This window comes from Citrobacter sp. CK181 (assembly GCF_030333595.1).
Taxonomy (GTDB): domain Bacteria; phylum Pseudomonadota; class Gammaproteobacteria; order Enterobacterales; family Enterobacteriaceae; genus Citrobacter_B; species Citrobacter_B koseri.
The window spans coordinates 266,633-381,975 of the sequence record NZ_JAOWFN010000015.1; the positions used below are offsets into that span (position 1 = coordinate 266,633).

General features: G+C 52.9%; 106 protein-coding genes, 2 tRNA genes, 1 other RNA gene and 1 pseudogene (1 of these 110 cut by a window edge). 43 read left to right on the forward strand and 67 right to left on the reverse strand.

All coding sequences use genetic code 11. The annotated features are described in order from the left end of the window. Positions 1 to 406, forward strand: the 3' portion of a protein-coding gene (locus OGW17_RS18525; RefSeq protein ID WP_071257886.1) for a LutC/YkgG family protein. It extends 290 nt beyond the left edge of the window; 406 of the gene's 696 nt are visible here — the last part of the coding sequence; its start codon lies beyond the left edge, outside the window; the stop codon is at positions 404 to 406. A 175-nt stretch (positions 407 to 581) separates the two neighbouring features. On the opposite strand, the gene OGW17_RS18530 is transcribed toward OGW17_RS18525, so the two are convergent. From OGW17_RS18530 to OGW17_RS18550, 5 genes and pseudogenes are all read right to left on the reverse strand, one after another. Continuing rightward, complete coding sequence (locus OGW17_RS18530) at positions 582 to 1,067, reverse strand: Hcp family type VI secretion system effector (RefSeq protein ID WP_071257885.1); 486 nt, start codon at positions 1,065 to 1,067, stop codon at positions 582 to 584. Position 1,068: 1 nt separating this feature from the next. Next, entirely contained in the window at positions 1,069 to 1,587 is a 519-nt protein-coding gene (locus OGW17_RS18535; protein ID WP_071257884.1) for a hypothetical protein, read from the reverse strand. Continuing rightward, positions 1,568 to 2,082 (reverse strand): annotated as a pseudogene (locus OGW17_RS18540) (DUF2778 domain-containing protein). Before OGW17_RS18540 ends, OGW17_RS18535 begins: the two are co-directional and overlap by 20 nt. Before the next feature lie 901 nt (positions 2,083 to 2,983). Continuing rightward, on the reverse strand, positions 2,984 to 3,970 hold the full coding sequence (locus OGW17_RS18545; RefSeq protein WP_071257883.1) for a hypothetical protein: 987 nt from the start codon (positions 3,968 to 3,970) through the stop codon (positions 2,984 to 2,986). 64 nt (positions 3,971 to 4,034) lie between these two features. Continuing rightward, complete coding sequence (locus OGW17_RS18550) at positions 4,035 to 4,526, reverse strand: hypothetical protein (RefSeq protein WP_071257882.1); 492 nt, start codon at positions 4,524 to 4,526, stop codon at positions 4,035 to 4,037. 221 nt (positions 4,527 to 4,747) lie between these two features. On the opposite strand from OGW17_RS18550, the gene OGW17_RS18555 reads away from it, so the two are divergent. Next, on the forward strand, positions 4,748 to 5,056 hold the full coding sequence (locus tag OGW17_RS18555) for a hypothetical protein (RefSeq protein WP_001542332.1): 309 nt from the start codon (positions 4,748 to 4,750) through the stop codon (positions 5,054 to 5,056). Here the strand turns inward: OGW17_RS18555 and OGW17_RS18560 are convergent. The 6 genes from OGW17_RS18560 to actS all read right to left on the reverse strand — a co-directional run bounded on the left by OGW17_RS18560 (position 5,037) and on the right by actS (position 9,747). Continuing rightward, positions 5,037 to 5,228 carry a hypothetical protein gene (locus OGW17_RS18560; protein WP_074393295.1) on the reverse strand — a complete coding sequence of 64 codons (192 nt, stop codon included), beginning with the start codon at positions 5,226 to 5,228 and terminating at the stop codon, positions 5,037 to 5,039. The genes OGW17_RS18555 and OGW17_RS18560 overlap by 20 nt on opposite strands. Positions 5,229 to 5,230: 2 nt before the next feature. After that, entirely contained in the window at positions 5,231 to 5,716 is a 486-nt protein-coding gene (locus tag OGW17_RS18565) for a hypothetical protein (RefSeq protein WP_071257881.1), read from the reverse strand. A 731-nt stretch (positions 5,717 to 6,447) separates the two neighbouring features. Further along, positions 6,448 to 7,113, reverse strand: coding sequence for a DUF4145 domain-containing protein (locus tag OGW17_RS18570; RefSeq protein WP_063428509.1), 666 nt, complete (start codon positions 7,111 to 7,113; stop codon positions 6,448 to 6,450). Continuing rightward, a complete protein-coding gene (locus OGW17_RS18575) occupies positions 7,106 to 8,713 on the reverse strand; it encodes a site-specific integrase (RefSeq protein ID WP_071257879.1) in 1,608 nt (535 codons plus the stop codon). Before OGW17_RS18575 ends, OGW17_RS18570 begins: the two co-directional genes overlap by 8 nt. Before the next feature lie 134 nt (positions 8,714 to 8,847). After that, positions 8,848 to 8,921: transfer RNA gene (locus OGW17_RS18580), tRNA-Gly, on the reverse strand. Positions 8,922 to 9,000: 79 nt separating this feature from the next. Then, on the reverse strand, positions 9,001 to 9,747 hold the full coding sequence (gene actS / locus OGW17_RS18585) for an amidase activator ActS (RefSeq protein WP_058668057.1): 747 nt from the start codon (positions 9,745 to 9,747) through the stop codon (positions 9,001 to 9,003). Between the two features lie 200 nt (positions 9,748 to 9,947). Here actS and idi point away from each other — a divergent pair, with 200 nt between their 5' ends. Further along, positions 9,948 to 10,493 (forward strand): isopentenyl-diphosphate Delta-isomerase, encoded by a 546-nt coding sequence (idi, locus tag OGW17_RS18590; RefSeq protein WP_071257878.1) that lies wholly within the window; start codon positions 9,948 to 9,950, stop codon positions 10,491 to 10,493. Between the two features lie 99 nt (positions 10,494 to 10,592). Here the strand turns inward: idi and lysS are convergent, their stop codons facing one another. The 5 genes from lysS to xerD form a co-directional block, all read right to left on the reverse strand. Continuing rightward, complete coding sequence (gene lysS / locus OGW17_RS18595) at positions 10,593 to 12,110, reverse strand: lysine--tRNA ligase (RefSeq protein ID WP_012134993.1); 1,518 nt, start codon at positions 12,108 to 12,110, stop codon at positions 10,593 to 10,595. Between the two features lie 9 nt (positions 12,111 to 12,119). Continuing rightward, positions 12,120 to 13,218 (reverse strand): peptide chain release factor 2 gene (prfB, locus tag OGW17_RS18600; protein WP_114647219.1). Its coding sequence is split into 2 segments (ribosomal slippage): positions 12,120 to 13,142 and positions 13,144 to 13,218, totalling 1,098 coding nucleotides; the frame shifts between segments, so codons are not numbered across the junction. Positions 13,219 to 13,311: 93 nt separating this feature from the next. Then, a complete protein-coding gene (gene recJ / locus OGW17_RS18605) occupies positions 13,312 to 15,045 on the reverse strand; it encodes a single-stranded-DNA-specific exonuclease RecJ (RefSeq protein ID WP_071257877.1) in 1,734 nt (577 codons plus the stop codon). Positions 15,046 to 15,050: 5 nt separating this feature from the next. Next, positions 15,051 to 15,761, reverse strand: a complete 711-nt coding sequence (gene dsbC / locus OGW17_RS18610; RefSeq protein ID WP_047461435.1) for a bifunctional protein-disulfide isomerase/oxidoreductase DsbC — start codon at positions 15,759 to 15,761, stop codon at positions 15,051 to 15,053. A 23-nt stretch (positions 15,762 to 15,784) separates the two neighbouring features. Then, positions 15,785 to 16,681, reverse strand: coding sequence for a site-specific tyrosine recombinase XerD (gene xerD / locus OGW17_RS18615; RefSeq protein WP_012134998.1), 897 nt, complete (start codon positions 16,679 to 16,681; stop codon positions 15,785 to 15,787). 103 nt (positions 16,682 to 16,784) lie between these two features. On the opposite strand from xerD, the gene fldB reads away from it, so the two are divergent. Next, positions 16,785 to 17,309: a flavodoxin FldB gene (fldB, locus tag OGW17_RS18620; protein WP_012134999.1), complete on the forward strand. Its 525-nt coding sequence runs from the start codon at positions 16,785 to 16,787 to the stop codon at positions 17,307 to 17,309. A gap of 97 nt (positions 17,310 to 17,406) precedes the next feature. On the opposite strand, the gene OGW17_RS18625 is transcribed toward fldB, so the two are convergent. Together OGW17_RS18625 and sdhE are read right to left on the reverse strand one after the other, a co-directional pair. Beyond that, complete coding sequence (locus OGW17_RS18625; RefSeq protein WP_024130921.1) at positions 17,407 to 17,814, reverse strand: protein YgfX; 408 nt, start codon at positions 17,812 to 17,814, stop codon at positions 17,407 to 17,409. After that, positions 17,795 to 18,061 carry an FAD assembly factor SdhE gene (gene sdhE, locus OGW17_RS18630; protein WP_024130922.1) on the reverse strand — a complete coding sequence of 89 codons (267 nt, stop codon included), beginning with the start codon at positions 18,059 to 18,061 and terminating at the stop codon, positions 17,795 to 17,797. The genes OGW17_RS18625 and sdhE overlap by 20 nt, the downstream gene beginning before the upstream one ends. Positions 18,062 to 18,317: 256 nt before the next feature. On the opposite strand from sdhE, the gene ygfZ reads away from it, so the two are divergent. Continuing rightward, positions 18,318 to 19,298: a tRNA-modifying protein YgfZ gene (gene ygfZ / locus OGW17_RS18635; protein ID WP_049008970.1), complete on the forward strand. Its 981-nt coding sequence runs from the start codon at positions 18,318 to 18,320 to the stop codon at positions 19,296 to 19,298. Positions 19,299 to 19,394: 96 nt separating this feature from the next. Here ygfZ and trhA read toward each other — a convergent pair whose 3' ends face one another. Further along, complete coding sequence (trhA, locus tag OGW17_RS18640) at positions 19,395 to 20,054, reverse strand: PAQR family membrane homeostasis protein TrhA (RefSeq protein WP_012135004.1); 660 nt, start codon at positions 20,052 to 20,054, stop codon at positions 19,395 to 19,397. A 161-nt stretch (positions 20,055 to 20,215) separates the two neighbouring features. Further along, positions 20,216 to 20,527, reverse strand: coding sequence for a N(4)-acetylcytidine aminohydrolase (gene yqfB, locus OGW17_RS18645; protein WP_047461422.1), 312 nt, complete (start codon positions 20,525 to 20,527; stop codon positions 20,216 to 20,218). A gap of 52 nt (positions 20,528 to 20,579) precedes the next feature. On the opposite strand from yqfB, the gene OGW17_RS18650 reads away from it, so the two are divergent. Together OGW17_RS18650 and bglA are read left to right on the forward strand one after the other, a co-directional pair. Beyond that, entirely contained in the window at positions 20,580 to 21,308 is a 729-nt protein-coding gene (locus tag OGW17_RS18650) for a MurR/RpiR family transcriptional regulator (RefSeq protein ID WP_012135006.1), read from the forward strand. 120 nt (positions 21,309 to 21,428) lie between these two features. Further along, positions 21,429 to 22,862 (forward strand): 6-phospho-beta-glucosidase BglA, encoded by a 1,434-nt coding sequence (gene bglA, locus OGW17_RS18655; RefSeq protein ID WP_071257876.1) that lies wholly within the window; start codon positions 21,429 to 21,431, stop codon positions 22,860 to 22,862. 109 nt (positions 22,863 to 22,971) lie between these two features. On the opposite strand, the gene gcvP is transcribed toward bglA, so the two are convergent. The 7 genes from gcvP to ygfB all read right to left on the reverse strand — a co-directional run bounded on the left by gcvP (position 22,972) and on the right by ygfB (position 32,477). Next, positions 22,972 to 25,845, reverse strand: coding sequence for an aminomethyl-transferring glycine dehydrogenase (gcvP, locus tag OGW17_RS18660; RefSeq protein WP_071257875.1), 2,874 nt, complete (start codon positions 25,843 to 25,845; stop codon positions 22,972 to 22,974). A gap of 221 nt (positions 25,846 to 26,066) precedes the next feature. Further along, positions 26,067 to 26,456, reverse strand: a complete 390-nt coding sequence (gene gcvH, locus OGW17_RS18665; RefSeq protein ID WP_012135010.1) for a glycine cleavage system protein GcvH — start codon at positions 26,454 to 26,456, stop codon at positions 26,067 to 26,069. Between the two features lie 25 nt (positions 26,457 to 26,481). Then, positions 26,482 to 27,576, reverse strand: a complete 1,095-nt coding sequence (gcvT, locus tag OGW17_RS18670) for a glycine cleavage system aminomethyltransferase GcvT (protein WP_071257874.1) — start codon at positions 27,574 to 27,576, stop codon at positions 26,482 to 26,484. A gap of 451 nt (positions 27,577 to 28,027) precedes the next feature. Next, a complete protein-coding gene (ubiI, locus tag OGW17_RS18675) occupies positions 28,028 to 29,230 on the reverse strand; it encodes an FAD-dependent 2-octaprenylphenol hydroxylase (protein ID WP_071257873.1) in 1,203 nt (400 codons plus the stop codon). A gap of 142 nt (positions 29,231 to 29,372) precedes the next feature. Next, positions 29,373 to 30,551 (reverse strand): 2-octaprenyl-6-methoxyphenyl hydroxylase, encoded by a 1,179-nt coding sequence (gene ubiH / locus OGW17_RS18680; RefSeq protein ID WP_012135014.1) that lies wholly within the window; start codon positions 30,549 to 30,551, stop codon positions 29,373 to 29,375. Continuing rightward, complete coding sequence (gene pepP / locus OGW17_RS18685; protein ID WP_049008277.1) at positions 30,548 to 31,873, reverse strand: Xaa-Pro aminopeptidase; 1,326 nt, start codon at positions 31,871 to 31,873, stop codon at positions 30,548 to 30,550. The genes ubiH and pepP overlap by 4 nt, the downstream gene beginning before the upstream one ends. Positions 31,874 to 31,898: 25 nt before the next feature. Further along, positions 31,899 to 32,477, reverse strand: a complete 579-nt coding sequence (gene ygfB / locus OGW17_RS18690; RefSeq protein WP_123907426.1) for a UPF0149 family protein YgfB — start codon at positions 32,475 to 32,477, stop codon at positions 31,899 to 31,901. Positions 32,478 to 32,643: 166 nt separating this feature from the next. Between ygfB and zapA the strand changes: the two genes are divergently transcribed. From zapA to OGW17_RS18705, 3 genes are all read left to right on the forward strand, one after another. Further along, positions 32,644 to 32,973, forward strand: a complete 330-nt coding sequence (gene zapA / locus OGW17_RS18695; protein WP_006686880.1) for a cell division protein ZapA — start codon at positions 32,644 to 32,646, stop codon at positions 32,971 to 32,973. Positions 32,974 to 33,014: 41 nt separating this feature from the next. Next, positions 33,015 to 33,198, forward strand: a non-coding RNA gene (gene ssrS / locus OGW17_RS18700) — 6S RNA. 20 nt (positions 33,199 to 33,218) lie between these two features. Continuing rightward, positions 33,219 to 33,821: a 5-formyltetrahydrofolate cyclo-ligase gene (locus OGW17_RS18705; RefSeq protein ID WP_047461402.1), complete on the forward strand. Its 603-nt coding sequence runs from the start codon at positions 33,219 to 33,221 to the stop codon at positions 33,819 to 33,821. Positions 33,822 to 33,909: 88 nt separating this feature from the next. Here OGW17_RS18705 and serA read toward each other — a convergent pair whose 3' ends face one another. Beyond that, positions 33,910 to 35,142, reverse strand: coding sequence for a phosphoglycerate dehydrogenase (gene serA / locus OGW17_RS18710; RefSeq protein ID WP_047461397.1), 1,233 nt, complete (start codon positions 35,140 to 35,142; stop codon positions 33,910 to 33,912). Positions 35,143 to 35,410: 268 nt separating this feature from the next. After that, positions 35,411 to 36,070 (reverse strand): ribose-5-phosphate isomerase RpiA, encoded by a 660-nt coding sequence (rpiA, locus tag OGW17_RS18715; RefSeq protein ID WP_024130929.1) that lies wholly within the window; start codon positions 36,068 to 36,070, stop codon positions 35,411 to 35,413. A 158-nt stretch (positions 36,071 to 36,228) separates the two neighbouring features. Here rpiA and argP point away from each other — a divergent pair, with 158 nt between their 5' ends. Continuing rightward, a complete protein-coding gene (gene argP, locus OGW17_RS18720) occupies positions 36,229 to 37,122 on the forward strand; it encodes a DNA-binding transcriptional regulator ArgP (protein WP_012135021.1) in 894 nt (297 codons plus the stop codon). 154 nt (positions 37,123 to 37,276) lie between these two features. Here argP and OGW17_RS18725 read toward each other — a convergent pair whose 3' ends face one another. From OGW17_RS18725 to OGW17_RS18760, 8 genes are all read right to left on the reverse strand, one after another. After that, positions 37,277 to 38,005: an oxidative stress defense protein gene (locus OGW17_RS18725; protein ID WP_012135022.1), complete on the reverse strand. Its 729-nt coding sequence runs from the start codon at positions 38,003 to 38,005 to the stop codon at positions 37,277 to 37,279. A gap of 93 nt (positions 38,006 to 38,098) precedes the next feature. After that, positions 38,099 to 38,734 carry an arginine exporter ArgO gene (gene argO, locus OGW17_RS18730; RefSeq protein ID WP_071257872.1) on the reverse strand — a complete coding sequence of 212 codons (636 nt, stop codon included), beginning with the start codon at positions 38,732 to 38,734 and terminating at the stop codon, positions 38,099 to 38,101. 196 nt (positions 38,735 to 38,930) lie between these two features. Next, positions 38,931 to 39,788: a small-conductance mechanosensitive channel MscS gene (locus OGW17_RS18735; RefSeq protein ID WP_012135025.1), complete on the reverse strand. Its 858-nt coding sequence runs from the start codon at positions 39,786 to 39,788 to the stop codon at positions 38,931 to 38,933. Between the two features lie 129 nt (positions 39,789 to 39,917). Beyond that, the gene (allS, locus tag OGW17_RS18740; protein ID WP_047461391.1) at positions 39,918 to 40,850 is read right to left on the reverse strand and encodes an HTH-type transcriptional activator AllS; all 933 of its coding nucleotides are present in this window, start codon (positions 40,848 to 40,850) and stop codon (positions 39,918 to 39,920) included. Then, positions 40,768 to 41,640 (reverse strand): oxamate carbamoyltransferase subunit AllH family protein, encoded by an 873-nt coding sequence (locus tag OGW17_RS18745; protein WP_071257871.1) that lies wholly within the window; start codon positions 41,638 to 41,640, stop codon positions 40,768 to 40,770. The genes allS and OGW17_RS18745 overlap by 83 nt, the downstream gene beginning before the upstream one ends. A 94-nt stretch (positions 41,641 to 41,734) precedes the next feature. Continuing rightward, positions 41,735 to 42,997, reverse strand: a complete 1,263-nt coding sequence (locus tag OGW17_RS18750) for a YlbE family protein (RefSeq protein ID WP_071257870.1) — start codon at positions 42,995 to 42,997, stop codon at positions 41,735 to 41,737. A gap of 16 nt (positions 42,998 to 43,013) precedes the next feature. Continuing rightward, complete coding sequence (locus OGW17_RS18755) at positions 43,014 to 44,675, reverse strand: acyl-CoA synthetase FdrA (RefSeq protein WP_071257869.1); 1,662 nt, start codon at positions 44,673 to 44,675, stop codon at positions 43,014 to 43,016. Positions 44,676 to 44,688: 13 nt separating this feature from the next. Next, entirely contained in the window at positions 44,689 to 45,912 is a 1,224-nt protein-coding gene (locus tag OGW17_RS18760) for an MFS transporter (protein ID WP_012135031.1), read from the reverse strand. Between the two features lie 337 nt (positions 45,913 to 46,249). On the opposite strand from OGW17_RS18760, the gene OGW17_RS18765 reads away from it, so the two are divergent. Next, positions 46,250 to 47,155: a carbamate kinase gene (locus OGW17_RS18765; RefSeq protein WP_049008832.1), complete on the forward strand. Its 906-nt coding sequence runs from the start codon at positions 46,250 to 46,252 to the stop codon at positions 47,153 to 47,155. Between the two features lie 133 nt (positions 47,156 to 47,288). On the opposite strand, the gene fbaA is transcribed toward OGW17_RS18765, so the two are convergent. The 10 genes from fbaA to tkt form a co-directional block, all read right to left on the reverse strand. Next, on the reverse strand, positions 47,289 to 48,368 hold the full coding sequence (fbaA, locus tag OGW17_RS18770; RefSeq protein WP_012135034.1) for a class II fructose-bisphosphate aldolase: 1,080 nt from the start codon (positions 48,366 to 48,368) through the stop codon (positions 47,289 to 47,291). 100 nt (positions 48,369 to 48,468) lie between these two features. Further along, entirely contained in the window at positions 48,469 to 49,632 is a 1,164-nt protein-coding gene (gene pgk / locus OGW17_RS18775; protein ID WP_024130932.1) for a phosphoglycerate kinase, read from the reverse strand. 81 nt (positions 49,633 to 49,713) lie between these two features. Beyond that, positions 49,714 to 50,733: an erythrose-4-phosphate dehydrogenase gene (epd, locus tag OGW17_RS18780; RefSeq protein ID WP_012135037.1), complete on the reverse strand. Its 1,020-nt coding sequence runs from the start codon at positions 50,731 to 50,733 to the stop codon at positions 49,714 to 49,716. Between the two features lie 331 nt (positions 50,734 to 51,064). Then, on the reverse strand, positions 51,065 to 51,775 hold the full coding sequence (locus OGW17_RS18785) for a nucleoside/nucleotide kinase family protein (protein ID WP_071257868.1): 711 nt from the start codon (positions 51,773 to 51,775) through the stop codon (positions 51,065 to 51,067). Next, on the reverse strand, positions 51,772 to 52,281 hold the full coding sequence (locus OGW17_RS18790; protein WP_047461374.1) for an MltR family transcriptional regulator: 510 nt from the start codon (positions 52,279 to 52,281) through the stop codon (positions 51,772 to 51,774). Before OGW17_RS18790 ends, OGW17_RS18785 begins: the two co-directional genes overlap by 4 nt. Positions 52,282 to 52,296: 15 nt before the next feature. After that, positions 52,297 to 53,268 (reverse strand): class II fructose-bisphosphatase, encoded by a 972-nt coding sequence (gene glpX, locus OGW17_RS18795; protein WP_012135045.1) that lies wholly within the window; start codon positions 53,266 to 53,268, stop codon positions 52,297 to 52,299. After that, positions 53,265 to 54,542 carry a zinc-binding dehydrogenase gene (locus OGW17_RS18800; protein ID WP_286452257.1) on the reverse strand — a complete coding sequence of 426 codons (1,278 nt, stop codon included), beginning with the start codon at positions 54,540 to 54,542 and terminating at the stop codon, positions 53,265 to 53,267. Before OGW17_RS18800 ends, glpX begins: the two co-directional genes overlap by 4 nt. A gap of 24 nt (positions 54,543 to 54,566) precedes the next feature. Then, the gene (locus OGW17_RS18805; RefSeq protein WP_012135047.1) at positions 54,567 to 55,949 is read right to left on the reverse strand and encodes a PTS mannitol transporter subunit IIBC; all 1,383 of its coding nucleotides are present in this window, start codon (positions 55,947 to 55,949) and stop codon (positions 54,567 to 54,569) included. 27 nt (positions 55,950 to 55,976) lie between these two features. Next, positions 55,977 to 56,417, reverse strand: coding sequence for a PTS mannitol transporter subunit IIA (gene cmtB, locus OGW17_RS18810; RefSeq protein WP_071257867.1), 441 nt, complete (start codon positions 56,415 to 56,417; stop codon positions 55,977 to 55,979). A 313-nt stretch (positions 56,418 to 56,730) separates the two neighbouring features. Then, positions 56,731 to 58,722: a transketolase gene (gene tkt, locus OGW17_RS18815; protein ID WP_049010273.1), complete on the reverse strand. Its 1,992-nt coding sequence runs from the start codon at positions 58,720 to 58,722 to the stop codon at positions 56,731 to 56,733. Between the two features lie 277 nt (positions 58,723 to 58,999). Between tkt and loiP the strand changes: the two genes are divergently transcribed. Both loiP and OGW17_RS18825 read left to right on the forward strand, forming a co-directional pair. Next, entirely contained in the window at positions 59,000 to 59,758 is a 759-nt protein-coding gene (gene loiP / locus OGW17_RS18820) for a metalloprotease LoiP (RefSeq protein ID WP_071257866.1), read from the forward strand. A gap of 991 nt (positions 59,759 to 60,749) precedes the next feature. Next, entirely contained in the window at positions 60,750 to 62,018 is a 1,269-nt protein-coding gene (locus tag OGW17_RS18825; RefSeq protein WP_012135053.1) for an OprD family outer membrane porin, read from the forward strand. Between the two features lie 39 nt (positions 62,019 to 62,057). On the opposite strand, the gene speB is transcribed toward OGW17_RS18825, so the two are convergent. The 4 genes from speB to yqgG form a co-directional block, all read right to left on the reverse strand. Further along, positions 62,058 to 62,978: an agmatinase gene (speB, locus tag OGW17_RS18830; RefSeq protein ID WP_012135054.1), complete on the reverse strand. Its 921-nt coding sequence runs from the start codon at positions 62,976 to 62,978 to the stop codon at positions 62,058 to 62,060. Positions 62,979 to 63,208: 230 nt separating this feature from the next. Beyond that, a complete protein-coding gene (gene speA, locus OGW17_RS18835) occupies positions 63,209 to 65,185 on the reverse strand; it encodes a biosynthetic arginine decarboxylase (RefSeq protein WP_024130934.1) in 1,977 nt (658 codons plus the stop codon). 8 nt (positions 65,186 to 65,193) lie between these two features. Next, the gene (yqgB, locus tag OGW17_RS18840) at positions 65,194 to 65,325 is read right to left on the reverse strand and encodes an acid stress response protein YqgB (RefSeq protein ID WP_047463939.1); all 132 of its coding nucleotides are present in this window, start codon (positions 65,323 to 65,325) and stop codon (positions 65,194 to 65,196) included. 97 nt (positions 65,326 to 65,422) lie between these two features. Then, complete coding sequence (yqgG, locus tag OGW17_RS18845) at positions 65,423 to 65,560, reverse strand: small protein YqgG (protein ID WP_269475138.1); 138 nt, start codon at positions 65,558 to 65,560, stop codon at positions 65,423 to 65,425. A 415-nt stretch (positions 65,561 to 65,975) separates the two neighbouring features. On the opposite strand from yqgG, the gene metK reads away from it, so the two are divergent. The 8 genes from metK (at position 65,976) to ruvX (ending at position 73,324) form a co-directional block, all read left to right on the forward strand. Next, positions 65,976 to 67,130 (forward strand): methionine adenosyltransferase, encoded by a 1,155-nt coding sequence (gene metK / locus OGW17_RS18850; protein WP_012135057.1) that lies wholly within the window; start codon positions 65,976 to 65,978, stop codon positions 67,128 to 67,130. A 416-nt stretch (positions 67,131 to 67,546) separates the two neighbouring features. After that, positions 67,547 to 68,941 carry a galactose/proton symporter gene (galP, locus tag OGW17_RS18855; protein ID WP_060815922.1) on the forward strand — a complete coding sequence of 465 codons (1,395 nt, stop codon included), beginning with the start codon at positions 67,547 to 67,549 and terminating at the stop codon, positions 68,939 to 68,941. Between the two features lie 158 nt (positions 68,942 to 69,099). Then, positions 69,100 to 69,597, forward strand: a complete 498-nt coding sequence (locus OGW17_RS18860; RefSeq protein WP_071257865.1) for a SprT family zinc-dependent metalloprotease — start codon at positions 69,100 to 69,102, stop codon at positions 69,595 to 69,597. Positions 69,598 to 69,691: 94 nt separating this feature from the next. After that, complete coding sequence (endA, locus tag OGW17_RS18865) at positions 69,692 to 70,399, forward strand: deoxyribonuclease I (RefSeq protein ID WP_012135060.1); 708 nt, start codon at positions 69,692 to 69,694, stop codon at positions 70,397 to 70,399. A 77-nt stretch (positions 70,400 to 70,476) separates the two neighbouring features. Beyond that, positions 70,477 to 71,208: a 16S rRNA (uracil(1498)-N(3))-methyltransferase gene (rsmE, locus tag OGW17_RS18870; RefSeq protein ID WP_049010798.1), complete on the forward strand. Its 732-nt coding sequence runs from the start codon at positions 70,477 to 70,479 to the stop codon at positions 71,206 to 71,208. A gap of 12 nt (positions 71,209 to 71,220) precedes the next feature. Then, positions 71,221 to 72,168, forward strand: coding sequence for a glutathione synthase (gene gshB / locus OGW17_RS18875; RefSeq protein ID WP_012135062.1), 948 nt, complete (start codon positions 71,221 to 71,223; stop codon positions 72,166 to 72,168). A gap of 176 nt (positions 72,169 to 72,344) precedes the next feature. After that, positions 72,345 to 72,908, forward strand: a complete 564-nt coding sequence (locus tag OGW17_RS18880; protein ID WP_012135063.1) for a YqgE/AlgH family protein — start codon at positions 72,345 to 72,347, stop codon at positions 72,906 to 72,908. Further along, the gene (ruvX, locus tag OGW17_RS18885; protein ID WP_071257864.1) at positions 72,908 to 73,324 is read left to right on the forward strand and encodes a Holliday junction resolvase RuvX; all 417 of its coding nucleotides are present in this window, start codon (positions 72,908 to 72,910) and stop codon (positions 73,322 to 73,324) included. The genes OGW17_RS18880 and ruvX overlap by 1 nt, the downstream gene beginning before the upstream one ends. A 149-nt stretch (positions 73,325 to 73,473) precedes the next feature. Here ruvX and OGW17_RS18890 read toward each other — a convergent pair whose 3' ends face one another. After that, positions 73,474 to 74,454, reverse strand: coding sequence for a type IV pilus twitching motility protein PilT (locus OGW17_RS18890; protein WP_071257863.1), 981 nt, complete (start codon positions 74,452 to 74,454; stop codon positions 73,474 to 73,476). A 17-nt stretch (positions 74,455 to 74,471) separates the two neighbouring features. Between OGW17_RS18890 and OGW17_RS18895 the strand changes: the two genes are divergently transcribed. Genes OGW17_RS18895 through hemW form a run of 5 tightly spaced genes read left to right on the forward strand, consistent with a single transcriptional unit; the run spans position 74,472 to position 77,778 of the window. After that, on the forward strand, positions 74,472 to 75,176 hold the full coding sequence (locus OGW17_RS18895) for a YggS family pyridoxal phosphate-dependent enzyme (protein ID WP_049010785.1): 705 nt from the start codon (positions 74,472 to 74,474) through the stop codon (positions 75,174 to 75,176). An 18-nt stretch (positions 75,177 to 75,194) separates the two neighbouring features. Beyond that, complete coding sequence (locus tag OGW17_RS18900) at positions 75,195 to 75,761, forward strand: YggT family protein (protein ID WP_012135068.1); 567 nt, start codon at positions 75,195 to 75,197, stop codon at positions 75,759 to 75,761. After that, complete coding sequence (gene yggU / locus OGW17_RS18905) at positions 75,758 to 76,048, forward strand: DUF167 family protein YggU (protein ID WP_012135069.1); 291 nt, start codon at positions 75,758 to 75,760, stop codon at positions 76,046 to 76,048. Before OGW17_RS18900 ends, yggU begins: the two co-directional genes overlap by 4 nt. A 7-nt stretch (positions 76,049 to 76,055) precedes the next feature. Beyond that, on the forward strand, positions 76,056 to 76,649 hold the full coding sequence (locus OGW17_RS18910; RefSeq protein ID WP_012135070.1) for an XTP/dITP diphosphatase: 594 nt from the start codon (positions 76,056 to 76,058) through the stop codon (positions 76,647 to 76,649). Beyond that, the gene (hemW, locus tag OGW17_RS18915) at positions 76,642 to 77,778 is read left to right on the forward strand and encodes a radical SAM family heme chaperone HemW (protein ID WP_071257862.1); all 1,137 of its coding nucleotides are present in this window, start codon (positions 76,642 to 76,644) and stop codon (positions 77,776 to 77,778) included. The genes OGW17_RS18910 and hemW overlap by 8 nt, the downstream gene beginning before the upstream one ends. Positions 77,779 to 77,896: 118 nt before the next feature. Here hemW and ansB read toward each other — a convergent pair whose 3' ends face one another. The 4 genes from ansB to trmB all read right to left on the reverse strand — a co-directional run bounded on the left by ansB (position 77,897) and on the right by trmB (position 80,943). Further along, a complete protein-coding gene (gene ansB / locus OGW17_RS18920; RefSeq protein ID WP_049010789.1) occupies positions 77,897 to 78,943 on the reverse strand; it encodes an L-asparaginase 2 in 1,047 nt (348 codons plus the stop codon). A gap of 182 nt (positions 78,944 to 79,125) precedes the next feature. After that, positions 79,126 to 79,845, reverse strand: coding sequence for a YggN family protein (locus tag OGW17_RS18925; protein WP_012135073.1), 720 nt, complete (start codon positions 79,843 to 79,845; stop codon positions 79,126 to 79,128). Between the two features lie 52 nt (positions 79,846 to 79,897). Continuing rightward, positions 79,898 to 80,224, reverse strand: a complete 327-nt coding sequence (locus OGW17_RS18930; RefSeq protein ID WP_012135074.1) for a YggL family protein — start codon at positions 80,222 to 80,224, stop codon at positions 79,898 to 79,900. Beyond that, positions 80,224 to 80,943 (reverse strand): tRNA (guanosine(46)-N7)-methyltransferase TrmB, encoded by a 720-nt coding sequence (gene trmB / locus OGW17_RS18935; RefSeq protein ID WP_024130937.1) that lies wholly within the window; start codon positions 80,941 to 80,943, stop codon positions 80,224 to 80,226. Before trmB ends, OGW17_RS18930 begins: the two co-directional genes overlap by 1 nt. 161 nt (positions 80,944 to 81,104) lie before the next feature. On the opposite strand from trmB, the gene mutY reads away from it, so the two are divergent. The 4 genes from mutY to OGW17_RS18955 all read left to right on the forward strand — a co-directional run bounded on the left by mutY (position 81,105) and on the right by OGW17_RS18955 (position 85,109). After that, positions 81,105 to 82,157: an A/G-specific adenine glycosylase gene (mutY, locus tag OGW17_RS18940; RefSeq protein ID WP_071257998.1), complete on the forward strand. Its 1,053-nt coding sequence runs from the start codon at positions 81,105 to 81,107 to the stop codon at positions 82,155 to 82,157. A gap of 28 nt (positions 82,158 to 82,185) precedes the next feature. Beyond that, on the forward strand, positions 82,186 to 82,461 hold the full coding sequence (locus tag OGW17_RS18945; protein WP_012135077.1) for an oxidative damage protection protein: 276 nt from the start codon (positions 82,186 to 82,188) through the stop codon (positions 82,459 to 82,461). A gap of 97 nt (positions 82,462 to 82,558) precedes the next feature. Then, complete coding sequence (gene mltC, locus OGW17_RS18950; RefSeq protein ID WP_065422798.1) at positions 82,559 to 83,641, forward strand: membrane-bound lytic murein transglycosylase MltC; 1,083 nt, start codon at positions 82,559 to 82,561, stop codon at positions 83,639 to 83,641. A 211-nt stretch (positions 83,642 to 83,852) separates the two neighbouring features. Next, a complete protein-coding gene (locus tag OGW17_RS18955; RefSeq protein ID WP_049010794.1) occupies positions 83,853 to 85,109 on the forward strand; it encodes a nucleoside permease in 1,257 nt (418 codons plus the stop codon). A 72-nt stretch (positions 85,110 to 85,181) separates the two neighbouring features. Here OGW17_RS18955 and OGW17_RS18960 read toward each other — a convergent pair whose 3' ends face one another. Then, entirely contained in the window at positions 85,182 to 87,317 is a 2,136-nt protein-coding gene (locus tag OGW17_RS18960) for an ornithine decarboxylase (protein WP_071257861.1), read from the reverse strand. Positions 87,318 to 87,744: 427 nt separating this feature from the next. Between OGW17_RS18960 and OGW17_RS18965 the strand changes: the two genes are divergently transcribed. Together OGW17_RS18965 and OGW17_RS18970 are read left to right on the forward strand one after the other, a co-directional pair. Beyond that, a complete protein-coding gene (locus OGW17_RS18965; RefSeq protein ID WP_012135082.1) occupies positions 87,745 to 88,452 on the forward strand; it encodes a DUF554 domain-containing protein in 708 nt (235 codons plus the stop codon). 105 nt (positions 88,453 to 88,557) lie between these two features. Next, positions 88,558 to 88,633 (forward strand) — tRNA-Phe (locus tag OGW17_RS18970). A gap of 135 nt (positions 88,634 to 88,768) precedes the next feature. On the opposite strand, the gene OGW17_RS18975 is transcribed toward OGW17_RS18970, so the two are convergent. From OGW17_RS18975 to OGW17_RS19000, 6 genes are all read right to left on the reverse strand, one after another. Continuing rightward, positions 88,769 to 89,263 carry a helix-turn-helix transcriptional regulator gene (locus tag OGW17_RS18975; protein WP_123907424.1) on the reverse strand — a complete coding sequence of 165 codons (495 nt, stop codon included), beginning with the start codon at positions 89,261 to 89,263 and terminating at the stop codon, positions 88,769 to 88,771. A 62-nt stretch (positions 89,264 to 89,325) separates the two neighbouring features. Continuing rightward, complete coding sequence (locus tag OGW17_RS18980; RefSeq protein WP_114647218.1) at positions 89,326 to 92,022, reverse strand: autotransporter outer membrane beta-barrel domain-containing protein; 2,697 nt, start codon at positions 92,020 to 92,022, stop codon at positions 89,326 to 89,328. Positions 92,023 to 92,443: 421 nt separating this feature from the next. Then, the gene (locus tag OGW17_RS18985) at positions 92,444 to 93,298 is read right to left on the reverse strand and encodes a helix-turn-helix domain-containing protein (protein WP_071257859.1); all 855 of its coding nucleotides are present in this window, start codon (positions 93,296 to 93,298) and stop codon (positions 92,444 to 92,446) included. A gap of 190 nt (positions 93,299 to 93,488) precedes the next feature. Then, on the reverse strand, positions 93,489 to 94,625 hold the full coding sequence (locus OGW17_RS18990) for an HlyD family secretion protein (protein WP_071257858.1): 1,137 nt from the start codon (positions 94,623 to 94,625) through the stop codon (positions 93,489 to 93,491). Positions 94,626 to 94,627: 2 nt separating this feature from the next. Further along, entirely contained in the window at positions 94,628 to 94,984 is a 357-nt protein-coding gene (locus OGW17_RS18995; RefSeq protein ID WP_071257857.1) for a DUF3302 domain-containing protein, read from the reverse strand. A gap of 155 nt (positions 94,985 to 95,139) precedes the next feature. Continuing rightward, positions 95,140 to 95,793, reverse strand: a complete 654-nt coding sequence (locus OGW17_RS19000) for a DUF3313 domain-containing protein (protein WP_081353166.1) — start codon at positions 95,791 to 95,793, stop codon at positions 95,140 to 95,142. Positions 95,794 to 96,359: 566 nt separating this feature from the next. On the opposite strand from OGW17_RS19000, the gene evgA reads away from it, so the two are divergent. The 7 genes from evgA (at position 96,360) to OGW17_RS19035 (ending at position 106,053) form a co-directional block, all read left to right on the forward strand. Further along, on the forward strand, positions 96,360 to 96,983 hold the full coding sequence (gene evgA, locus OGW17_RS19005) for an acid-sensing system DNA-binding response regulator EvgA (protein ID WP_371320451.1): 624 nt from the start codon (positions 96,360 to 96,362) through the stop codon (positions 96,981 to 96,983). Next, positions 96,983 to 100,165, forward strand: a complete 3,183-nt coding sequence (locus OGW17_RS19010) for a response regulator (RefSeq protein WP_114647217.1) — start codon at positions 96,983 to 96,985, stop codon at positions 100,163 to 100,165. Before evgA ends, OGW17_RS19010 begins: the two co-directional genes overlap by 1 nt. A 456-nt stretch (positions 100,166 to 100,621) precedes the next feature. Next, positions 100,622 to 101,194, forward strand: coding sequence for a helix-turn-helix transcriptional regulator (locus OGW17_RS19015; RefSeq protein WP_012135108.1), 573 nt, complete (start codon positions 100,622 to 100,624; stop codon positions 101,192 to 101,194). Between the two features lie 72 nt (positions 101,195 to 101,266). Next, entirely contained in the window at positions 101,267 to 101,785 is a 519-nt protein-coding gene (locus tag OGW17_RS19020) for a fimbrial protein (RefSeq protein WP_012135109.1), read from the forward strand. 46 nt (positions 101,786 to 101,831) lie between these two features. Then, a complete protein-coding gene (locus tag OGW17_RS19025) occupies positions 101,832 to 102,509 on the forward strand; it encodes a fimbrial biogenesis chaperone (RefSeq protein ID WP_071257856.1) in 678 nt (225 codons plus the stop codon). 11 nt (positions 102,510 to 102,520) lie between these two features. Next, positions 102,521 to 105,022, forward strand: a complete 2,502-nt coding sequence (locus tag OGW17_RS19030) for a fimbria/pilus outer membrane usher protein (protein ID WP_071257855.1) — start codon at positions 102,521 to 102,523, stop codon at positions 105,020 to 105,022. Continuing rightward, positions 105,013 to 106,053 carry a fimbrial protein gene (locus OGW17_RS19035; protein WP_225622015.1) on the forward strand — a complete coding sequence of 347 codons (1,041 nt, stop codon included), beginning with the start codon at positions 105,013 to 105,015 and terminating at the stop codon, positions 106,051 to 106,053. The genes OGW17_RS19030 and OGW17_RS19035 overlap by 10 nt, the downstream gene beginning before the upstream one ends. 54 nt (positions 106,054 to 106,107) lie before the next feature. Here the strand turns inward: OGW17_RS19035 and OGW17_RS19040 are convergent, their stop codons facing one another. Further along, positions 106,108 to 106,533 (reverse strand): MerR family transcriptional regulator, encoded by a 426-nt coding sequence (locus tag OGW17_RS19040; protein WP_047461225.1) that lies wholly within the window; start codon positions 106,531 to 106,533, stop codon positions 106,108 to 106,110. A gap of 188 nt (positions 106,534 to 106,721) precedes the next feature. On the opposite strand from OGW17_RS19040, the gene OGW17_RS19045 reads away from it, so the two are divergent. After that, positions 106,722 to 107,552 (forward strand): alpha/beta fold hydrolase, encoded by an 831-nt coding sequence (locus OGW17_RS19045; RefSeq protein ID WP_012135114.1) that lies wholly within the window; start codon positions 106,722 to 106,724, stop codon positions 107,550 to 107,552. A 107-nt stretch (positions 107,553 to 107,659) separates the two neighbouring features. Continuing rightward, a complete protein-coding gene (locus OGW17_RS19050; protein WP_225622014.1) occupies positions 107,660 to 108,637 on the forward strand; it encodes an AraC family transcriptional regulator in 978 nt (325 codons plus the stop codon). 51 nt (positions 108,638 to 108,688) lie between these two features. Here OGW17_RS19050 and OGW17_RS19055 read toward each other — a convergent pair whose 3' ends face one another. The 3 genes from OGW17_RS19055 to OGW17_RS19065 form a co-directional block, all read right to left on the reverse strand. Continuing rightward, positions 108,689 to 109,744 (reverse strand): NAD(P)-dependent alcohol dehydrogenase, encoded by a 1,056-nt coding sequence (locus OGW17_RS19055; protein WP_012135116.1) that lies wholly within the window; start codon positions 109,742 to 109,744, stop codon positions 108,689 to 108,691. A 182-nt stretch (positions 109,745 to 109,926) separates the two neighbouring features. Further along, on the reverse strand, positions 109,927 to 111,789 hold the full coding sequence (gene gss, locus OGW17_RS19060; RefSeq protein ID WP_012135118.1) for a bifunctional glutathionylspermidine amidase/synthase: 1,863 nt from the start codon (positions 111,787 to 111,789) through the stop codon (positions 109,927 to 109,929). 158 nt (positions 111,790 to 111,947) lie between these two features. Next, entirely contained in the window at positions 111,948 to 114,236 is a 2,289-nt protein-coding gene (locus OGW17_RS19065; RefSeq protein WP_071257853.1) for an FdhF/YdeP family oxidoreductase, read from the reverse strand. A gap of 221 nt (positions 114,237 to 114,457) precedes the next feature. On the opposite strand from OGW17_RS19065, the gene yghU reads away from it, so the two are divergent. Next, positions 114,458 to 115,327 (forward strand): glutathione-dependent disulfide-bond oxidoreductase, encoded by an 870-nt coding sequence (gene yghU, locus OGW17_RS19070; protein ID WP_049011849.1) that lies wholly within the window; start codon positions 114,458 to 114,460, stop codon positions 115,325 to 115,327. Positions 115,328 to 115,343: the final 16 nt, after the last annotated feature.

Consider the following 115,343-nt stretch of genomic DNA (forward strand, 5'->3'; position numbering starts at 1 on the left):
GGGCATCACCGAACGCTTGCAACAGGAATGCAACGCCGTGGTCTGGGCCCCGGCCCGGGGAGCAGAAAATGTTACCCAAGCCGAACAAGCGAAAGTCGGCGTAGTGTATGCCGAATATGGCTTAACGGAATCGGGCGGAGTGGTGCTGTTTTCCGCGCCGGAGCGCGGGCGTTCATTAAGCCTGCTGCCGGAGTCCTCGATTTTCGTGCTGCGCAAGAGCACTATCCTGCCACGCGTGGCGCAACTGGCGGAAAAACTGCATCAGAAAGCGCAGGCCGGTGAACGCATGCCATCGTGTATTAACATCATCAGTGGCCCCAGCTCAACGGCGGATATCGAACTGATCAAGGTGGTCGGCGTGCATGGCCCGGTTAAGGCGGTATATCTGATTATTGAAGATTGTTGATACGGCTGTTAATGACCGCACTACTGGCATGGACGCCATAATAGCGGGCAGTTAATCCTGTTGGGAGTTGAATGCGGAGTTCAGGAAACTTGAAGCTGGAGCGGGCGAAGGGAAATCACCCTCGCTCCAAAGTTCTCGTAATCCCATGGATTTATTAGCAAAGACTTGGTGCATGTTACGCTCTTACGTTCCAATCGTCCGTATACTGGACATTACCATCAACATAACGCCAGGTGATTTTGTCATACATCAGGGAAACAGATTCCATGTGGTTGATCTGCGAGTTCCCTGCCATTTTAGCGTTTGGCATCCCTGGATTAATGCCCATCACTTTCACGCCCTCAATGGTCATGACGAAGTAACACTCTTCTTGTCCTGCATGGTTAATTCGATACCAGCGAATCTCCGCACTTTTCAACGTTTGACCAGTGGCAACGGCTTTGTATAGATACGGGCTGGAGCTATCAAACTCCTTTTCAATCATCATCGGAGAATGTGAACGCTTGCCAGTGATCCTACCGTTGGCACTGTCTACTGGAATGTTCAGACCATGACTAAAGCCAACAATTTCTATACTCCCCTCACGATCCTGAACGTCTACAGATCCTTTAATGTCTGCGCCGCCATCGTCTTTAAGCCACATGTAAGCCGGAATAGGCATTTTACAAACGCCTTTTAGTTGTGATTTTCTTCGTGATGAACCAGTAGCAAACAATCGTCAAGAGCAACTGAAAGCCCACAATCGCCGCCATTGTGAAATTTGAATACGTTTGATCTGGGAATAAAGACTGATAAGGCAGCAAGTGAAACAACGCCCAAAACAGGAAGGTAAACCCGAAGATTTTAGCTAACCGCCGCAACGTAGAACTGCCCCACTCTCTGGGGATACCTGCTGGACTAACTTTGTGTGTCACGCCACTGTACGCCGTGATAATGGCGCTCATGACAGGTACGCTGATTAATGTGTTAATTAAGATGCTAAAATAGTCGCCTAATGATTCCCAAACTTCTAAATCAGGTTCACCCAAAATGAAGCGGGTAAACTTGTCGGCACTCTGGAAATCGAAAAGCCCCGTAATAGAATTAACTAATCCCTCATACGGAACCATTTTAGCAACGATCAGCATAACAACAGCGAACAGCACTATCTTGATGAACAAACTAAGGGCATGTTTTGCCATTGGCGATCACCTCAATCGTGCCGTATGCCTGTAGCTTCCTCATGCAAGGAACATCTATTTTTCGGGTTCTCAACAGAGCATTACGCAACATGGCAAAATCAGAATCATGTGGGAGAGTGATACAACCTTCTGATAGTACGCCTGGATGCAAACGGAAATTGCCACGCTTAACGCTCTCAATCCATGTGTAATCGTCGTTCCCCCAATCATCACGCCATAATGCGAACCATTCGGAATGTTTGAATGTTGCGCCACTGGTGAAGTGATTATAAATGTCTCTCACCCCTGCGTTTAGCTGTGACTTGAGTCCACCTTGAGGGCGGTCAACAATCCAGTATTTACCCGCTGGTACTGGCCCTCTTTGGGGATCATTCCACATGCCCCACGGTTACGGTAAGCACCATTACCAGAGAAAGCTAAAAACGTGCCTACACCAGGAAACGATAAAGGGGAGTAGTACGCATCATTAATTACGAACTTTCCATGTAGAGCCACAGATAACCCTTTTATCTATAATGATTTGTTGGCTTATCGTACTCCTAAGCAATTGGACATAGGAAGGTTTTCTTCCGAGAAGCCTCTGATTTTCAGACAATAGCAGCCATAAAGCCCCGTTAGTGATACAGCAGCAAGCGTAGCGACTTCATCAGACTGTCAGAGGGATCACACCTTATCAGAATAACCGTGTACCCTTGCGGGAGCGTGGCTGAAACGCTGATAGAGCCTACATGTCGTTTGTAGGCACGTTACACCATAAACCTGTTTACGTGGCTCATAAGGCCGCACATCGGGCTTGAATGCGTGTGATCAGTCTGGTGTAAGAGACAATGTACCTCTTGTTGGTACTTCGTCGTTCAATGGTAGAACGATCACGACAGCTTATGTTAAGTAAGTTGTTGAAAGAAAAACGAGTTTTATAGAAGTTTTGCCACAAGGGGAGAGATCTGGAGCGGGCGAAGGGAGCCGAGGACAACTAGCTAACTTCTTGTTTCTTAAAGACTGATGAATCCAGTGGTTACAGTGATGGTTACACATGGAGAGGCTGAAGGTCAAGACTTGAAGTACGTAACATTCCCACAAAAGGAATAGAACACAGTCACTGACTACCCGGCCCTTTGGTCTGACTGAGGGTCGGGCTATGGGGTAAATCGTCAGGCTCATTGTATTAGATAGGGTCTCACATTTTTCAGTCAAAACTCATCGTCTAATAGCCATCAGCCAAACAACAAGCGCTAACTTTAGCAGGAAGACCCCGAGATAGACTTTGTGTAGGTCCATTAGGTCCTCCTCTTTCCGTACCCATGAACTAGATTACTAGTACAAAATAAAGGCCAGACATCCAGTTCGGAAGTCTGACCAATAGTCGTTATTGTTAGTTAGCTTGTCGCTAGTAATCCTAGCTGTCTTTAGTGAAACTCAGGCGTTTGACCACAGGCAGGACAGCAGTAGCCGAGCCAGTACCCATCTTGAGGGTCGTAGCAGCCTCAGCGACCACGAATACCTTACCGAGAATCTCAAGGTCATGGGACTGAGAGTCGCCATCACGGGATAAGACCACAGTAATATTCTCACCATCGTGACGGAAGCAACCGAAGCTCAGAGCCGTAAAGCGCTTAGCCATCATGAAGACGCCACGGTCTTCACCGTTGTAATAGGCGATGTCTGTCCCCAGCATATCGACAATAGCGTCTTCACCACCAAAGCCCTGCTTAGCAGCCAGACGAGAGAGAGCCTTGAGGTGTGACTCATGGGCGATGATACCGTAATCAGTAACCTCAGAACCGAAAGAAGACTCAGTGTTCTCATACAACGCGTCCATGATAGTGTCTGCCTTAGCGGTCAGGCTGCCAGTCAGAACCGGAAGCTCTACTGTCTTCAACAGCTTAGAGGACTCCAGAACGTCAACCATCTTAGAGTTAATAGTACGGACCACATTCTCACAAATGTTCAACGCATCTTGCTGGAGCGTCCCCTGAGTGAAACCAGTAGTCGACTTAGCGTCCCACAGTTTAGTCTGCTCAGAGATGAGAATAGCCTGTTCAATCGGTTCGACCACAATCTCCTGACCGGACGGAACGGTAACGACTTCAGGTCGCTTACCACCACGGACAGGAACGACCACAGAGCGGTCAGCCAGAGTGTGAGCAATGATTGGCGTCGGTAAGCTGTTACGGGTCGGCAGGACTTCTACCGGGAACGGGATGTTATCCTGAGCGTCTTTAAGCACAGAATTGAGCATGGTCTTCACCAGCTTAGCTAACTTGAAGGCATAGACCTGAGGGTCTGCGTTAGTTGGCAAACCTTCGTTAATCTGAAGGTTGTCGGTGTCGGTGATACGAACAGGCTCAATGCCGAACTGGAAAGCGTCTTTAGTCATAGTCATGATAATTAATCTCCTTAAGTCAAATACTTGAAGTCCCTAACGGTAAGTCAGGGACCGTGTGTTCTTAGATGGAATCCATCCAGTTAGCGCCACTATCGAGGTCAGCCATAATTGAAGCCTTGGAACGACCAGCAGAATGGGTAGCGCTGCGGAGGTTCTCACCATATGTCCGGCGTTCAGCTTTGACCTGTTCGCGGCGCTGTAGCTCTTTCTGCCACTCTGCATCAGTCATGTTCTCTTCACGCATACGCTCGGCCTGAATGCGCTGCTCTTTAGCGATACGCTCAGCTTCGGCTCGCTTGTTCTGCTGGCGGCGTTGGTAGGCGTTCATCAGGTCATTACTGAAGAAGTTACCGATTGTCACGCCAGCTTCAGCCAGCTTCTCTAACAGTTCCATTGATTCGCGACTGGTGGCTGGCAGGCCGGACAGGTAGCCCGGAATGAGGGTCTTGATCGCGAGCGACAACGGATAGGACTGACCGTCCAGACTCACAGTGTTTTCATAAAGGTTGATGTCGGTGACTGACAGCTTCCAGTTGTTGTTGTTGAACATCATAGGTAATTCTCCTCTTGAGAGTTGAGACTATCGGTCTGCTACAGGCGTGTTTAGTCCTGCGGCGTCTCCCCGCATCGGTCATCTCAAAAGGTTAAATAGGGTTAGGTTTGATCACTCTGAACGATCAATTGAAGACATTATGATTGGAACAAACGATCAATAGGGATATGGCTATTTGCTAAGCTACGCCCATCTTTCACTAAGACACTCAGGAATGATTTATGCCCAAATTAGCTATTAGCTTATTGCTTTACTTGGCCTGCTTTTATGCAGTTGGATACGGCGCTGGATATATAACAGGTGGGATAACTTGGCACACACTGTATATGCTTGAACGTATAATCACCGTAGCCCTACTTGCATTCATTCCAGTGTTTATCTTTGCGGTTTTAATAAAGGCATCCAAAGAACAGAGAATAATAAAATCACTTTCTGTCGCAGCAATTAATATCATCCCTTCGGCTATCGCATTACTTGTGGGATTTACTGACGCAGTGACCAGAGGATTCCTTACTTATTTCCTCGGTTAATTTCCATATCACGGATAACCAATCTTTCTATTAGCTCATTACGAGAATAAAACGGTCGGTTATCCGTGGCGTCTTTATCCAAACCAAGCATCGACAAAAGTAGTGAAGTACGGAGACCACGGTAACGCAGGGTCAAACGGCCTTCGGGAGTGCGTGGGTCAATCATAGCCATTGTTAAAGTCTCCACTCACAGCGACCGACACGTAGCTCCTCAAACTCCTCTTTCGAGACGAGTTGTCCAGCCCTGTAGTGCGATACCGTGTGCTTCTTAATGAATGCCTTAGAGTCCGGCGTGATGTCATCCGAAGATGCTACAGCGGCCTGTACGCTGGCACTGGAGGTCATAGACACAAAGGCATCCGCCACAGCTATTCCGTACTCAAAGTCCAGCCACTCGCCAAACTTCACGGCGGACGTGGGGTCAGCAAGCCATGACGTACCGAGGCGCCCCATATTGACTTTCTTTATGCGGCGGTTTTTCTGCCCCATAAGATAGCGTCCGACTTTGGTCTGAGCAAAACGCTTAACCATTGTCTTCTCAGTGTCTTCTACCTTACCAATCTGGATACCGACCCGGCGAATTTCATCCAGTCGAAACAATCCGTCCTGACTGGTGAGGTCCTGACCGAAGATATGGATGGTGTATTCTTGTTGAAACATATCGTTGTACCCCTTTTATCTGCATCCTGAAGCCGCATCCTGCCGCCTACTCAAAGTCCCCAACGATAGGGAGACGGCAGGCAACAAGACGCAGATAGAATGACTTTGAGATTTGATGATTAGTGTCGGCGGTGACACTTATTTAAAGCGAAAGGACATCAGCATATTTCCGCATGACTTGACGCATCAAGACCAGAGGCAGGAATAAGTATTTTATCTGTGTCGTTCCTATAGTGAGGGTATAAGATTTGCGACCATATTTACTTTGGCTGGCAGGACTCAAAGTTATCTTTATTGGAGTTGTGATAACACAATCCATAACAAGATAAACTCATAGTCTCCTCCAGCCTGCTGGTCAGGACTCAAAGCTCCAACCTCAGACACCACCACTGGTCTAACCCCTTTGAGTTTCCGCCTGTCCACAAATGGATGGCAGACCTCAGCAATGACGTCTTGGTTCTTCACAATCTCGCACACCGATGGTCTCATAGACGGAAGTTCCGCTGAGGTCTGATGTTCTCCGCCTGTCAAAGGAGAGAGATTGCTACGTTAAAGGAGAATGGTCTCAGACCAGGTGATTTAACACTAGGCGTCTGCGGATGGTTTCCAATCGGGTCCGCTGCCGGAAGCCTGAGACTTAATGAATGCGTGTGCGGGTCGTGACTGCTATTAAGATGGGGGACTTAGGTCTCCCCCTATAGTGAGGGTATATTCAATCTGACCGACCAGTCTTACTCGTTAGCGGCCTGCTGCTGTTCCCTCGCCTTCTTATCCTGATTCTCAATACCTTGGCGTGGACCCTCAGGCATACTCTGGAACATAGCCTCAATTTCTTTCGGTCTGGTAATCTGCTCAGTGACAATAATGTTCAGCAGCTTAAAAAGCCCATGTGCCAACTGCGGATCATCATCAAGGCTAATCTCTCCGGGATGGACTGCCTGATTGCCAACGATACGACAGATGTCTGCTGCCTGCTGGATGCGTACAGGTAGTCCTTTCTGGACGAGTGACCGGATGTCAGCATTAATGTTATTCCCCGGTTCGCCCAAGTGGACCATAAGCTTCTGGAGGCAAAGACGGAGGAGTGCGGCAGCGCCTTTAGGGGAAAGATTTATGATGCTTCTTGCTTCCATGTAGTCGGACTTGCAGTCTTCTGGCATGTCAGGATTAGGCATTTCAATATTTGAAGACGCAGGGAGAATCATTTGCTTCGCGAGCCAGTAGCTCATTTCATCACAATGTTCACAAATCGCTATATACATCGGAGTTTCCTCAGTATTAGCGTAACCCTCCATAGGTCTATAAATCAGTTTTTTCCAGTGCTGTTGTGCGTACACCTCACAACTTGGGCAATTGAAACGCTTGCTCCCAAACACCGCCGGATAATACTCAGCCATTTACTCCAGTCTCCTTATAAACACCCGCCATCACATTAACCAATCTATCTACCTCGACCTCTTTCGCGTAACGGTCGTAAGTTATAGACCCAGAGCTATGACCCATAATCGCCTGAGCATACGCTAACTCGACTCCATGTTGTTTTAACTGGGTCGCAACCGTATGTCTAAACGAGTGGAAAGCTAAGCCGCTACGGTCAGCGAGGATTTTAGGTAGCAACGTCCGGTTAAACCATTTGCTAACCTGCTCACCGTAGCCGTTCTTCATCAGCTTGAGGCCATCGAATACCATAGCATTATCACCCTCAGTCTTTCTACGGTCTTCTACGAGTGACATAAAGTCAGCCAATACAAAACCATAAGCGCCATCGACCAGCGGGACACAGCGGTCACTATGGGCGTTCTTGATACTCTTACCCGGCAGGCTGCTGTCGTCTTCGTTAATGTGGATATACACGGTCCCGGCCTCAGTAGCCCTGACGTCTTTGACCTGAAGTTGGGCCACCTCGTTAAGTCTTGCACCTGTAATCGCAGCCAGAGCGGTGACGTAATAATGGTATGGCTTACCTGAGGTCTTCTGAGAGTAAGCTTTAGCGGCTACCAGTAGTTGCCCGACCTGCTCAGGACTGAACGCATCACGAGCGTCGGAGGCTTTACGCTGCGGGACTTTCAGCTCAAGACCTTCTGTCAGGTTCTTAGCTATCAGGTCGTTGCGTACCGCCCACTTAAACACAGCAGCCATCTTGATAAGGTATTTATTGTTGATGGTAACGACATCCAGACAGTCAGTCTTAGACTCCCGGTTCAGCAGGTCAGACAGCGGCATAGCCTTAAAGCGTTGTTTGCGGTTCTTCGGTAACAGTTGGAGGACTTCACGGACCCTAAGCATATCTGCACGGGTCGCCTTGCTGACGTCCTGAATATCCAGATAGTCGAATATCTCGATTAACGTAGAGTGAGACGCTCGGTTCTCGCTTAGGGTCGCTGGCTTCCAGTTCTGGGCGTTCTCCTGCTCGTACTGCTCAATGAGAGACGCGAGGGTCAGAGCTTTAGGCTCAGGGACTTCTGGTTCAGCCAATACAGATAGGGATACGGACGGTCTTAGACTGCTGGTCTCAGGCTCAAGGTAAGACAACAGGCCAGAGCTATCACCCTTGAGTCTATCCTGACAGGCCTTAAGCACACCGATAACGTCATTGATATAGCGATGCTGGTCTACAGTCAGACGCTCAGTCGCTACAGCTTCCCGAAGGTTGGACTTAATGTCATCGTACTGGTCAACGTAAAGCTGGTAGGACTCAGGGTCGTTCAGGTCATCACGGCTGACACTAAGTTCCCACTCAACAATGGTCTTCAGGTGCTCCCGTAGTTCCTCATAGGACGCGCTAGGGTTGTCTGCGTGTATTGCCTTCAGTGCTGACTTGATGTGCCGAGAGTGAGCCATAGCGGTGCGTCTGTCCTTAGTCCGTAGTGATACTGACGCTAGTTTATAACGGTTGTGAGAAGGAAGCGAAGCGGTCAGGCGACCCGTGGTCTTCATCCTAAGACGGATGTAAAAGACACCGTTACGCTGATAAAGGTAGGTTCTTGAATTGAGCATGTACTGAGACCTTAGGTCTGCTCACTACTTCAACAAAGTTAGTCACAGTGTTGGTTACAGTGAGTAAAACTATTGGAAGGCTTTAAGCCGTATCCCTTAGGATTCAGTAAGTTAGTAGACTTTAAGAATGGTCATGGAGCGGGCGAAGGGAATCGAACCCTCGTATAGAGCTTGGGAAGCTCTCGTTCTACCATTGAACTACGCCCGCTTCGAGATGCGTAAGGCATTATAAACCTTACGCTCTTATTGACAAGGTGCTTGCTCACTGACTGGCGATTAATTCACCGTCAGCATTTTGGTTTGCTCCCCTGCGGCGGTAAATAACGCAGCGGATCAATCGCTGTTGCGCGGTAGCGAATCTGGAAGTGCAAGCGAACGGAATCCGCATCAGTGCTCCCCATTGTGGCAATTTTCTGCCCGGCTTTCACGCTCTGCCCGTTGTTAACTAACAGCGTGTCGTTGTGGGCATAAGCGGTGATGTAATCCTCATTATGTTTAATCATGATGAGGTTCCCGTAACCGCGTAACTGGTTGCCGACATAAACCACCTTCCCTGCCCCTGCCGCATAAATCGGCGTGCCGCGCGCGGCGGATATATCAATGCCTTTGTTGCCGCCTTCCGCCGTTGAATAAGGCAAAATGACTTTGCCGCTGGCAGGCCAGCGCCAGCAACGTTGCCCTACCGGAGGCCAGGAAGATTGCGGCACAGAAGAGGACGGTCTGACTGCCGCCGTTTTCGTAGAGGATTTCGCCGTGGTCGCACGCGATGAACCGGAACGCTTTGCCCCTCCGCCCAGTTTCAGTTTTTGCCCTACCTCAATGGTGTAAGGCGGGGAAATACCGTTCAGGCGGGCAAGTTCTTTCACGCTGGTTCCCGTCGTGCGCGAAATGCGGTAGAGCGTATCTCCCCGCTTAACGGTATAGACGGAACCCGAATCAGAAGATTGATTGCTGGAGCAGCCCGCTAAAAGCAAGCCTGCACAAAGCAGCATCACAATACTCAGGCTCTTGTTGTTCAGGCGTCCTGCACTCAAAACTATTCCTCGCAACATTTCAAACGCCTTATCATAGCAGCCAAAAGCCAGATGCCCAATGTATTGCCATCGGTGTCACGATATCTCCTTCTTGCCACCGCTACTTTTGGTAATGCCTTTCCACCCTATATAGACTACGCTAGTTGCCAGAGTATATGGCTTGCAGCAGTATGCGGCTATTTTCATATTCAGGAGTTTTTATGACCGGGGAACATGTCATATTGCTGGATGAGCAGGGTAATCCTGACGGCATACTGGAGAAATATGCGGCTCATACCTCTGATACCCTTTTACATCTCGCCTTCTCATGCTGGTTGTTTAACGCGCAGGGGCAATTGCTGGTCACTCGCCGCTCGCTCAGTAAAAAAGCGTGGCCGGGAGTCTGGACCAACTCAGTATGCGGACACCCACAGCAGGGAGAAAGCACTGAAGCGGCAATTATCCGACGCAGCCGTTATGAGCTTGGCGTCGAAATTACCAACCTGACGCCCGTCTATCCAGATTTTCGCTATCGGGCAACTGACCCGAATGGCATCGTGGAAAATGAGGTCTGTCCGGTATACGCCGCGCAGGTGACCAGCGCGCTACAGGTAAACCCGGATGAAGTGATGGACTACCAGTGGAGCGGCCTGGAAACCGTACTGCAAGCATTGAGCGCGGCGCCGTGGGCGTTCAGTCCGTGGATGGTGTTGCAGGCGTCTGACGACCAAGCGCGTGAGTTGTTGCGGGAGTATAACCAGGGGTAATTTACTGGCTTTGTGCCCGGTGGCGCTACGCTTACCGGGCCTACAGAGGTGCAAAACGTAGGCCGGATAAGGCAAAGCCGCCATCCGGCATCTCACGTCTTATTTTACCGGACGCATCGCCGGGAACAGAATCACGTCGCGGATGGTGTGGCTGTTGGTGAACAGCATTACCATGCGGTCGATACCAATTCCCAGACCCGCTGTCGGCGGCAGGCCGTGCTCCAGAGCGGTAACGTAGTCTTCGTCGTAGAACATCGCTTCGTCGTCACCGGCTTCTTTCGCGTTAACCTGATCCTGGAAACGCTGCGCCTGATCTTCTGCATCGTTCAGCTCGCTAAAGCCGTTACCGATTTCACGGCCGCCGATGAAGAATTCAAAGCGGTCGGTGATTTCCGGGTTCACGTCGTTACGGCGCGCCAGCGGAGAAACCTCTGCCGGATATTCGGTAATGAAGGTCGGCTGAATCAGGTGCGCTTCCGCCACTTCTTCGAAGATCTCAGTTACGATGCGGCCCAGACCCCAGCTTTTCTCAACCTTGATGCCGATAGATTCAGCGATCGCTTTGGCGGAGTCGAAGTTATCCAGATCGGCCATATCCGTTTCAGGACGGTATTTCTTGATAGCCTCGCGCATGGTCAGTTTTTCGAACGGCTTGCCGAAGTCGAACACTTCATCGCCGTAAGGCACTTCAGTTTTGCCCAGAATATCCTGCGCCAGCGTACGGAACAGCGATTCAGTCAGTTCGATCAGGTCTTTATAGTCCGCATACGCCATATAGAGTTCCATCATGGTGAACTCTGGGTTATGACGAACGGAGATCCCTTCGTTACGGAAGTTACGGTTGATTTCGAACACACGCTCGAAGCCACCAACTACCAGACGCTTCAGGTACAGTTCCGGCGCGATACGCAGGTACATGTCCAGATCCAGCGCGTTGTGATGGGTGATAAACGGACGCGCTGCCGCACCGCCAGGAATCACCTGCATCATCGGAGTTTCCACTTCCATAAAGCCGCGGCCCACCATGAACTGACGAATACCCGCCATAATCTGTGAACGGACTTTAAAGGTGTTACGGGATTCATCGTTAGAGATGAGATCCAGGTAACGCTGGCGATAGCGCGCTTCCTGATCCTGCAAGCCGTGGAATTTATCCGGCAGCGGACGAAGCGCTTTGGTCAGCAGCCGCAGTTCGGTGCAGTGGATGGACAGCTCACCGGTTTTGGTCTTGAACAGCTTCCCTTTCGCGCCGAGGATATCGCCCAGATCCCATTTTTTGAACTGCTCGTTGTAAACGCCTTCCGGCAGATCGTCACGGGCAACGTACAGCTGAATACGGCCGCCGACATCCTGCAACGTAACGAAAGACGCTTTACCCATAATACGACGGGTCATCATACGGCCCGCAACGGACACTTCGATGTTCAGCGCTTCCAGTTCTTCGTTCTCTTTCGCGTCGAAGTCAGCGTGCAGTTGGTCTGAGGTGTGATCGCGACGAAAATCATTCGGGAACGGAATACCCTGCTCGCGCAGGCTAGCCAGCTTCTCGCGGCGCGTTTTCAGTTCATTGTTAAGATCGGTTACCGCGTCAGCGCCCTGTGCGTGTTGTTCAGACATGTTGGTTCCTCATAACCCTGCTTTCAAACTTGCTTCGATAAATTGATCCAGGCTGCCATCCAGCACCGCCTGCGTGTTGCGGGTCTCAACCCCGGTACGCAAGTCTTTAATGCGGGAGTCATCAAGGACATAAGAACGAATCTGGCTGCCCCAGCCGATGTCGGATTTGTTATCTTCCATCGCCTGTTTCTCGGCATTTTTCTTCTGCATCTCCAGTTCATAAAGCTTCGCTTTCATCTGCTTCATGGCCTGGTCTTTGTTTTTGTGCTGGGAACGGTCGTTCTGGCACTGCGTCACAATCCCGGTCGGGATGTGCGTAATACGTACCGCAGATTCTGTACGGTTAACGTGCTGACCGCCCGCGCCGGATGCGCGATAAACGTCGATACGCAGGTCTGCCGGGTTGATCTCGATATCAATATCATCGTCAACTTCCGGGTAGACGAACGCGGAGCTGAACGAGGTATGACGACGACCGCCGGAATCGAACGGGCTCTTACGCACCAGGCGATGAACGCCGGTTTCGGTACGCAGCCAGCCATAGGCGTATTCGCCGGAAATCTTGATGGTGACGGATTTGATCCCCGCGACTTCACCTTCAGACTCTTCAATAATTTCAGTTTTAAAGCCGCGCGCTTCTGCCCAGCGCAGATACATACGCTCCAGCATGCTTGCCCAGTCCTGCGCTTCAGTACCGCCGGAACCTGCCTGAATATCGAGGTAGCAATCCGCGCTGTCATACTCACCGGAGAACATACGACGGAATTCCAGCTGCGCCAGCTTTTCTTCCAGCGTATCGAGTTCAGCTACGGCTTCGTTAAAGGTTTCTTCGTCGTCGGCTTCTACAGCCAGCTCCAGCAGCCCGGAAACATCTTCCAGACCCTGAGTCATTTGGTCGAGGGTGTCGACAATCGCTTCAAGGGAGGAACGCTCTTTGCCCAGCGCCTGCGCGCGTTCGGGGTCGTTCCAGACATCCGGCTGTTCCAGCTCGGCGTTTACTTCTTCCAGACGCTCTTTCTTGGCATCGTAGTCAAAGATACCCCCTAAGAACGTCAGAGCGTTCCGTGAGGTCCTGAATGCGGTTATTTACCGGGTTAATTTCAAACATGGTCTGATTTCTTTTATTGGACTAGTCAAAATGCAGTGATAAGAGCGGAATTCTACCGGATTCGCGCTCTCATTAATATACAATATACTGTTGTCAATTTGGCCAGAGGTGATCAATGATCAGCTGTAGGCTACGGTTGCCGCGAAACTCGTTGATATCCAGCTTATAGGCAAGCTGAACTTCGCGTACACCGTTATCCGGCCAGCAGGCGGTATCAACGTTAAACGCAATGCCGTCCAGCAGCGGGCCGCCGCCAACCGGTTCGACCATCACTTTCAGGTGGCGTTCGCCGACCAGCCGCTGCTGCAACAGGCGAAAACGTCCGTCAAACAGCGGTTCCGGGAACATCTGCCCCCACGGCCCTGCGTCACGCAGCAGTTGCGCCACTTCCATCGTCATCTCAGCCACGCTCAGCGGGCCATCAGAAACCACTTCGCCCTGTAGCAGAGATGGGTCGAGCCATTCGGTCACCAGCTCGCCAAAACGCTGCTGGAAATGTTCAAACTGCGCCTCTTCCAGCGACAATCCTGCCGCCATCGCATGGCCGCCGAATTTGAGCATCATCCCCGGATACAGCGTATCCAGACGCTCCAGCGCATCGCGCATATGCAGCCCCTGAATGGAACGACCGGAACCTTTCAGCGTACCGTCACCGGCGGGCGCAAAGGCAATCACCGGGCGATGGAAGCGCTCTTTAATGCGCGAAGCCAGAATGCCGACCACGCCCTGATGCCATTCTGGATGGTACATCGCCAGGCCGCCAGGCAGCGTTTCACGGCTGCGTTCCAGTTTCTCGCACAGGGTCAGCGCTTCCGCCTGCATCCCCTGTTCGATCTCTTTACGCGTCTGGTTCAGCGCATCCAGCTCATTCGCCAGCACCCGCGCTTCGCCGATGTTATCGCACAGCAGCAACGCCACGCCGACGGACATATCATCCAGCCGCCCTGCGGCATTCAGACGCGGCCCCAGCGCAAAGCCTAAATCGCTGGCCGCCAGCTTCTGCGGATCGCGGTTCGACACCTCAAGCAGCGCCTTAATGCCTGGGCGACATTTCCCGGCGCGGATACGGCTCAGCCCCTGCCACGTCAGGATGCGGTTATTGGCGTCCAGCGGCACCACGTCCGCCACCGTGCCTAACGCGACCAGGTCGAGCAGTTCCGCCAGATTCGGCGGCGTAATGCCACGCTCATCAAACCAGCCTTTATCACGCAGGAAAGTGCGCAGCGCCAGCATCAGATAGAACGCCACGCCAACGCCTGCCAGCGACTTCGACGGGAAATCGCAATCTCGCAGATTCGGGTTAATGATGGCTTCTGCGTCAGGTAGCGTATCGCCCGGCAGGTGGTGATCGGTCACCACCACCGGAATCCCCAACGCTCTGGCATGTTCCACACCGGCATGAGAAGAGATACCGTTATCCACCGTCACAATCAGCTGCGCGCCGCGAGCATGCGCCTGCTCGACCACTTCCGGGCTTAATCCGTAGCCGTCTTCAAAACGGTTTGGCACCAGGTAGCTGATATTGTTACAGCCCAGCGAACGCATACCGAGGACGCTAAGCGCCGTACTGGTGGCGCCATCCGCGTCAAAATCGCCCACGACGACGATGCGAGTCCCCTCGCGAAACGCGTTATAGAGGATCTCAACCGCCTTTTCGACGCCGCTAAGCTGCTGCCACGGCAGCATCCCTTTTACGCTACGCTCCAGCTCCTGCGCGCTATGTACACCCCGGCTGGCGTATAAACGGCGCAGCAGCGGCGGCAGGTCGGCTGGCAGCTCAGCTGTCTCGTCGGCCTCACGCCGACGAAGTTGTATCTGTTGTTTCACGCGAATTATTTACCGCTGGTCTGTTTCTGGTGCGCGTCAAGGAACGCCTTCATCTCTTTCGGCCCCTGATAGCCAGGCACCACATAGCCGTTGCTCAGCACAATCGCTGGCGTGCCGCTCACGCCGAACTGCACGCCCAGCGCATAATGATTGGCGATATCGATATCGCAGGTGGCGGCTTTCACGCCTTTGCCCGCCATCGCGTCATCAAAGGCTTTGTTTCGGTCTTTCGCGCACCAGATGGACTTCATATCCTGCTCGGCCTGGCTTTCCAGCCCCTGGCGCGGGAAGGCCAGATAACGCACGGTAATCCCCAGCGCGTTGTAGTCTTTCATCTCTTCATGCAGCTTGTGACAGTAGCCGCAGGTGATGTCGGTAAAGATGGTGATGACGTGTTTTTCCTGCGGCGCTTTGTAAACAATCATCTCTTTTTCCAGCGCATTCAGGTGTTTCATCAGCAACTGATTGGTGACATTTACCGGCGACGCGCCGCTGACGTCATACATCGGCCCCTGAATAATATGCTTACCATCGTCGGTGACGTACAGCACGCCGCTGTTGGTCAGCACGGTTTTCATGCCTGCAACCGGCGCGGGCTGAATTTCCGTGCTCTGCACGCCCAGCTTAGTCAGCGACTGGCGAATGGCTGCATCGTCCGCATGAACCATTCCCGAAAATGCCGCCAGCAGGGTGAACATCATAAAACGTTTTTTCATAACCTATCCTTTCCTGTCAGCACTCACGCTCGCGGGTGATGCTGTTGATGAAGTTGACGCAAGCGCTCCGTTGCGACATGAGTATAAATTTGTGTGGTCGAGAGATCGCTATGCCCAAGCAGCATCTGTACAACGCGTAAGTCAGCGCCATGATTCAGCAAATGGGTGGCGAAAGCGTGACGCAAAACGTGCGGCGACAGCTTTTCGCTGTCGATTCCCGCCAGCACGGCATAGTGTTTAATGCGGTGCCAGAAGGTCTGACGCGTCATTTGTTGCGCCCGCTGGCTGGGAAACAAAACGTCAATCGACACGCCGTTCAACAGCCACGGGCGCCCGTGCTCCAGATACGTCTCCAGCCAGTACACCGCCTCTTCGCCCAACGGCACCAGACGTTCTTTATTGCCTTTACCGATAACCCGCACGACGCCCTGGCGCAGGCTGATATCGCTCATGGTCAGCCCGACCAGCTCAGAAACGCGCAGGCCCGTCGCATACAGCACTTCCAGCATTGCTTTGTCGCGTAATTCCAGCGGTTGGTCAACAACTGGCGACTGTAATAATCTCTCAACTTGTGCTTCGCTGAGATCTTTTGGCAAACGCTGCGGAAGTTTGGGCGACGCGAGCTGCGCGCTCGGATCGTCCTCACGAAATTTTTCACGGTACAGATGCTGAAAGAAGCGCCGCGTGGCGCTCAACAACCGTGCGGAACTGGTGGCTTTATACCCGCCATCCATACGTTCCGCCAGCAGCGTTTGTAAATCATCGCTCTGCACCGTCGCCAGCGTTTTTCCACGATGATGCAACCATTCGACCACCATCGACAAGTCGCGCCGATACGCGCTCAGCGTATTTTCCGCCAGATTACGCTCCAGCCACAGGGCATCGAGAAACTGCTCGATACGCGCCAGATCCTTATCCATCTCGGGCCCCTCTGCGTGTTAAATCAACGCCATTATGCCTGAAGCCGACGCCTTTCTGGTACACTAGCCGCATCGTCATCGCAAGAATCGAGAGCAGTACGTCATGAATATCGGCCTTTTTTATGGTTCCAGCACCTGCTATACCGAAATGGCAGCGGAAAAAATTCGCGACATTATTGGCCCGGAACTGGTCACATTACACAACCTCAAGGATGACTCTCCGACCTTAATGGAGCAGTACGATGTGCTCATTTTAGGCATTCCGACCTGGGATTTTGGTGAAATACAGGAAGACTGGGAAGCCGTCTGGAATCAACTGGACGATCTCAAGCTGGAAGGCAAAATTGTCGCGCTCTACGGCATGGGCGACCAGTTAGGCTACGGCGAGTGGTTCCTGGATGCGCTGGGTATGCTGCATGACAAACTTGTCACCAAAGGCGTTAAATTTGTCGGCTACTGGCCTACCGAAGGCTATGAGTTCACCAGCCCGAAACCGGTCATTGCCGATGGGCAACTTTTTGTCGGCCTGGCGCTGGATGAAACCAACCAGTACGATCTCAGCGATGAGCGCATCCAGGCCTGGTGCGAGCAAATTCTCGGTGAGATGGCAGAGCACTATTCCTGCTGACCGTTTTGCCGGATGGCGGCGTGAACGCCCTGTCCGGCCTGCATGGCGCACCGAACCGTAGGCCTTAAAGCTGCGCGCCATCAGGCCTTCGTTGGCGTTACCCCTGCGTCGCCTGTTGCAACATTAACCGCCGTAAATCCCGCCACTCGGCGTCATCCATGCTGTCTGCCGCCAGCCACAAGTGCTGACGCTTCCCGCTGTCGGCGCGCAAACGCAGCATCATGCCAGTTTTAAGCATCCAGGGCGGCCCCTGAATCGTCCAGTCTTGCCCTTGCCAACGTAAACGCCCATCCATCAGCAGTTTAATTTCGCCCTGCCGGGTATTAATCCGCCGCTGACTGCGCACACAGTCGAACACCACCAGCGAAAGCAATATCAGCCAGAGCGGCGTGTAGCTCAATGGCCAGGGCATCAATAAAACCAATGCGGCGACAAGCCCATGAATGAGCAAAGAGAGCCATTGTGCGCGCCAGGAGACGCGTAAATCAGATTGCCACAGGACCACGTTCCCGATTCCGTGTCTGGATGAGTTTCACCATTTGTTCCAGCTCTGCATCACCCGGTTTACCGTGGTTCATCAACCAGTTAAATAAATCAGGATCGTCGCATTCCAGCAAACGAACAAAGATGCATTTTTCTTCATCGCTTAAGTTATCGTACTCATGTTCGAAAAACGGCATGATAGAAATGTCGAGCTCACGCATACCGCGACGGCATGCCCAATGAATACGTGCTTTGTTATTAATATCCATGTTCTTCTTCCTGTCTCGCGAAAATGAAGTACCCGGCTATTGTAACGTGTTTTTCATGTTCTTTTACGGGAATCTCCATAAACGGAAGCATGATCGGCAAATAAAACCACATTAAGTCAAAGGGTTCATCGATTTTGCATCGCGCCTCGCAAAGCGGGCGATAAGGCACAAATGGGATGTTTAAACCGCTTGCAATGGGCTATAGCTCTTTTACCATTAGTCACTATTACTGCGTTAAGCAAATCAGGACATTATTATGGCTTTTACACCTTTTCCTCCTCGTCAACCGTCCGCGTCAGCCCGTTTGCCTCTGACGCTGATCACTCTCGATGACTGGGCGCTGGCCTCGATCACCGGCGCCGACAGCGAGAAGTATATGCAAGGTCAGGTCACCGCGGACGTCAACCAGCTTACCGAACAGCAACACTTACTGGTCGCCCATTGCGATGCAAAAGGGAAGATGTGGAGCAACCTGCGTCTGTTCCGCGACGGCGACGGTTTTGCCTGGATCGAACGCCGCAGTCTGCGCGAGGCCCAACTGACCGAGCTGAAAAAATACGCCGTGTTCTCTAAAGTCGCGATCGCGCCTGACGATGAGCGTGTTCTGCTCGGTATCGCTGGTTTTCAGGCTCGCGCAGCGCTGGCGAATATCTTTAGCGAGTTACCGAACAGCGAAAAACAGGTCGTGAGCGAAGGAGCGTCCACCCTGCTTTGGTTTGAACATCCGGCGGAACGTTTTCTGCTGATTACGGATGTCGCCACGGCTGAATCCCTGACTGAAAAACTGCGTGGCGAAGCGGCGCTGAACAACAGCCAGCAGTGGCTGGCGCTGGATATTGAAGCGGGCATTCCGGTCATTGACTCCGCGAACAGCGGGCAATTTATACCGCAGGCAACCAACCTACAGGCGCTGGGCGGCATCAGCTTTAAGAAAGGCTGCTACAGCGGGCAGGAGATGGTCGCCCGGGCAAAATTCCGCGGTGCGAACAAACGCGCGCTCTGGTCTCTGGCGGGTAAAGCCAGCCGCGTACCGGAAGCCGGAGAAGATCTGGAGTTGCAGATGGGTGAGAACTGGCGTCGTACCGGCACCGTTCTTGCGGCAGTGCAACTGGATGACGGCCAGGTTCTGGTGCAGGTGGTCATGAACAACGATATGGAAGCTGACAGCGTATTTCGCGTACGCGATGATGCGAATACTCTGCACATCGTACCGCTGCCCTATTCGCTGGAAGAGTGAAAAGAATAACGCCTGATGGCGCTGCGCTTATCAGGCCTACGGTTCAGTACGCCATGTAGGCCGGATAAGGCGTAGCCGCCATCCGGCAACAGTGTGTCAGACCTGCCCTACATACAGATAGATCGCCAGAAAGTGGCACACGCTGCCGCCCAGCACGAACCCGTGCCAGATTGCATGGTTATAGGGAATGCGTTTGCAGACGTAGAAAATCACGCCTAGCGAATAGACCACGCCGCCGACCGCCAGCAGCGTCACGCCTCCCGCCGCCAGTTTGATCGCCAGTTGATAAACCACAATCAGCGACAGCCACCCCATCGTTAAATACGTTACCAGCGAGAGAACCTTAAACCGGTGGGCAATAGTCAGCTTGAATAAAATACCGAGCAGCGCCAGGCTCCAGATGACAATCATCAGCCCACGCGCCAGCGGCGAATCCAGCCCCACCAGCAAAAACGGCGTATAGGTTCCGGCAATCAGCAGATAGATAGCGCAGTGGTCGAATTTTTTCAGCCAGATCTTCGCCCGCTGATGCGGAATCGCGTGGTAGAGGGTTGAAGCAAGAAACAGCAGGATCATGCTGCCGCCGTACAGGCTGTAGCTGGTAATGGCCGTTGCACTGGCATTCGCGTCTACCGCCTGAACCAGTAACAGCACCAGACCGACAATACCAAACACCAACCCAATACCGTGGCTGATGCTATTGGCAATTTCCTCTGCCAGCGAATATCCCTGTGCGATTAATGGTTTCTGCACCATAGCTTACTCCAAAGAACGTTCACAATCGTGATAGCGTTTCTAGCGTAACTGAGAATGGTTCCAGTGAACACCTGTTAGCTAAAATAAATATCAACTTAAGATTAATCTTTTTAAATCATGATGTTGAAACTTATTTTTCAACTAACAGTTGTTCATTAAAATCAAAGGCATTTAAAATCAATCACATAAAATTGCGTCTGATCCGGGTAAATCCCGGCAATCACATGTTTAAGTTCTTCAAGCGTCATGTTTTCCTGCCGGGCATGTTTTTCCGTCAGCGTGTCCAGCGTGACGGTTGAAGTGCCAACAACCTCAATTGTGCAGAAGTAACCCTCATCTTCGAAGCGTCCAACCCGTAGAATATCCCCGGCTTTGAAGTGTGATTCAGACTCGTCACGAATGGTGATAGTTTTGCGTCCGGCCAGAATGTCATCCTGGAAACGCTGAAAAAAAGTGATGTCATTTGGCTGCATGTTATTATTCCCTATAGATGAAGTCTGATGAGTGAGTTTTGCCATTGTGAGTATGTTCTCCCACGCTGCCATCGCCAGTCTCAACAATCTTGAGATGCTGGTCTACAACTATGTCATCAAAAACCGTGACAAAGTCATGTACATGACCATTCGCGAACTGGCTGATGCCGTGGGCGTTTCCACCACCACCGTGCTGCGCTTTTGTCGCAAACTTCACTGTGACGGCTACTCTGAATTCCGCGTGCGCTTTAAATTATATTTAGAGCAGGATGAGCCGCAACAGGCTAATTTTGGCGCCAGCGAAATTATCAGTTTCTTTAAAAGCGTCAATAACGATGAGTTTGATAAATTACTCGATCAGGCTGTCGATATCATTTTATCTTCCGAACGTATTATATTTGTCGGCGCAGGAACTTCCGGCGCGCTGGCAAAATATGGCGCACGTTTTTTCTCTAACGTCGGGAAATTCAGTAATCATATTGATGATCCTTATTTTCCGGTCACCAACGATATGGCAAAAAACGCGCTGGCGATTGTGCTTTCAGTATCGGGAGAGACTGCGGAGATCCTGCGCTTTGCCAGCCAGTTCAGCCTGCACAACTGCAAAGTGCTGTCGATTACCAGCCATGAACATTCGGCGCTGGCAAAGCTGGCCGATTTTAATCTCTCCTGGCATGTACCACAAACCCGTATTGCTGGCGTTTATGATATTACAACGCAGATCCCCGTTATCTATATTCTTGAATCATTAGGCCGTAAGCTGGCGAAAAAATTAGCGTAAAAAAACAAATTGTTTTTTGGGCGTAACAAATTACACCAGCGCTATTTTGTTATATCGTGACTTTTTGCCTTCCTTTGTTAGACTCAAAACCAGATTGTATTAATTTGAGATTGAGCAACAATGAAAAAACTCACCTTACCAAAAGATTTCTTATGGGGCGGCGCAGTTGCCGCTCATCAGGTTGAAGGCGGCTGGAACAAAGGCGGCAAAGGGCCGAGCATCTGTGATGTGCTGACCGGCGGAGCGCATGGCGTACCGCGTGAAATCACCCGACAAGTCGTAGCGGGTAAATATTATCCGAACCATGAAGCGGTCGATTTTTACGGTCACTATAAAGAAGACATTAAGCTGTTCGCCGAGATGGGTTTTAAATGCTTTCGCACCTCCATCGCCTGGACCCGCATTTTCCCGCAGGGTGACGAGACGCAGCCGAACGAAGAAGGGCTGAAATTCTACGATGATATGTTCGATGAGTTGCTCAGATACAACATCGAACCGGTCATCACCCTCTCCCACTTTGAAATGCCGCTGCATCTGGTACAGCAATACGGCGGCTGGACCAACCGTAAAGTGGTGGATTTCTTCGTCCGCTTCGCGGAGGTGGTATTTGAGCGCTACAAGCACAAAGTCAAATACTGGATGACCTTCAACGAGATCAACAACCAGCGCAACTGGCGCGCGCCGCTGTTTGGCTACTGCTGTTCCGGCGTGGTGTATACCGAGCATGAAAACCCGGAAGAAACCATGTATCAGGTGCTGCATCACCAGTTCGTCGCCAGCGCGCTGGCGGTGAAGGCGGCACGCCGCATCAACCCGGAGATGAAGGTCGGCTGTATGCTGGCGATGGTCGCGCTCTATCCGTTTTCCTGTAAGCCGGAAGATGTCATGTTCGCGCAGGAATCCATGCGTGAGCGCTATGTGTTTACCGACGTTCAGCTACGCGGCTACTACCCGTCTTATGTACTGAACGAATGGGAACGTCGCGGCTTTAACATCAACATGGACGCTGGCGACGCGGAGATTCTGCGCGAAGGCACCTGCGATTACCTTGGCTTCAGCTATTACATGACTAACGCAGTAAAAGCAGAAGGCGGTAGCGGCGATGCCATTTCCGGCTTCGAGGGCAGCGTGCCGAATCCGCACGTCAAAGCTTCCGACTGGGGCTGGCAGATTGACCCGGTCGGCCTGCGTTATTCCCTGTGCGAGCTGTATGAACGCTATCAGAAGCCGCTGTTTATTGTGGAAAATGGGTTTGGCGCCTACGACAAAGTGGAAGAAGACGGTAGCATCAACGACGATTACCGCATCGACTATCTGCGTGCTCACGTAGAAGAGATGATGAAAGCGGTGACGTATGATGGCGTGGATCTGATGGGCTATACGCCGTGGGGCTGCATCGACTGCGTGTCATTCACGACCGGACAATACAGCAAACGTTACGGTTTTATTTACGTGAACAAGCATGACGACGGCAGCGGCGATATGGCGCGCTCGCGGAAGAAAAGTTTTACCTGGTATAAAGAGGTTATCTCCAGCAACGGCGAGAAGCTGTAATTTTTTGCCGGGTGGCGGCTAATACCTTATCCGGCCGACAAGTTCTGTCTCCGAATAAAAAAAGCCGGGTAGCGCTTGCGCTTACCCGGCCTACAGCATGGCAGAGAGATTACTGATATTCGCTCATCGGTACGCAGGAGCAGAACAGGTTACGGTCGCCGTAAACGTCATCAAGGCGTTTCACGGTCGGCCAGTACTTGTTCGCTACCCCCGCCGGGAACACCGCGACTTCACGGCTGTATCCGTGGTTCCACTCCGCGACCAGCTCATTCTGCGTGTGCGGCGCGTTAACCAGCGGGTTATCCTCCAGCGGCCACTCACCAGCTTTCACGCGATCGATTTCCGCACGAATCGCCAGCATCGCATTGATAAAGCGATCCAGCTCCATCTTGCTTTCAGATTCCGTCGGTTCAACCATCAACGTTCCCGCCACCGGGAACGACATGGTCGGCGCGTGGAAGCCGTAGTCGATCAAACGCTTGGCAATATCCAGCTCGCTGATGCCGGTTTCTTCTTTCAGCGGGCGGATGTCGAGAATACACTCGTGCGCCACGCGGCCATCGCGACCGGTATACAGCACCGGATACGCGTCTTTCAGGCGGCTGGCGATATAGTTGGCGTTCAGAATCGCCACCTGGCTCGCCTGCTTCAGCCCTTCCGCGCCCATCATGCGGATGTACATCCAGCTGATCGGCAGAATGGATGCGCTGCCGAACGGTGCGGCGGACACCGCGCCCTGACGGGTCAGCATCCCTTCGATCTGCACCACGCTGTGACCCGGAACAAACGGCGCCAGATGTGATTTCACGCCAATCGGCCCCATACCCGGGCCGCCGCCGCCGTGCGGAATGCAGAAGGTTTTATGCAGGTTGAGGTGTGAAACATCCGCGCCGATGAAGCCCGGAGAGGTAATGCCAACCTGCGCGTTCATGTTTGCGCCATCGAGGTATACCTGGCCGCCGAACTGATGCACGATCTCGCACACTTCACGAATGGTTTCTTCGTACACGCCGTGGGTGGATGGGTAAGTCACCATGATGCAAGAGAGATTGTCACCCGCCTGCTCGGCTTTAGCGCGCAGATCCGCCAGATCGATGTTGCCGTTCTTATCGCATGCGACCACCACCACCTGCATACCCGCCATCTGTGCGGAAGCCGGGTTGGTGCCGTGAGCGGAGGCCGGGATCAGACAGATATCGCGATGCCCGTCGTTGCGGCTTTCATGATAATGACGAATCGCCAGCAGACCCGCGTATTCGCCCTGCGCGCCGGAGTTCGGCTGCATACACACGGCGTCATAGCCCGTCAGTTTCACCAGCCAGTCAGAAAGCTGGTTGATCATCTGATGATACCCTTCCGCCTGATCTGCCGGGCAGAACGGATGCAGTTCCGCAAATTCCGGCCAGGTGATGGGGATCATCTCCGCCGCAGCGTTCAGCTTCATGGTACAGGAACCCAGCGGGATCATTGCCTGGTTCAGCGCCAGATCTTTACGCTCCAGCGAGTGCATGTAGCGCATCATCTCCGTTTCGCTGTGGTAACGGTTGAACACCGGGTGCGTCAGGATCGCGTCATCACGCAGCATACTCTCCTGGATAGAGCGGCTATCGTGCGCCACGTCTTTATCCAGCGTATCAATGTTCAGACCGTGGTCGTCGCCCAGCAGTACAGAGAACAGTTGCAGCACGTTTTCGCGGGTTGTCGTTTCATCCAGCGTGATGCCGACAGCGTTGTGGATGTCGCTGCGCAGGTTGATCTCTGCGGCCTCCGCGCGCGCCAGGACGGCGGCTTTATCGGCCACCTCTACGCACAGGGTGTCGAAGTAATGCGCATAGCGCAGTTTCAGCCCTTTTTGTTGCAGGCCCGCCGCCAGAATGTCGGTCAGGCGGTGAATGCGATTAGCAATGCGCTTCAGCCCAACCGGACCGTGATAAACGGCATACAGGCTGGCAATGTTGGCCAGCAGCACCTGCGAAGTACAAATATTGGAGTTCGCTTTCTCGCGACGGATATGCTGCTCGCGAGTCTGCATCGCCATACGCAGTGCGGTATTGCCCGCCGCATCTTTCGATACGCCGATAATACGGCCCGGCATGGAACGTTTGAATTCATCTTTGGCGGCAAAGAACGCCGCGTGTGGGCCGCCGTAGCCCATCGGTACGCCGAAGCGTTGCGCAGAGCCGAACACAATGTCCGCGCCCTGTTTACCCGGCGCCGTCAGCAGCACCAGCGCCATAAAATCGGCGGCCACGCTGACGATAACTTTACGTGACTTCAGTTCGCTAATCAGCGCGCTGTAGTCGTGGACTTCACCGGTGGTGCCAACCTGCTGCAACAGCACGCCGAACACATCCTGGTGATCCAGCACTTTTTCCGCGTCATCGACGATCACATCAAAACCGAAGGTCTCCGCGCGGGTGCGCACGACGTCCAGCGTTTGCGGGTGAACGTCAGAGGCGACAAAGAAGCGGTTGGCGTTTTTCAGTTTGCTGATGCGTTTTGCCATCGCCATCGCTTCTGCGGCAGCGGTTGCTTCATCCAGCAACGAAGCGGAGGCCATATCCAGCCCGGTCAGATCCAGCGTCACCTGCTGGAAATTCAGCAGCGCTTCCAGACGCCCCTGCGAAACTTCCGGCTGATAAGGCGTATACGCGGTGTACCAGCCCGGATTTTCCAGCATATTGCGCAGGATAACCGGCGGCAACTGCACCGCGGTATAACCCATGCCAATGTAAGACGTGAAGCGCTTGTTGCGACCGGCAATCGCTTTTAATTCTGCCAGCGCGGCGTATTCCGTCGCCGCTTCACCTACCTGCGGCGGCGTGGCAAGCTGAATGTCTTTCGGCACAATCTGGCCGATCAGCGCGTTTAACGACTCGGCGCCAACGGTATTCAGCATCTCTTGCTGCTGTGCGGCGTCCGGTCCAATGTGGCGTTCAATGAAAGCGCCGCTGTTTTCAAGCTGGCTTAGCGTCTGTGTCATGGGCGATGGTTCCTGAAACGTGCAGTGAATCGTGATTGTCTCTGGCTCAATTGCCCGGTGGCGCTAACGCTTACCGGGCCTACGCGTGCGAAAACGAATACGCAAAATCATTCACGTTGCAGGGCGGCGGCGACGCAGAGAATCCCCAGGAGCTTACATAAGTAAGTGACTGAGGTGAGCGAGGAAGCCAACACACCTGCTGCGTGAAGGATTAAGCGTATTTATTCGTCTTCTAACAATGCTTCGTATGCGGTTGCATCCAGCAGCGAGTCGATTTCGCTTTCGTCGCTGGCTTTGATTTTGAAGATCCAGCCACCCGCATACGGCTCGCTGTTGACCAGTTCAGGGGAGTCGCTGAGCGCGTCGTTTACCGCCACAATCTCACCGCTCACCGGCGCATAAATGTCAGAAGCGGCTTTTACCGATTCTGCTACCGCGCAGTCATCGCCCGCCGCAACGGTGGCGCCGACGTCTGGCAGATCGACAAAAACCATATCGCCCAGCAATTCCTGAGCGTGTTCCGTGATGCCAACCGTGTAAGTACCGTCTGCTTCTTTGCGCAGCCATTCGTGTTCTTTGCTGTATTTCAGTTCTACAGGTACGTTGCTCATCAATAAATCTCCAAAAAAGGATGAATCACGCGACGGCTTTGCCGTTACGCACAAAAACAGGTTTAGTGACTTTTACTGGCATTTCGCGGTTGCGGATCTGCACGATCGCCGTCTCGCCAATACCCGCCGGAACGCGCGCCAGCGCAATGCTGTAGCCCAGCGTTGGAGAGAAAGTGCCGCTGGTGATAACGCCTTCCAACTGATTCCCCTGGGCATCGGTAAAGCGTACCGGCAGTTCATTACGCAGTACGCCTTTCTCGGTCATAACCAGACCCACCAGTTGTTCGGTGCCTTTTTCACGCTGGACTTCCAGCGCCTCGCGGCCAATAAAATCGCGATCGGCCGGTTCCCAGGCGATGGTCCAGCCCATGTTCGCCGCCAGCGGAGAGACGCCTTCATCCATCTCCTGACCATACAGGTTCATACCCGCTTCCAGACGCAGCGTATCGCGCGCGCCCAGGCCACACGGCTTCACGCCGGATTCCACCAGCGCACGCCAGAAATCCGCCGCCTTTTCGTTTGGCATCGCAATTTCATAGCCTGCTTCGCCGGTATAACCGGTTGTTGCAATAAACAGATCGCCTGCCTGCACGCCAAAGAACGGTTTCATGCCTGCCACCGCCTTGCGCTGTTCTTCAGTAAACAGCGTGGCCGCTTTCGCCTGCGCATTCGGCCCCTGTACCGCAATCAGCGACAGGTCGTCACGAACGGTGATGTCGATGGCGTAAGGTTCGGCGTGTTGGGTAATCCAGGAGAGGTCTTTTTCGCGGGTGGCGGAGTTTACAACGAGGCGGAAGAAATCTTCAGTGAAGTAATAGACAATCAGGTCATCTATCACGCCGCCCGAGGCATTGAGCATGCCAGAGTAGAGGGCTTTACCGGTCTTTGTGAGTTTCGCCACGTCATTCGCCAGCAGATAACGCAAAAACTCCCGGGTGCGGCTGCCGCGTAGATCGACGATGGTCATATGCGACACATCAAACATACCGGCATCAGTGCGAACTGCATGGTGCTCATCAAGTTGAGAACCATAGTGCAGCGGCATCATCCAGCCATGGAAATCCACCATGCGCGCGCCACAAAGCGTGTGTTGTTCGTATAAAGGAGTCTGTTGAGCCATCTTGTCCTCATTGAATAAGCGGGGCTTACAACCATTTCATGGTGAAATCTTCGCCACGAAACCCGGCGTCGCAGCCACTCCAGGGCTTCGACGCAAACGTTCTCTTTTACCTGAACTTACCACCGAAGCAGACGCTAAACCATAAGGCAAAATTAACCATCACATTAGCTTATGACCAAAAAACGCCAAACCCGCCTCAGCATAAAAAACCATGAAATAAACAAAAAACCTCCATAAACGATAATCAAATACGCAACCACCCCGCACACATCAATATTAAATGTGGAAAAAATGTCAAAAATGACGATAGTTGAAAATCGTAATATTAAAAAAACTAATGCGAAAAGAGAGGTGAAATTAGATTATTTCAAATGAGGAAAGCGTCCCGGCGCGAAGGCCGGGAGAGGAAAATGTGACGGGTTTCAAACTCTCAGAAGCAGGAGGGAAATGCTTAGCGGAGCCACTCAGGCAGATCGTTCAATCCCATCGCCTGACGAATCAGTTGCGGTTTTACGCCCGGGAGAGTATCGGCCAGTTTCAGACCAATATCGCGCAGCAATTTCTTCGCCGGGTTCTCTCCGGCAAACAGTTCGCGAAAACCCTGCATACCTGCCAGCATCATCGCGGCGCTGTGCTTACGGCTGCGCTCGTAGCGACGCAAATAGAGGTATTGACCAATGTCTTTGCCCTGACGTTGCAGACGTTTGAGTTCATCGATCAACTCTGCGGCGTCCATAAAGCCGAGGTTCACCCCCTGCCCCGCCAGCGGATGGATGGTATGTGCGGCGTCGCCCACCAGCGCCAGCCGGTGTGCGGCAAACTGACGCGCATAGCGTCCCGTCAGCGGGAACACCTGGCGTTCGCTCTCAACGCGGCATAAGCCGAGGCGGTTATCAAACGCGACGTTCAGCGCCCGGTTGAACGCATCCTCACTCGCCTGCTGCATATGCTCAGCGTCCTGCGGAGACAGCGACCAGACAATGGAACACAGATGCGGATCGCTTAATGGCAGGAATGCCAGGATGCCTTCGCCATGAAACGCCTGACGCGCAACGGCGCCGTGCGCTTCTTCGGTGCGGATGGTCGCCACCAGCGCATGATGACGGTAATCCCAGAAGGTCAGCGGAATATCCGCTTTGTTGCGCAGCCAGGAGTTCGCGCCGTCTGCGCCAATCACCAGCCTTGCCGTCAGCATCGCGCCATCTTTCAGGGTCAGGAAGGTTTCATTTTCTCCCCAGGCGACCTGCTGCAATTCAGCCGGCGCCATCAGGGTAATATCCGCTGACTGCTGCGCCTTTTGCCATAGCGCGTAGTGGATCACCGAATTTTCAATGATGTGCCCCAGGTGGCTGTATCCCATGCTTTTGTCATCAAACTCGATGCGGCCAAAGCTGTCTTTATCCCAGACTTCCATACCGTGGTAGCAGCTTGCGCGGCGAGCAAGAATGTCTGACCAGACCCCAAGACGCGTAAGCAGTTTTTCACTGGCGGCATTGATAGCCGACACGCGTAATGCCGGGGGAGCGTCGCTCGCCAGCGGCTGTGGAACGCGCTGTTCCAGAACGGCCACGCGTAAACCGCTGCCCTGCAAACCGCAGGCGGCAGCCAGGCCTACCATGCCTCCGCCAACAATGGCTACATCAACACTTTGCACTGTGTACTCCTGAAAATAGGACAATCAAAAACCGTAGGCCGGATAAGGCAAAGCCACCATCCGGCATTATATTACTTCCGCGGCATTGCCTGATGGCGCTGCGCTAATCAGGCCTACTTCTTTATTCCGACCTACCGGTAAATTATCGTGCGACCCAGCCCAACGTCCGTTTTGCCAACGTGTCGCGAAGGGGGGGCAATAACTCCATCGCCATTAAGCCGACGTTGCGCCCGGCAACCAGCGGCGCCCAGCGGTTAGCAAACAGATGCACCAGGCTATCCGTTATGCCAACCGTCGCCTCTCTGTCAGCCTGACGGCGCGACTGGTACTCAGAAAGCACGCCGTACTCGCCGACGTCCGCCCCAGACTCATGCGCCTGCACCAGCGTTTCGGCAAGGCTCATCACATCGCGCAGCCCCAGGTTAAACCCTTGCCCGGCGATAGGATGCAGCGTCTGCGCCGCATTGCCGACCAGCACGGTGCGATGGGTTATCGCTTTGGCCGCCGTGGTGAGCGCTAGCGGATAAGCGCTGCGCTTACCCGCATGGGTGATTCGTCCCAGCCGCCAGCCAAACGCCGACTGTAGCTCATGGCAAAAGCGTTCATCCGACCAGCGCATGATCTCATCGCGCTGTTCAAGCGGATGGCACCACACCAGCGAACAGCGACCTTCGGACATCGGCAACATCGCCAGCGGGCCGTGTTGGGTAAAGCGTTCAAACGCACGTCCGTCATGCAGGGTAGCGGTCGCAACATTGGCAATCACCGCCAGTTGTTCATAAGGCTGCTGCTGCCAGTCCACGCCGCAGGCGGTCGCCAGGGCGGAGTGCGTACCGTCGGCCGCCACCACGACATGACCAGAAATCACGTCGCCGTTTTCCAGAGTGACATTCACCTTTTCTTGCGTTCGCGCCACGCTGGCAACGCGATCCGGGCAATGCAGCGTCACGCCCGGCGCTTTGCGCAACAGCGCAAACAGGCGCTGACCGACATCATGCAGCTCCACAACCTGCCCCAACGCAGCGATGCTGTAATCCTGCGCGTCCAGAGTGACAAAACCGGCATGGCCGCGATCGCTGACATGTACCGTGTTGATCGCCGTTGCGCAATCAGCAATCGCCTGCCAGACGCCAATCCGCGCCAGTTGCTGACAGGTGCCTGCCGCCAGCGCGATCGCCCGGGCGTCGAACCCGGGATGCGCGGCGGCTTCAGGCGCGCTCGCTTCAATCAGGTGCACGGCCAGTTTGCCGTGGCTAAGCTGAGAAAGGGCCAGCGCCAGCGTCGCGCCCACCATACCGCCGCCAACAATAATCACGCTCATAGCTGACGCGCCGCCGCCATTAAGGCTTCAATATCGTCCGCTTTTTTCACCACGCTGGCGGTCAGGTTTTCGTTGCCCGTTTCCGTAATGACAATGTCATCTTCAATACGGATGCCGATGCCGCGATACGCTTCCGGCACGTCGGCGTCCGGCGCGATGTACAGACCCGGCTCAACGGTGAGCACCATGCCCGGTTCCAGCACGCGTGAGCGATCCTGCCCGTAAACGCCGACATCGTGTACATCCAGCCCCAGCCAGTGGCTAAGACCATGCATAAAGAATGGACGATGGGCGTTTTCCGCGATCAACTGCTCCACGTCACCCTGCAAAATGCCCAGATTAACCAGCCCCGCGATCATGATGCGCACCACTTCTCCCGTGACCTCCTGAATAGACGTTCCCGGGCGAAACAGGCGCAAGCTGGTTTCCAGCGACGCCAGCACGATATCGTAGATTTCGCGCTGAGCGGGCGTAAATTTGCCGTTCACCGGGAAAGTACGCGTAATGTCGCCAGCATAACCTTTGTATTCGCATCCGGCGTCGATCAACACCAGATCGCCGTCGCGCATTTCGCTTTCATTTTCAGTGTAGTGGAGGATGCAGCCGTTCTCACCGCTGCCAACAATGGTGTTATAAGACGGATAGCGCGCGCCGTGACGGTTAAACTCGTGGTGAATTTCACCTTCCAGTTGATATTCGAACATCCCCGGACGGCATTTTTTCATTGCGCGGGTATGCGCCAGCGCGCTGATCTCGCCCGCGCGACGCATGACGGCAATCTCTTCCGGCGATTTAAACAGGCGCATCTCGTGCACCATTGGCCGCCAGTCGGTCATCGTCGCCGGTGCAGTCAGGTTCTGTCGGGAACCTTTACGCAGTTTGTCCAGCGCGGCGAAAACAATCTCGTCGGCATACGCATATTCGCCCTGCGCGTGGTAAACCACGTCAAGGCCATTGAGTAACTGATAAAGCTGCTGGTTGATTTCGCTGAACGCCAGCGCGCGATCCACGCCCAGTTTTTCCGGCGCGGCGTCCTGCCCCAGGCGGCGGCCAAACCAGATCTCCGCCGTCAGATCGCGAACGCGGTTAAACAAAACGCTGTGGTTATGAGTGTCATCGCTTTTAATCAGCACCAGCACCGCTTCCGGCTCGTTAAAACCGGTGAAATACCAGAAATCACTACTCTGGCGATACGGATATTCACTGTCCGCGCTGCGCGTGGCTTCCTGAGCTGCAAAAATCAACGCGGCGCTGCCCGGCTGCATTTGCGCCAGTAATGCCTGGCGGCGACGCTGATACTCCTGCTGAGATATATCGCTCATAACACTCTCCATTGCGTTTACGTTCTTAGTGCAGAGTCGGTTTCTGGACTTCCGGCGCCGTCGGCTGCTGACGCGTAAAGGTGTCGTGGCACAGCAACGCCGCAACCCGCACATATTCGATGATCTCTTCGAGCGACATCTCCAGCTCTTCCTGATCTTCGTCTTCGTCATAACCGAGCTGGGCGATGTTGCGCAGATCGTCAATGGCTTCACCAGTTTCGCCGGTCACTTTATCCAGCTTAGGCTGCGTGACGCCAAGCCCCAGTAAAAAGTGGTTAACCCAGCCGGCCAGCGCATCAGCGCGATCGAACACGCTCACGTCGTCGCCTTCAGGCAGAAAAAGCTGAAAAAGGAAGCCGTCGTCTTCCAGCGCGTCGCTGGTTGCCGCGTGCATTTTACGCAGCGCCTGCGCCAGTTCGTGACCAAAGGCCAGCCCCTCGTTCGTCAGGTCGTGCAACAGCGGCTGCCATGAGCTGTCGTTGTTGCCGCCGCAAATCATCCCACTGATCAAACCGTGCATTTCGGCCGGGGTTAATCCCGTCCCCTGTTGGTTCAAAAACTGGTTCATTTCGTTGTAACCAGGCATTTCGTTCTGTATAGACATAAGCATTCGTCATCAAAGGGAGGATATTCATGATATGCTACCACTTTGGACCCTGGTGAACCAGAAAAGGGCTTGTATCTTCACACCGGGGTAGCTATAGTGTCGCCCCTTCGCCGACCCAGGGTCTGGAGGCGAAGGCAGCGCAGTCAATCAGCAGGAAGGTGGCATGTCTGCACAACCCGTCGATATCCAAATTTTTGGCCGTTCACTCCGCGTGAATTGCCCGCCTGAACAAAGGGATGCGTTGAATCAGGCTGCGGACGATCTGAATCAGCGGTTGCAAGATCTAAAAGTTCGCACTAGAGTCACAAATACTGAGCAGCTGGTTTTCATTGCCGCATTGAACATCAGCTATGAATTAACTCAGGAAAAAGCGAAGACCCGCGACTACGCGGCGAGCATGGAACAACGAATTCGGATGCTTCAACAGACCATTGAACAGGCGTTGCTTGATCAGGGTCGCATAACCGAAAAAACGGGCCAAAACTTTGAATAACACTTTTCGGTTTACTATGGTAGAGTGACCGTGAAGACAAAATTTCTCTGAGATGTTTGCAAGCGGGCCAGTCCCCTGAGCCGATATTTCATACCACAAGAATGTGGCGCTCCATGGTTGGTGAGCATGCTCGGCTAGTCCGAGAAGCCTTAAAACCGTGACGACGCATTCACCTTGAACCAAGGGTTCAAGGGTTACAGCCTGCGGCGGCATCTCGGAGATTCCCCTTCTACCTGGCGACAGCCATGACGCAACTTCCTGAACTTCTTTTATCCCGACAAGAAATCCGCCAGATGATTCGGCAACGTCGCCGTACGCTGACGTCTCAACAGCAAACCGCGTTCGGTCAACAGGCCGCCACCAGAATGCTTGCTTATCCTCCCGTGGTTCTTGCCCACACCGTCGCGGTGTTTCTTTCATTTGATGGCGAGCTGGACACGCAACCCTTGATTGAGCAGCTCTGGCGCGCGGGAAAACGCGTGTATTTACCGGTTCTCCATCCGTTCAGCCCCGGCAATTTATTGTTTCTGCATTATCATCCGCAAAGCTCGCTGGTGATGAATCGTCTGAAAATTCAGGAACCGAAGCTGGACGTGCGCGACGTGCTGCCGCTCTCTCAGTTAGATGTGCTGGTTACACCGTTAGTCGCTTTCGACGAAGACGGCCAGCGTCTGGGAATGGGCGGCGGGTTCTACGACAGAACGTTGCAGAACTGGCGACAGCATAAGATCCAACCGGTGGGTTATGCGCACGATTGTCAGTTAGTGGAAAAGTTGCCTGTCGAAGAGTGGGATATCCCGCTGCCTGCGGTGGTGACGCCGTCAAAAGTGTGGGAGTGGCCGCAGTGAATTGCCTGATGGCGCTACGCTTACCCGGCCTACGAACCGATCTCACAGGCCGGGTGAGGCATAGCACCCACCCGGCACAGTATACAAATTAGTACAGCAGACGAGCGCGAATCGTACCCGGTAGCGCTTTCATCGCCAGCAGGGCTTTCTCCGCCACATCTTCATCCGCTTCGATATCAATCACCACGTAACCGACCTGGGCAGACGTTTGCAGATACTGCGCGGCGATGTTAACGCCCTGCTCGGCAAAAATCTGGTTAAGCGCGGTCAGCACGCCCGGACGATTTTCATGGATGTGCATCAGACGACGACCGCCGTGCAGCGGCAGGGAGACTTCCGGGAAGTTCACCGCAGACAGCGTAGAGCCGTTATCAGAATACTTCGTCAGTTTGCCCGCCACTTCAAGGCCGATGTTCTCCTGCGCTTCCTGGGTAGAGCCGCCGATATGCGGCGTCAGAAGCACATTGTCGAATTCACATAGCGGAGAAGTAAACGGATCGCTGTTGGTCGCAGGTTCCGTCGGGAACACGTCGATAGCTGCGCCCGCCAGGTGTTTGCTCGCCAGCGCATCGCACAGCGCCGGGATGTCCACCACCGTACCGCGAGACGCGTTGATCAGCAGCGCGCCCGGTTTCATCAGTGCGATTTCCGTCGCGCCCATCATATTTTTGGTGGAGGCGTTTTCCGGCACATGCAGGCTCACAACGTCGCTCATGTTCAGCAGATCGGAAAGATGCTGTACCTGGGTCGCGTTGCCCAGCGGCAATTTATTTTCAATATCGTAGAAGAATACGTGCATGCCCAGCGATTCCGCCAGAATGCCCAACTGCGTGCCAATGTGGCCGTAACCGATGATCCCCAGCTTTTTGCCGCGCGCTTCAAACGAACCGGCCGCCAGTTTGTTCCACACGCCACGGTGCGCTTTCGCGTTCGCTTCCGGCACGCCGCGAAGCAGCAGCAGCAGCTCGCCAATCACCAGTTCCGCAACAGAACGCGTGTTGGAGAACGGCGCGTTAAACACGGGGATTCCGCGTTTTGCCGCTGCGCTCAGATCAACCTGGTTGGTGCCGATGCAGAAACATCCAATCGCCACCAGTTTCTCTGCGGCGTCAATCACATCTTCGGTCAGATGGGTTCGGGATCGCAGGCCAATGAAATGGGCATCACGGATGGACTCTTTCAACTGCTCAGTATCCAGAGCGCCTTTGTGAAATTCGATGTTGGTATAACCTGCCGCGCGAAGGTTTTCGAGTGCCTTTTGGTGCACACCTTCAACCAGCAGAAATTTAATCTTGTCTTTCTCCAGTGATACCTTTGCCATTTCCCCGACCCTGTCTTTTTATCGAAACTGATGTGTTGTATGTGGATTTGTATCCGCCTTTCAACATATCAAAAAAAACTATTGCGGCAATATGAACGTTTGCGTCGCCACTCTGAAGAAATATCATTCAGCGTGAAATGGCAGAGGAAAATGCTGGGGATAAGATTTTCTTTGGAGAGATCGGCAGGGCAACATCCAAAACGTGACACAAGTCACCAAATTTGCCCTGCCAAATTTTTTTAACGCGGGATGAATCACCCTCGCCAGATCATTTTACGATAGTTTTTACGCCGTCTGCCGTACCAATCAGCGCCACATCCGCGCCACGGTTGGCGAACAGGCCGACGGTCACGACGCCCGGAATGGCGTTAATCGCGTTTTCCATCGCGATCGGATCAAGAATTTCCATGCCGTATACGTCGAGGATCACATTGCCGTTATCAGTGACTACGCCCTGACGGTACTCAGGACGACCGCCCAGCTTCACTAACTGGCGTGCGACAGCGCTGCGCGCCATCGGGATCACTTCCACCGGAAGCGGGAATTTACCCAGAATATCGACCTCTTTGGAGGCATCCGCGATGCAGATAAATTTCTTCGCCACCGAAGCAATGATTTTCTCACGCGTCAGCGCCGCGCCGCCGCCTTTAATCATCTGCATGTGGCCGTTGATCTCATCCGCGCCATCAACATAGACGCCCAGGCTGTCCACTTCATTCAGATCGAAAACGGTAATGCCGAGGCTCTTGAGTTTTTCAGTAGATGCATCCGAGCTGGACACCGCCCCTTCAATCTGACCTTTCATTGTGCCCAGCGCATCAATAAAGTGCGCGGCTGTTGAACCGGTACCTACGCCCACAATGGTGCCGGGCTGTACATACTGAAGTGCCGCCCATCCTACTGCTTTTTTCAGTTCATCCTGCGTCATGATCGTTTCGCCTGTGGTGTGAAAATTCAGGCGCATTATAGATCATTGTGCGAAAAAATCCCTCCGGCCCCGCTCGCAAGCGGCGGATTTCGTCTGTACCTGAGTGAAATTTATGTCATAGTGCGGGATAAGAAAAATTTCAGGAGTACCTCAGAGCAATGAAACGTCCAGACTACAGAACACTACAAGCGCTGGATGCGGTGATTCGTGAACGGGGATTTGAACGCGCCGCACAGAAGTTGTGCATCACACAATCCGCTGTCTCACAACGCATAAAACAGCTTGAGAATATGTTTGGGCAACCGCTGCTGGTACGTACCGTTCCGCCGCGTCCTACCGAACAAGGACAAAAATTGCTGGCGTTGCTGCGTCAGGTAGAGCTACTGGAAGATGAGTGGCTTGGCGATGAGCAAACCGGCTCCACGCCGCTGCTGCTGTCGCTGGCGGTCAACGCCGACAGTCTGGCGACCTGGCTGCTTCCGGCGCTGGCGCCGGTTCTGGCCGACTCGCCTATTCGCCTCAATTTGCAGGTGGAAGATGAAACCCGCACCCAGGAACGTCTGCGTCGCGGCGAAGTGGTTGGCGCGGTGAGTATTCAGCACCAGGCGCTGCCAAGCTGCCTGGTAGACAAACTTGGCGCACTCGACTATCTGTTCGTGGGATCAAAACCCTTCGCCGAGCGCTACTTCCCCAACGGCGTCACCCGTTCCGCGCTGCTGAAAGCGCCCGCAGTGGCGTTTGACCATCTGGACGACATGCACCAGGCCTTTTTACAGCAGAACTTCGATTTACCGCCGGGCAGCGTGCCGTGCCATATCGTTAACTCTTCCGAAGCCTTCGTACAGCTCGCGCGTCAGGGCACCACCTGCTGTATGATCCCGCATTTGCAGATCGAGAAAGAGCTGGAGAGCGGTGAGCTGATCGATTTAACGCCTGGCCTGTTCCAGCGTCGGATGCTCTACTGGCACCGTTTTGCGCCGGAAAGCCGTATGATGCGCAACGTGACTGACGCGCTGCTGGAGTATGGGCATAAGGTTTTAAGGCAGGATTAACGCGCCGTGCCTGATGACGCTACGCTTATCAGGCCTACAGGTTATTTTGTAGGCCGGATAAGGCGTTTACGCCGCCATCCGGCAATTTGCCCGGGGCGCTGCGCTTGCCGGGCCTACGATGGTTTGTAGGCCGGATAAGACGTTTCAACAACGCTTACTGTGCTTTTGTCTCTGCTGCTGGTTCTAACTGGAACACCACATCGACCTGATCAGCAAACTGAATTGTCGGCTGCTCATAGGTTTCCTGGGCCGACACCGCAGGCGCCGCGTCCGCTTTCATCATTCGCACCACCGGGCTCGGCTGATAATTAGAAACGTGGTAACGCACGCTATAAACCGGCCCCAGCTTGCTGTTAAAGCCCGCTGCCAGTTGCTCAGCCTGGTGAACCGCGTCGTCAATCGCCGCTTTACGCGCTTTATCTTTATAGGCATCCGGTTGCGCAACGCCTAATGACACCGACCGGATCTCATTCAGACCCGCTTTCAGCGCGCCATCCAGCAGAGAGTTGAGTTTGTCCAGCTGGCGCAGCGTAACTTCAACGGTTCGCACCGCGCGGTAGCCTTTCAGCACACTTTTACCATTCTGGTAGTCATAGTCCGGCTGAGTGCGCAGGTTTGCAGAGCTGATGTCTTTCTTGGCAATCTGATTTTGTTCAAGGAAAGAAAGGTATTGCGCAACACGCTCATCGGCCTGTTTCTTGGCGGAAGCGGCATCCTTTGCCGACACGTTGACTTCAATCGCCAGGGTGGCGATGTCAGGCGTCGCATCCACGCTTGCCGTCCCGGAAGTCACGATGTGCGGTCCATTCGGCAACTCATTTGCCTGTACCGGGATTGCGCTAAATCCGACTAATGCCGCAAGGGCCATCACTTTGAACTTCACTGTCGCTCCTCCATGTTACGTTAATCGCCCTGAAACTCAGGGCGCATGCAGGCAAGCTTAGCGGGTATCTGCGCGTTGTCCATCAGACAACGCTTAGTTGAACAATGCGTGAACGTGTGCAACCCCTTCTTTTGCCAGTTGAAAAGCGATAAACCACATCACCAGCCCTACCAGAGTATTGATGATACGCTGGGCTTTGGCGGTACGCAGTCGCGGTGCCAGCCAGGCGGCCAGCAGCGCCAGACCGAAGAACCACAAGAAAGAGGCGCTGACGGTTCCCAAAGCGAACCAACGCTTCGGCTCCATCTCCAGTTGCCCGCCCAGGCTACCCAGCACCACGAAGGTATCCAGATAAACGTGCGGATTCAGCCACGTCACCGCCAGCATCGTGGCGATGATTTTCCAGCGCCCCTGCTTCATCACCTCTGCGCTGGCCAGTTCCAGGTTGCTGCTCATTGCCGTTTTTAACGCGCCAAAACCGTACCACAATAAAAACGCCACACCGCCCCAGGTCACTAACGCCATCAGCCAGGGGGACTGCATGAGCAATGCGCTGCCGCCAAAGATGCCTGCGCAGATAAGCACTAAATCGCTGATCGCGCAAAGCAGCGCAATCATGATGTGATACTGCCGACGAATCCCCTGATTCATCACAAACGCATTCTGCGGGCCGAGTGGCAGGATCATGGCTGCACCAAGCGCAAGACCTTGAAAATAATAAGATATCACGATAATTATTCCGAACTGTTTCTCTTAAGCGCAGACTATAGCGCGAGAGAATCATTAGCGGAAATTGATAATTTTAATCGCAGATTAGGGGAATTAATAAAGGGGGAAGGAAATGCCGGATGGCGGCTAACGCCTTATCCGGCCTACAAAACAACCTGTAGGCCCGGTAAGCGACAGCGCCACCGGGCGAAACGGCTTATTCCGCGTTCTCTTTCACTCGTTTGAAATTCACGTCCATCTGCGGATACGGGAAGCTGATGCCTGCGGCATCGAACTCACGTTTAATGCGTTCCAGCACATCCCAATAAACATTTTGCAGATCGCCGCTTTTACTCCATGCACGCACCACGAAATTAATGGAGGAGGCGCCCAGCTCATTCAGGCGCACCGTCATTTCACGGTCTTTCAGAATACGCTCGTCGGACTGGATAATATCGGTCAGGATTTTTTTCACCTGGTCGATATCAGAGTCATACGCCACGCCAATGATAAATTCGTTACGACGCACCGGCTCACGGGAAAAGTTAATGATATTTCCGGCAATAATCTTGCCATTCGGGATCACCACAATTTTGCCGTCCACGGTACGCATGGTGGTCGAAAAAATTTGTACGTTCAGTACCGTACCCGCGACGCCGCCGAGATCGACATATTCTCCCGCGCGGAAAGGACGGAACATCACCAGCAGTACGCCTGCCGCGAGGTTAGACAAAGAGCCTTGTAAGGCCAGACCGACCGCTAAACCGGCGGCACCCAACACAGCGATAACGGAAGCCGTTTGTACGCCAACGCGCCCCAGCGCGGCAATCAGCGTGAAGGCAATAATGCCGTAACGCACCAGCGCAGACAGGAAGTCAGCCACGGTCGCATCAATATGGCGCGCCAGCATCAGGCGATTAACGGTATTGGAAACAATACGCGCCACGATCATCCCGATGATGATGATAGCGATAGCCGCAACGATGTTAACCGCATAACTCAGCAGCAGCTCCTGGTTGCGCACCAGCCAGGTGCCCGCACCATTTATGCTGTCGACAACATTCAAATCTTCCATTCAATATTCCTTGGTCATATCAAAAAAACGCAAATGAGATCATTCTCACGAAAACGACCTTTTAAAGGTAAACAAAAACAGTCGAATATGCCATTTTTCAACATGATCCCATCAAGGAAACGCGCAGCGTTAATACTCCGCAGGTCGATCGACCATTCTGATAAATCCGCTCACTAATGCACTCTTCTGCTTAAATACGTCGGCGATTTCACTCACCACTTTTCCGCTGCCCGCATTCTTCCAGGCGATAGAAAGCGGCGAAGGCTGGCGTGGATTGACCACTGAGCGGGCAACCAGCGCCCCGGACTCGACATACGGACGGCACAATCGCTCCGGTAAAAAACCGACGCCGAGGCCGCTTAAATGGCAGGCCAGCTTGGTGCTGAGATCAGGAACCTTGATCTCCTTTTGTCCGCTCAGCAACCAGGCAACACGGCGCGTCAGCGTTCGCGAAGTATCTTCAATATTAATGGCGGGGTAACGGCGCAGCATATCGTCAGACAATACCGGTGCAGGATGGCTCGCCAAAGGATGACTCTGCGCCACCACAAACTGCCAGCTGATATCCCCCAGCGGCAGCAGAGAGATGTTATTGGAGAGCGACTCCGAGCCCGTCACGCCAATCGCTAACTGAAAGTCGTCATACAAAAGCGAATCCCACACGCCCATGTAGACCTGACGGGAAATTTGAAAACGGGTAAACGGAAACTGTTGATGTAACCACGTCAGTAAGTCCGCCGTGGTCTGCGGCTGATACAGCAGGTTATTGATAACAATATTTACCTGCCGCTCAACGCCTGCGTTGATCTGCTGAAGCTCGTCCGGCATTGCATCCAGCCAGTTAAGCCACTGGCGGCAATGCTCAAGCAGGTGCTGCCCGGCAAGAGTCAGGCTGACCGATCGGGTTGTGCGTAAAAAGAGCTGCGTTCCCACCTGCTCCTCCAGCGTTTTTATGCGATAGCTGATCGCCGCTGGCGTTTTATGTAGCGAGCTGGCCGCGCGGGAAAAGCTCTCCGTCTCCGCAACCCGAATAAATGTGCGTATTGTTTCCTGATCGAGCATGCCTTCCCCTTGAGTCGACCATCTGTAACCACCGTTGCGCTATTGCTATCCCCAGTAATGTATCGGCGCCTGAAGTGTGTCCAACCGCGAGCAAACGCTGAATCGCGGGCTGCGGGTCGCGCCCTGACTGTAAACGGCGCATCACCTTCAGCACCGGTATTGAAAACTCCCCCATTCTGGCGCTGTTCAGATAACTGCAACTTACCGATGTTGTAAGTTGCGCAAGCTGATCCGCCGGAGGTAAGAAATGCCCCAGCCGCACAGAAAACCCGGCGGCATACAGCACGGCAAGCATACCCGTCAGCATATCATCGCCGCTGGGCGTCAGTCCTGGCCCGCATCCGATAAGCCAGCGCCAGTCCGGCATCATGCCATGATGCCAGTATGCAAGCTGCTTAATTATTTCAGGATAGTGCGGCATAGCCGTCAGCGGTTGATTTAACGCCCCGGAGAAGCCGCTGCGTTGCGTACAGAATGAGAGATCGACAGGAGCGACAGCAGCAGAACTCAGCGACACACGAAGTATGCGACGAGGGTCAAGCATTATGCCCTGCCCCCACAGGGTGTTCCCCTGTTTGATAAGTCGTTCAACATGGGCCACGCGGGAAAACTGCGCGGTGCTCAGTAACACGCCCGTCGGCCCCATTCCTTTCCCATAGCGAAACAGCGTCAACAGCTCGCCACCGGAATGGCAAAAGTTAATCGCCTGCGAGAAGCGGCTGTGTAACGACCACTCACCATCGGGAAGTCGATAAAGTCCGGCACAGGCCAGGGGATTGATAATGCTCATCAGTACACTCCAGTATGCCGGATGGCGGCGTAAACGCCTTTACAGCATTGCCAGACCGTAGGCCCGGTAAGCGTAGCTCCACCGGGCAAAGCGATTACGCCGTGATGTGATGCAACTCCGCCAGCGCTTCCAGCGCTTTTTCAAAGCAAAGCAGCGGAGCGCGTACGGTTCCCGCCCCCACCTGCCCAATTCCCGCTTCACGATGGGCAATACCGGTATTAATCAGCGGCGTGATCCCCGTTTCAACAACGCGGCGAATATCCAGCCCCAGGCAGGCTCCCCTGAAATCCCAGGACGGAATCTGGAACAGCGGATTGCTGGACAGATAGATTTCAGCCATCTCTTCCGACGTTTCCAGCGCCGCCCCCATACCGCCTGCGCCGACAAAACGCGTTACGCCAGGCGCGGCAATCATTGCCGCGCCGCCGATCCCCAGCGTTTCCGTGATGGCGCTGTCGCCAATATCCGGGTTCGCATCGGCCTGGCTGTAACCGGTAAAAAACAGCCCCTGCGGCGTATTCACCGGCGCGGTAAACCAACGGTCGCCGGTGCCGCTTACGCGAATACCAAAGTCGCGACCGTTACGCGTCATGGCCGTAACGACCGATCCGGCTTTAATTTCCGCCGCCGCATCCATCACCGCTTTACTGTAGGCCATCGCCAGGTTGAGGAAGAACTGGTCGGTGACACTGAGGAATTGCAGCACGTCAATGATTTCAGCCTTCGGACGATCCAGTCCGGCGATCACCGGCGACAACGTGCGCAGCAGCAAAGAAGAGGCGGCAATATTACGCTGGTGGAACTCATCCCCCATAGTGATCGCCTGCGCCATCAGCGCCGTCAGATCGACGCCGTTTTCCATCCGCGAGAGCGCTTCCTGCAACACCGGCGCCAGCACATCACGCATCCAGCGCAGGCGTTTCTGGACGTCATCGCCGTAAGCGCCGAAACGCATCACTTTGCCGATCCCTTCATTAAGGTTGCAGCAGGACGAGTTGCCATGCACCACGTCACGTACCACCAGCACCGGCATACTGGCGGAGGTGATACCGCCCATCGGCCCCACCGCGCCCACATGATGACAAGGAATAAACGCCACCTCACCTTGTTCCAGCATGCGTACGGCTTCTTCCTCGCTGGCCGCCCAGCCTTCAAACAGCGACGCGCCGATACAGGCACCGCGCATCGGGCCGGTCATCTCTTCCCAGGCGATCGGCGGGCCGGCGTGCAGTAATTTACGTCCAGACGCTAATTCGGCCACCGCGTCTTTCGCCGGGCGTACCGCAACCCAATGTGGGCGCGCGGCTTTGATTCGTTCAATAATGGCTTCGTTGGCCTGTGCAATAGATGAATACATATCCATACCTCTGAACTTAATGTAACTGTTTGAGTAGACTGGCGAGACGGGCGTTGCCACCGGCAACGGGCGCCCACTGATAATGCACAACCGGCGTACCGCTGCTTTGCAGATCCAGCGCGAAGCTGCGCAACCCGGCGTTGATGACCTGCACGCCATCAAGAAGCGCGCTATGTGCTTGCGGTATGCCGCGCTCCTGATGGCGTGTAAGACTGATGGCGAGCAGGACGGCTTCTTCCAGCGTTTCCACCACCGCAATCCCGGCCTCGCGAAGTTTTTCCGCCTGCCCGCTGCGCCCCTGCGGGTCGACATCAGTACCGGTCAGGGTGGCAATCACCACCAGCGGGGCGGCGCGTTTGGCGCGCACTTGCTCTATCGCCTCGACGACCGCTCCCGCCGGGTCGGCACAAGCGCCATAGCCCAGCACCACATCCAGCAGCAGCACGCCCACTGCCGGCATTGCGGTCAGTTTTTCAATTTCAATACTGCGGGTAGTTGGATCAATCATCGGATGAGGTCTGCCCAGGGTGTAACTGTCATCACCAAGGTCGACAATGCGATGGCCGTCAGCCTCCAGCATCACGCCCTGGTCGTGGCTTTCGCTGACGGGGACGCCCAGCCCGGCGGAGAGCAGCATGGCGGCTTCGGCTGCCAGCGTGCCCCCGGCGTACAGGCCATAAATACCTTTCCCTGTCACTTCCGGCTGAATCCGTCGCTGTTGCGCCACGCGCATCAGCAGCACCGCCAGCTGGGCGGCATCCGACAAGGAGTTCGCCAGCCAGACGTTACCTTCACGGCGCTGTTCCGGTTGACGCCCGAGGAACAACGCGACCACCGGTTTCCCCACATTTTGCATGGCCGCAATGATGCGGGTTCGCACCTGCAGCGACGGCGGTTTGGAGACAAAAGCAATCACCCGCGTGGCGTCATCCGCGGCCAGCATGTCGAGCGCGGTCAGCGCGCTGATGCCGCCCACTTCCGCGCTCAGGTCGCGCCCGCCCAGACCTATCGCATGGCTGATTCCCTGCTGATGCAGCGCAATCTGCGACGTCACTTCCTGAATCCCCGTCCCCGATGCGCCAATTACGCCAATCCCGCCTTCAGGCAGTACGTTGGCAAACGCCAGCGGACTTCCGGCAATCATCGCCGTGCCGCAGTCAGGCCCCATCACAATCAGCCCCCGCTCGCGCGCCATTGTTTTCAGCTCGACCTCCTGTTCCAGCGGCACATTATCGGAAAACAGCATCACGTTTTTATTCGCCAGCAGCCCCTCTCTGGCAACCGATGCGGCATATTCCCCGGCAACGGAAACTAACAGCAGATTGGCCTGGGGTAATTTTTGACATGCGCTCTCCCAGCGGCGCGCTTTGATCAACTGGTGCGCGCTGCCCGAGGCATTCGTCATCGCATTCAGTTCTTTCTCCAGTTGCTCACGAATCAAATCCAGAATGCCGGGCTGTTCGCCTTCGGTTCGCACCGCCACGCAAATATCGTTTGGCGTGGCATCGGCAAAATCGTCATGCCAGAACCCGGTTGAATCCAGCATCGACTTATTCGCTGGCGTGCCCATCATCACCGAGACCTGATCAACTTCCGGGCGTTCACTGAGTTTTCGGGAAATAATCATCAGGCTGACGGAGTCCTGAAAACTTCCCTTTTTAATAAAGGCGTAAATCATTACCGCTACCTCTTTATGTGCGTTTTTCTTTTAAAAACAACATGGCGAATAAACCGACAGCCAGCAGCGCGGCTGAAACATAGAAACTGGAAGCCAGACTTCCGGTGATATCACGCGCCGCGCCTGCAATAATGGGTGCCAGAATGGAGGAACTCATGCCGATAAAATTAAATAAGCCAAATGCCGTGCTGTAATTATTTTCATCGACGCTATCCGCCACCAGAGCGACCAGCACCGGGTCCAGCGCCAGTTTTCCGACAAGGCCATAAACGCACAAAGCGATAATGACGCCGGTCATATTTGGCATCCAGATAATTGACAGCATGCTGAGAATGGCGACGGGCACCAGGAACATAATTAATGGTTTACGCTTACCCAGTTTGTCAGACAGGCTGGAGAATAACAGCGCGCCAGGAATTGAAATCCACGCCACCAGCGAAGAAATAAATCCGGTTTCACTGCCCGCGATGCCACGTTCACTTTGCAGATAATAGGGAAGCCAGGTCAGAATAACGAAGAAACCAAACAGGCTACAGAACACCATAATATAGGTGATAATTAAATTACGGTTTTTCAGAAGGTCGCTGAAATTCCCTTTTTTTACCGGTTTGCCATCGGCTTCGGCCGTGCGCTTCTTCTCTTTCACAAACAACCAGATCGCAATCCCAACCAGCACGGAGGGGATCGCCATCGCGTAAAATGGCATACGCCACGAATACCCCTGGTCGTACACCAGCCAACTGGAGGTCATCAGGCCCAGCGCAATACCGAAGGCCATCCCGCTATTGATGATGGCGCTGCCCAGCGAACGGTATTTTTTGGGGATCTGCTCGGAAGACAAGCCATACTGCGGGCCATAGTAAGTCCCTTCTCCCGCTCCCGTTACCACGCGGGCAAACAGCAGCGTATACCAGCTTTTCGCCCAACCTGTGACGGCGGTGAATACGCCAAAAAGAATAAACCCCGGCACCAGCACTTTCTTTTTGCCAATCTTATCGCCCAGAATGCCTGCCGGAACCTGAAGCAAAGCATAAGAAAAATAGAAAACTGAATTAAGAATACCTAATTGCGTACCACTTAAGCCAAATTCTTTTTCCAGCTCTCCCATTACCGGATTGAGTATCGTGCGGTCAGCGTACATAAAAATCCACCCTAACCAGAACAGGAAAACGGTGACCCACCAGGCCGGTATTCCTCTTTTATTCGTGACCTCAGTCACTTCATATGATCCAGACATAAGCAATCTCCCGGTAATATTTACCGCTGAACACCTCATGCTATCTGACATGATACGTGAGGTTTGATGTTTTAACTGAGGCTACCTTATCGGGGGAAAAATCCATTTCATTTGAACAAAATCACACAAAATCCATTGTTATAAATTCCTGGGAACTGACCGCCGCATTATTAAAAAAAGTCTAATAATCATTTTTAAAACAATTTAAATAAAAGAGATAAAAACGCTAAGGATTAGCGAGATATTTTTGTGGGTAAATGAGCTGTCGGTTACATCACATTATGAAAATAACAAGACGATATTTTTACCGCGAGATATTTCGCACAATGAGGTCATCATGAAAAAGAAAATCGTCATTGCCCTTGGCGGCAATGCGTTATTACAGCGCGGAGAAATTCTCAGCGCGGAAAATCAGCAGCGTAGCATTCAGGTATTCGCCAGAATGGCATCCGTACTGGCCCGGGATTATCAACTGGTGATTGTTCACGGCAACGGCCCGCAGGTGGGTCTGCTGGCGTTACAGAATGCGGCCTGTACAGACTCCCCCGCCTGGCCGCTGGATATTCTGGTCGCCGAAAGCCAGGGAATGATCGGTTTTGCTATCGCTCAGGAACTGGCGTCATACACTGGCGGCGCGCCCGTCACAACGCTGATGACCCGCGTGGCGGTCGATCCGCGGGATGACGCCTTTGCAACGCCCGGCAAGTATATCGGCCCGGTATATCAACCAGCGCAGCAGGCGGAGCTGGAAGCGCGCTACGGCTGGCTGATGAAAGCCGATGGCAACTATATTCGTCGGGTTGTTCCCTCTCCGACGCCATTAAAAATTCTCGACAGTGACGCAATACAAACGTTGATAGATGCCGGACATACGGTAATTTGCTGCGGTGGCGGCGGCATTCCGGTTATCGCACAAGACGAGGGATACCAGGGAGTCGAAGCGGTCATTGATAAAGATTTAACGGCCTCGGTGCTGGCGCAGTCTCTCCACGCCGATCATCTGTTGATCCTGACGGATGCGGACGCTGTGTATGAGAACTGGGGAACGCCACAGGCGCGCGCGCTGCGCCATGCAACGGTAGAAGAACTGGCGCCGTTTGCCGCCCCCGATGGTGCGATGGGCCCCAAAGCCGCAGCGGTGATGCAGTTTGTTAAACAGACCGGGAACACTGCGTTTATCGGCGCGCTAAAAGATGCGCCACAGATTCTGGCGGGGGAAAAAGGCACCTGCGTGACGCGGTAAACCTCTTTTTGCCGGATGGCGACGCGAAAGCATCTTATCCGGCCTACGGGAAGCACGGTTGCCAATCGTAGTCGCCATCCGGCAAAAAAAATGGCTTCCCGAAGGAAGCCATTTTTACAATCAGCAGGCTGAATTACAGAACGTCAATCGCGTTCAGTTCTTTGAAAGCCTGTTCCAGACGCGCGATCATGGAAGTCTGGCCGGCACGCAGCCATACGCGCGGATCGTAGTATTTCTTGTTCGGCTGATCTTCGCCTTTCGGGTTGCCCAGCTGACCCTGAAGATACGCTTCGTTATCTTTGTAATACTTCAGAACACCTTCCCAGGTCGCCCATTGGGTATCGGTATCGATGTTCATTTTGATTACGCCGTAGCTTACGGAGTCTTTGATTTCCTGAGCAGTAGAACCGGAACCACCGTGGAATACGAAGTTCAGGCTGTTGTGCGGCAGGTTGTGTTTCTTAGAAACATATTCCTGAGAGTCGCGCAGGATGGTCGGGGTCAGAACCACGTTACCTGGTTTGTAAACACCGTGTACGTTACCGAAGGAAGCCGCGATGGTGAAACGCGGGCTGATTTTGCTCAGCTCAGTGTATGCGTAATCAACGTCTTCCGGCTGGGTGTACAGTGCAGAAGCGTCCATGTGGCTGTTGTCCACGCCGTCTTCTTCACCACCGGTGCAACCCAGTTCGATTTCCAGAGTCATGCCCATTTTGGCCATGCGCGCCAGGTATTTGGAGCAGATTTCGATGTTCTCTTCCAGAGACTCTTCAGACAGGTCGATCATGTGAGAAGAGAACAGCGGCTTACCGGTCGCAGCGAAGTGTTTTTCACCCGCGTCCAGCAGACCGTCGATCCACGGCAGCAGTTTCTTCGCGCAGTGGTCGGTGTGCAGAATTACCGGAACACCGTAGTGTTCAGCCATCTGGTGAACGTGATGCGCGCCAGAGATAGCGCCCAGGATTGCCGAGCCCTGAGGAACGTCGGTTTTCACGCCTTTACCCGCGATAAAGGAAGCGCCACCGTTGGAGAACTGGACGATGACCGGCGCTTTAACTTTCGCAGCGGTTTCCAGAACGGCGTTGATGGAATCGGTGCCCACGCAGTTAACTGCTGGCAGAGCAAAGTTGTTTTCTTTTGCTACCTGGAACACTTTCTGTACGTCATCACCAGTAATTACGCCTGGTTTTACGAAATCAAAAATTTTAGACATGTTTCGTTGTCCTGTATCGTCGGGCCTTAGAAAAAACACGGGCCGCCCTGAATGTCAGCACGGCAATAAATCAACGGGCAGGAATCCCTGCCCGTAACGATTACTTCTTAGCGCGCTCTTCGAGCATTGCTACTGCTGGCAGCACTTTGCCTTCCACGAATTCGAGGAATGCGCCGCCGCCAGTGGAGATGTAGGAGATTTTGTCAGCAATGCCGAACAGGTCGATTGCCGCCAGAGTGTCGCCGCCGCCTGCGATGGAGAACGCTTCGCTGTCTGCGATCGCGTTGGCAACAATTTCGGTGCCTTTACGGAAGTTCGGGAATTCGAACACGCCAACCGGGCCGTTCCACAGAATGGTTTTCGCATTCTTCAGGATGTCAGCCAGTTTCTCAGCGGAGGTATCGCCCAGGTCCAGAATCTGCTCGTCGTCTTTGATATCGTTAACAGATTTCAGGGTCGCGGTAGCGGTTTCGGAGAACTCGGTTGCTACGCGTACGTCAGTTGGAACCGGGATATCACAGGTGGTCAGCAGGCGTTTCGCTTCGTCAACCAGGTCAGCTTCGTACAGGGATTTGCCCACATTGTGGCCCTGAGCGGCAACGAAGGTGTTTGCGATGCCGCCGCCAACGATCAGCTGGTCAGCGATTTTGGACAGGGAGTCCAGAACGGTCAGTTTGGTAGACACTTTAGAACCGCCAACGATAGCCACCATCGGGCGAGCCGGTTCTTTCAGCGCTTTACCCAGCGCATCCAGTTCTGCCGCCAGCAGCGGACCTGCGCAAGCGACGTCGGCGAATTTACCGATACCGTGGGTAGAAGCCTGAGCGCGGTGCGCAGTACCGAAAGCGTCCATCACGAATACGTCGCACAGCGCAGCGTATTTCTTAGACAGGGCTTCGTCGTCTTTCTTCTCGCCTTTGTTAAAGCGAACGTTTTCCAGAACCACCAGTTCACCGGCGGCCACTTCAACGCCGTCCAGGTAATCTTTTACCAGGCGAACCGGATTGGACAGTTTGTCTTTCAGGTAGTTAACAACCGGCAGCAGAGAGAATTCTTCGTTGTACTCGCCTTCGGTAGGACGACCCAGGTGGGAAGTAACCATCACTTTCGCACCCTGTTTCAGGGCCAGTTCGATGGTCGGCAGGGAAGCGCGAATACGCGCGTCGCTGGTTACTTTCCCTTCTTTAACTGGAACGTTCAGATCCGCACGGATAAAAACACGTTTACCAGCAAGATCCAGATCGGTCATCTTAATTACAGACATGGTGAATCCTCTCATTGATTCATAAAGTTTTGCAGACGTCATGCGCTTCATCCTTTTGAAGGATTTTGCGCATGGAATGTCCTACTTGAAACCAACTGCGGCCATCGCTAACGTCGTGTCGAGCATTCGGTTAGCAAAGCCCCATTCATTATCGCACCAGACCAATGTCTTGATCAGGTGGGCGCCACTGACCCGGGTCTGGGTGCCATCAACGATGGCGCTATGCGGGTCGTGGTTGAAATCTATCGAGACCAACGGCAATTCCGTATAGTCAACTATACCATGAAATGCCCCATGTGCTGCTTTTTGCAGCAACTGGTTGACTTCATTGGCTTTTACCGGCTTTTTCACCGTCACGCTTAAGTCGATCGCCGTCACATTTATGGTCGGTACGCGTACCGCAATCGCCTCAAAACGGTCGTTGAACTGCGGGAAAATTCGCGTAATGCCCGCCGCCAGTTTGGTATCAACCGGAATAATCGACTGGCTGGCGGCGCGGGTGCGTCGCAGATCGGAATGGTACGCGTCGATCACCTGCTGATCGTGCATGGCGGAGTGGATCGTCGTGACGGTTCCCGACTCAATGCCGTATGCATCATCTAACAATTTAATGACGGGGATGATGCAATTCGTGGTACAGGACGCATTCGATACGATGCGGTGTTCCGCACGCAATTGCTCCTGGTTCACGCCAAACACGACGGTGGCGTCAAGATCGTGGCTGCCGGGATGTGAAAAGAGCACTTTTTTCGCGCCAGCGGCAAGATGCGCCTCGCCGTGTTCACGATTACCGTACACGCCCGTGCAATCCAGCACGACATCAATACTCAGTTCGCGCCAGGGCAGCGCATCCAGCGTTCGCTCGTGCAAAATGCGAATCGTGTCGTCACCGACGATGAGCTGCTCGCGCTCCTGGCGAACATCCCATGCAAAACGTCCATGGCTGGTGTCATATTTCAACAAATGCGCCATGCCCGCAGCATCCGCAAGTTCGTTGATTGCCACCACGCTGATTTCCGCCCGGCGTCCTGATTCATACAAAGCACGAACCACGTTACGCCCGATGCGACCAAAGCCATTAATCGCTACGCGTACGGTCATAGGTCTCCTGCAAGGCTATCCCGATTCAGATGAGGCTGACAGAGTAATCCAGCAAATCGTCGAGGAAAACCTTACCTGTCGCAAACTGCGACTGATTGATTATTTGTCGAACATTTAATCGACTGAAACGCTTCAGCTAGAATAAGCGAAACGAGGAATAAAAGGAATGATTGTCCAGTCAAAGAAGCCAGTTATCTGACCTGCATCACACTTTCACCCCCTTCAGCGCCCGATTTATTCCATATTCCAGAATGGCGAATAAGCGTAGCAATATCTTTTCGTTGCCGCGTCACAAATCCTGATTTATATCAGGAAGTACGTGAGCCAGCGTCTATGCAAGACGATACTCGCCCTTTGCCGTCATCTCTAACGTAAGACTCGCAGGTAAGCTGTTTTCCAGCACCCGACAAACGTTAGGCCCGTCGGTACGGTCAAAAAATATCTGCGCCTGCTCTTCGCTCAGTCCTCCTGCCTGTTTACGTGCGATTAAACGTCCGCGCAGCACATCGGCAGGCGCGCGGATAAACAGTGAATAATCGCAATACTGCCGTAGCTCGCGCCAGGACGGCGCGTTATACAACAGCCAGTTTCCTTCAATAATAACGACAGGCGCTGTCACCTGAATGGCATTTTCGACAGGGTCATGCAGCTGGCGATCATATTGAGGCCAGGTTGCATTCTGCTCATGGAGCTGACGTAAATTACTCGCCAGTTTTTCAACGTTAAAGGTTTCAGGCGCACCTTTAGCGGCGCGCAGTTCATGCTCATCCAGCCAGCGATTATAATGATGGAAGCCATCCATCGGCAGCGTCTGGATCGTCGGTAATTCTGGATCGTTACGCGACAGATATTCCCAGAAGGTGGTGAGCGTTGACTTTCCTGTTCCTGGCGGAGCACTCAGAAAAATAACGGTGCGGCGCTCAGGTGTTTTCGCGTTTAATGTTGCCAGATGCCGTAACAGCGGTTTATGGACATTTTCTACTTCATCGTCATCATACCAGGCGTCGGTCATCAGCCCATTAATCTGGAGCGATATTTTCACGGTGTTAATTCCCTTAATATCGTCGTTACCGCTAAAGCCAGCCCGGTTTTGATCATGGTGACAAAACGTATTTCTGAATAGATGGCGAAATCGGCAAACTTCATTGATTTCAACGAATTGTAGAGTGTGGCATTCGTTGTTATGCTATTGACGTTACTCATAAAATCCCAGGTGATATCATCAGAAAAACGGGGGATTTCACGCTGTTCACGTAAATACTGATAAAACTGAGAGAAGTGAATCACATCGGCATACAGCCATTTATCCATTTTTCCCAACGCATAAATCAAACGTATTGCCACATCAATGTCATCAAGCGGGCCGCTTTGAGCCAGTAACGGCTTCACTGCATATTCGACGATTTCTTCATCGTTATTGACGAATAATGACGGCAGAAAATTTTTGATGGCCTGCAACAGGATGTCATTTGCGGTTGCCATAAACGAAAGTAAATTATCCTGAGCGTCCAGTTGCTCAAGTACATCATCTTCTGTCAACGTCGTCATGCGTTTCTCGATAAATCACCAGCAATGCAGAGAGTCTATTATATTACACGTTCGATCGATGCCGCCGATCAGTAATGTTTGCGTACTGACGCCATTTTCCGTTTTCTGCACGCCATGTAACAGATCGCCTCCCGTTACACCCGTTGCTGAGAACAGAATATCCTGGCTTCCCACAAGTTCATCCAGCGTATAAACCCGGTTCACCGCGACACCCATTTGCTTACAGCGGCGTAACTCATCGTTCGCGATCAATCGGTGTTCCGCCGTTTCACCTTTCGCCTGACAAAAGTCAATCAACTCAGCCTGCATATCACCATCAAGCGCCTTCACGGCGCAGGCTGATATCACCCCTTCCGGCGCGCCGCCAATAGCGTACATCACATCGAACGGATGATGTTGCTGGCAGGTTAATACGCTGGCGGCGACATCGCCATCCGGCAAGGCAAACACCTTGACGCCAAGCTGCGCGGCCTGCTGAATAACCGCCTGATGGCGCGGTTTATCCAGCGTCGCCATACGCAACGACGTGAGCGGCTTATTCAGCGCAGCGGCAATATTACGCAGGTTCTCTTCCAGCGATAACGCGAGGTTAATCGCCCCTTTCGCCTGACGGTTAACCACCAGTTTGCGCATATACATGTCAGGCGCATGCAGCAGGCTCCCCTGCGGCGCCAGCGCCATCACGGACAACGCATTATTCTGCCCCATCGCCACCATGCGCGTTCCCTCAATCGGATCGACGGCAATATCCACGCTCGGCCCTGTCCCGGTTCCGACCTCTTCACCGATATACAACATCGGTGCATGGTCGATTTCGCCTTCGCCGATAACAATTTTGCCCCGCATGGCGACTTCATTTAATGACTGACGCATGGCTGTCACCGCCAGTCCATCGATTTTGTTTTTATCGCCGCATCCGGTTTGCGGCCAGGCAGCAAGCGCTGCCTGTTCCGTAATCCGAAAAAGCGGCCACGCCAGAGACATCATGCCGCCGCCTCCCCAATATCTACGCCAAACTGCGCCAGCAAATATCTCTCCGCGTTTTCATTCCAGATGCCGTGCGTCTCTTCAACCAGACGCGCCAGCGCTTTGAATAACGGGTCGGTTTTTCCTTTTTCGGCAAAATCGGCGATAGCGGTCAGCGGCATAGTCACACCGTTATAAATGAGTTTTTTCCCGCCCGGAATATTGGGCAGGTTAAGCACCGTTTCCGGGACGGCATCCAGCCCGCCAATGTGCGTTACCATAAATGAAGGCTGTAGTTGCCCTGTGGCGCTCAACGCAATGGCCTCTTTCATGTCATCGGTCGAACCGCCGGATGTTCCCACAACATGGGTACTGTTGTAATGCACGTTGTAGAAGTTAAACGGAACCTTAAAATCTTTATCCGTTGGGCCCGCGAAAAAGTTCAGACAACCGTCTTCAGCCAGCAGTGTATCGGCCATTTCCACCACCGCCGGGACGGCGGCGTAAACGAAAACGTCATCGAAACCCGCATCTTCCGTTAGCGCACGCAGTTTTGCCGTCGGGTTTTCCATGCCGCAGGTATTCACATAAACAAGCTCAATCCCCTTCGCCGCCGCCAGCTCGACCGGCAGCAGTTTTTTCGCTTGTGACAGACGGGCTTCATCAATATCGACCACCACCACTCGCGAAGGCTGGATACCACCGTTGATGGCATAATCAATGGCGCCGATCCCCATCGGCCCGGCACACGCCAGAAGCGCAATATTACCGCCGGGTTTCACCCCCATACGGTGCTCATAAACATAAGGCGTCGTGTGGTAGTTCGCATTGTATGCGCCGATAATACAGCACATGGGTTCTGCCAGTGACGCCGCCGCGAAATAAGAGCCGTGATACGGTAAAACACAGCCGAGGTTAATCGCCAGCTCAGGAATAATCATATACGTCGCATTGCCGCCAAAATATTCATAGCTATATCCCGCTGAATATCCGCTGGGCAACCCCATCGCCGGTTGCAACACAAAACGTTGTCCCTTTTTATATTTATCGGTCAGGTTTTTCCCCACCTCAACAATAATACTTGCGCACTCATGACCAGTAATAACCGGGTGATTCTCTAAGTCATCAGGCACACGTTTATGCTCGCTACCTAACGTGGCGGCTTTCCATGTCGATAAACACACGCTGTCTGATATTACACTCACTAACAGTTCATTATCTGTAATTTCAGGCAATTCAAACTCGCGGATGCGAACATCCTGCTTACCATAAATAGCAGCTACTTTGGTCTTCATAGTTACTCCGAAAAATTGATGATGCTAATCCGCGATGAGTTTTTTAAATAATTCATCCAGCAGTGGGTCACCGATGTAATTTTTAATTAACACCGTGGGCTTATTACTCACACGCTTAACGCGGCCCTCAAGGCTGGCATGCGTCACGATAATATCGGCGTCATCAGGAACATTTTCGATAGCATGATGAGCCACCGCAATCACCAGACCGGCTTTCTCCAGACGCTTACGGAATGTCGTTGCCCCCATCGCGCTGGAACCCATTCCGGCATCGCAGACAAAAGCGATACGTTTAATATTCTTATAAGAAAATGCGCCTTCCTGTTTCATTGCTTTCACGGCTTTCGCAGACTCTGCGAAATGGTCTTCTTCATTCTCCGTTTCAACGCTCTTTTCCATTTTCAGGATGATCGAAGTCACGATGAAGGTCACCAGCGTTCCCGCCGTTACACCCGCGATCGTAGCCAGGAAAGATCCTTTCGGCGTCAGCGCAAGGTACGCGAAAATCGAACCCGGACTTGGGCCTGCAACCAGTCCGCCGCCTAACAGATTAAATACCCAGGTTCCCGTCATCCCGCCAGCGATCATCGCAATCAGCGTTAACGGTTTCATCAATACATACGGGAAGTACAGCTCGTGAATCCCCCCCAGGAAGTGGATGATCATCGCTCCCGGCGCGGATTTTTTGCTCATACCACGGCCAAAGAAGGTAAAGCCCAGCAGCAGCCCTAATCCCGGGCCAGGGTTAGAGGCCACCATGAAGAAAATCGATTTCCCCGTCTCCGACGCCTGTTGCATCCCCAACGGGTAATAGACGCCCTGATCAATCGCGTTATTCAGAAAGAGAATTTTCGCGGGTTCGTTAATAAGCGACAGCAGCGGCAGATAACCGGCATGCACCAGCGATTCAATACACTCTTTCACAAAATTATTCGCGATGAGCACTGCCGGGCCAATCACCTCAAACCCCAGCAGGCACAGGAGCATCCCGGCAATACCCAGAGAGAAGTTATTAATCACCATCTCAAAGCCAGCGGGAATACGCTTGTCCAGCAGTCGGTCGATATGTTTAATCACCAGTCCACCAAGTGGCCCCATGATCATTGAGCCGAGGAACATAGGAATATCCGCGCCGATAATGACGCCAATCGTACCAATTCCCCCCATCACCGCGCCTCGTTTCCCACCCACCAGATGGCCGCCAGTGGAACCGATCATAACTGGCAGCAAATAGGTGATCATAGGGCCAACTATTTTGGCGAAATGTTCATTCGGTAGCCAACCGGTTGGAATAAATAAGGCAGTAATAAACCCCCAGGCAATAAATGCGCCGATATTGGGAATGACCATTGCAGTCAAAAAGCCCCCAAAAGCCTGGACCTTTGCACGAGCAGACTTGTGTTCCATAATAATATCCTGTAGAGGAGAAATTAATTATGCGCGAGCAATAATATCCGCTAGCTGTTTTTCAGATGTCGCTGTTAACAACTCAGTAAGAATTTCATCTTCACATAATAATTCACTTAACGCCTGAATAGCGCCAATGTGAGAGTCCGCATCTGCGGCGGATAAACCGATTAATAGTTTGATCGGATCATCTTTTGTAAACTTCACTTCTTGCCGGAGGAGTGTTAACGACATCCCCGTTTTTAAAGCACCACATTCAGGGCGCGCATGCGGCATTGCGACGCCTGGCGCCAGAATATAATAAGGTCCATTGGTTAATGTGGACTCTTTAATGGCCTGAATATACTGTGAGTTAACATAATCATGAGAAAGCAGAGAGGACATGGAAAAATCAATTGCTTCGCGCCAGTCAGTCGCTGCATTTTTTATTGCTATTGACGATTCAGGGAAATAATCAATCAGCCGCATAAATTATCCTTATTTATATAGGGTACTGCTTATCGTTAAAAACAAAATACTCGCGCGGCAAAGCGAAATCAATCGAGGGGAAAAATGCGAAGAAGGAGAAAGTGTTTTTTTAGAACCCAATAAAAACAGACAGTTAAAAACATAAAAATAAAAAGCAACTGTATTTATGTGCTATTTATCACAATTACATCAAATCACTAAATATCAAATATGTGAATTAGATCATATATAGCCACTTGTCTGAACGAAATTAGTTATAATCTCTTTATAAAAAACGGGCCGCCTGAGCGACCCGTTCGGTGTTGTATCGTGATTACAGCAGTTCTTTTGCTTTCGCGACAACGTTATCAACGGTAAAGCCGAACTCTTCGAACAGCAGCTCAGCAGGCGCAGACTCACCGAAGGTGGTCATGCCGACGATAGCGCCATTCAGGCCCACGTATTTGAACCAGTAGTCAGCGATACCCGCTTCCACTGCCACGCGAGCGGAAACCGCTTTCGGCAGTACGGCTTCACGGTAAGCGGCATCCTGCTTGTCGAACGCGTCGGTAGACGGCATGGAGACCACGCGCGCTTTCACGCCTTCGGCAGACAGTTTGTCCCATGCGGCAACGGCCAGCTCAACTTCAGAACCGGTTGCGATGAAGATCAGTTCCGGCTGACCGGCGCAATCTTTCAACACATAACCACCGCGCGCAATGTTCGCCAGCTGCTCTTCGGTACGTTCCTGCTGCGCCAGATTCTGACGGGAGAGGATCAGCGCGGTCGGGCCGTCCTGACGCTCAACGCCGTATTTCCACGCCACTGCGGATTCAACCTGGTCACACGGACGCCAGGTGCTCATGTTCGGCGTTACGCGCAGAGAAGCCACCTGCTCTACCGGCTGGTGAGTCGGGCCATCTTCGCCCAGACCGATGGAGTCGTGGGTGTAGACCATCACCTGGCGCTGTTTCATCAGCGCAGCCATACGCACCGCGTTACGGGCATATTCCACGAACATCAGGAAGGTAGAGGTGTACGGCAGGAAACCACCGTGCAGGGAGATGCCGTTAGCGATGGCGGTCATACCGAACTCGCGCACGCCGTAATGGATGTAGTTACCCGCAGCATCTTCGTTGATGGCTTTAGAACCCGACCACAGAGTCAGGTTACTTGGCGCCAGGTCAGCGGAACCGCCGAGGAACTCAGGCAGCAGCGGCCCAAACGCTTCAATCGCATTCTGAGACGCTTTACGGCTGGCGATTTTCGCCGGGTTAGCCTGCAACTTAGCGATAAATTCATTCGCTTTCGCGTCGAAGTCAGACGGCATTTCGCCTTTCATACGACGGGTAAATTCAGCGGCTTCCTGCGGGAAGGCTTTTGCATAGGCGGCGAATTTCTCATTCCAGACCGCTTCTTTTGCCTGACCGGCTTCTTTCGCATCCCACTGCGCATAGATTTCAGACGGGATTTCGAACGGCGCGTATTTCCAGCCCAGCTGTTCGCGGGTCAGTGCGATTTCAGCATCGCCCAGCGGCGCGCCGTGAGAGTCGTGCGTACCCGCTTTGTTCGGGGAACCGAAACCGATGATGGTTTTGCACATCAGCAGGGACGGTTTGTCAGTAACGGCGCGCGCTTCTTCAACCGCGCGTTTAATCGCTTCAGCATCGTGACCGTCGATACCGCGCACAACGTGCCAGCCGTAGGCTTCGAAACGTTTAGCGGTGTCATCAGTGAACCAGCCTTCAACGTGGCCATCGATAGAGATACCGTTGTCATCGTAGAACGCGATCAGTTTGCCCAGCTTCAGCGTTCCTGCCAGAGAGCAGACTTCATGGGAGATACCTTCCATCATGCAGCCATCGCCCATGAAGGCATAGGTGAAGTGATCCACGATATCGTGGCCTGGACGGTTGAACTGCGCCGCCAGTGTTTTTTCCGCAATCGCCATACCGACCGCGTTCGCAATCCCCTGGCCCAGCGGGCCGGTGGTGGTTTCAACACCCGCGGTGTAACCCACTTCCGGGTGGCCCGGCGTTTTGGAGTGCAGCTGACGGAAGTTTTGCAGCTCAGACATCGGCAGGTCATAGCCGGTGAGGTGCAGCAGGCTGTAGATCAGCATGGAGCCGTGGCCGTTAGACAGCACGAAGCGGTCACGGTCAGCCCAGGAAGGGTTCTGCGGGTTGTGGTTCAGGAAATCACGCCACAGGACTTCGGCAATGTCAGCCATACCCATAGGGGCACCCGGGTGACCGGATTTGGCTTTCTGTACTGCGTCCATGCTCAGCGCACGAATAGCATTGGCAAGCTCTTTACGTGAGGACATTTTGACTCCAGATCGGATGATGAAGGCCATGCCCTTAACGACTTGACGACAGCGCGTTTTGGGCTACGCCGGAAAAAAGTGCCAACAATGTAACCCAAGCCGCGAGCCATGTACATGGAGCATCCTTTCGCCGCTTCAGAAATCTCCGGATCGTGTTCGCATGTTGCGCAATCTGCTCACCCCCTTGTCGTTCTTTTCTTTATACTTAGCGTGGCGCTGGTTCATCGACACAAGGCGCACTTTTAGAACAATCCTGATTTCGTGCGGAAGAGAAAACATGAAAATTCGCGCTTTACTGCTTGCTATGAGCATGGCGACGGTTCTGACCGGTTGCCAGAATATGGACTCCAATGGACTGCTCGCTTCAGGTGCAGGCGCTTTTCAGGCTTACAGCCTCAGTGATGAGCAAGTAAAAGCGCTCAGCGACCAGGCATGTACGGAAATGGACAGCAAGGCGACGATCGCCCCGGCTAGCAGCGAATACGCGAAGCGACTGACCAAAATCGCCTCTGCGCTCGGCGACAATATCAACGGCCAGCCGGTGAATTACAAAGTCTATGTGGCGAAAGACGTTAACGCGTTTGCAATGGCGAACGGCTGTATCCGCGTCTATAGCGGCCTGATGGACATCATGACCGATAACGAAGTGGAGGCGGTCATCGGCCACGAAATGGGACACGTTGCGCTCGGCCATGTGAAGAAAGGGATGCAGGTTGCGCTGGGGACTAACGCGGTTCGCGCCGCAGCCGCTTCCGCTGGCGGTATTGTCGGCAGTCTGTCGCAGTCGCAGTTGGGCGATCTTGGCGAGAAACTGGTGAACTCACAGTTCTCCCAGCGCCAGGAGTCCGAGGCGGATGATTACTCCTATGATTTGTTGCGCAAACGCGGCATCAGTCCGGCCGGGCTGGCAACCAGTTTTGAGAAACTGGCGAAGCTGGAAGCGGGACGTCAAAGCTCCATGTTTGACGATCACCCGGCCTCCGCCGAACGCGCCCAGCATATTCGCGACCGAATGGTGGCAGACGGTATTAAATAAAAACGAGAGCAACATGTAGCTCTTGTTAGCTGTTCCGTTCGCCTTATGTTCGTTACCTGTCTGAAACCATAGCATTTGCGAACGTGTTAAGGAGGCTCGTCGCCGCCTCCTTAACAATCCTGGCTCCCGGCGGGAAAATTGTTGCTTCGCAATACCCTCCGCTTATTCCTCCAGGCTACCGGGGCGGGCGCGAGGTAGCGTCCCTGCAAAACGCGCCCTGAACCCGCATCCATGCGGGTTCCTCCGGCCTTACGGAAACACGTCGGCAATTTTCAGCCGGACCCGCCCACACCTGACCATTTCCACGGTTTGTTTTTTTAACAGCAAAACCGGTGCAACTGAAAATCAGAGCATTGCAGCAATGCCCCTGTTCCGGCTGAAAATCGATGAGACGTTGACGGCTGACCGGGTCCGCCCGCAGGGACGCGGGCGGAGGGGACGGCCTGCCGGGACGCAGGCTCGGCCCCGACCCGAAAGGCAGACGGAATAAGGCGAATGAACCGCGCAGCGGCGATTTTCCTTGCCGGAGAGCCTGGGTTGCAAGGGAGGCGGCGACGAGCCTCCCTTGCACGTTCACGGGTACTAAGTTTTCAGAGGAATGTTGAACATCAGGTGAACGGAAACAATCTTCCTGGCTAAATATTCTCCCGGCAGACAGAATAGCGCTCAAATGGTAATTACCCCATTCTTATAACGCATAAATTGATAACTTAAGCGCACAGAACGTTAAATATCAGAATATAAACAGTAGCGATATATTCGACGTTTTATTCTCTGATAGAGGATTATTTTAGTATTTATATTCCCCGGCATGTTTTATCACTTCTTTTAACGCCGCAGACAAAATATAAAATAGTCCAGCCCCAATATGGCCGGTACGCCAACGGCTGTAAGCCTTTGTCACAAAATGTTTGCAATCAATAATTATTCAGGTAACTATCCGTAACGCAGCAATTCAATTTGATATTATCCATAAAGAGAAGTTCCCTCAGTGAAAAAAGAAATATCGTTAATCGCATTAAGTTTATTCGCCGCATTGCCTGCCATTGCCAGCCAACAATCCGACAGCCAGGGTTTTGTTAATGACAGCCATTTAAATCTCTTTTTACGTAACGCCTGGATTAACCGCGACTATCAGGGCGGCGTACAGGACAAAGCCGAATGGGGCCAGGGCATTGTCGCCACCTTTGAATCCGGCTATACCGAAGGTCTGATCGGCTTTGGCGTTGACGGTATTGCGCAGTATGGCGTGCGTCTGGACGGCGGCCGTGGCCGCAGTGGCGCAGGCGGTATCGACTTCTTCAAACAAGACAGCGACGGCCGCGCGAAATCCGATCTGGCAAAATTTGGCGCAACCGCCAAAATGCGCATCTCCAACACCGTCCTGAGCTACGGCAACCAGCGTCCGCAGCTCCCGATCGTCTACGCCGACGATTCCCGTCTGCTGTTTGAAAGCTTCACCGGCACCATGTTGACCTCCAGAGAGATCGACGGTCTGGAGATTAATGCCGGTTATTTCACCGACGAGCAGCGCAAAAGCGACGACCGCCACAACAGCGGCCTGAAAAGCCTCTCTTTCGGCGGCGCGAGCTACCAGTTTAACGATCAGTTCAGCGGCGCCCTGTATGCCTCGCACGTCGAAGATGTGCTGAACAAACAGTATCTGGGGCTGAACTTCAAACAGCCTTTCAGCACCGGACAGCAGCTGGTGCTGGACTTCAACGGCTACAACTCACGTCTGGATTCCGGTTACGCCGATAGCCTGAATACTGGCCGCAGCAACAGCATCTGGAGCCTGGCGGCAAGTTATATCTGGGATATTCATACCTTTAAAGTGGCGTATCAGCAAAGCAGCGGCAGCACCGGTTATCACTACGGCAGCTATCGCGATCAGGGCGGCGTCGGCGATGGCGGCAACACCATCTGGCTGGCGAACTCTTACTGGTCTGATTTTAACGGTGAAGACGAACGTTCCTGGCAGGCGTCATATGGACTGGATTTTGCCGGTCTCGGTTTACCGGGGCTGAGCTGGACAACCGCTTATGTTCGCGGCGATAACATCAAAACATCGGCAACCAGCAACGGCAAAGAGCACGAGTGGTTCAACCAGGTGCAATACCAGGTTCAGGACGGCATGGCGAAAGACCTGAAACTGAAGCTGCGCTATTCCGTATTACGCGTGTCCAGCAACGCCAGCGACTATAACGTCAGCGGCAACGAGATTCGCGCTTACGTGGAATATCCGTTTAACATCTTTTAAGTTAAACCCCCTCTCCTGATGACGGAGAGGGGGAAGCACTTATTCGCCTTTTTTCGCCGCCTGAATGTAGAGCATTTCCAGCGCCAGGGTCGCCGCAGCCAGCGCGGTGATTTCGGACTGGTCATAAGCCGGAGCCACTTCCACCACGTCCATCCCGACAATGTTCAGATCTTTCAGACCGCGCACCAGTTTAATGGCGCGATCGGAAGTCAGGCCGCCGATCACCGGCGTCCCTGTGCCCGGTGCGAACGCCGGGTCCAGACAGTCGATATCAAAGGTCAGGTAGACCGGCATATCGCCAACGATCTGATTAACCTGCGCGATGATGTCATCCACGCCGCGATCGTTCACCTGGCAGGCATCCAGCACGGTGAAACCGTTGTCTTTATCAAATTCAGTACGAATACCAATCTGCACGGAGTGGTTCGGGTCAATCAACCCCTCTTTCGGCGCAGTGTAGAACATGGTGCCGTGGTCAAACTCGCAGCCGTTCGCGTAGGTGTCGGTATGCGCGTCAAAATGCACCAGCGCCATTTTGCCAAAGTGCTTTGCATGAGCGCGCAGCAGCGGCAGGGTCACGAAGTGGTCGCCGCCGAAGGAGAGCATACGTTTACCGGCTGACAGCAGTTTCTCCGCATGCGCCTGCAATTTTTCACTCATCTCGCGCGCGTCGCCAAACGCATAGACCAGGTCACCACAGTCCACAACGTTCAGGCGCTCGCGCATGTCGAAGTTCCACGGGAAGCGGTTGTGCTCCCAGGCCAGGTTAGTGGAAACCTGACGGATTGCCGCCGGGCCGTGGCGGCCGCCCGCACGACCGGAAGTCGCCATATCAAACGGTACGCCGGTGATAACCCAGTCGGCGTCGCTGTCATAAGGCTGGAAATTCAGCGGCAGACGCAGAAAGCCGAAGGCGTTGGAAACCAGGGAGTTATCGTACTGATGACCTAAAGTGCTCATGTCCTGACCTCTTTTAAAGTCGATACATTAAAAACAGATGAAAAAAAATCCCCTCCGCGTCGTTAAACCCGACGAGGAAGGGATTGATTCGTAAATCGCTTATTGGGGCGAATTATCGCCGTTAATTCATACGGGTTCAAGTGAGTATAGCATTCTGCCGGATGGCGGCTTCGCCGTATCCGGCCTACATTCGTAGGCCCGGTAAGCGCAGCGCCACCGGGCATCAGCGGCTACTCGTCTTCCAGGTAAGTGTACCCGTACAGCCCCGTCTCAAACTCTTCGAGGAACTGCTGTTGCAGCGCATCATCCAGACCGGTCTGTTTCACCTGATCGCGGAAGTGGGTCAGCAGCGTGTTCGGATCGAGCTGTACGTATTGCAGCATATCCGCCACGGTGTCCCCTTCGTCAGACAGCTCAACTTCCACGCTGCCATCCGGGAAGACAAACACGTCAACCGCTTCGGTGTCGCCGAACAGGTTGTGCATGTTGCCAAGGATCTCCTGATAGGCGCCGACCATAAAGAAACCGAGCATCGGCGGGTTCTCTGGATCGTACTCCGGCATCGGCATAGTGGTGGCGATACCGTCACCGTCGATGTAGTGATCGATCGCGCCATCGGAATCACAGGTGATATCCAGCAGCACCGCGCGGCGCTCAGGCACCTGATCCAGCCCTTCCAGCGGCAGCACCGGGAACAGTTGATCGATACCCCACGCATCCGGCATTGACTGGAACAGCGAGAAGTTGACGTACATTTTGTCCGCCATACGCTCCTGCAACTCATCGATGATCGGACGATGCGCACGGTTCTGCGGGTCCAGCTGTTTCTGTACTTCGTGGCACATGCTCAGATAAAGCTGTTCCGCCCAGGCGCGTTCCTGCAAACTGAACGTCCCGGAAGAGTAGCCAATGTGAATGTCGTGCAGGTCCATCTGGCTGTCGTGCAGCCATTCACGCAGCGAGCGGCGGGTGCCCGGCTCGTGCATCTCCTGCCAGGTTTCCCACATGCTCTGCAACGCGCGCGGCGCGTCGTCGGCAGGCGCGGTGGGCACCGTATATTCGTTACGCTCCACGCCGATGATGTTCGATACCAGCACGGTATGGTGCGCAGTTACCGCACGGCCAGACTCGGTGATCACCGTTGGGTGCGGCAGACCGTGTTCTTCACACGCGTCGCCAATCGCCCAGATGATGTTGTTGGCGTATTCGTTCAGGCCGTAGTTCACGGAGCAATCAGACTGCGAGCGGGTTCCTTCGTAATCCACGCCCAGACCGCCGCCGACGTCGAAACACTGAATGTTGACGCCCAGCTTATGCAATTCAACGTAGAAACGGGCGGATTCGCGCACGCCGGTGGCAATGTCGCGGATATTCGCCATCTGCGAGCCGAGGTGGAAGTGCAGCAGTTGCAGGCTGTCCAGTCGCCCGGCTTCACGCAGGGTTTCAACCAGTTGCAGCACCTGCGTCGCCGCCAGGCCGAATTTGGATTTTTCGCCGCCGGAAGACTGCCATTTACCGGAACCCTGCGAGGCCAGACGCGCACGCACGCCCAGGCGCGGGATCACGTTCAGACGCTCGGCTTCATCCAGCACGATCGCGATTTCCGACATCTTCTCGATGACCAGGTAGACCTTGTGGCCCATCTTTTCGCCAATCAGCGCCAGACGGATGTATTCACGGTCTTTGTAGCCGTTACAGACGATCACGCTGCGGGTCATTCCGGCGTGCGCCAGAACCGCCATCAGCTCCGCCTTCGAACCGGCTTCCAGCCCCAGCGGTTCGCCGGAGTGAATCAGCGATTCAATCACCCGACGGTGCTGGTTGACCTTGATCGGATAAACGAGGAAGTAGTCGCCGTTATAACCGTAGGATTCACGCGCGCGTTTAAACGCCGCGTTAATGGAGCGCAGACGGTGTTGCAGGATCTGCGGGAAGCAGAACAACGCAGGCAGACGCTGGCCTTGCGCTTCGCGAGCTTTCACCAGTTTGGCGAGATCGACGCGCGCCTGAGGTACGTCAGGGTCCGGGCACACGCTGATGTGTCCCAGTTCGTTGACGTCGTAGTAGTTATTGCCCCACCAGGCAATATTGTAAGTACGCAGCATCTTGCTGGCTTCCTGGGAGCTCATTGCAACCTCCTGCATGGAGCGTAGTACACCCTGTTCGCCTGCTGACGAAGGCGAACCCATAGACATGTCGTCAGACATAGCGAACCTCAAATTTTATTAACAAGTGTAAAACAGTTGACTACTATCGCAATCCGTAGACGCGATAACAACCCATAAACAGACGTATTTTCCAGCAGATAGTGCTGACGCTCCGCCTGCGCGACCGGTTTCTTTTTCATATCATTGTAAAACACGTAACCGAACTTAAGTATGACGGTTCGGCGAAACCACGAGAAAACTCTTGTTTCAACAAGAGCGCCCTTGTTCAGTCTTCCGTTACCGACCGGCTCTGGAATCCTGAGAAGCGCCGAGATGGGTATAACATCGGCAGGTATGCAAAGCAGAGATGCAGATTGCGGGGGACATGCGCACACCAGAACGGTGCGACAGATTCAGCAGAATACAACGGTTCATTATCTCGTATCACCTCCACGGCCGCCCCGTAAGACAAGCCTTTAAGCCAAAGCAACGTTTTAGCCCGGCTGGAAGTGGCGACACGAGGAATCCGTCGTGTGCTTTTTAGTATGAGCCGCGCGCCGCGTTTTATACCGACAAGAGGGGAAAAATGCAAAGCATAAATGCGCACATTGCCAGCAGTGTCCTGAAAAATTTCCAGTCGTGTTTTCAACGCAACGAGAGTTGATTCAAAAAAAACTGGAAATCGGGTGAAGAAGTGACCTAAAATAGCCATCCAGATGTTAATCCATCCATACTGATTAACACTCAGACTGCCAGTGTCATCAACCTGCAAGCCTTGGTAGAATCCTCTGCTTTGGCTATTCCACACAACAGTTTGAGCTAACCAAATTCTCCTTAGGTGAAATAAAACATGGCAAAACACCTTTTTACGTCCGAGTCCGTATCAGAAGGGCATCCTGACAAAATTGCTGACCAAATCTCTGATGCCGTGCTGGATGCGATCCTGGAACAGGATCCGAAAGCGCGCGTCGCATGCGAAACCTACGTTAAAACCGGTATGGTTTTAGTTGGCGGTGAGATCACGACCAGCGCATGGGTTGATATCGAAGAGATCACCCGTAACACGGTCCGTGAGATTGGCTATGTGCATTCCGACATGGGCTTTGACGCCAACTCTTGCGCCGTGCTGAGCGCTATCGGCAAACAGTCCCCGGATATCAACCAGGGCGTTGACCGTGCCGATCCGCTGGAACAGGGCGCGGGCGACCAGGGCCTGATGTTTGGTTACGCGACCAATGAAACTGACGTGCTGATGCCAGCGCCGATCACCTACGCGCACCGTCTGGTACAGCGTCAGGCTGAAGTGCGTAAAAACGGCACGCTGCCGTGGCTGCGCCCGGATGCGAAAAGCCAGGTCACTTTCCAGTATGACGACGGCAAAATTGTCGGCATCGACGCGGTCGTGCTGTCTACTCAGCACGCTGAAGAAATTGACCAGAAATCGCTTCAGGAAGCGGTGATGGAAGAGATCATCAAGCCGATCCTGCCGTCAGAATGGCTGAACGCGTCGACGAAATTCTTCATCAACCCAACCGGTCGTTTTGTTATCGGCGGCCCGATGGGCGACTGCGGTCTGACCGGTCGTAAGATTATCGTGGATACCTACGGCGGTATGGCGCGTCACGGCGGCGGCGCATTCTCCGGTAAGGACCCGTCTAAGGTTGACCGTTCCGCAGCCTACGCCGCGCGTTATGTTGCGAAAAACATCGTTGCCGCAGGTCTGGCTGACCGTTGTGAGATTCAGGTTTCTTACGCTATCGGCGTGGCTGAACCAACCTCTATCATGGTTGAAACCTTCGGTACTGAAAAAGTGCCTTCTGAACAGCTGACCCTGCTGGTACGCGAGTTCTTCGACCTGCGTCCGTACGGCCTGATTCAGATGCTGGATCTGCTGCACCCGATCTACAAAGAAACCGCTGCATACGGTCACTTTGGCCGCGAACATTTCCCGTGGGAAAAAACCGACAAAGCGCAGCTGCTGCGTGATGCCGCAGGTCTGAAGTAATTTACTGACGTTGTTTTTTTAAGGCCAGCCTCGTGCTGGCCTTTTGTATTTGTGCGCGCATCTTTTGCCCGGAGTCGCTTCGCTTGCACGGGCCTACGGGTTCTGTCGTTTTGGCATAGCCGTCACCCGGCGATTAATGAAACCGTTTACCCTCCATTCTATAAGCCACGCGTTGAAAATAATCCTTTTGCATGATCGTTTTTCTTCTGACGTTACATTTTTTTCAGTTAAGTCTTAAATGTGCGTATTCGCGATACAAACCGCCTCACTTACCTCTATGTTTTCAAAGCATTAATTACTTTCACCATCAAATGTTAGTGTAAACGATTACACTAACGTGATTCTAATCACATATTTTTGCGGGCCACTCACCTACCCTTAGCATCAACAAAACTGGCAACCCAACCGGAGGCATCATGCCTGACAATAAAAAACAGGGGCGTTCAAACAAGGCCATGACATTTTTTGTCTGCTTTCTTGCAGCCCTGGCAGGATTACTTTTTGGCCTGGATATCGGCGTTATCGCCGGTGCTTTACCCTTCATCACTGACGAATTCCAGATTACCGCGCACACTCAGGAGTGGGTGGTCAGTTCGATGATGTTCGGCGCCGCCGTCGGTGCCGTCGGCAGCGGCTGGCTCTCCTTCAAATTAGGTCGTAAGAAAAGCCTGATGATCGGCGCGATCCTGTTTGTGGCCGGTTCGCTGTTTTCCGCCGCCGCACCTAACGTTGAGGTGCTGATCGTTTCCCGCGTGCTGTTAGGCCTGGCCGTTGGCGTCGCGTCCTACACCGCCCCGCTGTACCTGTCTGAGATCGCGCCGGAGAAAATTCGCGGCAGTATGATCTCCATGTACCAGTTGATGATCACCATCGGTATTCTTGGCGCCTATCTGTCTGATACCGCGTTCAGCTACAGCGGCGCATGGCGCTGGATGTTGGGCGTGATCATCATTCCGGCCATTCTGCTGCTGATCGGCGTGTTCTTCCTGCCGGACAGCCCGCGCTGGTTCGCGGCGAAACGTCGCTTTATTGATGCCGAACGCGTACTGCTGCGCCTGCGCGATACCAGCGCAGAAGCCAAACGCGAGCTGGATGAGATCCGTGAAAGTCTGCAAGTAAAACAGAGCGGCTGGGCGCTGTTTAAAGAGAACAGCAACTTCCGTCGCGCGGTGTTCCTCGGGGTGCTTTTGCAGGTGATGCAACAGTTCACCGGGATGAACGTCATCATGTACTACGCGCCGAAAATCTTTGAACTGGCAGGTTATACCAATACCACCGAGCAGATGTGGGGCACCGTTATCGTTGGTCTGACGAACGTGCTGGCCACCTTTATCGCCATCGGCCTGGTAGACCGCTGGGGGCGTAAACCAACGCTGACGCTGGGCTTCCTGGTCATGGCTATCGGCATGGGCACTCTCGGCACCATGATGCATATCGGCATTCACTCGCCGTCAGCGCAATACTTCGCTATCGCCATGCTGCTGATGTTTATCATCGGGTTCGCGATGAGCGCCGGTCCGCTGATTTGGGTACTGTGCTCTGAAATTCAGCCGCTGAAAGGCCGCGATTTCGGTATCACCTGCTCTACCGCCACCAACTGGATCGCCAATATGATCGTCGGCGCAACGTTCCTGACCATGCTCAACACGCTGGGCAACGCAAACACCTTCTGGGTCTATGCCGGTCTGAACCTGTTCTTCATCATCCTGACCATCTGGCTGGTTCCTGAAACCAAACACGTCTCTCTGGAACACATTGAACGTAACCTGATGAAAGGCCGTAAGCTGCGCGAAATCGGCGCTCACAACTAACGCTGATAATTAGCGGTAAGTGCCCGATGGCGCAAGCTTATCGGGCCTACTGCCCTCAGTTGAACGCAGACCGGTTTGTCGGCCGCCATCCGGCAAAACTTAGCGGGGTGAAGCGTCCCTCTTGCAGTCTCCATCACCTCCCATTATCCTCTGTCGTTATGAAAACCTCCCGTCTCCCTATCGCTGTCCAGCAAGCCGTCATGCGCAGCCTGCGGGAAAAACTCGCCCAGGCCAATCTCAAACTGGAACGTCATTACCCGGAACCCAGGCTGGTTTATCAACAACGTGGAACTGCTGCGGGAACAGCATGGCTACAAACCTACGAAATCCGTCTCAATCCTGTGCTATTGATGGAAAACGTCGACGCGTTCGTCAATGAAGTCGTGCCGCACGAACTGGCGCATTTGCTGGTCTGGAAACATTTTGGCCGGGTTGCGCCGCACGGCAAAGAGTGGAAATGGATGATGGAAAGCGTACTGGGCGTCCCTGCCAGACGCACGCATCAGTTTGAACTGCAATCCGTTCGCCGCAATACCTTTACCTACCGCTGTAAATGCCAGCAGCATCAGCTCACCGTGCGCCGCCATAATCGCATCGTGCGCGGTGAAGCCACCTACCGCTGCGTTCACTGCGGCGAACCGCTCATTGCTGATTAATCGCCAGAATAATCAGGAACTTTTCTGATCTGCCTGATTGCATACAAGAACAACTTTCGCTACGTTGCGGGCTCGTTTTGACACGGAGTTCGTGATGTACCGTAATTTCTCTTTTGCCGCAGCGTTGTTGGCGATGATGCTCTCAGGGCAGGTGCTGGCTACAGGCATCAACAGTTTTTCTCAGGCCAAAACCGCCGGGGTAAAAGTCAATGCCGATGTTCCTGGCGATTTCTACTGCGGGTGTAAAATTAACTGGCAGGGTAAAAAAGGCGTCGTGGATCTCGCCTCCTGCGGCTATAAAGTCCGAAAAAATGAAAACCGCGCCAGCCGCATTGAATGGGAACACGTCGTACCCGCCTGGCAGTTCGGCCACCAGCGTCAGTGCTGGCAGGACGGCGGGCGAAAAAACTGTGCGAAAGATCCTGTCTACCGCAAGATGGAGAGCGACATGCACAATCTGCAACCCGCCGTCGGCGAGGTGAATGGCGATCGCGGCAACTTCATGTACAGCCAGTGGAATGGCGGCGAAGGTCAGTACGGCCAGTGCGCCATGAAGGTCAATTTCAAGGAAAAAATCGCCGAACCGCCTGCTCGCGCCCGTGGTGCAATCGCCCGTACCTACTTTTATATGCGCGATCAGTACAATCTGACGCTCTCCCGTCAGCAAACGCAGCTTTTCAACGCCTGGAACAAGCTGTATCCGGTCACGGACTGGGAGTGCGAGCGCGACGAACGCATCGCCAGGGTACAAGGGAACCACAATCCATACGTGCAACGCGCTTGCCAGGCGCAAAAGAGCTAACCTACACTAGCGGGAATATTTTTAACCCTGCCCCACGCGATCAGATGGCGTGGGGAGATGACGCGGATTTTTCTATTATGCGCATTCCCCGCATTTATCACCCTGAACCCATCACATCCGGCAGCCAGTTCTCCCTGTGTGAAGACGCCGCCAACCATATCGGACGCGTGTTGCGTATGGGGCCAGGCCAGGCGCTCCAGCTGTTTGACGGCAGCAATCAGGTGTTTGACGCCGAGATAACCAACGCCAGCAAAAAAAGCGTCGATGTAAAAGTGCTCAGCGGCACCCTCGACGATCGTGAATCCCCGCTGCATATTCACCTCGGCCAGGTGATGTCGCGCGGCGAAAAAATGGAATTCACTATCCAGAAATCGATCGAACTGGGTGTAAGCCTCATTACGCCACTTTTTTCTGAGCGCTGCGGCGTTAAACTGGACAGCGAACGTCTGAACAAGAAGCGCCAGCAGTGGCAAAAAATCGCTATCGCCGCCTGCGAACAGTGCGGTCGTAACCGGGTGCCGGAAATTCGCCCGGCAATGGATCTGGAAGCCTGGTGCGCCGAGCAGGACGAGGGGCTGAAACTGAACCTTCACCCGCGCGCCAGCGCCAGTATCAACACCCTGCCGCTCCCCGTGGAACGCGTGCGCCTGTTGATTGGCCCGGAAGGCGGTTTGTCGGCAGATGAAATCGCCATGACCGCCCGCTACCAGTTTACTGATATCCTGTTAGGACCTCGCGTTCTGCGTACTGAGACAACTGCGCTCACCGCCATTACCGCGCTACAGGTGCGTTTTGGCGATCTGGGCTAACGGAGAAGAACAATGATCAAGCTCGGCATCGTGATGGACCCCATCGCAAGCATCAACATCAAGAAAGATTCCAGCTTCGCTATGCTGCTGGAAGCACAACGTCGTGGCTACGAACTTCATTACATGGAGATGGCCGATCTGTATTTGATCAACGGTGAGGCTCGCGCCCGCACGCGTACCCTAAGCGTAGAGCAGAACTATGACAACTGGTATACGTTCAACGACGAGCAGGATCTGCCGCTGGCCGATCTGGACGTCATCCTGATGCGTAAAGATCCGCCGTTCGATACCGAATTTATCTACGCCACTTATATTCTGGAGCGCGCGGAAGAGAAAGGCGCGCTGATCGTCAATAAGCCCCAGAGCCTGCGCGACTGCAACGAAAAACTGTTCACCGCCTGGTTCTCCGACCTGACGCCGGAAACGCTGGTCACGCGCAACAAAGCGCAACTGAAAGCCTTCTGGCAGAAGCACAGCGACATCATTCTCAAGCCGCTGGACGGCATGGGCGGCGCGTCTATCTTCCGCGTGAAGGAAGGCGACCCCAACCTCGGCGTAATCGCCGAAACGCTGACCGAGCATGGCACCCGCTATTGCATGGCGCAGAACTACCTGCCTGCCATTAAAGACGGCGACAAACGCGTGCTGGTTGTTGACGGCGAACCCGTTCCGTACTGCCTGGCGCGGATTCCGCAGGGCGGCGAGACCCGTGGCAACCTGGCGGCCGGTGGTCGCGGCGAACCGCGCCCGCTTACCGACAGCGACTGGGAAATCGCCCGCCGCATTGGCCCAACCCTGAAAGCGAAAGGGCTGATTTTTGTGGGTCTGGATATCATCGGCGATCGTCTTACCGAAATTAACGTCACCAGCCCAACCTGTATTCGTGAAATTGAAGCGGAGTTCCCGGTTTCGATTACCGGAATGCTGATGGATGCCATTGAGGCGCGTTTGCAGAAGTAAATTAGTTACCGGATGACGACGCCTTCGCGTCTTATCCGGCCTGGAATTTCACCCCACAGGCCGGATAAGACGAAGCTGCCATCCGGCAAAGCTATTTTCAGAGGGTGACATCTTCGCACTTTCCTCACATACTGGACGCTGTTGCTTTTTTGAACCCGGATACAGAACCTCTGACAATGAATTTACAGCATCACTTTCTTATTGCCATGCCTGCTCTCCAGGACCCAATTTTCCGCCGCTCCGTGGTGTACATTTGCGAACACAATGAAGATGGCGCAATGGGGATTATCATTAATAAACCTCTGGAAAATCTACAGATTGAAGGGATTCTGGAAAAACTGAAGATTACGCCTGAACCGCGCGATCCGGCAATTCGTCTGGATAAAGCCGTAATGCTCGGCGGGCCGCTGGCGGAAGATCGGGGATTTATTTTACATACTCCGCCCTCCCGCTTTTCGTCCAGTATTCGTATTTCTGACAATACGGTGATCACCACATCCCGCGACGTGCTGGAGACGTTAGGCACACCGGAGCAACCCTCTGAGGTGCTGGTGGCGCTGGGTTATTCATCATGGGATAAAGGTCAACTGGAGCAAGAGCTGATGGATAATGCCTGGCTCACGGCCCCTGCCGATCTCAATATTCTGTTCAAAACGCCGATTGCCGACCGCTGGCGCGACGCGGCCAAATTAATCGGAATTGATATTCTGACCATGCCTGGTGTGGCGGGGCATGCCTGATGAGCGGAACCTTACTCGCATTTGATTTCGGCACCAAAAGTATCGGCGTAGCGATAGGACAGCGCATCACCGGCACCGCCCGCGCGCTGCCAGCGATAAAAGCGCAGGACGGAACGCCAGACTGGAACATTATCGAGCGTTTGCTGAAAGAGTGGCAGCCGGATGAAATTATTGTCGGGCTACCGCTCAATATGGATGGCACAGAGCAGCCCCTCACCGCTCGCGCCCGCAAGTTCGCCAACCGCATTCATGGCCGTTTTGGCGTACCGGTTACGCTGCATGACGAACGCCTGAGCACCGTAGAAGCGCGCTCTGGCCTGTTTGAACAGGGCGGTTATCGCGCACTCAACAAAGGCAAAGTGGATTCCGCCTCGGCCGTCATCATCCTCGAAAGCTATTTCGAGCAGGGTTACTGATACGAATTGCCTGATGGCGCGCAGCGTTAAGGCTGACAAATTAGCTTCCATATCAACGCCTGATGGCGCTTCGCTTATCAGGCCTACGGGCTACGGGCACGCTTGTAGGCCGGATAAGGCCATCGGCCGCCATCCGGCACAACCGTTCGCTAAAGCCTGCCCTGCGCCTGCCGCTGTTGCAGACTCTGGGCAAACGTCTGCATCCCCGCCTGTTGGCTGGTCTGAATAACGCCGGGCAACTGGTGAATCTTCCCCTCCCGAATAAGATTGCCAACCGCTGGCGTGTTGATGAGCAGTTCAAATAACGCCACGCGTCCGTCCTGCCTGTCGGTTTCCAGCTTCTGCGACAACACGGCGCGCAGGCTGCCCGCAAGTTGACTGCGTACCGGATCTTTCTCCTGCGCCGGAAAGGAGTCGACCAGCCGCTCTACCGCCTGTGCCGCGCCGCGCGTATGTAGCGTCGCCAGAACCAGATGCCCCGTTTCCGCCGCCGTCAGCGCCAGGCGAATGGTCTCACTGTCGCGCAGTTCGCCTAATAAAATCACATCCGGGTCTTCACGCAGTGCAGCGCGTAACCCGGCGGCAAAGGAGCGGCAGTGTACGCCAACCTCCCTCTGCTGAATCAGGCAGCGCTGGCTGGTATGGCGGTACTCAATAGGATCTTCCAGCGTCAGAATATGACCATCGAGATGCTGGTTGAGGTATTCCACCATTGCCGCCAGCGTGGTGGATTTCCCGCTTCCCGTCGCCCCGGTCACCAGAATCAGTCCGTTCTCGCCGCCAAGGAGCGCGGGTAGCGCGGCAGGCGTCTGGAGCGCGTCCAGTTGCGGGCACGTAGTGGGCAACAACCGCAGCGCCAGCGATGCGCCCTGCTCGTGATGAAAAGCGCTGGCGCGTAACCGCAGTTCGCCCGGCAGCGACACCGCAAAGTCGAGCTGACCATCCGCCTGCCACGCCCGGCGCTGCGCGTCGTTAAGCCATTGTGACAGCAAAACCTCGACATTCGGGCTGCTAAACGGGGCTATTTCCACTTTTCCCCGTTTACGCCAGCGTGCAGGCCATGCGTTGCACAGGTGTAGATCCGAGACGTTATGCTTTACACTAAGGGCCACTATTTCTTCCATATCCATACGAACATCCTCGGAAAATGAACGATATCGCGCATAACCTGGCACATGTCCGGGACAAAATCTCAGCCGCCGCGACGCGTTGCGGGCGGTCTTCAGAAGAAGTTACGCTGCTTGCAGTGAGTAAAACCAAGCCTGCGAGCGCCATCGCAGAAGCCATCGCGGTCGGGCAGCGGGCGTTTGGCGAAAACTATGTTCAGGAAGGGGTAGAGAAAATTCGCCACTTCAAAGAAAGCGGCGTCGAAGGGCTGCAATGGCACTTTATTGGCCCCTTGCAGTCCAACAAAAGTCGTCTGGTGGCAGAGCATTTTGACTGGTGCCATACGATCGATCGTCTGCGTATCGCCGCCCGCCTGAGCGAACAGCGCCCGGCAGGTCTGCCGCCGCTGAACGTGCTGATTCAAATTAATATCAGCGATGAGAACAGCAAGTCCGGGATTCCGCTTACGGAACTGGACGCTCTGGCGGCAAGCGTGGTTGAGCTTCCCGGTATCAGGCTGCGCGGACTGATGGCGATCCCCGCCCCTGAGTCAGATTATGTAAGGCAGTTTGAAGTTGCACGCCAAATGGCTGTAGCATTTGCCGGGCTGAAAACGCGCTATCCTGGCGTTGATACCCTTTCTCTGGGTATGTCGGATGATATGGACGCCGCAATTGCGGCAGGTAGCACGATGGTGCGCATCGGCACCGCTATTTTTGGTGCGCGTGATTACACAAAAAATTAAGGAAAACTGAGGAACGCCATGAAGACGTTGACCTTCCTGCTCTCAACGGTAATTGAACTGTATACCATGGTGCTATTGTTGCGCGTATGGATGCAGTGGGCTCGCTGTGATTTTTACAACCCTTTCTCACAGTTTGTGGTGAAAGCGACTCAACCCATTATCGGGCCGCTGCGTCGTATTATTCCGCCAATGGGGCCGATTGATAGCGCCTCCATGCTGTTGGCATTTATTCTGAGCTTTATCAAAGCGATAGTGCTTTTCATGGTCGTGACGTTCCAGCCGATTATCTGGATCGCCGCCATACTTATCGTCCTGAAAACCATCGGCCTGCTGATTTTCTGGGTACTGCTGGTGATGGCGATCATGAGCTGGGTGAGCCAGGGCCGAAGCCCGATTGAATACGTTCTGCTTCAACTGGCGGACCCTTTGCTGCGCCCGATTCGCCGTCTGCTCCCTTCGATGGGCGGCATCGACTTCTCGCCGATGATCCTGGTTCTGCTGCTGTATGTTATCAACATGGGCATCGCTGAAGTCTTACAGGCGACGGGCAATATGCTGCTGCCGGGGCTGTGGATGGCGCTATGAGTGCCGTTACCCCCTGCGCTGACGGTCTGATTTTACGGCTCTATATTCAGCCGAAAGCCAGCCGTGACAGTATTGTGGGTTTACATGGCGACGAAGTGAAAGTCGCCATTACCGCCCCGCCGGTTGATGGCCAGGCCAACAGCCATCTGGTGAAGTTTCTTGGCAAACAATTCCGCGTGGCGAAAAGCCAGGTCGTCATTGAAAAGGGCGAACTGGGCCGCCACAAACAGGTTAAAATCATTCATCCGCAACAGATCCCGCCAGAAATCGCGGCGTTAACTGATTAGGTATCCTATGCAAAAAGTTGTCCTCGCTACCGGCAATGCCGGTAAAGTGCGTGAGCTCGCCTCACTGTTGAGCGATTTTGGGCTTGATGTCATCGCGCAAACCGAACTGGGCGTTGATTCAGCCGAAGAGACCGGTCTGACGTTCATCGAAAATGCGATCCTGAAAGCACGTCATGCCGCAAAAGCTACCGGTCTGCCCGCCATTGCCGACGACTCCGGCCTGGCCGTTGATGCGCTGGGCGGCGCGCCGGGTATTTACTCCGCCCGTTATTCCGGCGAAGACGCCACCGACCAGCGTAATCTGGAAAAACTGCTGCATACCCTGCGGGAGGTGCCGGATGAGAAGCGCCAGGCGCGCTTCCACTGCGTGCTGGTCTACATGCGCCATGCAGAAGACCCGACGCCGCTGGTGTGCCACGGAAGCTGGCCAGGAATGATTACCCGCGAAGCGGCGGGCAATGGCGGTTTCGGCTATGACCCTATTTTCTTTGTTCCGTCGGAAGGTAAAACGGCAGCCGAGTTAACCCGTGAAGAAAAAAGCGCGATCTCCCACCGTGGGCAGGCGCTGAAGCTGCTGCTGGACGCCTTACGCAATGGTTAAGCTGCCGCCGCTGAGTCTTTATATTCACATCCCGTGGTGCGTGCAGAAATGCCCGTACTGCGATTTCAACTCGCATGCGCTGAAAGGCGAAGTGCCGCACGATGATTATGTTCAGCACCTGCTGAGCGATCTCGATACCAACGTGGCATATGCGCAGGGACGCGAAGTAAAGACCATTTTTATTGGCGGCGGTACGCCGAGCCTGCTCTCAGGCCCGGCAATGCAAACGCTGCTGGACGGCGTGCGGGCGCGCCTGCCGCTGGCGGCGGATGCAGAAATCACGATGGAGGCGAATCCGGGGACGGTAGAGGCCGACCGTTTCGTTGATTACCAACGCGCCGGGGTAAACCGTATCTCCATCGGCGTGCAGAGTTTTAGTGAACCGAAGCTAAAACGCCTCGGGCGCATTCACGGCCCGGAAGAGGCGAAGCGGGCAGCGAATCTGGCGAGCAGTCTGGGGCTGCGCAGCTTCAACCTGGACCTGATGCACGGCCTGCCGGATCAAACGCTGGAAGAGGCGCTGGGCGACCTGCGCCAGGCTATCGCGCTCAATCCGCCGCATCTGTCGTGGTATCAGTTGACTATCGAACCTAACACGCTGTTCGGCTCACGCCCGCCGGTATTGCCAGACGATGACGCACTGTGGGATATCTTCGAGCAAGGCCACCAGTTGCTGACGGCGGCAGGTTATCAGCAGTACGAAACCTCCGCGTATGCCAGGCCGGGTTATCAGTGTCAGCACAATCTGAACTACTGGCGCTTTGGCGATTATCTCGGAATTGGCTGCGGCGCGCACGGTAAAGTGACCTTCCCGGACGGGCGCATCCTGCGGACCACTAAAACGCGTCACCCGCGCGGTTATATGCAGGGGCGCTATCTGGAAAGCCAGCGTGATGTCGAACAGGCCGACAAGCCGTTTGAGTTCTTTATGAACCGTTTTCGGTTACTGGAAGCGGCTCCCCGGGCGGAGTTTACGCAGTATACCGGGCTTGCCGAAGCGGTAATTCGTGAGCAGCTCGACGAGGCCATCACCCAGGGGTATCTCACCGAATGCGAGCAGCACTGGCAGATTACCCAACACGGCAAGCTGTTTTTAAACTCCCTTCTGGAGCTGTTTCTGGCGGAGTGATGGCGGGTGAAAATGTAGGCCGGATAAGGCCTTGAGCCGCCATCCGGCAAATTGCCTGATGGCGCTGCGCTTATCAGGCCTACAGGGTTAGGGCGATAAGCGCAGCCACCTTCACCGATTAATACTGATTAAACATCGTCTGGATCTGTTGCGGATCTTTGGTTTGCGTCAGCGCCAGTTGCAACAGCACGCGCGCTTTTTGCGGGTTCAACGAACCGGAAGCGACAAACCCGTATTTCGCGTCATCGACTTCAGCATCCTGCGTGGTGGCGCCAGTCGGTACACGAGAAGAACGCACGACAACCGTGCCTTTATGCGCAGCAGTCGCCAGCGTATCGAAAACCGTTTTGTACAGGTTGCCGTTACCCACGCCCGCGCTCACAATCCCTTCGTACCCCGCATCCACCAGCGCTTTCGCCGGCAGATCGGACGCATTCGCGTAGTTATAAATAATCCCGACTTTCGGCAGCTCAGTCAGCTTAGAAACGTCAAACGGCGTGGAAGTGGTGTGCTTGCGCGCTGGCGTACGCTGATAATCGATTTTACCGTTGTGAATGTAGCCCAGCGGCCCGTAATTCACAGACTTGAAGGTGGCGACATCGGTGGTATTAGTCTTGGTGACGTCACGGCCGTCCAGCACAGTGTCGTTCATCACCACCAGTACGCCGCGATTCGCGGACGCTTTATCCGCCGCAGTGACCACGGCGTTATAGAGGTTGAACGGGCCGTCGGCGCTCATTGACGTGGACGGACGCATCGCCCCGACCAGCACTACCGGTTTATTACACTTGACGGTCAGGTCGAGGAAATAAGCCGTCTCTTCCATCGTATCGGTACCGTGGGTGATCACGAAGCCGTCGGTGTTATCGCAGTCGGTATTGATTTTCTTCGCCAGCGTTAACCAGACTTCATCGTTCATATCCTGCGAACCGATATTGACGACCTGCTCACCTTTTACAACTGCGATATCCTTTAACTGAGGCACCGCGTCCACCAGGCTTTCGACGCCAACTTTACCCGCCGTATAATTTGATTTTGTCGCGGAGTCACCGCCACCAGCAATGGTTCCCCCGGTCGCCAGAATAGTAACATTCGGCAAAGCCAGCGCCGCGCCGCTGCAACCCATTACCAGAGCGGCGAGTACCGTTTTCCTGAAAAACTCCATGTTATTTCTCCAGTTACGTGAATTTGACGCATTATCCCAATGTCGAAGATGAATAATGTGACGTCTTCCAATTAACCAGATAAATATCTTTTTACGTTTGTGGTTTTTAGAGATGGATATCAAAACGGCGGGGTATGACAACATAAAACGGCACAGCAGGCGCTGTGCCATAGACAAGAGTTTTATTTCAGGCTGCTCACCAGCGCTTTGCGGCTGTCTTCCAGCGTCACAACGCGACTGCACACATCTTTGCCGAACTGCTGGAAGTCTTTTTCCTGATTCTTCCATTCGTTCTGAATCGACGTTTGCAGACCGCCGAGGCTACCCAGCACGCCCTGCAACGGATTACCGCCGCCTTTGAGCACCGCTTTCGCGCCCATTTCGTTAATGCTGTCCTGCAAAATGCCGCCCATCGCCTGATTCACCAGCTGCTGGCCGTCGGCGCGCACCTGATCAATCGCCTTGTAGTGGAAGGTCAGGCCGTCAGTACGATGCTCAATGATGCGGTTCATCTGCTCTTTCAGTTGCGCATCAAGTTTGGTCAATCGACCACGCATATTGCTGCTTTCGCCCACTTCCTGCGCGATGATTTTATCCAGCGCCACGCGACCTTTCTCGACGCGGCTTCTGGCGCCCTCATCGATCCACGGCAGCGCGCTGCGCAATTCCGCCTGGTAATCTTTCGCCTGTTCGCGCTGCGCGGCGCTAAGGGTGTACTGTTTGCCGTTAAACATCACGTTGCCGTCCGGCGCGATCACCAGGTTGCCGTTTTCGCCTTTTACCTGAACCGTTTGCGGGCTGAGAATCACATCGTCACGCGGAGTGACGCTGCATTGATAATCTGCGTGTGCGGCCATCGCCGTCAACGAAAGAACTGCCGCCAGCAGCGTTTTGCGCATCATAACTTTCCCTCAAGACAAATCGGGCCAGCAAATGCTGGCCCCGTATGCTTTATTAGTCCCACCAAACGTCGAAAAGTTCGCTGGTGCGCACGTCTTCAAGTTTGTGTTCTTCCAGCCACTTACGCACAATCGCCTGATGTTCTTCGGTGCATTTGCCGATTTCCTGCATGCAGATCAGCCCTTCCCAGGACAGATAACCGCTGCCGTCAAACGCCAGTTTATTTGGCTCAATAACGTCATTGATAAAGTCATCGACAATTTTATCAACCTGCTCTTCAGAAGTGCCTTCCGGGAAACGCCATGCAACCGAAAACCCTAATTCCTGGAATTCGTCGATATGCATTTTTTTACGCAGACGACGACTACGGTTCTTTGCCATTATTTCACCCTCTCGAACATTAAGTCCCATACGCCGTGGCCAAGACGATGACCACGTTGTTCAAATTTGGTTACCGGGCGCGATTCCGGGCGCGGTACATAATCGTTACTCTCTGACAGGTTTTTATACCCGTCGATGGAGGACATCACTTCCAGCATATGCTCCGCATAGGCTTCCCAGTCGGTCGCCATATGGAACACACCGCCCAGCTTCAGTTTGCTTTTCACCAGTTCGGCAAACGGAACCTGAACGATACGGCGTTTATTATGACGCGCTTTATGCCACGGGTCAGGGAAAAAGAGCTGAACCATCGATAAAGAATTGTCAGGAATCATTTTATGCAGCACTTCAACCGCGTCATGACACATCACACGCAGGTTCCCGACGCCTTCTTCGTGCGCAGACGCCAGACATGCGCCAACGCCAGGCGAATGCACTTCAATACCGAGGAAATTTTGTTCCGGGCGGGCTTTCGCCATCGCGACCAGCGAGGCGCCCATACCAAAACCAATCTCAAGCGTAACCGGCGCGTCGCGGCCAAACAGCGTGGCGAAATCCACCGGTTCTTCGCTGAATTCAACGCCCATCACCGGCCAGTAGTTTTCCAGCGCGTGTTCCTGCCCTTTCGTCAGTCGCCCCTGGCGACGAACAAAGCTACGAATTCGGCGCAACGGGCGGCCGTTTTCATCAAATTCCGGTGAAATGACGTCGTTCTTCATAAAAGTTAAGTCTGCTTGTGATTGAGTTCCGAAAACGGGCATTATCCAAAGTTAGTTGCCGGATGCAAGTAAAGGAAGAGAGTGATCACAGGAAAGTTCCGGTTTACACCTCGTTGCCTCTGTGCTGCAATCTTGCCCCCAGCAATTTTAAAGCGGTGACCATGCAAGCGTCTCAATTTTCGGCTCAGGTTTTGGGCTGGTACGATAAATACGGGCGGAAAACCCTGCCCTGGCAAATTGACAAGACGCCCTACAAAGTATGGCTCTCGGAAGTGATGTTGCAACAGACGCAGGTTGCGACAGTTATCCCCTATTTCGAACGTTTTATGTCGCACTTTCCAACGGTGACGGATTTAGCCAACGCGCCGCTGGATGAGGTTCTGCATTTGTGGACGGGCCTCGGCTACTACGCCCGCGCGCGCAATCTGCATAAGGCGGCGCAACAGGTGGCGACGCTGCACGGCGGCCGGTTCCCGGAAACGTTCGACGAGGTCGCCGCCCTGCCCGGCGTAGGCCGCTCCACCGCCGGCGCGGTTCTCTCGCTCTCTTTGGATAAACATTTTCCGATTCTCGACGGCAATGTTAAACGCGTGCTGGCACGCTGCTATGCTGTCAGCGGCTGGCCGGGGAAAAAAGAGGTTGAGAAACGGCTGTGGGATCTGAGCGAGCAGGTTACGCCTGCCAACGGCGTGGCGCGTTTTAACCAGGCGATGATGGATTTAGGCGCTATGGTGTGTACGCGCTCCAGGCCGAAATGTTCGCTGTGCCCGCTCCAGAATGGCTGCGTTGCCGCCGCGAACGAGAGCTGGTCGCTGTACCCCGGCAAGAAGCCAAAACAGACGCTGCCGGAGCGTACAGGCTATTTTTTGCTGTTGCAGCATAATGACGACGTGTTTCTGGCGCAGCGTCCGCCGAGCGGCTTATGGGGCGGATTATACTGTTTTCCTCAGTTTGAGGATGAAGATGGCTTGCGTCAGTGGCTGGCGCAACGGCATATTCAGGCCGATAATCTCAGTCAACTTAATGCTTTTCGCCACACGTTTAGCCATTTCCACTTAGATATTGTGCCTATGTGGCTTCCCGTGTCTTCATTCACCGAGTGCATGGATGAAGGCAACGCGCTCTGGTATAACTTAGCGCAACCGCCGTCGGTCGGACTGGCGGCCCCCGTGGAGCGTTTGTTACAGCAGTTACGTACCGGCGCGCCGGTTTGAGCACCCCGGTCGATAAAGAGGATTTTTTATGAGCAGAACCATTTTTTGTACTTTCCTGCAACGTGAAGCGGAAGGCCAAGATTTTCAGCTGTACCCGGGCGAACTGGGGAAACGCATCTACAACGAGATCTCTAAAGAAGCGTGGGCGCAGTGGCAGCATAAGCAAACCATGCTGATCAACGAAAAGAAACTCAACATGATGAACGTCGAGCACCGCAAACTGCTGGAGCAGGAGATGATCAACTTCCTGTTTGAAGGGAAAGACGTGCATATTGAAGGCTATACGCCGGAAGAGAAAAAATAAGCATCTCTTGCTGGCAATCTCGTAGGCCGGATAAGGTGCTTGCACCGCCATCCGGCAAAACGATACAACAACAAACACAACACGCACTCCCGGAATGATGAAAAAATTTTTCGCGCTTGCTCTTGTTGCGCCGTTGCTCATCTCCTGCTCCAGTTCGACCAAAAAAGGCGATACCTATAACGAAGCCTGGGTCAAGGATACCAACGGTTTTGATATTCTGATGGGGCAGTTTGCCCATAACATTGAGAATCTGTGGGGGTTCAAGGAAGTGTTGATCGCGGGTCCGAAGGACTACGTGAAGTACACTGACCAGTATCAGACCCGCAGCCACATCAACTTTGACGACGGTACCATCACCGTCGAAACCATTGCCGGAACAGAGCCCGCCGCGCACCTGCGTCGCGCGATCATCAAGACGCTGTTAATGGGCGACGATCCCGGTTCGGTCGACCTCTACTCCGACGTCGATGATATTCAGATCTCCAGAGAGCCGTTCCTGTATGGTCAGGTGGTCGATAATACCGGGCAACCCATTCGCTGGGAGGGACGCGCAACCAACTTCGCTGACTATCTGCTGAAAACGCGTCTTAAGAGTCGCAGTAATGGTCTGCGCATCATCTACAGCGTGACGATCAATCTGGTGCCGAACCACCTGGATAAACGTGCGCATAAATATGTTGGCATGGTTCGCCAGGCCTCACGCAAATACGGCGTCGATGAGTCGCTGATTCTGGCGATTATGCAAACCGAGTCCTCTTTCAACCCGTATGCGGTCAGCCGTTCCGACGCGCTGGGGCTGATGCAGGTAGTACAGCACACCGCCGGGAAAGACGTATTCCGTTCACAGGGGAAATCGGGCACGCCAGGCCGCAGTTTCCTGTTCGATCCTGCCAGCAACATTGATACCGGCACCGCTTATCTGGCGATGCTCAACAATGTCTATTTAGGCGGCATTGATAATCCAACATCGCGTCGTTACGCGGTGATCACCGCCTATAACGGCGGTGCAGGCAGCGTGCTGCGCGTTTTCTCTAACGATAAGGTTCAGGCGGCAAACATTATCAACAGTATGTCTCCGGGCGATGTGTACCAGACATTAACCACGCGGCATCCTTCTGCGGAATCGCGTCGCTATCTGTATAAGGTCAATGCCACCCAGAAATCCTACCGTCGGAAGTAATCTCGTCGTTCCCGCCCCCGATCGCACTGGGGCGGGAAGGCCGAAAAGTGTTAACCCCATCACTCTTTTGCTTTGCAATTAGAAATTGTTTGCAAATATTTGTCACAGGTAACAAAAAATACCCTTTCCTCATTGATAGAATCACATCATATTGCAACGGCAAATGTGCCTTTTAAAACATCCATCCGCTATATGGTGTGAGGAAATTAACATGAATCTTAAGCTGCAGCTGAAAGTCCTCTCCTTTCTGCAGTTCTGCCTGTGGGGAAGCTGGCTTACCACCCTCGGCTCATATATGTTTGTCACCCTTAAATTCGACGGTGCATCCATCGGTGCTGTGTATAGCTCGCTGGGGATTGCCGCCGTCTTTATGCCCACGCTGTTAGGGATTGTGGCCGACAAATGGTTGAGTGCGAAATGGGTATACGCCATTTGCCACGTCGTTGGCGCTGCAACATTGTTCATGGCTGCCGAAGTGACCACGCCAGGCGCCATGTTCTTTGTGATCTTGCTTAACTCGCTGGCCTATATGCCAACGTTAGGGTTGATCAACACCATCTCCTACTACCGCCTGCAATCCGCAGGGATGGACATCGTCACCGACTTCCCGCCTATTCGTATCTGGGGCACCATCGGCTTTATTATGGCGATGTGGGGCGTAAGCTTCTCTGGCTTTGAACTGAGCCATATGCAGTTGTACATCGGCGCGGCGCTTTCCGTCATTCTGGTACTGTTTACGCTTACGCTGCCGCACATTCCGGTTGCCAGACAGCAGAAGAACCAGAGCTGGACTTCAATGCTGGGGCTGGATGCTTTCGCGCTGTTCAAAAACAAACGCATGGCGATTTTCTTTATCTTCTCCATGATGCTGGGCGCCGAGCTGCAAATTACCAATATGTTCGGTAACACCTTCCTGCACAGCTTTGATAAAGATCCGCTGTTCGCCAGCAGTTTTATCGTGCAGCATGCCTCGGTCATGATGTCGATTTCGCAAATTTCCGAGACGCTGTTCATCCTGACCATTCCGTTCTTCTTAAGCCGCTACGGTATTAAGAACGTCATGCTGATCAGTATCGTGGCCTGGATGCTGCGCTTTGGCCTGTTCGCTTATGGCGACCCAACGCCGTTCGGTACCGTGCTGCTGGTTCTGTCGATGATTGTTTACGGCTGCGCCTTCGACTTCTTCAACATCTCCGGTTCGGTGTTTGTGGAAAAAGAGGTACGCCCTGAAATCCGCGCCAGTGCGCAGGGCATGTTCCTGATGATGACTAACGGCTTCGGTTGTATCCTTGGCGGCGTCGTGAGCGGTAAAGTGGTGGAACACTACACCCTGAACGGCATTACCGACTGGCAGACCGTGTGGCTGATTTTCGCAGGCTACTCTCTGGTTCTGGCCTTTGCGTTCGTGGCACTGTTTAAATACAAACACGTTCGCGTTCCGGCAGGCGCGCAGACTATCGCGCATTAATCTTTACGCCGGATGGCGCTAATGCTTATCCGGCCTACAAGGGAGTCGCCCCGTAGGCCGGATAACGCGAACTTATTTCAGCACATAGCCATACAGTCGTTTAATCCCATCGGCATCGGTTTCGCTGTAAACTCCCTGCAACTCAGGCGAGAAGCCGGGTAGCAAATTGACGCCCTCTTCCAGCGCCAGGAAGTAGCGCTGTACCGCCCCACCCCACACTTCGCCCGGCACGACGCACAGCACGCCCGGAGGATATGGCAGCGCGCCTTCTGCCGCGATACGCCCTTCAGCGTCACGAATACGCACTAACTCAACATCGCCGCGAATAAAAGCGCTATTGGCATCCTGCGGATTCATCGCCACCGCAGGCAGGCTCTCTTTGCGGAACATCGCTTTTTGCAGATCTTTCACATCAAAACTGACGTACAGATCGTGCATCTCCTGGCATAACTGGCGCAGGGTGTAGTCGCGGTAACGTACCGGATATTTGTTAAAGATGGTCGGCAGCACATCCGCCAGCGGCGTGTCGTCTTCGATATGTTGTTCGAACTGGGCCAGCATCGCCACCAGTTGCGCCATTTTGGCTTCGCTTTCGGCAGGCGTCAGCAGGAACAAAATCGAGTTGAGATCGCATTTTTCCGGTACGATGCCGTTCTCACGCAGATAGTGCGCCAGAATAGTGGCCGGGATACCAAAGTCGGTATAGCGCCCGGTTTCAGCATCAATGCCCGGCGTGGTCAGCAGCAGTTTGCACGGATCGACAAAATACTGATCCTCCGCATAGCCTGCAAAGCCATGCCATTTCGCCCCGGGTTCAAAGCTGAAGAAGCGTCGATCGCTGGCAATCAGTGCCGTTGGATGATCCTGCCACGGTTTACCGTCCACAAGCGGCGGAATGAATGGCTGAAGCAGTTTGCAGCGGGCGAGTATCGCCTTGCGCGCCTCAATGCCCAGCGCCACGCACTCTGCCCACAGGCGGCGACCGCTCTCCCCTTCATGGATTTTGGCATTGACATCCAGCGCAGCAAACAACGGGTAGAACGGACTGGTGGAAGCATGCAGCATAAAGGCGTTGTTCAGGCGCTTGTGCGGGCAAAAACGCGCCTGACCGCGAATGTGGTTGTCCTTTTTGTGAATCTGCGAGGTTTGCGAGAAACCAGCCTGCTGCTTGTGTACCGACTGCGTAACAAAAATCCCCGGATCGTTTTCGTTCAGCTCCAGCAGCAGCGGCGAACCGTCCGCCATCATCGGAATAAATTGCTCATACCCGACCCAGGCGGAGTCAAACAGGATGTAATCACACAGACTGCCGATTTTGTCGATAACCTGACGGGCGTTGTAGATCGTGCCGTCATACGTCCCCAGTTGAATGACGGCCAGACGAAACGGGCGCGGCCGATCGGCTTTCTGCGGGGCGACCTCACGGATCTGCTCACGCAGGTATGCCTCGTCGAAACAGTGCTCATCAATGCCACCGATAAAACCAAACGGGTTGCGCGCGGCTTCGAGATAGACCGGCGTGGCGCCCGCCTGAATCAACGCCCCGTGGTGGTTTGATTTATGGTTGTTACGATCGAACAGCACCAGATCGCCGCGCGTCAGCAGCGCGTTGGTCACAACTTTATTCGCCGCCGAGGTGCCATTCAGCACGAAATACGTTTTATCCGCATGAAAGACTTTCGCCGCAAACTTCTGCGCATGCTTGGCCGATCCCTCATGAATGAGCAGATCCCCCAGCTTTACGTCGGCGTTGCACATATCCGCCCGAAAGAGGTTTTCGCCGAAGAAGTCATAAAAATGCCGACCGGCCGGGTGCTTTCTGAAAAACTCACCGTGCTGATGGCCCGGGCAGGCAAAGGTGCTGTTACCCATATCGACATACTGGGTCAGCGTGTCATAAAACGGCGGCAGCAGATTCTCTTCATAACGGCAGGCGGCCGACTCCAGTTCCAGCCAGTCCTGCGCGTTGCCGCTTATCACCGCCTCAACACCGGCAGGCGTATCAACATGATCGTCAGAGAGAATAAACACCGGCAAATGAAAACCGGTGCGTTTAAGCAATGCCAGGATGCCGCTGCGACTGTCCGCAACGGTAATGACGACTGCCGCGACATCAGTAAAGTCAGTGCCATCCAGCGCCACCACATGGCGGTGGGTAGACAAGCGAGAGACCAGTTCCCCACTGGCGGCAATATTCATTGATTTCATAAGCGCAAAAACCCGTTTCGGGAGAATAGAAGTCCCGGGCAAGGTAACATTACCCTGCCCCACGAAATGTTGGGTCAAACTGGTCACCAGCTCCGACCGCCAGACATCAGTAAAAGCAGACAGCCTCTGATCTTACTGTTGTCCCGCAGTGAGCGTGCGCTGCCCTCACCGCATGGTGAGAGAATGAAGGGAGATCAAAGAAAGGGGCAATCGTCGCGCAGAAAGGCGAAGTTGAAGGCGATGTAAGGGTAATATGGTCATCCCAGGCAGCCCCGTACAAACAGGAGAAAATTCGCGCAATCATGGCACCTTTCCCCTGGGGGCGCAAGATCAAATCCCGGACATACGCGCCATCGACAAACGCGCATAATGCGTGATATTCGGGGCATAATAATGCAATCAGATAAAACAAATAGCAGGAGCGACTGTGGTAATCGGGCCTTTTATTAACGCCAGCGCCGTTTTAGCTGGAGGCGTGCTTGGCGCGCTTCTCAGCCAGCGTTTACCGGAACGGATTCGTGTCTCAATGACCTCTATTTTCGGGCTGGCATCGCTGGGGATCGGTATTTTACTGGTCATAAAATGCGCCAACCTTCCGGTGATGGTTCTGGCGACAATCATCGGCGCGCTTATCGGCGAGTTTTGTTACCTGGAAAAAGGCATCAACACGGCGGTGACGAAAGCGCAGCAACTGATTAAAAAACCGGGGAAGAAAGCCGTCCACGACACCTTTATTCAGAACTATGTCGCCATTATTGTTCTTTTTTGCGCCAGCGGAACCGGCATTTTCGGCGCGATGCATGAAGGCATGACCGGCGACCCGAGCATTCTCATCGCAAAATCGTTTCTCGATTTCTTCACGGCCATGATCTTCGCCTGCTCGCTGGGAGTCGCCGTCGCCGTTATTTCCGCCCCCATGTTGGTTATCCAGCTATTGCTCGCCACCTGCGCGGCCTTAATTTTACCGCTCACCACCCCGGCGATGATGGCAGATTTCAGTGCCGTAGGCGGATTACTGCTGCTGGCGACCGGTCTACGTATTTGCGGAATCAAGATGTTTGCGGTGGTCAATATGCTCCCCGCCCTGCTCCTGGCGATGCCGCTTTCCGCCGCGTGGACCGCGTTTTTTGCCTGAAAATGCGTGCAATACCAACAATCTGGTGATAGATTGTGCAGTCTGCATGGATTTGAAGAAATTTCGTTGACGAAACGAAGCGAATCGGTTTTAATGCGCCCCGTTGCCCGGATAGCTCAGTCGGTAGAGCAGGGGATTGAAAATCCCCGTGTCCTTGGTTCGATTCCGAGTCCGGGCACCAAAATTCATATCAACGGACCTCCACGGAGGTCCGTTTTTGCTATTCCTCTTCCTTTGGCTCATAACTGTCTTCCCCATGTTCACATGAACACCGCCGTTGCCTCTGACAGCGACAACAGCGTTTGCATTGGTCGATTCAAATTGTTAGCGACCCGGAGACAGCTTTGCACCATGCCAGAAACTGGCTCCTTGTTTTGAAACCTGCCTTTTTTCTAATATTCGATTGATGGGTATATACCGTTTTTCTGCTTATTCTTGTCATTAGACGAACTCCTGGCATGCTGTCAGAATATTTCATCAACCGAATGATACCGAGCTCCCTTAATGTTAATTCACTGATGAGCTGGCAGTATCGACATGTTTCATCAGATTTTCTTTGTAGCGTACATTTTAACGCCTCACGAATATCTGAAGTATTATCCTGCAACGATATAGTTCCGCAGGAAGATATTCCCCACGAACTAAGTGGTATAATCACAACATCATCAGATAACTGTCGGCAGTAACATGCAGTGATCAAATCAATATCTTGCACAAATAACATTCTTCTTTGTTCTGTTGCAGGAATAATGGATTTAACCAGTTCATTTAAGCCTGACAGCGCGAATTGATCTAATGGCGTTGTTATCATATTGAAAAAACCTATAGGCTGAAGGCCCCCTATGGGGCCTTTACTGATACGGCACACGAAAGTTAAAACTCATAGCGCACGCTAATACCGCCACCCGTGTCACGGTAATTATCGCTGCCGAAGCGGGAACTCACGCCAACCTGTACGCTCAGCTTCTCTATCAGGCTAGCTTCAACACCCAGCTTAGCTTCTCCAATGTCCTTACGGCCCTCGTCGTACAGCGTCACGTCGTCCATTCTGACCCCGCTTTTCTCACTGTTATGCAGCCAGTTCGCTGCCAGGTAAGGTTTCCAGACGCTCTCCTTACCGGAGCGATGTTCCATAAAGGCCTTCACGCCCAACCGGGACTGCGTATTATTTTCACCCTTACCAGCTACTCGAGTTCCGTTAGTTTCACGGTGCTCATCCATCGTCACCCCGCTCCACACCACCTGTGCCTGTGGCTGGATGAAGACATCATTATGTTTATCTCCCCACAGATGGAATGTATATCCGCCCTCAACTGAGGCCAGCAGGCCATCCGAGTCATATTTCTCTTTCGCAAGTCCTTTTCCCTGCACTTCGTTGTCATACCACGCATATTGCAGCCATGTGTCGATATACGCGCCAGTACGCTGATCCGCATTCCTGAACCAGGTTCCGTATAGCCCAACGCTGTAGCCGCTGACGTTTCCTTCTGAGCGATAACCCGTCAGGGAGGAGTCCGTGGTACTGTGGCTGCTGCCGTAGCCGGCCATCAAACCAGTCCGCCAGATGTCCGTGCCGGTGTAGGTGCCGCTGGCAATATCACCGCCCATCTGGATGACATAGCGATTCTCGTCCGTATTGAGTTGACCGCTGCTGTCCCGGCTGTCAAGGTGTCGCCCTTCCGTACGTATCCACATACTGGTCAGCTTCTTTTCACCAGTGAACGGATCGGTGTACATGCGGTCACCGCCACGGTCCTCAAGCCTGGTCATGAACATCTCATTTGCCGCTGCGAGGTTGGTCATGTAACTACCGGCCTCCGGGCGGGAGATGCTGGTATTCGGGAATACAGGTGGTGACGGTGGTTCTGTCGGATCAACCGGCCCTATTGGGTCCACAGGTTCTGTCGGATCAACCGGCTCTGTTGGGTCTACGGGTTCTGTCGGGTCAACCGGCTCTGTTGGGTCCACAGGTTCTGTGCTGCTGGTCAGGTACCAGTTATTACTGTTACCTCCATTGCCGCCCTGCACAAGGTTATAATCATAAGCGCCGGCAACAATACGACCGCGCTGGATAAATTGACCATCTGAATTACCATCAACGCGAATAATCTCAATGCCTTCGACAGTTTGAGCGCCTTGCCCACCCAGATTATTTACTGTTACGTAGCTGCTACCGTCTGTATCACCTGTGATATGCATACTATCTGTAATAGAAGCATCGCCTGCCAGCTGAGAATTAAAGACCAGAGTTCCTCCCTGACCATGATAATCACCATCGACAGTCAACGTAGTGCCAGCAGATGAAGCGGCTTCATTCATGTAAATGGTACCATCGTGATAGACAGTACCCACCGTTTGAGCATAACCATTTAGATCGAGAACACCATCTTTACCGATGTTAAAATCAGAACCAGCACTAAATGCGTTATCGCTACCAGCGCGTAAATACCCACCATGAAGATTAGTGTTTCCTGTGTAGTCATTACCACCCTGTAAAGTCGTCGAACCACTCCAGATATTTACCGTCCCGTCACCTGTAATCTGGGAAAGAAATTTATAATCATCGCTGGTATGTGAGAAATTGATCATACCAGCTCCATTGCCAAACTTAATAACTCTGGAGTTAACGTAACCTGGGGCGCTGTTGTTACCTATATTCAACACACCGTTACTGCCTTGCTGATCCGCAATCAAAAACTCACTGGTAGTATTTATCTCACCACCATCTGAAACAGTCATTATTGCCGATCCAGATTGAGCAAGAGTCAGGGAGTTAGTACTCAGGGAAGAGTTTTGACCAGAAACATTTATTTCACCATGCCCCCCTAAGACGCCTGACAAAAGACGAAAAGATGTAACAATACCACCATTAGTAATATTAAGTACCCCATCACCTCCTGCCCGCTCACCGACTATCGCTATTGTCCCCGGCCCCAAAATATTGACTCTCGAGTTGTCAACATTAACAACCCCTTGCCCCATCGTGTAACCAATATATAAATAAGTGGTACTGACCTCAGAATTGCGGATATCCAACTTCCCGGTCCCCCGATTAGTACCCACAAGGATCGCCTCAGTCGACAGACTGGACTCACTAAGAGTGCCATGACCGTTACCATACAGATAACCAATTAACAGATTTTTTGTATTAATTTCTGAAGATACTGCGTTAAGAAATCCAGTATATTCCGTACTCCCGCCGCCAACTGTAATTTCAGAGGCATCGACTGTTGCATTTAAAAGGGAGAGTCTTCCTGTCAAGCTCTCCCCTCCAAGGTCTGGTTCGGCAATGCCTACGCGAAGCGTGTTGGCGACGACGAGCTTCGCGTCATTAACGGCAAGGTGATAGTTATTATCAATACTACTGACTGAGATATCATCAGTAATTATTGGAAAGTGTCCATTAGGACCATCTATATATACCTCATCATTTTCGCCAGGCAATATTCCGATATCCCAGTTTTGGCTATCTGACCAGTCACTGGTATTTCCTGTCCAATAGACAGGAGCAGCTTCTGCTCCTACAGACAACACAAAAGAGACAGCACAACTCAGATACTTCTTTTTCACAATTACTCTCACTCCAGACAAAAGAGACGACTATTGCTTGATAGTCATCAATCCGAAAAAAATTACAGATAATTACTGCAACGACAGCTAAATCATAAATGAAAACATATCTCATATAATCTGTAGCAATAATATTATAATCTCACACAATTGTTGGATTTAATTGCAGCAACATTTGACATTTTCACTTCTTAGTTATTAAGAACAGTTATAACTCCATTAGCTAACATGCTGTTTATTAAAACAGTAAAGCCCTTGATATCTCTGGGTCGCAACAAAGATTGCGGAGATGCTGGACATGACTGTTAAATTTCCGCCCTATTACTCCTGTGATATTTCGTAAAGTAGTCTATTTATGTGTAAAGCTAGCATGAACCAGATACAAAGCACTGTGGTAAAGTATCAAGCCAGTTTATTAACATCAGGATACAGGAATAATATAGCGATATTCAGTAAATCTGTTATGAGTTAAAAAACATTCCAAATCCCAATTACAGTTCCATCCGGTGAATAATTCCGACATACTTTTCATGTTAGCTGACAACGCTATATAGAAAGGGTTAACAAACATTCCCTCTGCATAAAAACAGGCTATTTTATTTGAGTGTAAGCAAAATTCAGCATTCTCCAGTCCAGCAATACCATCAGGTTGTTCTGCTAATCCAACAAAATATTTTATATCTACTTCTCTCTCGCTTCGCCATGAAGGTGAATATTGGGAAGTGGCATAATAATGCTCGGGTGTATATCCCAGATGTTGAAAGAATTTTTTCCTAAAACGCTTCCGCTGATTGAAGTACGGTTTATCAAAATCAATAGCATCTACACTATAGTTAAAATATTGACCGTATAATCTGATACTGGCATTATCAATCATACTGATAGTTTTAATTTCACATGGAATCTTAAACACTTCGGCCTTTGCAATCGTGTTACTGACATTTAAAACTCCTTTTCTCCTGAAATCCTGGGGAGAAACCCCAAAAGTATTTTTAAAAGAACGTGAAAAGGCACTTATTGAATTAAACCTTAAAACCTCAGAAATATATCCAACACTGGCTCTGGTAAAACACAGAAATACGCCAGCCTTAAACATTCGTCGACCACGAACATATTTTGATAATGAATCACCGGTAGTATCTTTAAATATTTTTTGTAAGTAACTACTGCTATACCCGGATTTTTGACTAAGCAGTTCTATCGTTAACTCTTCGGAAAGGTGATCTTCGATCCACTGCAACAATGCATGCACATGTATTAAATAATTTACATTCATAATACCTCCCATCAGGCAATGAGGTGGCGTAATTATTAGTATAGCTCACTAATCCCCATTTTGATTTTCATTATATTGGTTCCCGATAACAGAGTTCATTAGCCCAGAAACAGATCTCTCAAGTTAGAAAACAAGGATGACAATGCAACCAAACATAGTAATTACATCCGGTTGCGTTCGCTGATTAATATTAATGATCAAGATAAATATAATGCATCCAGCTTGTCATACGCAAAAGCACCTTACGCAATACGGAAACATGCGAGAAATGTTCCGAATATGCAGCTACCTGCGCAGAAACACCGTCGGGTAACACATCAATATATTCATTATGTTCAAGTTCAATAGTTACCATCACCCCATCCATTGCCGGTGTAACGGTTAGTGCCTGTAGTGTGCCCTCGGCCTGGTAAGCCCCTCCCGGCACAACAGGAAGAATACTCATTAATTTCCCTTCAAACACTTTTCCTGGCAGGGCGTTAAACACGACTTCAGCTTCGTCACCAGGTTTTAGACGCAACAATGAGTTCTGACGAAACTGCGCTACAACCTGTCGTTTCTGTTCCGGGATGAAGACCATCACGGGACGAAGCGGTAATGAAGACGCATATGTGCCGGGCTGAATCAACAACTGAGTGACGTATCCATTTCCAGGGGCCCGGACGATTGTTTGTGCAAGACTATATTTCGCTTCAGCAAGTTGCGCTCTCAGACTAACAATCTGGGACTGTTCGCCATTTACCTTACTGTCCAGTTGACTCTGAATCTGAGCCTGTTCGGCAACAGAAGCTTTTACTACTGCATCCTGAGACAGATAACTTTGTCGGGCATTGTCTATATCTCTTTCAGAAAAGGGATTTACCTTAGCCTGGCTCCCCTTCACATAGCGTTGATAATCTTTATAAAGACGGTCGCGTTCAACTGAGACTCGTATGGTATTTTCCTGAGCTTCAGACAACTGGGCCTTTAGTACCTCAACATTATGGATGGCCGTGACTAAATCTGCCTGTAAACGCTCGACGCGAGACTGATATTTATCAGGCTCAATTTTAAAAAGTACTTCTCCTTTTTTAATTAGTTGATTTGGTTTGTCAATGACTTCAATTACCCTTCCCGTAACCTGAGGGATCACAGGAACAGAAATCACTGCTTTTTGGGCGGTAAATGTATAGGGATGGTTATAGTTCATTAATAAAATAAGCCCACTAACCAGCCCTATACCGCCAAGAGCAGCTGACGAAAGTGTCCACTGATTTACTGGTATCCTGAATAATTTAAAAACTGTCCATGCCAGTGCAATATAGGTCAGTATAATAAGCAAATCCACAATTAAATCTCCGGTGATTCTTTATCTATTTTGTTATGTGTTTTATTTACCAATGTCTCCAGATCTGCAATACGTTTTGTTAATGCGTCTATATCAGGATTTCTCTCAGACTGAGCGGCATTCGCCTGCATGCCCCACCCACGTTCTGGTTGATAGAGCGTGGCCCAGATCCACAAAAAAGGCCAGATGATATGCAGTGTAAACAAGCTAACCCAGCCAGCTGTATGGATCGCGTCAGCATGTGGATGATTACGTTTTTTTGCAATAATATAAGGAATATCATGAATCATGATGACCCCATAAAAAATTATCAGGAATACAAAAAACAGCATTCCTAAAGAGAAATAGTTCAGGAACATACACCCTCACTGAATTATATTTTAAAAATGTAATTAACTACATTATTTCAAATAAATGGATTCTCAGTTTATAGCTAAGGTACTTATGATGGCGCTACAATGAAATAAAATATCCAGGGCCGTAGCCCTGTTCTTGTCTACAATAGAATCCAAAATTACAGGTTGAAAACAGCTGCATCGGAAGCCATTTTATCAATCACCGCTTTCAAATCATCAACTGTAAGTAACTGGTTACTGTTCGGAAGATCTTTACCCTGCCCCTTTCTCAGCACTTTAGCTACGGCATTTCCACTTTGTGAATCAATCAATTCACCTTCAAAGTAGAGTCTGGTTTCCTGAGTCCTGTATCCGCTAATTACCTGTGTTCCTGCCAGCACCATCGCTATCGGGATTACCTCATAAAACTGTAATCCCATATTACTGGTATCAACAGCAGTAATTGCCCCTCTGAAGATCAAGGTGCCAGGGCCTGGTTTATCAACCAGCATAAAGCGCTTTGCGGCGGCTGTTTTCATACTCTGATTAGTGTAATCCAGAATCCCCTGTAGAACAGCTTCACCTACCTGAGTTGATGAGCGAGGCTCAGGATAATAGACAACAGGTTCATAAATAATTTTGGAATAATTTTCCAGATGAGCATGAGAATCGATCCAGCGCATAACTGGCACACCGGTAGTAGAAACGGCTGGTTTCAAGGATGAATAATCATTCAGGAACCCTGAATATTGTTCTGGTTTTACTCTGTCATTTGCACAACCAGTTAGTAATGATGTTACCACTATGATGGTAGCAACATATTTCATACTCATTATAACCTCCATGAAAATAATCCTGTGTTGTGTGCTTCCCGGTTCAGACTGATTGAACAAATAAAAGAAGAATAGAAAACAGGCATAAATAATAATATATAAAGTTACATAACATAATTACTTTTTTGGGACACAGACACACAGCCCTGAGCCTTTAAAATTATGTATCACATTGATTTAAATGAAATAAATTCATATACACAGATGTTTTCATACCACAAATTCCCATACAAAAAAGTTGAAAATGTAAAATCGAACTTTTCAACATCAGGGAATATCTGATAGCTGGAGAATAATAACTCCCGATATCTCCTGGTAGCCATATCCCGGCTTAATGCCGGATAAATCAAATTCATCTACTCATCTTTTGACAGCGCATCCATTGCAGATGTGGCTGCACCAACGCCCGGCAGAGCCCCAGATCCGCTACCGATCAGTCGATTACGGCAGTATGTCTGGTAGCCAATGACCACCTGAGTCATCACGATATAAATCCATCTCCCGTCTCGTTTAGGCTATTATCGTTAGTATATATTGTATTCAGAATGACAACTTTCAGGATGAATATGAGTAAGTTACGCACTGCAATTATCGTGGATGATCATCCCCTCGCGCGTCTGGCTATCCGTGGAGTGCTGGAGAAACAGCGCATTACTGTAATTAACGAATATGAAGACGGGGCGACTGCGCTGGAAGCGTTAACAAAAACGGCTGCGGATATTGTTGTCGTGGATGTCGAGATCCCCGGAGTGAATGGCGTCGAACTGGTAGAAAAGCTCAGAGCACGGCAGTTCACCGGAGTGCTGATCGTCGTGTCCGCGAAAAACGATCGTTACTACAGCAAACGTTGCGCTCAGGTGGGCGCTAACGCTTTCATCAGTAAAAAACAGGATATGGAAAACATTCTGGCCGCCATTAATGCAGCGCAAAATGGTTATAGCTATTTTCCTTTTTTCCTTGAAGCCCCCTCAGTTGCGTTAACCGATGCACAACGCCTGGAATCCCTCTCGGCACAGGAGATGAAGGTGATGGGCTATATGCTTAATGGTCTTGATAATTCACAAATTGGCGATGCAATGCATATCAGCAGCAAAACGGTCAGCACCTATAAAACACGGTTAATGGAAAAGTTAGGCTGCAAATCATTAATTGAGCTGCTCTCATTTGCCCACCAAAATAAGCTGACCTGATGATGAATAAATGGCCCATATTCGTGCTCATTGTTTTATCGATTACCGGGCGTGGCGTTCATGCCCAGGATGAGCTACCCGTTGAGCTGGAGTTGTCGGGCTACAATTACATTACGCCGGTTCCTGTTTATCTGAGTGAGGATGACAAGCGCTGGCTGAAGCAGAAAAAAACGCTTAAGGTTGCGGTTTATCAACCAGAGCAATCGCCCCTCGTGCAGACCACGCTCACAGGACGTTACCGTGGGATGAATGCCGATTATCTTGCGCTGATTCAGCATTCGCTCAACACCCACATCAGCGTGACGGCCTGGAAAAATCAGGAATCGGCAATTCATGCGCTGAAAGCGGGCGAAGTCGATATGGTATTGACCGGTCTGGAGAGTCGCCCTTTCGCCGAAGAAGGCATTCTGTCCTCACAGCCGCTGGTACATTCCTGGCCAAATTTAGTGACGTCGTTAGCCAATGTCATGCTTCCCTTGCAGAGTGCGCAAAGCACCCGGGTCGCTACTGTGAATCACTATCCTGATGAGGGATTTATTCAGCAGTCATTTCCTAACGCAGAGATCATTAATTACCCCACCTATCAGGAAGCGCTCAGCTCCGTCGCGCATGGGCAAAACGCCTGGTTTGTTGGCGACTCACTGACAACCAGCACCTGGCTATCGCAGGAATTTAGCCTCGCGTTGACGACGGTGAAATACTGGCCTGAACCACAGAAAAAAAGCGCCTTTTTATTTTTGCCAACGCAGGAACGTCTGCTGACAATTGTGAATAACACGCTCAGCGCCATCGATGAAAATGTGCATGGGCAAATAGCCCAGTCAATGATCGATAAAGGCAATCTGTCCTTTCTGTTAGAGCCGCTTAACCTGACCAACCGAGAGAAACAGTGGCTGAAAAGTCATAACACACTGCGTGTCATCATTAACCCGTGGTTTGCGCCTTACACTATGGTCGACAGTAACCAGGAAACGCGGGGCGTGGTGGGGGATATCCTGAATCTGATCGGTCTGCAAACCGGTATGCAGTTTGAAACCATTGTCGTCAAATCGAACGAAGAAATGGTTTCTGAAATGAAGAAAAACAACTGGCATATTGTGCAGGCCGCAACCTACGATTTAAGCCGTGAAAACGCGCTCTCCTTTACCCATCCCTTTATTACCACCCAATTCGTCACCGTTGTCAGAAAAGAGAATACGCAGGAAACCACGCTACGGGCAGGGATGAATGTGGCGATCGGCGCCGACCACGCGTTACTGGAAAAGCTTAAAGCCCAACACCCCGGCATCCAATGGAAAGAGGTGGAAAACTCCAGCGTAGCCTTGAATCTCGTGGCGACGGGAAAGGTGGACGCGGCCATTTCAAATCAGCTGACGGCCCGCTATATGAGCGAGCATTATTATCCCGATCAGCTCGCCTGGCTCCCGATTGCTGGTGAAGCGCCGGCGGCAATCAGTTTTGCCGTTCCCCGTTCCGAACCGGAACTTCGGCAGATCCTGGACAAAGCCCTGGATGATATTCCGCAAAAAGAGATTTTCCAGATCGTCAGTAAATGGATACGCCTGCCGGACGTCAAAATTGATACCTGGGAGTTGTATAACAGACCGTTTTATCTGGTGGCGATACTGGCGACGTTGCTGGTGGTGAGCAGCTTGCTGTGGGCCGTTTACCTGTCGCGGAAAGTCCGCCAAAGGAAACGTTCTCAACGCTTACTGGAGGCGGAACGAAACAAGGCACAGCAAGCCAATGAAGAGAAGCGGGAATTTCTTTCCCATATGAGCCACGAGATCCGAACGCCGGTCAGTGCAATTATGGGATTTCTGGAACTCTTACAGCTCTCCCCCGCTCGCTTCAGCCCTGAGGATAAAGCATCGGTGGATCAGGCTGCCCAGGCCTCGCGATCATTGTTAAAACTGATTGGCGAGATCCTCGATCTGGAAAAGATTGAATCAGGACTCTTAGACACCGTTCCGCAGTGGGTAAATGTTGATGCTCTGATAAAAGAAAAAATGACGCTGTTTAGCGCACTGGCGGCCCAAAAAGGGATCGACCTGCGTTATGACTCGCGGCTGGACCCGCAAGAGGCGATGCATCTGGACCCCCAGTTGCTGGGGCAGGTACTCACCAACCTCATTGGCAACGCGGTTAAATTTACGCAGCAAGGGTATGTCAGGATTTCGGCGACAAAGTCCAACGCGATGCTGGCGCTCTCGGTGAGCGACTCCGGTCCGGGTATTAGCACTGAAGAACAGAACCGTTTATTCACCGCCTTTAGTCAGGGGAAAGCGGGTAAGCATCATCGCGGTTCGGGCCTGGGGTTAGCGATCAGCCGGGCATTGATGACGCAAATGGGGGGAACCATCGCGCTGCAAAGCGAAATAAACCGTGGAACCACCCTGACGCTGAACCTGCCCGTGCAAACCTCGCGTGATATCACGCCGGTATCTATTGACGCACCCCCGCCCCCTCCCGTTATTCAGGGGACGCTGCGGGTATTAATCGTTGACGATCATCCCTCCAGTCGACTGCTCCTGAAACGCCAGCTTGCAACGTCAGGTATTGTTGCGGATGAAGCCGAAAACGGCGAAGAGGCCTTACGACACCTTCAGCAACAGCATTATGATTTGCTTATTACCGACCTCAATATGCCCGCAATGGACGGCATTGAACTTACCCGTCAGGTACGGAAATTTAATCGCGACCTCACCATCTGGGGGTTGACCGCCTCAGCGCAAGAACATGAACGCGAACGCTGTCTTGCGGCAGGCATGAATGCCTGTATTTTCAAGCCGATTACGTTATCGCAAATCTCGCACTTCCTTTCAGGAATGTGTGAGACAGCCAATACGATGTTTGATATCGAAATGCTGGGTATGCTGGCGCAAGGCAACCGGGCGCTCATGCTTACAGCGTTAAAAGATGCACAGCAGGAGAACCGCCGTGATTTAGTCGCCGCCCGACAAGCGGCGCATACTGAAGATTATCTGACCGTGAAGCGCCATATTCATCGCATTAACGGGACTGCCCAACTGCTGGGCGTTAAGGCATTGATGAAGGTAGCGCAGTCGCTGGAAGATAAACTACCTGACGCCATTTCCGCCGCAGACCTTGCCACAGACCTTGATCGCATCGACGCCTTACTTGATGAATTAGATCAGGCTATCGCAACATTCATTCCATAACCTTCCTACACGCGTAGGCGGCGCCTGACAGAAAAATAAGGTGCCGCTGATGTTGTCCCGTTGTTAACCAGGTAAAATTAGCCTTGTTCTGACGGAATATATTTCGTTAATTAAACCTGGGATATTTCCTAAGAAAAATCCATTTTTACCGTCATTTCAAGTTTCAACTATCAAATGACATCAAACCATTAAACTACACCTATCAATAGTGATAGTGTTAAATTTCATTTTTATGGCACATAAATAGTTTTTTATTTCGATAAAGACGGCAATCACTGGATCGTTGTTCTTTTGAAAGGGAACAAATAGAAGAAACGATCGTTTTTATGATTATATTCGAAATCCATTATTTTTGTGGTGTCATCTGATTTTATTTTCTGTAAATTTCACAAAGAAACATGAGGTGAATTTCTGGCGTTAAATAACCAAAGAGGGCATGCCAAAAAGGGAAGTTTTATGGATTTGTCAAACTCCGTTTTTTCTGATGATTATTTTTTTATCGTCGGTATCAGTACGCTGTTAACATCGGAGTTGATTGATGAAAATTACTACATAGTAGATGTTGAGACAACAAACCTCCTGCAGGTTAAAGAGCATTTTTTTGCAGACAGGAAGATTATTGCGTTTATAAGCAATGATCTTGACTACTATGCATTAAAACATCTACGGAGTATTACGTTTGTTGATAAGCGAAGCCGACTTAATGAAATTCTGTCCTGCCTGTTTGTCAATGATTCCCGATATATTTATCGGGTGAAGTACACGCTTTCAATGCGAGAAAGCGAAGTGCTCTCATGTATGCAAAAAGGGCTTGATGCGAATGAGATTGGTAAACAATTAGGTATGACGGTTAAGACATTTTATGCCCACCGGCGCAGTTTGGTTTTTAAACTTCAGGTCGGCAATCGTATATCTTTGTACCGAACTATCGCACGAGTAGAAAGTTATAAGCAGGACACCTGCGAACACAGTATTTCGTTAATCAGACAATGTCATTCGTCAGATAAGTATTTCACTGGAGGGAATTAGCACATTATTAATTAACATTTAAAGCATCAGCATATTATTTCTTAAATATTAACTTAACTAACTGGATCTTATATGAAAAAGATTGCACTGATTTCCGCGATTTTATCGCTCTCTGTATTTCAGGCGGCAAATGCTGCTGACGGCGTAATTAGTTTTACTGGCAGCATCACCGGTACGGCCTGTGTGGTGGATACCTCTGCGATTGCGCAGCCTGTCAACCTGGGGACTGTCGCGACAACCGCATTCTCAGGCGGTAGCGGAGCAACGGCGGCGGCAAAGCGTTTTAATATTGTGCTGAAATCCTGCCCGGCCAGCATTTCCAACGCCAGTATTCGTTTTGATGGCATCACCGACACGATTAACCCTTCTATTTTAGCACTGAGCAATGGGCAGACAGCGTCGAATGTTGGTGTCGCGATTTATGAGCAGGACAACTCAACGCTGATCCCTGTGGGTTCCGCATCCTCCAGCGTAGCGCTGGAAGAAGATGTTGATAACACATTGACTTACTTTGCCAAATATATGGCAACCGGCGCTGTTGGCGCGGGTACGGCAAACTCTTCAACCGCGTTTACCGTTATTTACCAGTAAAAGCAGGGCCCTTCGCGGCCCTGAGTAATTCACTCAGGATCTCTTCATGTTTCAGAAAGTCTATAAAAAGATTGCCGTTGGTCTTTTGTTTATCTCCGCAACGGCAATAAGCGGTGTGGAAATAGGCGGCACCCGGCTTATTTATAACGGCAGTGGCAATCAGGCGGCAATCAGCGTTAACAATCCAGATAACAAGCCGTATTTAATTCAGTCATGGGTAAGCAAAAGTGAAAATGGCGACGACAGTGACAATGCATTCATCACCACACCGCCTTTATTCAAATTAAATTCGCAGGCGCAGAATTCAGTACGCGTTATGTTATCAGGCGACACGCTCCCTACGGACAGAGAAAGTGTTTACTGGTTGAATATTAAAGCAATCCCTTCGTCATCACCGGATGCTAAAAATGAATTATTGATTGCGGTCAAAAGTAAAATGAAGCTGTTTTATCGTCCGGCAGGATTAAAAGGCGACCCTTCGCTTGCGTATCAGCAGCTAACGTTTTCAAGCGTGGGTGGAAAGTTAAGTGTGCATAACCCCTCGCCGTATAGCGTGTCGCTATACGACATCAAGGTGAATGGGAAACAACTAGCAAAACCTCCAATGGTTTTACCATTTCAAACGGTATCGCTACCTCAGTCGGCGGTAACGGGTGGTGAAGTATCGTGGCGTGCGATTAATGACTTCGGAGGCATTACGACTGAACATAAATTTAAAATGTAGGTTACAAAGCCATGTTTCATGTCAATGCAGTTTCGGGTTTTGCTAAATTAACTCGGTTATCCACACTTATTTATCTGTGTACGCATACTCCTGCTGTACTGGCTGGCGATTATTTCTCTCCAGATTTTATTGAAACCCGTGGAAATATCCCGCGTGATATTGATATTTCTCGTTTTAATGAAGCTGACGGGCAGGTGCCTGGCGTCTATCACGTTGATGTCTATGTAAATGGAAATTATCTGGCATCACAGGATATTTCATTTATTGACAGTAAGAGTGGGTTAATGCCGGTGTTGACTCGTGCAGATCTGGTGCAATGGGGCGTTAAGCGCAATGCACAACCTGAATGGATGCATATGGCAGATACCGCGAACGTTGAACACCTCAGCAAACTGCTTCCCGGCAGCCAGCTTATTTTCCAGTTTGATGGGATGCGCCTGGAGCTCTCTGTACCGCAGGAGTATCTACAGCGCGATCCACGGGGATCAGTATCGCCTGAGCGGTGGGATGACGGGCTGAATATGCTGTTCCTGAACTACAACTTCTCAGGCGCTAACACGCATGGCAGCGACAAGTCGAGTAACGACAGCTATTTGAACCTGCGTAGCGGTATTAACGTTGGGCCCTGGCGATTGCGTCATTACGCCACTTATAACAACAACGATGGCGCTGGTCACTGGAACACCCTTGGCACATCGCTGGAGCGTGACATTAAGGCTCTGAAAAGTCAGTTCAGCATAGGCGATGGTTATACGCAGGCCGGTGTGTTCGACAGCGTGAATTTTCGCGGCGCGCAGCTTTATTCCGATGACAGCATGATGCCGGAAAGCGTCCGTGGTTTTGCTCCCGTGGTACGCGGTATTGCACAGACCAACGCGCAGGTCACCATTCGTCAGGGTGGCAACGTTATCTGGCAATCTTATGTGCCGCCAGGCCCGTTCGCGATTGACGATCTGTACCCGACCACCGCCAGCGGCGATCTGGAAGTGGCGGTACGTGAGGCGGATGGATCGGTGCATCAGTTTATTCAGCCATTTTCCGCGGTGCCGGTGATGCAACGCGAAGGTCAGTTCAAATATGCGCTGGCAGCAGGGAAATATCGCGCGGCAAACAGCAAAGATAAAGAGCCGGAATTTCTACAGGGCACGCTGAGCTACGGTTTACCCTGGGATAGCACGATATATGGCGGCACGCTGGCATCCGCAGATTACTGGGCCGGAGCACTGGGGATCGGAAAGGGGTTCGGTGAATTCGGCTCACTCTCTTTTGACGCCACTTTCGCCCGTACGCAACTGCCCGGCAAGACAGAAGAAGGCGTGTCGTTACGCGCGCAATACGCCAAAGACTTTGCTTCGACAGGCACCTCATTCAGTTTGATGGGCTATCGCTATTCCTCATCAGGTTTTCGTGATTTCCAGGAAGCGAACGGGGACGTGAATACCTTTCGAATGGGGAGCGACACAATACGTGAAGGCAACAGCTGGCGCTATGAACGGAACAAACGCAGCAAGGCGCAGGTGACGCTGAACCAGCGACTTGGCGACTGGGGAAATATAAACCTCTCCGCCTGGCAACAGGATTACTGGGGCGGCGACACCGAGCGCAGCGTTAACGTGGGTTACAACACCAGCATAAACAATATCAACTACGGCCTGAACTACAGCTATTCACGCGGCCCCTGGCACAATGAAAACGATCATATCGTCTCTCTGACGATGCAGATTCCGCTCTCACGTTTCCTGCCAGACAGCTGGATGACGGTATCCGGGAACAGCAACAAAAAAGGCGATACGACTTCGCAGGTGGGGTTATCCGGTTCTGCGCTGGAAGATAAAAACCTGAGCTGGAACGTGCAGCAGGGCTACAACAGCAAAGGCTCGGATACGATGGGAAGCGCTTCCGTCAATTACAAGGGACGTCATGGCGAGTATCAGCTTGGTTACAACTACTCTCGCGATAACCGCCAGATGTCGGTTGGGGCGATGGGCGGCATTGTGGTTCACCCTTACGGCGTCTCGGCCACGCAGCCTCTTGGCGAAACCATGGCGCTGGTGAAAGCGGACAACGCGGCGGATGTGAAAGTGGCGAATAACAGCGGGATTTACACCGACAGCAGAGGTTTTGCCGTGGTGCCGTATGTCACGCCGTATCGGCAGAACAGTCTGTCATTGGATACCGCATCGCTGAACCCGCATACCGATGTGCTGAATGACACCTACACCGTTGTACCGACCAAAGGCGCGCTGGCGCTGGCTGATTATCCTACCGTCACCGGTTATAAGGTCATGCTTCAGTTCACCGGGAAAGAGATTCCGTTTGGCGCGACGACCCGTATTAAAAATCACGACAACATTCCAGAAGGAATGGTTGACGATCGCAAACGCGTCTGGCTCAACGGCGTACCGGAAAAAGGAACCGTGATCGTTAACTGGGCCGAGGGAAGTTGTCAGGCAACGTATCAGATAACGCAGATCGCTGACAAACCGCAAACAGTCATCGCGCAATGCCACTGATCTGGAGAGAAAGAAAAATGTATCGAATTTTAATCAGCTTAATTTTTACCTCGCTGGGATTATTTTCACACACCGCCCTGGCGTGGAACTGCACTACGGTTACGTCAACAACAACGATCTCGCCGCAGAATATAACTATCTCGCGGGATCTCCCTGTAGGCTCGATAATAGGAACACAGGTTATTACACCGACAATTAATGCCTTTAACTGTTGGGACTCCGCTGAGGGCGTTATATCCAGGCAGATTTTTGGTATCAGAGCCATTGGCACATTCGATTCGTCACTCAACGGGCGTCAGATATATAAAACGAACATTAGCGGCGTGGGGTATTCCCTGTCCGCCGCAACGACAAAATGTGCCGCAGGCATCGTGACCGTTACGGGAAGCAATACCATACGGGGAGACATAAATACCGCTAAGCTCTGTGAAAATATGGCGGGGATGGTGAACAGCAATTTGGATGGCGTGGTTATCGTGACGTTTTATAAGACGGCAGCCGAAACCGGGTCTGGAACCATAACGGCAAGAACCGTGGGATCGCTGGTTATGTTAAATAACGCGCTGCTGTGGCATTCACCCGAATCTTCCGTCAATATCAACGCGTTCACGGTTACCACGCCAGCCTGTAATCTACAAACGACGTTTATCCCCGTGAATATGCAGGACGTAGATAAACAAGCCTTTAATGGCAAAGGCACCACGCCGGGAGACGCACACACAAAGTCTTTCGATCTGCCGATGGTTTGTAATGCCGGAACAAAGGTCAGCGTTAAGATGGAAGGCGATATTTTTGATGCGAGCAAAGGCGTGCTGAAAACCATTGGCGGAAATAATGCCGCCACGGGCGTGGGAATCCAATTACTTTATAACAATCAGCCGATGGCGCTGGGTTCAGATGTCGCCGTTGGCACCTCATCCTCCGGCGGCGGATTCACGGTGCCGCTGAAAGCGCGTTATTACCAGACCGGAGACACCATCACGACCGGTGCAGCGAATGGCGTTTTGTCATTTACCATGACATACCAATAAGACAGTGAGGGGGCGGCAAGACCGAAGCTGAACCACGTCCCCTCGCCATTTATTTTACCGGTTTTCCGTGGCGGTCGCCGGATTACGCAATTGCCCTATCAGCCGCTGCATGTTGTCCTCACAGGAAATCCCGTCAGGCCGGTTTGCAATACTGGCGATCAGACTCAGCAACTCGCTCTTGCTCTCTTCAAGCTGCTTCTGCATGAGTTCAATCTCCGCGATACGCTTCTCCAGGGATTGTATCAGCCCCTCGTGATCCCACTTTTTCTGCTCCTGCGGTAAAAAGCAGCGGATCTGCCCAAGTGAAAAACCGGCACGCTGAGCGTTATCAATAATCTTCAGCAGATTCGCCACCTCCGCCGAATAATTACGATACCCGTTGCTCTGACGCTGAGGAGGACTGATCAGCCCTTCTGCTTCGTAAAACCGAATACGGGAGGGCGTAAGCCCCGTTACTTTTGCCAGTTCACCAATCTTCATACCGTTTACAGACCTCTCTTGACCTTAAAGTTAACTTTAAACTTATACTCTCTAAACGGTCAACAGAAGATCGTTGCCGGACGCGCGCGCAGGCCCTGACGTTTCTCCTTTTTCCGGGAGCCAACGTCCTGGCGCTACGCGCAAGACAAGTCTCTCCCTTTAACAACTTACTGAACCGGAGAAACGATATGGGTTACGTAACAACCAGCGATGGCGTTGACATTTTCTATAAGGACTGGGGGCCGAAAGAGGGAAAAGTGATCTTCTTCCACCACGGCTGGCCGCTCTCCAGCGACGACTGGGATGCTCAGATGCTGTTTTTCGTGGACAAGGGGTTCAGGGTCGTCGCGCACGACAGGCGTGGTCATGGACGTTCCAGCCAGGTGTGGGACGGTCATGACATGGATCATTATGCCGATGACGTTGCCGCAGTCGTTAAGCATTTAGGCGTCCAGGGCGCAATGCACGTCGGGCATTCAACCGGCGGTGGCGAGGTCGTGCGCTATATCGTGCGTCACGGCGAGGATAACGTCTCCAGGGCCGTGCTGATCAGCGCAGTTCCGCCATTGATGGTAAAAACCGACAGCAATCCACAGGGTACGCCCCGGTCGGTGTTTGACGACTTCCAGGCACAGCTGGCCGCCAGTCGGGCGCAGTTCTATTACGATATCCCTGCGGGTCCTTTCTATGGCTACAACCGTCCGGGTTCCAGTCCGTCTGAGGCGGTCATCTGGAACTGGTGGCGTCAGGGAATGATGGGGGGAGCCAAAGCGCACTACGACGGTATCGTCGCGTTCTCGCAGACGGATTTCACGGAAGATCTCAAGCGCATCACTATCCCGGTTCTGGTTATCCACGGCGATGACGATCAGGTCGTTCCCTACCATGATTCCGGCGTACTTTCAGCCGGGCTGCTCAAAAACGGTACGCTGAATACGTACAAGGGAGCCCCGCACGGCATCCCCACCACGCATGCAGATCGGGTCAACGCCGACCTGCTGGCCTTTGTGAATAGCTGATATACCAACCACGACGGATGGGCTGGCAAGTCAATTAGCAAAAAAAGGGGTCGCGGGCGGCTGCATTCCAGTTTAAAACATACGAACCTATGTTGAGGAGTCTGACCATGCTGGATCACCGCCCGAACTCACAGGATGATCGCCTGCGGCAGGACACCGCATCGCTGCGCCACGAAATTACCGCAAAAGTCAGAACATATACCGAACATCAGGAACGGGTCGTCTGCCCGTTCCCCGGTCTGAGCGTTGCTGAACTCCACGGCCCAATGCCGCCGCTTTCTTATATTTACCAGCCCAGCGTGTCGCTGATCCTCCAGGGAGAAAAGCGCGTCACGTTAGGCGATACGGCCTATGTGTACAACGAATCCCGTTTTCTTCTGACGGCGGTCAATCTGCCGACCGTCGCCGAAGTGATGCAGGCCAGTGCCGAGCGTCCTTTTATATCGCTGTTGCTGGAACTGGATTTATCTGTTGCGCGCGAAGTATTGGTTGATATGGAACAGCACGGCAATGACGTGGGATTCGCAGGCGAAGGACTTTCGCTCAGCCATGCCGACCGCTTTTTGTTTGACGCTATACTGCGCTACATCACGCTCGCAGAACGCCCGCAGGATAAGGGGTATATCGGCAACCTGATTCAGCGGGAAATTCTGTATCGCATTTTAACCAGCCCGGCAGGTATGACGCTGCGGGAAACCGTACTGACGGGATCGAGCAGCCAGAGGATATCTTCCGCAATCAACTGGTTACGCACGCACTATTCCCAACCGTTAAAAATGGAGGATCTGGCCGGGATTGCAGGAATGGGCGTTTCGACGCTGCATCACCACTTTCGTCGCATGACCAACATGAGCCCGTTGCAGTATCAGAAGCAATTACGGCTCCATGAAGCCAGACGCCTGTTGTTGTCAGATAATGTGGATGCCTCGACAGCGGCCATCAGAGTGGGTTATGAAAGCGTCAGTCAGTTTCACAGGGAGTACAAACGCCTGTTCGGCATCACGCCAATCGGCGATAAAGTGCAGTCGCTGAAAGGCGCAGAACGCGTCCGGGAAGCGGGAACGTTGACCGGGATACCGCGCTGATACACGCATATCGGACCGCAAAACAGTCGATCCGATATGCGTTGCTTACCGTCAGTTCGACAGTGAAGCCATATCAATCACAAAGCGGTATTTCACATCACCCCGCTCCATACGCTCAAAAGCCTGGTTAATCTGCTGGATATCGATGATCTCACACTCCGGGTACACACCTTTACGGGCGCAGAAATCCAGCATCTCCTGCGTTTGTGCAATCCCGCCAGACGGTGAACCCGTGATGCGACGACGCCCCAGAATCAGCGGCAAGGTGCTGAACCCTTCCATATTCCCCAGATTACCGACAATAACCAGCGCCCCTTCCACATCAAGTAGCTGAACGTAGGGTGAAACATCATGGCGCGTCGGGATGGTGTCAATAATCACATCAAAAGAGGACGCCGCGTTATTCATCGCCTCTGCGGAAGTCGAGAGCAGAACGTGTTCGGCGCCCAGCTCATGCGCCTCTTTCGCTTTTGACTCACTGCGGGTGATAACCGTCACCTCTGCGCCCAAAGCGGCCGCCAGACGAACCGCAAGGTGCCCCAGGCCACCGATGCCAATCACCCCAACGCGCGAGCCGGGGCCAACGTTCCAGGTCCGCAGCGGCGAGTAAACGGTGATGCCCGCGCAAAGCAACGGCGCCGCTCTGGCCGGATCAAGGCCTTCCGGCAGATTCAGGACAAACTCCTCGCGAACCACGATATGTTTCGAGTAACCGCCGTAAGTGACGTCTCCTGAGATGCGGTCACGCCCGTTATAGGTCACCGTCGGAAACTCACGGCACATTTGCTCTTCGTGCCTGCGGCACTGATCGCACTCCTGACAGCTATCGACAAGGGTTCCGACCGCCACCTGTTGCCCGACCTGATAACGCGTCACTTTACTGCCGACATCAATCACCCGGCCAATGATTTCGTGTCCGGGAATACAGGGGTAAATCGTCGCGCCCCACTCTTTCCAGTCGTCACGGGTTTGATGCAGATCGCTGTGACAGACGCCTGACCACAGGATCTCGATCGCCACATCATTGGCACGCAATGCGCGTCGTTCAAACGTAAAAGGGGCCAGTGGCGTAGTCGCGTTTAATGCAGCATAACCGATGGTTTTCATAGCAGCTCCAGTTGTTTGTTTTCCACCTGAAACTGTAGCGGTTTGATGAATGGCAGAGTGAGCCTAATCCTGCCGGATGATTGCCTGATACTCCCGACAGAACGTCTGTCACGCATCCCCTGGCATTGAATGGCCAGGGCGGACGCAGGCGCATCACGCCCAAGGCTCTTTTTCAGAAGAGGCTATTCCCCTTTTTCCACAATTAACGGCTCGATATCGCTCTCTTTTTTGATAACCAGCGAATCATCACCACGCAGACACGTACCGCCATAGTTGCCGCCAACGGTGAAAGTGCAGACCTGAATATACTTCCCGGCCACGTTTGGCAGGCACCACAACTGCTGGTAAATGTTTTTCTGCGCGGCAAATTTCCCACTGGTTTTATCGAGTAACTCTTCCTGATGGCTCACCAGATCGATATTGCTGCCGCAGCGCCCGGCGATCGGTTTCACCGCATAACCGGTGCGCGCCAGTTCGTCATTAACCGTGAAATCGGTATCCAGCAAATAGCGGTGATGCGGGAAGAGCGACCACAGGATAGGCAAAATAGCCTTATTGCCGGGGATCACCGTCCACAGCGGTTCAAACACCAGCACTTCCGGTCGCAATAGCACATCAATCAACCGCACTTCATTTTCAGGATGGCCGGTACGAATCGGCACGGCGGCATATTCCGTCTCGCTGACTTCACGCACCTGTTCAATTGCGGTTTCCCACGCCCAGGTTTTCCAGACGCAGTTCACCAGGCGGCCATCGCCGTCAATCAGCTGACCGGCATCGTCCCAACGCAGCGCATCCAGTCCCCGGAGAATTTTGCTTTCAAACCCGGCCTGGCGCAGCGCCTGCTGCATAAACTGGGCGTGATAGTTCTCCTCAATGTCCTTATCCTGCATGATGTGGACGAAAGGACGCGCGAGGCTGTGTTTCCATGCGCCCGCCAGTTCGTTGATCAACCCTTCCGCCGGATTATGCCCCTTCCCGGTGTAGCCCTTTTCGGCCCAGCGTTCGAGGATCAGCCCCGCTTCGGTATGGCATGATGCGGAATCGGCGTTGTACTCGTACACCTTCAGGCCGCGTTCATCCATACAGAAATCCATACGACCGGTGATCATATGGTGGCGACGACGCTGCCAGGAGAGGCGCAAACGCGGCCAGAGGATTTTCGGAATGTCGAACAGCGCCAGCAGGTTATCGTCTTTCAGCACCTTGTCGGTGGCATGCAGGTACATCAGATGCAGCTCGTTGGTGGCTTTAATCAGCTCCTGCTCGGCGCTTTCCGTAATGGTGAAATACTGATGCGGGTCCTGATTAATCACATGCCCGTTCGCCAGCACATAGGCTTTTTGCAGCGGGTCCCGCTCATCCAGCCATTTGCCGTCAAACTGCCCTTTCTCTTCCAGCCGCGCGCCGCGAATCTTCAGTGAATCATTGGCGATGTCTGGTTGAGGCAGACTGTACTGCGTGTCCTCGGTCTGAATCATCCAGCCGAGGATCGTGGTGTCGTCAAAGGTATCGCGCAGGGTATAGCAGCCGTTTTCCACCACCATATCCAGCTCGCGGGTCCACTGTTGCCCTGGGGGCAGCGGCGTGTGGATCACATTCTGTTCGGCGATACGGATCTTGTTGTCCAGCAACTGGGTAATGATCGCCACATGGCCAGTATCTTTAAACTCGCCGCCGTTTTGCCAGATAAGCAGCGCGCCAGCGACCGGCGCGCGGGGCGAACCATTGGGAAACGCCTGTAACGGCAGGATGTTGTCGTTCACCACTTCGCGCAGGAAACGCAGCGAGAAGATCTCCCACGCCATGCCGACATCCGTGAACACAACCCCATAATTGAGAAAGAGAAAGCGGCGGGCGAACTCAACGCACTGCCATTTATGGCCCATATACTCGTTGCCGATGTAGCTGCGAAACGCGGCATCATCGCTGTATTCCCGTGGGTCGAGGGAGCTGTAATCTGAAGAGTAGATTGCTACGCCACCGGGGGCGTAGCCCAATAATGTCCCGAATGGGGCATCCTGACGGGTCGTTCCTTTGCTCATGCACCTTACCTCAAAACAATACAGCCTGAGCAGTATGGCGTGAATTTTTCGCTCTGCTTACCTGCTCAATAACACTAACCGGACAGAGGTCGATTCATCATACACCTCTACCCGGCCAGACGGCGCACAGAGACAAAAAATTCATAGCGGGAACGATGTTATGTTTTATTGATAACCACCGGCACGCTTTTATAGGCTGGCGTCAGGCTTTCGCTATCGACCGCATCCAGAGATAACAGCACATTCGCTTCCGGCAGATAGGCGCCAATCGATCCTGCCGCCATGTTGTAGATCACGACCGTCAGCCCGCGCATCGCGCGATCCTCACAAGGGCGGCCATGATCGTCCAGCGCCTGAATAGTCACCACATCGCCCTGCGCCAGACCGCGCGCTCTGGCTTCCGCCGCATTTAAAAACACGACGTCACGGCGGCCGGTAATACCGCGATAACGGTCATTCAGGCCATAAATGGTGGTGTTGTACTGATCGTGGCTGCGCAGCGTTGCCAGCACCAGCGCATCAGCGGGTTGCTGCTGACGCTCAACGGCGCGCTGCTGGCTAACGACAAAGTTGGCTTTGCCATTCCCGGTATGCCACTCACGGCGCGAGGCAGGCGTGTCCATGCGAAATCCGCCCGGCGCGGCAATGCGGGCATTGTAGTCATGAAACGCCGGAATAACGGCTTCAATGGCGTCGCGGATCAGAGCATAGTTTCCCACCATCTCTTCCCAGTTCACCGGCGAACGCGTAAGCGTGGCGCGTGCCATTCCCGCCACAATCGCAGGTTCCGATTTCAGCCACGGCGAAGCCGGTTTCAGAGAGCCGCAGGAGGCGTGCACCATCGACATCGAATCCTCGACGGTGACGGACTGAATCCCCGTCGCCTGAAGGTCGCGCTCCGTTCTGCCCAACGCGGGCAGCAGATAGTTATGCTTCGCCAGCAGCAGGTGCGAGCGGTTCAGTTTGGTTGCCACATGCACCTGCATATCCAGCTTTTGCATCGCCGCAAACGTCCGCTGCGGCTGCGGCATCGCCACGGCCAGATTGCCGCCCATGCAGATTAACGCCTTAGCCTCGCCCCGCTCTATCGCCCGAATGCTCTCCACACTGGCGCGGCCATGTTGACGAGGAACGGTAATGGCAAAACGCGCTTCAAGGCGTTGCAGGAAGGCGTCCGACGCTGCTTCGTTAATCCCTACCGAACGGTCGCCCTGCACATTGGAATGCCCACGCAACGGGCAGATACCCGCGCCCGGCTTTCCGATATTGCCTTTCAGCAACAGCAGGTTAACCAGCTGCTGCACATTCCCGGTGCCGTTTTTATGCTGGGTGATCCCCAGGCCGTAGCAAATGATGGTGGCGCGCGATTTATTGTAGCTGTGCGCTAAATCTTCCATCTGGCTGCGCGTCAGACCTGAATCCGCTTCCAGTTCCGCCCAGTTGCACTGGCGCAGGTCATCATACAGCGCCTGATAACCGGCGGTATGCGCAGCAATAAACTCATGATCGAGGCAAGGCTGTTGGTTTAGCAGCACCCGCGCCTCATCCATTTCAATCAGCGCCTTCATCATGCCTTTGAGCAGCGACGCATCGCCGCCCATTTTCACCTGGTAGTAGCTGCTGCTGAGTTCGGTCGCCTGGCCGGTGAGCATCTCTTTAGGGCTTTGCGGGAAGCTAAAGCGTTCAAGTCCTCGCTCCGCCAGCGGATTGATAGCGATAATTTTGGCGCCGCGCTTTGCCACATCGCGCAGCGTGGTCAGCATACGAGGATGGTTGGTTCCCGGATTATGCCCGATGCAAATCACCAGATCGCAGTGGTCAAAATCCGTCAGTTCAACGGTGCCTTTCCCCAGACCAATAGCGCGCGTCAGCCCTGCGCTGGTCGGGCCGTGGCACATATTGGAACAGTCCGGGAAGTTGTTGCTGCCGTATTCGCGGGCAAACAGCTGATACAGGAACGCCGCTTCATTCGAGGTTCTGCCGGAGGTATAAAACTCTACCTGTTCCGGGGAATCGTAGCTGCGCAGACGTTCGCCGATTTCCTGAAACGCGATGTCCCATTCCACGGCTTGCCAGGTATCGGTTACGGCATCATATTTCATCGGGTGCGTCAGGCGGCCAATATTTTCCAGCTCGTAATCGCTGTACTGCCATAAGGTGGACACCGGATGACGACGGAAAAACGCCGGTGAGGCTTTCTTGCTGGTGGTTTCCCAGGAGACCGCTTTGACGCCATTCTCACAAAGTTCCATCGGCGCCCGATGGCCAGGGTCAGGCCATGCGCAGCCAGGGCAGTCAAAGCCTTTGACCTGATTCATTTTGAACATCGCGATAATATCGCGCGTGACGGCCTTTTGGGAAAACACCGACGCAGAGACCGCTTTCACAGCTCCCCAGCCGCCCGCCGGGCCCTGATAACCGCTTACTCCTGGAACACCATTTTTCATTGTTACTGCTTATTCACTGCCAATTTTTAATGGCGAGTACGGTAACAATTTCCGTCTGATATTGATTTCCTCTTGATGGAGTACAGGCGGGCTACAATTAACGAGTTATATTGTGTTCCCCTTCCAGCGAAAAAACCGGCGCTTAATGTCCCAATCTGTTAAACCGCATGGCCTCCGACTGCTACACTGCTTCAACACACCAACCCAGAAGGCAGGTCAACATGTCAGAGAATACTTATCAACCCGCGAAAGTATGGACGTGGGATAAATCCGCAGGCGGCGGCGCATTCGCCAATATCAACCGTCCCGTTTCTGGCCCGACTCACGACAAGACGTTGCCCGTCGGCAAGCATCCGCTACAGCTCTACTCCCTGGGAACGCCAAACGGCCAGAAAGTGACCATCATGCTGGAGGAGTTGCTGGCGCAGGGCGTGACGGGCGCAGAGTATGACGCCTGGCTGATTCGCATTGGCGACGGCGATCAGTTCTCCAGCGGTTTTGTCGATGTGAACCCAAACTCAAAAATCCCGGCGCTGCGCGACCACTCGCAAAACCCGCCGCTGCGTGTCTTTGAGTCCGGCGCAATCCTGCTCTACCTGGCGGAAAAATTTGGTTATTTCCTGCCGCAGGATCTCGCTAAACGTACCGAAACCCTGAACTGGTTGTTCTGGCTCCAGGGGGCGGCGCCGTTCCTCGGCGGCGGCTTTGGTCACTTCTACAACTACGCGCCGGTGAAAATAGAGTACGCGATCAACCGTTTTACGATGGAAGCCAAGCGTCTGCTGGACGTGCTGGATAAGCAGCTGGCGCGTCATCCGTATGTGGCGGGCGATGAGTACACCATTGCCGATATGGCTGTCTGGCCGTGGTTTGGCAATGTCGTGCTCGGCAACGTGTATGACGCCGCAGAATTTCTGGATGCGGGAAGCTATAAGCACGTACAGCGCTGGGCGAAAGAGATTGCGGAACGTCCGGCGGTCAAACGCGGGCGCATTGTGAACCGCACCAATGGGCCGCTCAACGAGCAGCTTCATGAGCGTCACGACGCCAGCGACTTCGACACACAAACCGAAGATAAGCGTCAGAGCTAAACCGTGACGCCGGATG

Excerpts from the sequence above, each read along its gene's own strand:
- OGW17_RS18530 (WP_071257885.1), bottom strand. The coding sequence starts at position 1,067 with ATGCCTATTCCGGCTTACATGTGGCTTAAAGACGATGGCGGCGCAGAC.
- OGW17_RS18535 (WP_071257884.1), bottom strand. The coding sequence starts at position 1,587 with ATGGCAAAACATGCCCTTAGTTTGTTCATCAAGATAGTGCTGTTCGCT.
- OGW17_RS18545 (WP_071257883.1), bottom strand. The coding sequence starts at position 3,970 with ATGACTATGACTAAAGACGCTTTCCAGTTCGGCATTGAGCCTGTTCGT.
- OGW17_RS18550 (WP_071257882.1), bottom strand. The coding sequence starts at position 4,526 with ATGATGTTCAACAACAACAACTGGAAGCTGTCAGTCACCGACATCAAC.
- OGW17_RS18555 (WP_001542332.1), top strand. The coding sequence starts at position 4,748 with ATGCCCAAATTAGCTATTAGCTTATTGCTTTACTTGGCCTGCTTTTAT.
- OGW17_RS18560 (WP_074393295.1), bottom strand. The coding sequence starts at position 5,228 with ATGGCTATGATTGACCCACGCACTCCCGAAGGCCGTTTGACCCTGCGT.
- OGW17_RS18565 (WP_071257881.1), bottom strand. The coding sequence starts at position 5,716 with ATGTTTCAACAAGAATACACCATCCATATCTTCGGTCAGGACCTCACC.
- OGW17_RS18570 (WP_063428509.1), bottom strand. The coding sequence starts at position 7,113 with ATGGCTGAGTATTATCCGGCGGTGTTTGGGAGCAAGCGTTTCAATTGC.
- OGW17_RS18575 (WP_071257879.1), bottom strand. The coding sequence starts at position 8,713 with ATGCTCAATTCAAGAACCTACCTTTATCAGCGTAACGGTGTCTTTTAC.
- idi (WP_071257878.1), top strand. The coding sequence starts at position 9,948 with ATGACCGGGGAACATGTCATATTGCTGGATGAGCAGGGTAATCCTGAC.
- lysS (WP_012134993.1), bottom strand. The coding sequence starts at position 12,110 with ATGTCTGAACAACACGCACAGGGCGCTGACGCGGTAACCGATCTTAAC.
- dsbC (WP_047461435.1), bottom strand. The coding sequence starts at position 15,761 with ATGAAAAAACGTTTTATGATGTTCACCCTGCTGGCGGCATTTTCGGGA.
- xerD (WP_012134998.1), bottom strand. The coding sequence starts at position 16,681 with ATGGATAAGGATCTGGCGCGTATCGAGCAGTTTCTCGATGCCCTGTGG.
- fldB (WP_012134999.1), top strand. The coding sequence starts at position 16,785 with ATGAATATCGGCCTTTTTTATGGTTCCAGCACCTGCTATACCGAAATG.
- sdhE (WP_024130922.1), bottom strand. The coding sequence starts at position 18,061 with ATGGATATTAATAACAAAGCACGTATTCATTGGGCATGCCGTCGCGGT.
- ygfZ (WP_049008970.1), top strand. The coding sequence starts at position 18,318 with ATGGCTTTTACACCTTTTCCTCCTCGTCAACCGTCCGCGTCAGCCCGT.
- trhA (WP_012135004.1), bottom strand. The coding sequence starts at position 20,054 with ATGGTGCAGAAACCATTAATCGCACAGGGATATTCGCTGGCAGAGGAA.
- yqfB (WP_047461422.1), bottom strand. The coding sequence starts at position 20,527 with ATGCAGCCAAATGACATCACTTTTTTTCAGCGTTTCCAGGATGACATT.
- OGW17_RS18650 (WP_012135006.1), top strand. The coding sequence starts at position 20,580 with ATGTTCTCCCACGCTGCCATCGCCAGTCTCAACAATCTTGAGATGCTG.
- bglA (WP_071257876.1), top strand. The coding sequence starts at position 21,429 with ATGAAAAAACTCACCTTACCAAAAGATTTCTTATGGGGCGGCGCAGTT.
- gcvP (WP_071257875.1), bottom strand. The coding sequence starts at position 25,845 with ATGACACAGACGCTAAGCCAGCTTGAAAACAGCGGCGCTTTCATTGAA.
- gcvH (WP_012135010.1), bottom strand. The coding sequence starts at position 26,456 with ATGAGCAACGTACCTGTAGAACTGAAATACAGCAAAGAACACGAATGG.
- gcvT (WP_071257874.1), bottom strand. The coding sequence starts at position 27,576 with ATGGCTCAACAGACTCCTTTATACGAACAACACACGCTTTGTGGCGCG.
- ubiH (WP_012135014.1), bottom strand. The coding sequence starts at position 30,551 with ATGAGCGTGATTATTGTTGGCGGCGGTATGGTGGGCGCGACGCTGGCG.
- pepP (WP_049008277.1), bottom strand. The coding sequence starts at position 31,873 with ATGAGCGATATATCTCAGCAGGAGTATCAGCGTCGCCGCCAGGCATTA.
- ygfB (WP_123907426.1), bottom strand. The coding sequence starts at position 32,477 with ATGTCTATACAGAACGAAATGCCTGGTTACAACGAAATGAACCAGTTT.
- zapA (WP_006686880.1), top strand. The coding sequence starts at position 32,644 with ATGTCTGCACAACCCGTCGATATCCAAATTTTTGGCCGTTCACTCCGC.
- OGW17_RS18705 (WP_047461402.1), top strand. The coding sequence starts at position 33,219 with ATGACGCAACTTCCTGAACTTCTTTTATCCCGACAAGAAATCCGCCAG.
- serA (WP_047461397.1), bottom strand. The coding sequence starts at position 35,142 with ATGGCAAAGGTATCACTGGAGAAAGACAAGATTAAATTTCTGCTGGTT.
- rpiA (WP_024130929.1), bottom strand. The coding sequence starts at position 36,070 with ATGACGCAGGATGAACTGAAAAAAGCAGTAGGATGGGCGGCACTTCAG.
- argP (WP_012135021.1), top strand. The coding sequence starts at position 36,229 with ATGAAACGTCCAGACTACAGAACACTACAAGCGCTGGATGCGGTGATT.
- OGW17_RS18735 (WP_012135025.1), bottom strand. The coding sequence starts at position 39,788 with ATGGAAGATTTGAATGTTGTCGACAGCATAAATGGTGCGGGCACCTGG.
- allS (WP_047461391.1), bottom strand. The coding sequence starts at position 40,850 with ATGCTCGATCAGGAAACAATACGCACATTTATTCGGGTTGCGGAGACG.
- OGW17_RS18745 (WP_071257871.1), bottom strand. The coding sequence starts at position 41,640 with ATGAGCATTATCAATCCCCTGGCCTGTGCCGGACTTTATCGACTTCCC.
- OGW17_RS18750 (WP_071257870.1), bottom strand. The coding sequence starts at position 42,997 with ATGTATTCATCTATTGCACAGGCCAACGAAGCCATTATTGAACGAATC.
- OGW17_RS18755 (WP_071257869.1), bottom strand. The coding sequence starts at position 44,675 with ATGATTTACGCCTTTATTAAAAAGGGAAGTTTTCAGGACTCCGTCAGC.
- OGW17_RS18760 (WP_012135031.1), bottom strand. The coding sequence starts at position 45,912 with ATGTCTGGATCATATGAAGTGACTGAGGTCACGAATAAAAGAGGAATA.
- OGW17_RS18765 (WP_049008832.1), top strand. The coding sequence starts at position 46,250 with ATGAAAAAGAAAATCGTCATTGCCCTTGGCGGCAATGCGTTATTACAG.
- fbaA (WP_012135034.1), bottom strand. The coding sequence starts at position 48,368 with ATGTCTAAAATTTTTGATTTCGTAAAACCAGGCGTAATTACTGGTGAT.
- pgk (WP_024130932.1), bottom strand. The coding sequence starts at position 49,632 with ATGTCTGTAATTAAGATGACCGATCTGGATCTTGCTGGTAAACGTGTT.
- epd (WP_012135037.1), bottom strand. The coding sequence starts at position 50,733 with ATGACCGTACGCGTAGCGATTAATGGCTTTGGTCGCATCGGGCGTAAC.
- OGW17_RS18790 (WP_047461374.1), bottom strand. The coding sequence starts at position 52,281 with ATGACGACGTTGACAGAAGATGATGTACTTGAGCAACTGGACGCTCAG.
- glpX (WP_012135045.1), bottom strand. The coding sequence starts at position 53,268 with ATGATGTCTCTGGCGTGGCCGCTTTTTCGGATTACGGAACAGGCAGCG.
- OGW17_RS18800 (WP_286452257.1), bottom strand. The coding sequence starts at position 54,542 with ATGAAGACCAAAGTAGCTGCTATTTATGGTAAGCAGGATGTTCGCATC.
- OGW17_RS18805 (WP_012135047.1), bottom strand. The coding sequence starts at position 55,949 with ATGGAACACAAGTCTGCTCGTGCAAAGGTCCAGGCTTTTGGGGGCTTT.
- cmtB (WP_071257867.1), bottom strand. The coding sequence starts at position 56,417 with ATGCGGCTGATTGATTATTTCCCTGAATCGTCAATAGCAATAAAAAAT.
- tkt (WP_049010273.1), bottom strand. The coding sequence starts at position 58,722 with ATGTCCTCACGTAAAGAGCTTGCCAATGCTATTCGTGCGCTGAGCATG.
- loiP (WP_071257866.1), top strand. The coding sequence starts at position 59,000 with ATGAAAATTCGCGCTTTACTGCTTGCTATGAGCATGGCGACGGTTCTG.
- speB (WP_012135054.1), bottom strand. The coding sequence starts at position 62,978 with ATGAGCACTTTAGGTCATCAGTACGATAACTCCCTGGTTTCCAACGCC.
- speA (WP_024130934.1), bottom strand. The coding sequence starts at position 65,185 with ATGTCTGACGACATGTCTATGGGTTCGCCTTCGTCAGCAGGCGAACAG.
- yqgB (WP_047463939.1), bottom strand. The coding sequence starts at position 65,325 with ATGAAAAAGAAACCGGTCGCGCAGGCGGAGCGTCAGCACTATCTGCTG.
- yqgG (WP_269475138.1), bottom strand. The coding sequence starts at position 65,560 with ATGAACCGTTGTATTCTGCTGAATCTGTCGCACCGTTCTGGTGTGCGC.
- metK (WP_012135057.1), top strand. The coding sequence starts at position 65,976 with ATGGCAAAACACCTTTTTACGTCCGAGTCCGTATCAGAAGGGCATCCT.
- galP (WP_060815922.1), top strand. The coding sequence starts at position 67,547 with ATGCCTGACAATAAAAAACAGGGGCGTTCAAACAAGGCCATGACATTT.
- OGW17_RS18860 (WP_071257865.1), top strand. The coding sequence starts at position 69,100 with ATGAAAACCTCCCGTCTCCCTATCGCTGTCCAGCAAGCCGTCATGCGC.
- endA (WP_012135060.1), top strand. The coding sequence starts at position 69,692 with ATGTACCGTAATTTCTCTTTTGCCGCAGCGTTGTTGGCGATGATGCTC.
- rsmE (WP_049010798.1), top strand. The coding sequence starts at position 70,477 with ATGCGCATTCCCCGCATTTATCACCCTGAACCCATCACATCCGGCAGC.
- gshB (WP_012135062.1), top strand. The coding sequence starts at position 71,221 with ATGATCAAGCTCGGCATCGTGATGGACCCCATCGCAAGCATCAACATC.
- OGW17_RS18880 (WP_012135063.1), top strand. The coding sequence starts at position 72,345 with ATGAATTTACAGCATCACTTTCTTATTGCCATGCCTGCTCTCCAGGAC.
- ruvX (WP_071257864.1), top strand. The coding sequence starts at position 72,908 with ATGAGCGGAACCTTACTCGCATTTGATTTCGGCACCAAAAGTATCGGC.
- OGW17_RS18890 (WP_071257863.1), bottom strand. The coding sequence starts at position 74,454 with ATGGATATGGAAGAAATAGTGGCCCTTAGTGTAAAGCATAACGTCTCG.
- OGW17_RS18895 (WP_049010785.1), top strand. The coding sequence starts at position 74,472 with ATGAACGATATCGCGCATAACCTGGCACATGTCCGGGACAAAATCTCA.
- OGW17_RS18900 (WP_012135068.1), top strand. The coding sequence starts at position 75,195 with ATGAAGACGTTGACCTTCCTGCTCTCAACGGTAATTGAACTGTATACC.
- yggU (WP_012135069.1), top strand. The coding sequence starts at position 75,758 with ATGAGTGCCGTTACCCCCTGCGCTGACGGTCTGATTTTACGGCTCTAT.
- OGW17_RS18910 (WP_012135070.1), top strand. The coding sequence starts at position 76,056 with ATGCAAAAAGTTGTCCTCGCTACCGGCAATGCCGGTAAAGTGCGTGAG.
- hemW (WP_071257862.1), top strand. The coding sequence starts at position 76,642 with ATGGTTAAGCTGCCGCCGCTGAGTCTTTATATTCACATCCCGTGGTGC.
- ansB (WP_049010789.1), bottom strand. The coding sequence starts at position 78,943 with ATGGAGTTTTTCAGGAAAACGGTACTCGCCGCTCTGGTAATGGGTTGC.
- OGW17_RS18925 (WP_012135073.1), bottom strand. The coding sequence starts at position 79,845 with ATGATGCGCAAAACGCTGCTGGCGGCAGTTCTTTCGTTGACGGCGATG.
- OGW17_RS18930 (WP_012135074.1), bottom strand. The coding sequence starts at position 80,224 with ATGGCAAAGAACCGTAGTCGTCGTCTGCGTAAAAAAATGCATATCGAC.
- trmB (WP_024130937.1), bottom strand. The coding sequence starts at position 80,943 with ATGAAGAACGACGTCATTTCACCGGAATTTGATGAAAACGGCCGCCCG.
- mutY (WP_071257998.1), top strand. The coding sequence starts at position 81,105 with ATGCAAGCGTCTCAATTTTCGGCTCAGGTTTTGGGCTGGTACGATAAA.
- OGW17_RS18945 (WP_012135077.1), top strand. The coding sequence starts at position 82,186 with ATGAGCAGAACCATTTTTTGTACTTTCCTGCAACGTGAAGCGGAAGGC.
- mltC (WP_065422798.1), top strand. The coding sequence starts at position 82,559 with ATGAAAAAATTTTTCGCGCTTGCTCTTGTTGCGCCGTTGCTCATCTCC.
- OGW17_RS18955 (WP_049010794.1), top strand. The coding sequence starts at position 83,853 with ATGAATCTTAAGCTGCAGCTGAAAGTCCTCTCCTTTCTGCAGTTCTGC.
- OGW17_RS18960 (WP_071257861.1), bottom strand. The coding sequence starts at position 87,317 with ATGAAATCAATGAATATTGCCGCCAGTGGGGAACTGGTCTCTCGCTTG.
- OGW17_RS18975 (WP_123907424.1), bottom strand. The coding sequence starts at position 89,263 with ATGATAACAACGCCATTAGATCAATTCGCGCTGTCAGGCTTAAATGAA.
- OGW17_RS18985 (WP_071257859.1), bottom strand. The coding sequence starts at position 93,298 with ATGAATGTAAATTATTTAATACATGTGCATGCATTGTTGCAGTGGATC.
- OGW17_RS18995 (WP_071257857.1), bottom strand. The coding sequence starts at position 94,984 with ATGTTCCTGAACTATTTCTCTTTAGGAATGCTGTTTTTTGTATTCCTG.
- OGW17_RS19000 (WP_081353166.1), bottom strand. The coding sequence starts at position 95,793 with ATGAGTATGAAATATGTTGCTACCATCATAGTGGTAACATCATTACTA.
- evgA (WP_371320451.1), top strand. The coding sequence starts at position 96,360 with ATGAGTAAGTTACGCACTGCAATTATCGTGGATGATCATCCCCTCGCG.
- OGW17_RS19010 (WP_114647217.1), top strand. The coding sequence starts at position 96,983 with ATGATGAATAAATGGCCCATATTCGTGCTCATTGTTTTATCGATTACC.
- OGW17_RS19015 (WP_012135108.1), top strand. The coding sequence starts at position 100,622 with ATGGATTTGTCAAACTCCGTTTTTTCTGATGATTATTTTTTTATCGTC.
- OGW17_RS19020 (WP_012135109.1), top strand. The coding sequence starts at position 101,267 with ATGAAAAAGATTGCACTGATTTCCGCGATTTTATCGCTCTCTGTATTT.
- OGW17_RS19025 (WP_071257856.1), top strand. The coding sequence starts at position 101,832 with ATGTTTCAGAAAGTCTATAAAAAGATTGCCGTTGGTCTTTTGTTTATC.
- OGW17_RS19030 (WP_071257855.1), top strand. The coding sequence starts at position 102,521 with ATGTTTCATGTCAATGCAGTTTCGGGTTTTGCTAAATTAACTCGGTTA.
- OGW17_RS19035 (WP_225622015.1), top strand. The coding sequence starts at position 105,013 with ATGCCACTGATCTGGAGAGAAAGAAAAATGTATCGAATTTTAATCAGC.
- OGW17_RS19040 (WP_047461225.1), bottom strand. The coding sequence starts at position 106,533 with ATGAAGATTGGTGAACTGGCAAAAGTAACGGGGCTTACGCCCTCCCGT.
- OGW17_RS19045 (WP_012135114.1), top strand. The coding sequence starts at position 106,722 with ATGGGTTACGTAACAACCAGCGATGGCGTTGACATTTTCTATAAGGAC.
- OGW17_RS19050 (WP_225622014.1), top strand. The coding sequence starts at position 107,660 with ATGCTGGATCACCGCCCGAACTCACAGGATGATCGCCTGCGGCAGGAC.
- OGW17_RS19055 (WP_012135116.1), bottom strand. The coding sequence starts at position 109,744 with ATGAAAACCATCGGTTATGCTGCATTAAACGCGACTACGCCACTGGCC.
- gss (WP_012135118.1), bottom strand. The coding sequence starts at position 111,789 with ATGAGCAAAGGAACGACCCGTCAGGATGCCCCATTCGGGACATTATTG.
- OGW17_RS19065 (WP_071257853.1), bottom strand. The coding sequence starts at position 114,236 with ATGAAAAATGGTGTTCCAGGAGTAAGCGGTTATCAGGGCCCGGCGGGC.
- yghU (WP_049011849.1), top strand. The coding sequence starts at position 114,458 with ATGTCAGAGAATACTTATCAACCCGCGAAAGTATGGACGTGGGATAAA.